The following is a 111,294-nucleotide window of genomic DNA, read 5'->3' on the forward strand; positions in this document are numbered from 1 at the left end:
CCGTCGTGCTGGCGGTAGTTGCCCGAGCCGTTGCCCAGCGAACTGCCCCCCGCCTCCACCGCCTCGGCCATCACCTCGCGGACGGCGTGGTAGAGGCGGCCCGCCTCCTCCCGCGTGAGGTGGGTCTGGGCGGGGTGGATGCGGGCGCGCCACAGGCTCTCGTCGGCGTAGATGTTACCCACGCCGCTCACGGGCTTCTGCGAGAGCAGCCAGGGTTTGACGGCCCCGGCCTGCGCCGCCAGCCGGGCGAACTCCTCCTCGCGGAAGTCGTCCCCGAGCGGTTCCGGTCCCATCCCCGTCAGGGTGGGCATGCCCCGGTACTCGCCCGCCGGAACCACCGCCATCTTGCCGAAGCGGCGCGGGTCGTTGAAGTAGAGCTTTCCCGCATCGGTCGTGAGGGTGACGCGGGTGTGCGGTCCTTCCTCCAGCCGGAAGCCGCCCGTCATGCCCAGATGCACGATCAGTTCGAGGTCGTGGGGCATCTCCTCGGGGGCGTCGGGCGCAGCCAGGTGCAGCAGCAGGTACTTGCCCCGGCGCGACAGCCCGCTGACCCGGCGACCCTGCGCGAGGTGCGTGTCGCGGTAGCGGTGCGGCGCGTCGTGGGTGATGTTCAGGATGGTGCGCCCCGCGAGCAGCGGCTCGATCTTGCGGCGCGTCGTCTCGACCTCGGGCAGTTCCGGCACAGGGCGAGCATACCTGTGTGGCGCGTGGGGAACTGCGCGAGGCGGCAGCTTTCCCAGGGAGACCGTCCTGGGACGACGCGCAGTGGAGTGGCCGCCTGGGACATGCGGCAACGCAACGGAGCGCCGCCCTATCCTCTCCCCATGCCCACCCTGCTCCTGACCGGCTTCGAGCCATTTCATACTCACCCCGTCAATCCCAGCGCCCAGGCCGCGGAGGCCCTGGACGGCCTCGCGGTGGGCGGCACGCGCGTCCGGTCGGCCTTGCTGCCTGTCGAGCCGCACGCGGCGGCCCGCGCACTCGGCACCCTGCTGGACACCCATCAGCCGGACGGGGTGCTGCTCACGGGCCTGGCGGCGGGCCGCCCACAGGTGACGCTGGAGCGGGTCGCCCTGAACGTGATGGACTTCGTGATTCCCGACAATGCCGGGCAGGTGTACCGCGACCAGCCCGCCCACGCGGACGCCTCGGCCCCCGCGGCTTACCTCAGCACCCTGCCCCTGCGCGCCATTCTGGAGGCGTGGCGTGGGGCGGGCATTCCCGGCGACATCAGCAACACAGCGGGCCTGTACGTCTGCAACTTCGTGATGTACCACGCCCTGCACCGGCTCGCCTCCGCGGGCCGCGCCGGGGTGCCCTGCGGCTTTCTGCACGTGCCCGCCAACGCCGAGGTGGCCCTCGCCGTGCCGGAGGACCGCCCGGCACTGCCCTATCTGCCGCAGGAGGAAATCACGCGGGCGGTGCGGGTGGCGGCGGAAACCGTGGCTCGCCACCTGTAGCGTGTGGCTTGCCCAGGGCACATTCTTCGACCCCTACGGAAATGGGGCCTTCCCCGCCACCCAGCCGCCCCCCGGCCCGCCCGCCCAGTGCCACTCGCCGGGGGCGGCGGGTTTCCGGGCCAGGGCCTCGGCCACGGCGGCCAGGGGCACGCGGCGGGCAAAGCGGGTGCGGGCGTGCCAGGCGGCGAGGGCGGGTGCCGGATGACCGGGGCGCAGACCCCGCAGCGCCGCGTCCGCCCGGTTCACGGCGAGGTCGAACAGGGCCTCCGGCACCGCGCCGGACGGGGCCTCACCTTCCGGGTTCGGGGGGGTGAGGAAGGGACGCTCGGCGGGGGACATGGGCCGCCCGGCTACAGCTTCATGCGGTGGAGTTCCACCACGTAGCGGGCGAGTTCCTGCGGGGTGGCGACCTGCCGCGCCAGCTCCACGCGGGTTTCCAGCACCTGGAGGTCGTAGGGGTCCACCCGCAGGAACTCGTTGGTCAGCAGCAGGGCGCGGCGCAGGTCGCCTTCCTCGCGGGCCTGGTTCAGGCGTTCTCGCAGTTCCAGCGTGAGCAGCACGCGCAGTTCCTCGCGCAATTCCTCGGCCCACTCGCTTTCCATCCGCAGGCCCGGCAGGAAAGGCCCCCGGTACAGGGCCAGCGCGCGGGGCAGGTCCCCGGCCTCCAGCGCCTCCCGCAGTTCGGTCACGTCCAGCTGGACATGCACGTCCGGTCCCAGGCGGTAGCGGGGCTGCTTGGGGCTGCCCTCCATGTGCAGTACCTCCGGCCCCAGCCGCACCCGCAACTCGCGGAACACCGCCCGGAAGTAGTCTCCGGCGGTCCTGGGGTCGCGGTCGGGATAGATGGTCGCCTCCAGTTCGCGGCGGGTGTGGCCCGGATGCAGCGCGAGGTAGGTGAGCGTCAGCACGCTGCCCTCCAGGCTGAGCGGCACCCGCTCGCCCCCGCGCTCCACCTCGGCCCGGCCCAGCGTCGAGACGCGCAGGTTCAGCGTCTGCGCGGCCTCGCTGCGGTTCCCCGTCTCGGGCACGGCCAGTTTTTCCAGCACCAGTTGCATGTCCGGCGCGAGGTCCGGGTCCAGCAGGGCACGCTGCACCAGATTGGTGAGTTCCTGGATGTCGGGGCGGTACAGCATCCGGTCGCGCGCACTCACCAGCGCCGCCAGGGCCGCCCGGAGGGTGTCCCGGCTTCCCGCCTCGTCGCCCTGCCCGGCCTGTGCCTCGGCCAGATGCAGCAGGGCACGCACGCGCTGCTGCTCCCCCAGCCCCGCGGACTCCAGCGCCCGGCTCAGGTGGTCGGCAGCCTGCACGTGGTGTTGCCTGCGCCGCAGCAGCACGCCGCGCGTCATGGTCACGGCGGGGTGGGTGGCTTTGGGGGCGAGGTCCAGCAGCACCTCCAGCGCCCGCCCATGCTCGCCCTGGCGGCTGTACAGGTCGGCCAGCCGGGTCGCCGTCCAGGTCAGCAGCTCGAAGTCCTGGGTGGTTTCGGCCAGCGCGCGCAGGTTCTGAAGGGCCTGGAGGTGCGCCCCCTGATCTCCCGTGAGGTAATGCAGCTCAGCCTCGATGCCCAGCAGGTGTGCGCGGGGCGTCAGCGCGTTCGTGTGTGTCAGCGCCTCCCAGCCCTGCGCCAGCGTGGCGCGTGCCCCCGTGAAGTCCCCCGTCAGCACCTGGACATTCGCCAGTCCGGTCAGCGCGGACAGGCGGGCGATAGGCGTCCGGTGCGTCGGCAGCAGCCGCAACGCTTCCTGATAGAGATGCTGGGCGCGGGGCATCTCACCCACATTGACGAGCATCTGGGCCACGGTCTGGGTCACCCGCCCGATCAGCTCGTCGTCCCCCAGAGCCATGTAACCCCGCCAGGCTCGCTCGCAGCGTTCCAGCCCCTCCGCCATCTGGCCTGCCTGAAACTCTGCCGTTCCCCACCAGCGCAGGGCACGCAGCGCCAGTTCGCCCGTCAGCTCGGGCGCGATGACCTCGAAGTGCCGGATGGCCTCTGCAAAGCGCCCCTGGAGGCGCAGCAGATTGCCGTACTCGACGCGGGCCTCATCGTCTCCCAACTCGCTCGACCGCATCAACGGGAGTTCGGCCTCGGCAAAGCGTCCACTCCCCATATATGACATGCCGAGCATTCGCCACTCGTCTGGCGTGCGCGGGAGAGGGTGGGTCAGGCGCGAGATGACCATGTCATACCGGCCTGCCTCAAAATGAGCCTGAACTTCCCGGAGCCGCTCTACGTCAAGAGTCATTGCGTAGGTGTTATAGTAGCCCATGACCCTTAAAAAAGTTGTGAAGGCGCTGGCGGTTGTTGCGGTAGTCGCTCTCTCGGTTGCTCAGGCGGGGCCGAATGACTATGGCATCTTTAAGCCTGCGTCCACAACGCAGGGACCGAACGATTACGGCATTTTCGGTAACTGAATTAGAGAAGCACTGCCCGACGGGGACACAGTTATATGGCTGCGTCCCCGTTCTTCTTTTTCCCGCCCTTACCCCGGATGCCGGGCGTCGGCAAAGGCCTGCTGGGCGCTGAAATCGCCGGGCAGCTTGATGTACACGCCGTCGGCCCCCAGTTCCCAGGAGCCGCGCTCGTCGGCCCACTCGGTGTCCAGCAGTCGCAGCAGATGGTCACGGTGGCGGTCGTCCAGGACCGGGGCGATCACCTCGACGCGGCGGTCGAGATTGCGGCTCATCCAGTCGGCGCTGCCCAGGTAGACCTCGGGGCTGCCGCCCCCCCCGAAGGCGTAGATGCGGGCATGTTCCAGGTACCGGCCCAGCAGGCTATGCACCCGGATGTGTTCGGATAACCCGGACACACCGGGGCGCAGGCAGCACACGCCTCGGAGAATCAGCTCGACCCGCACGCCGCCGCGCGAGGCCCGGTACAGCGCCTCGATCATGCCGGGGTCAGTGAGCTGGTTGACCTTGACACGCACCCAGGCGTCCTGGCCCGCCTGCGCGTGCTCGATTTCGCGGTCGATCAGGGCCTCGAAGCCGCTGCGGGCGGTGTCTGGCGCAACCAGCAGGCGGGTGTAACCGGCCTCGGCATAGCCGGTCAGGTGATTGAACAGCTCGGATGCGTCGGTCCCCAGGTCGGGGTCGGCGCTCAGCAGGCTCAGGTCGGTGTACAGCCGGGCCGTCTTGGGGTTGTAGTTGCCGGTGCCGATGTGCACATACCGGCGCAGGCCGCCTTCTTCCCGCCGCACGACCAGCGTGACCTTGGCATGGGTCTTGAGGCCCGCCATGCCGTAGACCACGTGCGCCCCGGCCCGTTCCAGCTTCCTGGCCCACGAGATGTTGCGCTGCTCGTCGAAGCGGGCCTTGAGTTCGATCAGGGCCACCACCTGCTTGCCGTTCTCGGCGGCGGTGCGCAGCGCCCCCAGCAGCCGGGGGTCGTCGCCGGTGCGGTAGAGCGTCTGCTTGATGGCGAGCACCCGCGGGTCGCGCGCGGCCTCCTCCAGAAAGTTCAGGACGTTCGTGAAGCCGTCGTAGGGGTGGTGCAGCAGCACGTCGCCCTGGCGTAGCGTGTCGAACACGCCATTTTCCTCGTCACCGTCGAGGTCGGGGACGGCGGGGGCATAGGGCGGGAAGCTGAGGTCCGGGCGGTCCACCGGCAGGCCCATCAGGTCGGCGGTGCCCAGCGGGCCTTCGAGCGTGAAGATGTCCTCGGGCGCGAGCCGCAGCCGCTCCTGTAAGAAGGTGATGATGCCCGGTGGCGTGTCCCCCATCACCTCCAGCCGCACCGCCGACCCGAAGCGCCGCCGCCGCAACCCGTCCTCGATGGTGGCGAGCAGGTCCTCGGCCTCCTCCTCCTCGAACTCGTAATCGGTGTTGCGGGTGACGCGGAAGGTGTGGGCGGCGAGCACGGTGCGGCCCTTGAACAGGTCGCCCAGGTGTGCGGCGATCACGTCCTCCAGCAGCAGCAGGCTGTCGCCCACGGTCACGATGCGCGGCAGCACGCCCACCGGCACCTTGACCCGCGCGAAGTCGGGTTCCTCGCCCTCGCCGCTGCCCAGCAGCACGGCCAGATTCAGGCTGAGGTTGCTGAGGTACGGAAAGGGATGGCTGGGGTCCACGACCAGCGGCGTCAGCACCGGCTGGATTTCCGAGAGGTAATGCTCGCGCAGGGTGGCCCGCGCCCGCTTGCCCAGGTCCGCCACCCGCACCAGCCGCACGCCCTGGGCCGTCAGGTCCTTGAGGGTCCGGCGGGCCGCCTTCTCGATCTCGCGCAGCATGATGTGGGTCCGTTGCCGCACCAGTTCCAGCGTCTCGCGCGGCAGCAGGCCGTCGGGACTGGGGGTGTTCACGCCCGCCGCGATCTGCCGGTGAACGCCCGCCACGCGCACCATGAAGAACTCGTCGAGGTTGCTGCCGCAGATGGCCGCGTACTTCAGACGTTCCAGGGGCGGATTGCGTTCGTCCCGCGCCTCGGCCAGCACCCGCTCGTTAAAGGCCAGCCAGGACAGCTCCCGGTTCAGGAAGGGGCTGTCCGGGTTGGCGACGGTGCTGAAGGTCCGCCCGCTCTGGCTGGGAACGGCAGCGCCGCGGGCAGACTTCTTGCGCCGCGTGCTCCGGGTGGGGGAGACGGACAGTTCGGAGGCGGGCGGGGGAGATGTCTCGGCAGGCACGGTCAGACCTCGCAGAAGGAAACGGCGGGCACGTCAGGTCCAGGTCAGGGCTGACCGTGACGGGCCTGCCACGAGCCTAGCAGACGGGACAGAAAGGAAGCCTGCCCGGCCGCACCCACGACCAGCAGGCCCCGGCGGCGGCTCCCGCCCCGCGGCGTCTCCCTTCAGCGGGCCGTCTCGGCGTGCTCCTGGGCTTCCTGGCTGTCGTCCGCCTGCTCCTCCACCTGCTCCTCTCCCTGGGCCAGCATCGCGTCACGGAAGACCCGCACCGCCTCCTGGACATAGGAGAGGTAGCGGGGCAGATGCGTGATGAACGCTTCTGGCGAGTCGTGCAGCGCCTCCACCCCGGCCCACACGTCCCCCTCGGCGGTGTGCAGCTTGACCAGCTTGGCCTCACGGTTCACCGCGTCACAGGCCACCAGCGCCCGCCCGAACTCCTCATCCGATTCCAGTTCCCAGAAATTCGGGAACAGCAGGTGAAAAAATTCCGTGTCCGCTCCCGAGGGCGGCAGGTAATACGTTCCCCCCTCGTACTGGAAGCGCAGGCCGAGTTCCCCCGCCTCCTCCACCGTGAAGCCCTGGGCCTCCAGCGCCGCCTTCAGCGGATTCCCGGTCTGCCTCTTGGCCCTGGCAGCCTTGGCACTCGCCTCCTGGGCCAGCTTGATGGGCGTTCCTTTTGCCACTGGGTTCACTCCCCCTTCAATGCCTCTGCGGGCTGGTGAGGCTCAGAGCTGCTCGCCGTGTCCGAGTACAGGTCTTCCGGCAACTCCTCGGCAAGGTAAGTCATGTAAAAGACGTTTATCATCTGGGCCGTTGCGACCCCACCGAATGCCTTGTCGTTCTCGTTGCTGCGGGTGTTGGCAAATCCATACTCACCCAGCACGAAGGTCCCGTCGGGCTGGAAGTAGGCGATGGTAGAGCGTCTAGGATCCCGGAAATTCATGGGAACACTCCTCGGATCCTGATCGTGCGGCTTGTGGATGTCCTGTGCCAGCCGTTCCTGAATGCGAACATAACGTTCGTCATCCTGGTAGGCATGTTTAAAGCCGGGGGTGGATGTACCGACCATGTAACCGTTGGGCCAACCAAAAGCCCGAACGGCATAGCGCACTGGACCAGATTGTAGGAAGATCATATTCCCTTCCCGGCCAATTTCCTCGCACTGTTTCTTTTTAACCATGTAAGCCACGAAGGCTTCCTGGGCATTGCGGTAGGTGCTGAAGCCGCCGAAGTGGTAGCCACCGTCCCACTGGTCCACCTGAACCGGCTCCACCTCCTGAGTCGGGAGGCCGAGGTAGGAGCGTGCTTCCATGACGCCCCTCTCTAGCATATTGAGGGCGATGTCAATGAGGGTATCGGCGCGGTACTGGTCAAAGAAGCCATCAGATTGAACGCCGATCATAAGCTCACCGGTAGCAGGATCGAAAAAGGCCCGAACACCCGGCACCTTGAAGCAAACATGGTCAATGCACCGATAAGCGAGGGCTTTCTCTGGGATGGTTTTGCAACTACTGATGCGGCATTCCCTTATCCTTACAAGGAGAGAAAGCTCCGAGAGATTCTTGATGCTGTCGGCTTCAATAATCAGATTATTATAAGCGAAGCAAAAGGTTATGTCGTTGCACCTTTTAAAGTTGCTTATGTTGCTATCCAGTTTGGACAATATTTCGATTGTTTCGATAGGTCCCTGGAGCATCTCCCCGACTTCCACACCCTGTCTCAGATGAGGCTCCTCGGCCCGCTTCTTTTTGAACAAGCCGAACATTACTCGTCCTCTTTCATGTTGAGGTCTTTTTCCAGCTTGTTCTGGAAGTCATCCAGTTGCGGCAGGGGGGGCAGGACGTCCTCAAAGGCTTTGTCGAAGATACCCAGGACCACCGAGCCGTCTTCCGCCGTCGCCTTCCTGGGCTTCTTCGGCTCGCCCTTGAACTCATCTGCCCAGGGTTCGACAGATTCGCCCAGACGCTTGGTCAACTCCTTCTGCGTCTGCTCTGTCACGGCTTCTGTGCCCAGCAGGGTCACGGAGGACATGGGCGTACTGCTCCGGAGGGCCTTGACGAACTTCTCGTATTTCTCGGTGCGTTCGTTGACGACCTTGCGGAAGGGGGCCGTCATCGCCATGCCCGTCTTTTCCAGCAGGCCTTTTTGCCCTGAATTCTTGCCGAAGTAATATTCGGCCGCCTTCTGAGCGCCCTCGGTGGCCTGAACCCGGAGGGCAGCCTGCTCCAGCACGGTGCTGTGATGCCTTGCCACAAACTTCTCGGCCTCGCGGGTGAGATGGTCTGCACTTTGAACCACTGCGTCTTCGGCGGCTTTCGCTGCGTCGGCGCGAATAACAGCCATTTCTGCTTCTGTGGTCGGTCTTCCTCCCCGTTGCTGCCGGGCGAGGCTGGCCGTCTCATAGTCCTGCTGCACCTTGTCGCGCAGCCGCCCGGTGGCGAGCTGCCGGGCTTTTTCCACTTCCTGATCGTAGAGTTCCCGGTTGCCTTTCTGGGCCAGGTTCCTGAAATCGGCCTGAACGCTGCCGTGGCGGCCCAGCAGGCGGCTGAGGTCCTTGTTCAGGTCCTGGCTGGCCTCGCCCCAGACTTTCTGGAGGTGGGTGCGGATGGCCGTGCCGCTGGCCCGGAACTGCGTGATCGCCTTGGCATAGTCGCCGCCTGGATTGTCCATGACGATCTTGTCGAGGCGCTTGACCGTCGTGTCCTTGAGGTTGCGGGCGTACTGGGCGATGCCGGACTGACCGAATTTGCCCCCGATGTTGCCCTTGAGGCTGTCGAGGGTGTCGGCGGCCCTGACCTTGCCCGCCACAAGGCGCTTGCTGACGCGGTTGCCCAGGTCGTCCACCCCGTCCCGAAGCTGCCGGGCGAGTTTGGTCGCGGGATTTTTCCTGGCCGCCAGCTTCAGGCGGGTCAGGGCGCGGCGGTCCAGCTTGCGGCCAGACTTGATCCCTTCCCTGGCGTACGCCGTCACCTTGCCCGAGGCGTTCCTGGCGAAGCGGCCCACCGCCCGGATCTGTTTCAGCAGCAACTGCTCAGCGCCGCGCCCAACCGGGGCCAGTTTTTTCCCGGCCTCCCCGGCGAGGTCCCGCGCGCCGTCCAGCAGCTTCCTGCCGTTTTTCAGGGTGGGGTCGAGCAGGTGTTCCTTGCCGAACCTGGCTATAGGTTTGCCGAGTTCTGCGAGCGGGTCGAGGACCTTCTGTTTCCCGAACTGCCCGGCGGTCTGGAGGGCCTTTTTGGCACCAGCCGGCACGAGGCGCTGGCCCACCGCGCCCGCCGCACCCTTGCCCAGCGAACCCAGCCCCTTGACCAGGGGGACAGCTCCTTTGCCGAGGGCGACCCCACTGCCCACCAGGGCCTTGCCCGCGAACTTTGCAAAGGGGCCGCCCAGGCCGCCCACAGCCGCATCCACGGCGATGCTCCTGGCCGTGACGTTCTGAAACGTCTTGCGGGCCTTGTAGGTGTAGGTCCTGTCCTTGCGCGCCTTGGCCCTGGCAGCGGCGTTGTAGACCGCGTTCTCGGCCACCTGCGCGCCGATGCCGCCCACGGCGCTCACCCCGGCCGCCAGGGCCAGTGCGGGAGCCGTGAGCGCGCCGCCGCTGGCGACCGTGGCGACCCCGACCCCGGCCAGAACCACGCCCTTCCAGAACTTCGCCTTGCCCTCCGGGGTGGCGTACCACTTCTTGAACTGGTTGAGCTTCTCATGGGCAAAATGGCCCACCCCCACGGTCTTTTTCCACAGCTCCGCGGGCATGCCCCTCGCCCCGTTGCCCAGGGCCTTGACCGGGTTTCGGGCAAAGGCCTGGGCACGAACCGCGATGTTGTGCCCCTGTTCCCGCAGGTGGTCGAGGCGCTGGCCGCCCTCCTTGCCGAGGGCCGCCAGTTCCTTCCGGAAAAAGCCCATGACTCCCCGGGCCGCCGGTGGAGTTTGCGTCTTGTCGTGCGTCTGAGCGGCCGGGGCCTGCTGCGGCCGCTGCTGCGGTGGCCGGACCCTCAGGGGCGTTTTTGTTCCACGGTGAGGCAGGTCATGGGCAGACGGGGGCGGGCGGTGCAGGGACGGTTCTTTGGCGGTCGGGTTCCTCTGGGGGGCTTCGAACATGGGCACCACCTGAAAGTGAAGACGGCGGGAAAGGGGAGCGGGAGGTCTCCAGGCTACCCTGTTTGGTGAGCCAGAACACGCGGGACCAGGGTTCCACTTGCCCGGAACCATAAGCGGTCAGCCAACAAAAAGCCCGACTGACCGCATGATTCCGGACCTCCTGCTTCCGGGTTCGCTCAAACGGATTCCGTCCAATTCCTGAACAGTCGGGAGGGCACCGCCTGTTCATCCATCTCCCGAAATCCGCCCTTGTTCCTTCTCCCTCTGGTCGGATTTCCAGGTGTTTTCAACACCCTTCAATCGGAATCCGTATCAGACCCGCTTCAGCAGCAGCGCCGCGTTCTGGCCGCCGAAAGCGAAGGAGTTGCTCAGGGCATACTCGACCTGCTGTTCCCGCGCGCCCTCCGGGATGTAGTCGAGGTCCAGCACCGGGTCGGGGTCGGTGAGGTTGATGGTGGGGGGCAGGATGCCGTCCCTGAGCGCCTGCGCCACCGCGATGGCCTCCACCGCGCCCGCCGCGCCCAGCAGGTGCCCGGTCATGGACTTGGTGGAGCTGACCGCCAGCTTGTGGGCATGTTCCCCGAACACGTGCTTGATGCCCTGCGTCTCGTGCAGGTCGTTGAAGTGGGTGCTGGTGCCGTGGGCGTTGATATAGCCCACCTGTTCCGGGTTCACGCCCGCCGTGGCGAGCGCCATCCGCATGGCGACCTGCGCGCCGCGGCCCTCGGGGGCGGGCAGGGTGATGTGGTGCGCGTCGGCGCTGGTGCCGTAGCCGACGAGTTCGGCGTAGATGGTGGCTCCGCGGGCCTTCGCCCGTTCCATCTCCTCCAGCACCACCACGCCCGCGCCCTCGCCCAGCACGAAGCCGTCGCGGCTGGCGGAAAAGGGGCGGCTGGCCTCGGCCGGCGCGTCGTTGCGGGTGCTCAGCGCCTTCATGTTGGAAAAGCCCCCGATGGCGATGGGCGTGATGGCCGCCTCGCTGCCGCCCGCCAGCATCACGTCCGCCAGGCCGAGCTGGATGTAGCGCGCCGCGTCCCCGATGGCCCCGCTGCCGGTCGCGCAGGCCGTGACCACCGTGCTGCTCGGGCCGGTCGCGCCGTAGCGCATGGCGACGTGGCCGGTGGACATGTTGGCGATCATCATCGGGATGAACATCGGGCTGATGCGCCCCGGTCCGCGTTCGGCCAGCAGCCGCGCCTGGTCCTCGAAGGTCTTGACGCCGCCGATGCCGCTGCCCAACACGGTGCCGGTGCGTTCGCCGCGCAGCTCCTCCTCGGTCAGGCCGCTGTCGCGCACAGCCAGTTCCGCCGCCGCCAGCGCGAGCTGCACGTAGCGGTCGAGCTTGCGGGCCTCGCGGGCATCCACGTACTCGCCCAGGTCGTCATTCACCTCACCCGCGATTTTGCTCGCCACGTCCGCCGTGTCGAAGCGGCTGATCGGCCCGATGCCGCTCCTGCCCGCCCGCTGCGCCTCCGCAAAGGCCTGCGCGCCCGTCCCGATGGGCGTCACCGGCCCCAGCCCCGTGATCGCCACACGTTTGATTCCTGTGGTTGTCATGCTGACCCCCTTCCCTCCCTGTGCCGCCCGCACTTCCCCTCTGGGAGGCAGCAAGCGACAGGCCCCACGTGACAGGCCGGACGGTGCAGGGTGTTGCCCCACGCCGCCCGGCCTGAACCTGTATGACCTCTGTGCGGCCTTACTGCTGCGCGCCGATGTAGTCGACGGCCGCCTGCACCGTGCGGATTTTCTCCGCGTCCTCGTCGCTGATGGTGATGCCGAAGCGGTCTTCCAGACCCATGATCAGCTCGACGGTTTCCAGGCTGTCGGCCCCCAGGTCCTCCACGAAACGGGCCTCCGGGGTCACCTTGTCCGCGTCCACGCCGAGCTTGTCGACGATCACGTCCTTCACGTCTTCAAAAGTTGCCATGTCGAATTCCTCCTTGATCCTGAAGTCTGCGCCAGTCTACACGCGCTTCCCGCATTTGCGGACAAGCTTGGACGGGGTTCAAGCCGGGCGGCAACAGAAAGCCCCCCGGTTTCCCAGGGGGTGCGTCCAGTCAGGTCCAGCCTGCGGGGGGCGAGAGGGCGACTTCAGAAGCCCAAAGCAGGTGCGCCATGGCAGTGATGGGGCGTGTTGCCGGACGCCTGAAGTTCAGCCGCTCAGTGCGGGTACAGCCCGCCGTCCACGCCGATGACCTGCCCGGTGATGTACCCGGCCGCGTCGGAGGCGAGGAAGGCGACCAGCGCGGCGACCTCCTCGGCCCGGCCGAAGCGGGCGAGGGGGATATTGCCCAGGTAGGCCTTCTGCACGTCTTCCGGCAGCCCCGCCGTCATGTCCGACTCGATAAAGCCGGGGGCCACCGCGTTCACGGTGATGCCGCGCCCGCCGTATTCCTTGGCGAGGGCCTTGGTCAGCCCGATCAGGCCCGCCTTGCTGGCGACGTAGTTGGCCTGGCCGGGGTTGCCCATCAGCCCGACCACGCTGGCGATGTTGACGATGCGGCCCGCGCGCACCCGCATCATGTGCTTGATGGCCGCGCGGCTGGCCGTGAAGGCGCTGCTCAGGTTGGTGTCCAGCACCGCGTTCCAGTCGTCGTCCTTCATGCGGATGGCGAGCGTGTCGCGCGTGATGCCCGCGTTGTTCACCAGCACGTCGAGGCGGCCCATCTCCTGGATGACCGTTTCGACCAGCGTTCCGGCGTTCGCGGGGGCCGTGAGGTCAGCCCCGAAGACCTGCGCGGGCACGCCCAGCGCGCGAATCTCCCCGGCCACCTTCTCGGCCTCGGCCTGGTTGCGGCCGTAGTGGACGGCCACGCCGTGGCCCGCCTGGGCGAGTGCGAGGGCCATCGCGCGGCCCAGGCCCCGGCTGGAGCCGGTCACGAGGGCGATGTTCTGGGGTTGGGATTGGGTCATGAGATGGCTCGTTTCAAATCAAAAGGACCGATGAGCATGTCGGCGCTGCGGTAAAAGCATTTCCAGACAGACTGGCCCGCTGTGCCCTGAAATTCGGGGCAAAAGAGTTCCTGATCCCCTTGCCCTTCGTTCAACCTGAGGCGGACGCCTTGCGGAATCGGGGAAGTCTGAGGCTGAATGAACTTGTGGTTGTAGGCTGCCATGACGTTGCCTTCCACGGTCAGCGCCTGGGTGCCCAGCTGGCCTGTCCCCATCACCGAGTAGAAAGACTCCTGTTTATAGGTAGCTGTCAGGTCCAGCGTGAGGGTCACGTTGGTCGAAAGTTGGCCGCTCCACCTTCCCCTCAGAATCTGCGGGTCATTCTGAAAGTCAATCGGCGTCGGTGGCCGCTCCGGGGAACGGCAGCCGCAGAGCGCGGGAAGCAGAAGCAGGGGAAGCAGGAGCCTTTTCACTCTATGACCATAGTAACGGCTCTTTGCCGCTTCCCCACCTCACTTCTACGCCGGCAGTCTGTCTCGTCTCCAGGGATTCACAACTCGAAGTCCCCGACCTGCTTTGCCGTGCCCACGTTCATGGTCCGTGCCTCCGGCAGAATCCGCTTCACCAGGCCGGTCAGCACCGTGCCGGGGCCGAACTCGATGAATAGGTCAGCCCCGGCGTCCGCGAGTGCCCGGATGGTTTCCACCCAGCGCACGCTCCCCGTGATCTGCCGCGCCAGCAGGTCCGGCAGGGCGGCGGGGTCGCTGTTCGCCCCGGCCGTCACGTTGGCGTAGACGGGAAAGGCGAAGGGGGCGAAGGGCGTGGCTTGCAGGTCAGGTGTCAGCGCGTCCTGGGCGGGCTGCATCAGCGCGCAGTGGAAGGGCGCACTGACCTTGAGGGGAATGGCCTTGAGTCCATGGGCCTTGAGGTCGGCGGCGGCGGCGTCCACGGCGGCCTTTTCGCCGGAGATGACCGTCTGGGTGGGCGCGTTGAAGTTGGCGGGCTGCACGATGCTCGGCGTCGCCTCGCAGACTTCCCGCACCACATCCGGGTCGCCCATCACCGCACTCATGGCCCCCACGCCGACCGGCACGGCCTCCTGCATCAGCTCGCCGCGCCGCCGCGTGAGCCGCAGCGCGTCCGCGAGGGCCAGGGTCCCGGCAGCGACCAGCGCGGAATATTCACCCAGCGAGTGCCCGGCGGCAAAGGCGGGGGTCAGGCCCGTCTGTGCCTGCCACGCGCGGTAGGCGGCGACCGACGCGGCCACGAGCGCGGGCTGCTGGTTCGCCGTGAGGGTCAGGGCGTCGAGCGGCCCCCCCTCGATCAGGGCGGGCAGGCCGGGGAGGGTGTCCTCGGCCACGACGTACACGCCCTGTGCCGCCGGGAAGGCCCGGATGATGTCCACGCCCATGCCAACGGCGTGCGACCCCTGGCCGGGGAACAGTGCCGCTATTTTGGGTGCGGCGATTCTGGGGGCACTCATGCCGTCGCCTCCTCGCGGGCAGTGCGCGCGCCCAGGCTGGGGGCACCGCCCCACCATTTCAACGTGCCCGCGGCCCAGCTCAGGCCGCCGCCGAAGGCCACCAGCAGCAGTTGCTGACCGTCCTGCACGCGCCCGTCGTCCAGGGCCTCCCGCAGGGCGAGGGGCACCGTGGCGCTGGAGGTATTGCCGTAGCGGCCCAGATTCACGACCGTCTTGCTCATGGGTACGCCGAAGCGGGCGTTGGCGGCCTCGATGATGCGGATGTTGGCCTGATGCGGAATCACCCAGTCCACGTCGGCGCTGGTCAGGCCGCTGTGGGCGAGCACCTGGGTGCCGCTGTCGCCCAGCACGCGCACGGCGAACTTGAAGACCTCTCGGCCGTTCATGCCCACCCGCCCCTCCATCGGGAAGCCGCCGGGCAGGCGGTCCGCCATGCAGGGGGCGTACAGGCTGGAGCCGCCCGCGCTGTCGGCCCCCAGCACGAAGTTCTGGAAGCCGTAGCCGGACGGCACTTCCCCCACGACCGCCGCGCCCGCACCGTCCCCGAACAGGATGGCGGTGTTGCGGTCGTCCTGGTCCACCAGCCGCGAGAGGACTTCCGCCCCGACGACCAGCACGCGCCGCGCCGTGCCCGCCAGAATCAGGCCCTGCGCCATGCTCAGCCCGTACACGAAGCCGCTGCACGCGGTGGAGAGATCAAAGGCCCCCGCCCCGACCAGGCCCACCTGCCCGGCGATCAGGGCGGCGGTGGAGGGAAACAGGGCGTCGGGGGTGGCGGTCGCGCAGATCACGGCGTCCACCTCCCGCAGCGCGTCCGGGTCGCGGACCAGCAGGTCCTGTACCGCCTTCACGCCCAGGTCGGAGGTGAACTCGCCGGGGGCGGCAAAGCGGCGCTCGCGGATGCCGGTGCGGCTCTCGATCCACTCGGCGCTGGTGTCCATCCGCGCCTCGAAGTCGGCGTTCGTGACGACCTGTTCGGGCACATACGTTCCCAGCGCCGTGATGCCGAGGCTGGGGCGGCCGGCAGGGGAGGGGCGGTCAGGGCCAGCCCCGGAAGCAGTGGTCATGGCGAAACGCTAGCATTCTTTGAACAGCTGTTCAATGAATCCGGGACAGGGTTCAAGCTGGGCCGGCAGGAGCGGCACGGGGAAAAGGCAGAGGGGGCATGTCCCAGTGGACGGCCCCCTCTGCCTCTCGCTTGTGCGCTCGGTTACTCGCTGCGCTGCGCTTCCGCGTCGGTCTGCTCCCCGGCCTGCTCGCCCGCCTGGGGCTGGCTGGCTTCCTGGGTCGTGGCCTGCTCCGTTCCAGCGGTCTGGTCGCTGGTGTCCGTGCTGGCCTCGTCGGTGCTGCCCTCGTTCGTGCTGGTCGCGTCGCCGCCCAGCGCCGCCAGGGCCTGCTGGAGGGCCTTCTCGCGGGTCAGGCTGACGAAGTAGGCGTTGATGCCGTTCGGCCCCAGTTGGCTCTGGAGCTGCTGCGGCGTCAGGCCGTTCGCCTGCGCCAGGGCGTTCATGGTGCTGCTGAACTCGGCGTCGCTGACCTGCACGCCCAGGTCCTCGGCCAGCCGCTCCAGGGCCAGGTCGCGCTTCACGCGGCTCTCGGCGTTCTTGCTCAGATCGGCCATGAACTCGTCGAGCTTGCCCTGCTCGCGCATGAAGCTCTCGTACTCGCCCCACTTGACGCCCTGGCGGCCCAGGTCTTCCTGGATCTCTTCGAGCATCGACTCGCGGCGGCGGTCCAGCAGCGCCTGGGGAATGTCGGCCTGCATCCCGTCCACCAGGTGGTTCACGAACTCCTCGCGGCGGGCGGCGTCGCCTTCCTGGCGGGCGCGGCGCTCCAGCTCGCCCCGCAGGTCGGTGCGCAGGCGGTCCAGGCTCTCGAAGTTCAGGCTCTTGGCGAACTCGTCGTTCAGCTCCTGAAGCTGCTTGGTCTGCACGCCCTGCACCCGCACACGAACGGTGTGCTCGGGGTGCTCGTGGTCGCCGTGCTGGTGGGCGGGCACGGTGATCTCGACCTCGTCGCCGACACTCTTGCCCAGCAGGGCGTCACGCACGTGGGCCTCGGCCACGTCGAGGTAGACGGGGTAGGAGCCACCCTCCTCGCCCAGTTCCTCGATGGTGACCTGATCGGTGGCCTCGATGGGGCGCTCGGCGGTCTGGAAGCTGGCGTTGCGCTCCTGGAGATCCGAGAGGGTGCGGTCCAGCACCTCGTCGGTGATGTCGGGCGCGGTGGCCGTGAGCTGCGCCGTGCGCCAGTCGCCCAGCGTGACCTCGGGGTACGTCTCGCCGCGCACCGTGAAGTTGAAGGCCTGGCCGCTGGCGAGCGTCTCCGGCTCGATCTGCGCGTCCACCAGGCTGAGCTTCAGCTCGCGGGCGGCCTGGGGGTAGTGTGCCTGGAGGAGGCGGTCACGCACCTCGTTCTCGACGTAGCCCTTGCCCACGCGGCTTTCCAGCACCTTGCGGGGAGCCTTGCCGGGGCGGAAGCCGGGCACGCGCACGTCGCGCGCGAGGCCGGCCCACACCTGGTCGTAGGCGCGGTTCACCTCGGCGGCGGGCACCGCGACCCGGAAACTTACCTTGTTGCCTTCTCTGCTGATCAGCTCTGCCATGACGTCTCCCATCCTGCCTGCGGCGGCCCGCCACCCCCCGGGGGCGCGGCGGGGCCGCAGCTCTGTGTGTGCCTGTGCCGCCTGCGTCTGCCTGGTTTCCCGGCAGGCGCGCGACATGCCGCCGCGCATCATAGTGCCTCACGCGCCCCGCGTGCGACCCCAGACGCCCCCAGACATGGAGCAGGGGACAGGTGTGCAGGGGACACGGCAGACGCGGCCCGCCGGAGATTCCAGGGGCCGCGCCGCTTGCTTGCCGCTTGTTGGTGCGAGGAAAGGGACTTGAACCCTCACTCCCTACGGGAACCAGATCCTAAGTCTGGTGCGTCTACCAGTTCCGCCATCCCCGCCCGTGCCTTGCTGCCGCAAGGGGTGCTGCTCACAGTGCTGCTCAAAAAAGATTCCCGGCTGCCGCGGGCCGCGACTGCCGGGGGATTGGGGTGGATTAGGGGATTTGAACCCCCGGCCTCCGCTTCCACAGAGCGGCGCTCTAACCAACTGAGCTAAACCCACCACGCTTGCCTTCGCAGGCCCACACATCTTAGGAGAGGCGGGGCGAGGTGTCAATCGGGGTGTGGGCTGTGGCCCGCCGAATGTGTGAAGGGACTGGCCCCCGCTGTCCTCCACCACCACCTACAACCCACACCCCACAACCCCTCCCCGTCGTAGCCTATCCTCACCTATGGATTTCAATCTGCCGGGGGACCTGCGAGATATTCAGGCGACTGTCCGCGACTTCATGCTGAACGTGGTGGAGGAGCGCGCGCACGAGATCGAGGAGACGAACAGCGTGCCGCCCGAGCTGCTGCGCGAGGCCGCCGAGCTGGGCCTCTTCGGCCTGAGCATTCCCGAGGAGTACGGCGGCGTCGGCCTGGGGATGCTGGGCCGCTGCGCCGTGTACGAGGCGATGGGGCAGGGGCACATGGGCTTCGGCGGCGTCATCAGCGCGCACGCCTCCATCGGTACGAGTGGGCTGGTGAAGCTGGGGAACGAGGAACAGAAACGCCGCTTCCTGCCGCGCATGGCGAGCGGCGAGTGCATCGCGGGCTTCGCCATCACCGAGCCGAGCAGCGGGTCCGACGCGGCCAACATCCGGACAAAGGCCGAGAAACGCGGCGACGTGTACGTGCTCAACGGCACCAAGCACTACATCTCCAACGCGCCCATCGCGGGCCTGCTCACCGTCATCGCCATCACCGACCCCGCCCAGGGCACGCGCGGCATGAGTGCCTTTCTGGTCGAACCCCAGAGCACGCCCGGCGTCTCTATCGGCAAGATCGACGAGAAGATGGGCCAGAAGGGTGCGCTTTCCGCCGAGGTGATCTTCCAGGACGCCGAGATTCCCGCCGCCAACCTGCTCGGCCCCGAGGGGCTGGGCTACCGTGAGGCGCTGGGCATCCTGACCAACGGGCGAGTGGGCATCGCCGCGCGCTCGACCGGGGCCATGCAGCGCCTGCTCGACCTCAGCGTGGACCACGCCAAAACCCGCGAGCAGTTCGGGCAGCCCATCGCGGCGTTCCAGGCCGTGCAGTTCATGCTGGCCGAGATGGAGATCGCGGTTCAGACCAGCCGGGTGCTGTGGCAGAAGGTCGCCTGGATGGTGGACCAGGGCCAGGACGTGCGCCGCATGGCCTCGGTCGCCAAGTACCACGCCACCGAGATGCTCTCGCAGGTGGCCGACAAGGCCGTGCAGGTGGCGGGCGGCATGGGCTACATGAAGGACTCGCCGGTCGAGCGCTACTACCGCGACCAGCGCCTGCTGCGCATCTACGAGGGCACCAGCGAGATTCAGAAGGTCATCATTGCAGGCAGCCTGCTACGGTAGGGGCCGCATTTTTGGAGGCGCGGCAGGGGGGGCATGGGGGTGGCCCGCAGGCCGGGAACTTCCGGACCCCCCGCCGCGTATTCCCTGTTCTCCCCCGGTATCTTCGGCCCGGTGTCTTCAGAAGGTGACACGCACCTGAACAGGGGAGGGCCGTTTGCTAGACTGACGCGCTACGGCCACGGCGTTCTCGCCGCTATTGTTTCCGAGCCGCCCCCGCGCCACAGGAGGACGCATGGCAGAACCTACCAAAGCACGCGCCCGCAGCAAGGCCCCCGCGCCCGGTACCCCCGGTGCCCCCCTGCCTGAGGACGCCCCCCAAGAGAGCAAGATCAAGACCCCAGCCCAGCCCCGCAGCCGCACCCAGCCGCGCAGCAAGGCCGCGGTTGCCGCCCCGGACACCGTGACCGAGTCCGCTGGGTCGCAGGCCGCCGACACCCCGGCCAAGCCCGCCCGCGCCGCCAAGCCCAAGGCCACCCGGACGGCCACGAGCGGGCCGGACGACGAGGCCCCCGCCAAGGCGGCCCCGAAAAAGGCCGCCCCCAGGAAGACGGCGGCCCAGGCTGCGCCCACCGGCGAGGACGCGGCTCCCGAGGCCCCCGCCAAGGCCGCGCCTGCCAAGAAGGCATCCGCCAAGGCCGCGGCCCCGGCCAAACCGGCCAAGGGCGCGCCGGCCCCCACCGACAAGCCGTATTACGCCCACCCCAGCATTCAGGAGATGCTGAAGGCGGGCCGCGCGGCGGGCGTGCTGTCCAGCGAGGAGATCGCCGCCGCGCTGTCGGTGGCGCTGGAGGCGGCGGGGCTGGACCCCGAGAGCGCCGAGGCCTTCGAGGACATGCAGCTCTATCTGGCCGGACAGAACATCGAGGTGCAGGACCTCGACGAGGACGACCAGGAAGACGACCTTGAGGAGGAGGCCGAGGCCGGGCCTGCCGGGGCTGCCGAGGGGGGCGACGAGGAGGAGAAGTACTTCGACGACATGCCGCGCGCCGTGTCCAACGACCCGGTGCGGCAGTACCTCCACGAGATCGGCCGCGTGCCGCTGCTGACCCTGGAAGAGGAGATCGCGCTCGCCCGCCGCATCGAGGAGGGCGAGGAGGCCCGCAAGACGCTGGAGGAGACGGGGGGCGACCTCGACGACCGGGGCCGCCGCCGCCTGATGCGTCAGATGGAGGACGGGGCCGCCGCGCGCCAGGGGCTGATCGAGGCCAACCTGCGCCTGGTGGTGTCTATCGCCAAGAAGTACACCGGGCGCGGCCTGGGCTTCCTCGACCTGATTCAGGAGGGCAACCAGGGCCTGATTCGCGCGGTCGAGAAGTTCGAGTACCGCCGCCGCTACAAGTTCAGCACCTACGCGACGTGGTGGATTCGTCAGGCCATCAACCGCGCGATTGCCGACCAGGCCCGCACCATCCGCATCCCGGTGCACATGGTCGAGACGATCAACAAGCTGACCCGCACCGCCCGCCAGCTTCAGCAGGAACTCAGCCGCGAGGCCACCTACGAGGAGATCGCGGAGGCGATGGGTCCCGGCTGGGACGCCAACAAGGTCGAGGAGGTGCAGAAGGTCAGCCAGGAGCCGGTGTCGCTCGAAACGCCTATCGGGGATGAAAAGGACTCCTTTTACGGCGACTTCATCCCCGACGAGAACCTCGACTCCCCGGTGGACAACGCCGCCAAGACCCTGCTCTCGGAAGAACTGGAAAAGGCCCTCTCCAAGCTCACCGAGCGCGAGGCCCTGGTCCTGAAGTTCCGCAAGGGGCTGGTGGACGGCCGCGAGCACACGCTGGAGGAGGTCGGCCAGCGCTTCAACGTGACCCGCGAGCGCATCCGCCAGATCGAGAACAAGGCCCTGCGCAAGCTCAAGTACCACGAGAGCCGCACCCGCAAGCTGCGCGACTTCCTGGACTGAGCTTTCCCTGCCCTCTCTGCCCCCGTCCCCGTGGCGGGGGTCTTCTTTTGCGACAGCGCAAATGCGCAACGCCGCGGATCTCACCGCGCTAGTCTGATGGCCGAAGCATGACCGTTCCTCCCGCTGCCTCTGCTGCGCGGCCCCGGCCCTGGTGGGCGGACCGCTCCTGGCTGCTGGTGCTGACGCCGCTGGTGGGCGTGGCCTGGCTGCCGTGGTGGTGCGTGCTGGGGCTGGTGCTGGCCCTGGCGGTGACGCACCGCGAGGGGAGCGAGGCGCGGTCGGTGCAGGTGCCCCTGCTGCTGCTGGGCGGCGGCCTGGGTCTGGCCGTGCTGCTTCCCGGCATGCGCGGGGCCGAGGGAGCGCTGCTCTTCTCGGTGCTGTTCGGGAAGGTGGTGGGGGGCATCCTGCTGGTGGTGCTGAGCCTCTCTGCCCTGGAGGGGGGTGCCCTGGTGCTGGGGGCCGCGTGGCTGAGCCTGCTGCTGCTGCTGGGCTGTGTGCTGCCGGGGGGCGCGTCCCCCGCCGGGCTGGCGGCCGGTCTGCTGGTGCTGCTGCTGGCGCTGGCGGGGGCACCCAGCACCGAGAGCCGCCCGTTCCTGCGGCTGGCCGGAAGTGGCCGCGCCCTGCTGGGCGTGGTGGGCACGGCGTTGCTGGCCGCCGCCCTGCTGGGCGTGCTGGCGCTGCCGCTGGCTTCGGCTCCCGCCGCAGGTCCGCCCCCGGCCGCTTCGGCAGCAGGGCGTGAGGCGCGCACGAGGCCGGCAGAGGCAGCGCCGCTGGACCTTCCGGAACGCTCGACCCTGCCCGGCCGTGCCCAGCCCCAGTCCCTCCCCACCAGTGTCCGGCGCGAGGCGCTGCCGGGGGCGGACCTGGCGCTGCTGGGGGGCCTGCTGCTGATTCTGGCCCTGACGTATCTGTACCTGCGGGGCCGGGCCGAGCGGTGGCGGGCGGGCGAACGTCCGCGGTGGTGGGAACTGCTGGCGCTGGCCGGCGTCCTGATGATGGCCGGGCTGTTCGTGGCCTACGTCTTCGCAGCTCCCGGCGGCGGAACGGCCAGCGGGCTGCCGGGCGGGGACCTGGGCGCTGCCGGGGCGGGCGGGGGGAAGCCGCAAGACCCGCGCGCCAGCCTCCTGCCCACCCGCGCGGACGCGATCCTGCGGGCGCTGAGCGTGCTGGCCTTTGTCATCCTGACCGCGTTGGCGGGTGCGGTGTTCTGGCTGGCCTGGCGAACGCGGGGGGACACGCCGCAGGCCGACGCCGCCGCTCCCACCCCCGACGCTGCCCCCGGCGAGGAGGGGGCGCTGCACCGCGTCCGGCAGGCCTACCGCGCGGCCCTCGCCTCGCTGTCGGGGGCGGGGCTGGGGCGCGGGGGGGCGGAAACGCCCGCCGAACACGCGGGCCGCGCGGCGCGTGAGCTGCCCGTGCTGGCCGGGCCGCTGGGCACGCTGGTCGCTGCCTACGCGCCGGTCCGCTACGGCGGGCGCGTGACCGACGAGGACGCCGACGCCGCCGAGCGGGCCGCGCGCGAGGTCGCACACCTGACGGCGGGCGTGCGGGTGAACACCGGCAGGACCGGGGAACCGGAAAGCCAGACATCGGAGCACCAGACACCAGAAAGCGAGACACCATGACGAACGCAGGAACCGTGGAACCGGGCAGCGTGCAGGCCTATGCCGCCCCCGTGCTGGACAATGTCGCCCGCGTGCTGGTCGGCAAGGAGAACGTGACCCGGCTGGCGCTGGCGGGCATCCTGGCGGGCGGGCACCTGCTGCTGGAGGACGCGCCGGGCACCGGCAAGACCATGCTGGCGCGGGCGCTGGCGGCCAGCCTGGGCCTAGGCTTCCGGCGGGTGCAGTTCACGCCCGACCTGCTCCCCAGCGACGTGACCGGCGTCAGCATGTACCGCCCGGCCACCGGCGAATTCGAGTTCGTGCCCGGCCCCATCTTCACCGGGCTGCTGCTGGCCGACGAGATCAACCGCGCCACGCCCAAGACGCAGTCGGCGCTGCTGGAGGCGATGGGCGAGGGGCAGGTCACCGAGTCGGGCGTCACGCACGTGCTGCCGCCGCCCTTCGTGGTGCTCGCCACCCAGAACCCCATCGAACACGAGGGCACCTACCGGCTGCCGGAAGCGCAGCTCGACCGCTTCCTGCTGAAGCTCGCGGTGGGGTATCCCACGCTGGAGGAGGAGGTGCGGATGCTGGGCCGCCTCCAGGGCGCGCACCCCATCGACACGCTGGGGCCGGTCGCCACGCCCGCCGACCTGCTGGCGGCGAGGGCGGCGGTCCGCTCGGTACGCGTGTCGGACGACCTGCGGCGCTACATGGCGGCCTTGACCGCCCGGACGCGCGCGCATGCCCAGGTCGCGCTGGGCGGGGGGCCACGCGCCAGCCTCGCGCTTCAGGGGGTAGCGCAGGCCCTCGCCGCGCTGTCGGGCCGGGCCTTCGTGCTGCCCGACGACGTGAAGGCCGCCGCACCGGGCGTCCTCGCGCACCGCCTGACCCTGCGCATCGAGGCCCGCCTCGCCGGGACCCGCCCGGAGGAGGTCGTCGCGGACGTGCTGCGGCACGAACCGGTGCCCGCCGAACCCGTTTCCGTGCCGTCCGGCCCGGCGCAGGTTGCAGGTGCGACGCTCTGAACCTGCCCGCGCTCCTGCTGACGCTGGCGGCGCTGCTGGCTGCCGGGCTGGCCGCCTTTCTGGTCGCGCGCCGCCCGCCCCGCGTGACCCTGACCCGTGAGTTCGCGCCGCAGGGCTTCGAGGGGCAGCAGCTCTCCTACCGCGTGCGGGTGGTGGTCGAGTCGCGCTGGCCCCTGCGCGTGCTGATCGAGGACCCCACGCCGCTGACGGTGGTCCCCGGCGAGCAGATCGCGGTGGGCGGCCTGACGGTCGGCCGCAGCGTCAGCGAGCGGGCCACTACCCTCACGCTCAACCGCCGGGGCGAGTACGCCTGGCCGGGCGGCACCCTGCGCTGGGCCGATCCCCTCGGGTTGTTCTGGCACGCGGCACCGCTCCCCGTGCCGGGTCAGCATGGCCCCACGCGGCTGGAGGTCTACCCCGGCACGCACGGCCTGGTGCTGCCCGACCTGCTGCGCCCGCTGCTGAGCGAGGGCACCCTCTCGCGCACGCTGGGCCTGGAAGACCCCATCAGCCTGCGTGGCGCGCGGCCCTACCTGCCGGGCGACCCGCCGGGCCGGGTCCACTGGCGGCTCTCGGCCCGCACCGGGAACCTGACGGTGCGCGAGCTGGAGCGCACCGCCGCCAGCAGCGTGACGGTCTTTCTGGACCTGAACGGCAGCGAGGTCTTCGTGGAGAGCGCCGTGCGCCTCGCCAGCAGCCTGATTCAGGAGGCGCTGGCGCTGGACCTGCCCGCCTCCGTCGCCACCAGCTCGGGGCCGACGCCTTCAGGCCGCACCCCTGAGGCGCTGAGAGCGGCCCTGCGGCGGCTGGCGCAGGTGCAGCCGGACCCCGCCCCGCCGGTCATTTCGCCCCCCCGCGCGGGGGGAAACCTGATTGTGCTGACTCAGCGGGCCGGGCCTGCGCTGGTCGAGCAGGCCATGTGCGCCCGCGCCACGGCCAGCCGGGTGGCGATTGTGGCGATTCCCGAGGGCTTCTACCTGGAACCCGGCGAGTCGCCCCGCCGCCAGTGGGTCGGCGCGCCCGACACCGTCCGCGACCTGGAACGCCGCGCCGGAATCCTGGCCGAGGCGGGCGTGCTGGTGTTCGTGCTGCGCGGCAACCAGAGCGTGCTGCGCCTGGGAGCCTGACATGGGGGCCTGACGCCGGGCCGCAGGCGCGGGCCAATCCTAAAGGGATGCTCACGCCGCGCGCCGCGCCGCCCCTGCTAGCGTAGGGGCATGACCAAGTCTGATGACGCCCAGAACGGCCTTCCCCAGAACGACGTCCCCAAGACCGAGGACGAGGTCACGAACGTGGACCTGCAATTCATGGGCCGCACCGACGAGCGCCGCGACGCCCTCAAGGACGCCCGCGCCGAGGCCCGCCTCGCGGACGAGTACCAGGAGCGCGGCCTGAACAAGCAGGACGTGGCCTCGGCGGGGAGCATGATCGCCAGCGACCCGGCCAGCAGCAACCCCGGCGACGAGACTTCGCTGAACACCAAGGACAGCGAGGTCTAAAACGCGCAGCGGCGGGGGGCCAGTGGGGGACGCCTCACTGGCCCCCTGCCCTTTATCTCCGCCCTTTATTTCCCCACGCAGAAATTGCGGAACACCGCGTCCACCACGTCCTCCTGCACGTCGCGCCCGGTCAGGTCGGCCAGCGCCCGCAGCGCCTCTTCCAGCTCGTACCCGGCCAGGTCGTCGGGGAGGGTGCGGGCGGCCCCAATGTGCGCCAGCGCCCGCCGCGCCGCGTCCGCCTGCCGTTCGGTGGTCAGCCATGCCTCGCCGCGGGCCGCGTCGCCCAGCAGCGCCGCCTGGATCGCCTCCCGCAGTTCGGGAAGGCCCTGCCCGGTCACGGCGCTCACGTCCAGCGCGGCCGGATCGGTCCAGGCGGCGGGGAGGTCGGCTTTTGTCCGCACACGCAGTACCCGCGCCTCTTCCGGCAGGGCGGCGGGCAGGGCCTCGCGCGGTAGGCTGCCGTCCTCCAGGGCCAGCACCAGGTCGGCAGCCCCGGCCAGACTCACCGCCTGCCGGACGCCCGCCGCCTCCACCTCGTCGCCCGTCTCGCGGATGCCCGCCGTGTCCACCAGGGTCACGGGCACGCCCGCCAGCGAGAGCTGCGCTTCGAGGTAGTCGCGCGTGGTGCCGGGAAGGGGCGTGACGATGGAGCGCTCAAAGCCCAGCAGCGCGTTCAGCAGGCTACTCTTGCCCGCGTTGGGGCGGCCGATCAGGGCCAGCCGCGCGCCGCGCGTGGCGACCTGTCCGGCGCGGGCGGTGCCCACCAGGGCACTCAACTCGGCCTCGGCGGCGGCCAGCGGAAGCTCGCGGTCCTCGTCGGGCACGCCTTCTTCGGGGTAGTCCAGCAGGGCCTGGAGGGCCGCCAGGGTGCGCGTCACATGGGCCGCCACCCGCTCCACCCGCTCGCCCAGCGCCCCGGAGAGGCCCAGCGCCGCCTGCCGCCGCGCCGTCTCGGTCCCCGCCCCCACCAGTTCCAGCACCGCCTCCGCCTGCGCCAGGTCCAGCCGCCCGGCCAGGTAGGCCCGCAGCGTGAACTCGCCGGGCCGGGCCGGACGCGCCCCCAGTTCCAGTACCCGCGACAGCACGCCCGCCAGCACCGCCGGGCTGCCGTGCGTCTGAAGTTCGGCCACGTCCTCGCCGGTGTAGCTGCGCGGCGCGCGGAACACCAGGCACAGGCCCTCGTCCAGCACCTCGCCGCCCTCCGCGACCAGTTGCCCGAACAGGAAGCGGCCCCCGGCCGTGGCGCTGGGCCTGCGCCGCCCCCGGAACACGCCGTCGGCCACCCGCAGCGCGTCGGGGCCACTCACGCGGACGATGCCCACGCCCGCGCTGCCCGGCGCGGTGGCGATGGCGGCGATGGTGTCTTCGAGGCCGGTGCGCGTCACGGCGAGCAGGGTAGCAGGGGAGGGCCGGCCGGGCGGAACTCTGAGTTATACGGATTCTGTCCAATTCCTGAACAGTCGGGAGGGCACCGTCTGTTCATCCATCTCCCGAAATCCGCCCTTGTTCCTTCTCCCTCTGGTCGGATTTCCGGGTGTTTTCAACACCCTTCAATCGGAATCCGTATTACAGGTGGGCCTACACTGCCCCCCGTGACCCTTCCCCCGGATGTGCAGGCCGTTCTCTTTGATTTTGATGGCACACTCACCGACTACGTGGCGGCGGATCTGGCAGCCCTCGCTGCCCTGCGGCTCCTGGCCTGCCCCCACGCCGACCCGGAAAGCTTCGTGAACCGTGCCGTGGACGAGATCATGGCCTTTCATGCGCGGGTGGAGGCGGGCCAGAGTGACCCCCTGCGGATGGACCACGAGCGCCTGACCCGCACGCTGGCGGCTTACGACGTGAGTTGCACGGCGGGCCACCTTGCACACTACGCGGCGGCCCTGCTCGTGGGCACCATGCCCTCACCCGGTGCGCTGGAACTGCTGACTGCCCTGCGCGCCCGTGGCCTGCGCCTGGGCCTGCTGACCAACGCCTACGACGGCCCTGCCCAGCGGCAGCGGGTGGCCGCCTGTTTTCCGGAAGGTCCCTTCGAGGCCGTCGTGGTCGCGGGCGAGGTGGGGGCGCTCAAGCCTGACCCGCGGCCCTTTCACGCCCTGCTGGGCGCGATGCAGGTCGAACCGGGGGAGGCCGTGTATATCGGTGACTCCCCCGGTCATGACGTGCAGGGCGCGCTCGCGGCAGGCCTGCGGGCGGTCCTGGTTCATCCCCACCCGCGCCTGCGGGAAAGGGCGCTGACGCTGGGAGCCGTTGCGGCCGTCCCGGACCTCGCCGCGCTGCTGCCCGCGTGAGCTACGCTCCCTTCTTCCACTTCCCCTTGCTGCGGTGGCCGGGCTTGTTCCCCGGCGTCGCCGTCCGGGTCCTGATTCGCTCGTCGTCGTAGCGGAGCATCACGGCGAGGCGGGCGCGGCTGATGATGTGGTGCGGGTGCTTGGGCACAAAAGCCGTCACCACGTCCAGAAAGCCGCCCGGCTGGTGCTCCACGACCACATGCAGGGGCAGCGCCACGCCGCAGGCCTCGAAGTAGCCGCACACCAGCCAGCGACGGTCTTCCGGGTACACGGCCCGCACGCGCCCGGCGACCAGCACCTGAATGATGTCGTGTTCCAGAAAGCCCTCGGCGCGGGCGTGCCCGATGGCGTGCGGACACAGGTGATAGCGGCCCTCGTACACGGCGTCGCGCAGCCGGGCGTGGGCGCGGGTCAGCGAGTGGTCGGTGGTGTCGATGCCCGCCAGGTCGGCCTCGCGCTGGGGCTTCAGGGGTTTGTGGGGCAGGTTCGCGGGCCGCGCGGGGGGTGGGGTGGGGGCGCGGCGGGCTTCCTTCTCGGCGCGCGCGAGCTGGGCGCGCAGGGCCAGCAGGTCGGTGCCGGTGCGCTCGGTGTCCGCCCGCGCGGGGGCACGGCGCGAGCCGGGGTTACGGTTGGTGGTGCTGGACGCAGCTACTTTCGTCACGGCGGGCCTCCCATCGGTCGGCCTTCCTGCCTGTTCTGACCTGCCGGGGCTGGCCTGGGCGGGAAGGGCGGGTCACGGCACCTTCCTCTCCAAAAAGAAAAGGCCCCTCAAACACGGCTTCGTGTTCGTGGGGGGGAAGGCGACGTACCCTGTTCAGGGCATGCGGGAACTATAGCACGCGGTGGGGGAGGCGCAGCGTGACGGGCCGAACAGACGGCGGGCCGCCCCGCTTTCTAGGCTGAACCTGTTCTCATTTCTTCAGTGGGTTGCCACTTCGTCCTCTCGCTGCCCCGGAGGTGCCCTTCATGATTCGCCCGATGCAAGCGACCGATGCGCCCGATGTCCTCGCCCTGCTGGCCTGGATGGACGATGCCCCCGAACGCGAGGTCTTCGCGCCCGATGCCCGCGACGTGGTGGAGCTGCGCGGCGAGTGCGAGGACCGTGTGTGTCTGGTCGCCACCGCCGACGACGGCGAGGTGCAGGGCTACTGCGCCCTCGCGCCCTTCCGCGATGGCCTGGCGCTGGAGGGACCGCTGGGCACGGGCGACCTGCACGTGCTGCTGGAACGGGCGGTGGAGCGCGCCGAGGGCCTGCCCATCTATGCCTTCAGCGCGCGGGACAACCTGGCGGTGCGGGCCGCGTTGGAGGCGGCGGAGTTCACGCCCATGCACGCCACCGACTTCTACGAGGCGCGGGTGGCCGACTTGGCCCGCCGCGCCCGCGTGCCGGACGGCTACCTGGTAGAAAGCAGCCTGACCCCCACGGCCTACCGCGCCCTGTACCGCGCCAGCGAGGATAGCTGGTCGGGCCGCCTGGAATGGACCGACGCCGACCTGGCGGGCCATTTCGGTCGGGAAGACGTGCGGCTGGTGGCCCTGCTGCGGGCGGGGCGGCCCGTGGGCTTCGCAGAGCTGGAACTGAATCCGGAGGTGTCCCGCGCCGACCTGACCTACCTCGCCGTGCATCCCGCCGAGCGGGGGCAGGGTCTGGGCCGCACCCTGCTGGCCCTGGCCGCCGCCGAGGCCGCCGCCCACCCCGAGATTCGTGACCTGCGCACCCGCGCCCACGACCATGCCCGCGCCGCCCGCGCGCTGTACGCCCACGCGGGCCTGACCCACTGCCGCTCGGTGGTCACGTACCTGCGCGACGACACGGAGGGGGAGGCGTAGGGGAAAGCGGTCAGCTCTCAGCGGTGAGCTATCAGCAAAAGAGGACGTGAGGGCGGCCTTCTCCCGCTCCGCCTGGGAGCTGAGTGATGCAGGTATCTCTCTCATAAAAGAAGCAACACCGATAAACACGGTGCTTCTCGCTCCTCCCCCCTTGCGGGGGAGGCTGGGAGGGGGGAATGCAAACGCCCTCCCGGCGCGGCCTGAGCGAAACAGCAATGACATTTTTTACAAAGATGAGAGACTTGTCTGCATCACTCAGCCCCTTGGAGGTGGCTCGTAGAGCCGCGCAGCGAAGGGCCGGTGTGAGCGGTGTCAGCCGCCAGGCCGCCCTCAAGGTCGGTCAGAAATCGGTCCTCCATTGGCCCCTGACGCCAGCCCTGTGCATCACCTCTGCGGCGTAGCTCTATGAGTCCCAACCTCCCCCCTCAAGGGAAGGAGCTTTTTTGTCTTCACGCTCTCTTCCACCGAATCGCCCCACCCCCGAGCTGACCACTGAAAGCTGCCCACCACAATCCCCCGCTTGCCCCGGCATTAGCCTGCCGGGCATGGGCAAACGTGACCCTTCCGGCCCCCGGCCTGCCTTCGTGACGCTGCGTGACCTGCCCGGCACGCGCGTCATGTTCTGGGTGGTGGGAGACTGCCCGTACTGCGGGGGGCAGCATCTGCATCCCGCCGGGAACCTCCGCACGGCGGACCCCAGCGAGCGGCTGGGTGAGCAGCCGGCGGCCTGCGACCCTGGCCGCACCTACGAACTGCTGCTCCCGCCCCGGCCAAAGAAGAAGACCGGCAAACAGGAGCGGCGCAGGGCGCGGCGTGAAGGCAAGCTGAGCGACCGGGACGACGAGAACTGGTAGCGTCGGAGGCACCTTGCCGCCCTACCGGATTCTCTACACCACCACCACGCCCATCGCAGCCCTGGCCTTTTTCGCGGCCCAGCTTCGCCACCTGCGCCGTCAGGGCCATGACGTTCATCTGGTGACGCCCCCCGAGCCGGCCGAACTGGTGGCCCGCGCCCTGGAGACGAGCGGGGCCACCTTCCATCCGCTGCCGATGGCGCGCGAGATCTCGCCCCGGCAGGACCCCGTCTCGCTGCTGGGGATGTACCGCATCCTGCGACGGGTGCGGCCCGACATCATCAACTTCTCGACGCCCAAAGCGGGGCTGCTGGGCGGCTTGGCGAGCGTGGCGGCGGGCGTGCCGCTGCGGGTGTATTTCATCCACGGGTTGCGCAGCGAGACGGCCGCGAGCGGCGCGCTGGCCCCGCTCCAGCCGCTGCTGCGCCTGATCGAGCGCCTCACCTGTGCCTGCGCCCACGAGGTGCTGTGCGTGAGTGCCTCCAACCGCGACGAGGCGGTGGCGCTGGGCCTGGTCCCGGCCCACAAGATCCGGGTGCTGGGGGCCGGGAGTCCGGCGGGCCTGGATGTGGAGCGGTACGCCGCCCCCGACCCGGTGGCCGTGGCCGCGGCCCGTCAGGAACTGGGCCTTGCGCCGGGCACGCCCGTGGTGGGCTTCGTGGGGCGGTTGGCCCCGCAAAAGGGCATCGAGGAGGTGCTGCTGGCCTGGGAGCAGGTGCGGCGGCGCGTGCCGGGGGCCGCCCTGCTGCTGGTGGGCACCCCCGACCCGGCCAATCCCCTCTCGCCGGGGGCCTTGCGGGCGTTGCGGGAGGCGCGCGGCATCGTGAACGTGACCTTCGAGGCCGACATGAGCCGCCTCTACCCGCTGATGACGGTCCTGACCCTGCCCAGCCGTCACGAGGGGCTGGGGATGGTGGTGCTGGAGGCGCTGGCGGCGGGCGTGCCCAGCGTCCTGACCGACGCGCCCGGCGTCCGTGACGCGGGGGTGCCCGGCCTGACCGCCCTGCAAGTGCCCACGGGCGACGTGGCGGCCCTGGCCGACGCCCTCACCACCCTGCTGACCGACGCGGACCTCGCCCGGCGGCTGGGCACCCAGGGTCAGGCATGGGTGCGCGAGAAGTTTGCCCAGGACAGGGTCTGGGCACTCTGGGACGAGTTCTATGCCCAGGCCTGGCAGCGGCGGCAGCAGGCGCGGCGGGGGCGCTCCGGCCGCCGGACCGCCGTGTGGGTGCTGGCCGGGGCGCTGGTGGCCCTGGGTCTGCTGGGGCGCAAAAGGCGCTGACGCCCCGCGCGAGCAGGTCCTCCTCGCGCAGGCCCTGGTCGCTCAGCCCTGCTCGCTCAGCCGGGCCTGCGCGACCAGTTCGCTCGCCAGCCCGTACTGGGGGTCGTAGGGCGCGCGCCACAGCAGCGCCCAGCCCAGCGACTCGGCCTGGCCGCGCCGCACCGCCCGCGCCGCCTCGCTGGGCGTGAGCCAGGCCGCGTAGCGCAGCGCCGGACCGGCAAAGACCCGCGCCTCATGCAGCTCAGCGATAAGCTGCCGCGCCGCCTCGTCGTAGGGCACGAAGACAGGCACCGATGTGCCTGGCCGGGGCACCAGCTCGGAGGCGAGCGTGGCGTAGTTCAGGGCCTGACGCTCGTGGGCCAGCCCGCTCTGGCGCAGGGCCTGGCCCCGCCGCTCGGCCACCTGGCGGTAGTAGTCGCGCTGTGTGGCCGGGTCGCCGAGGGGGCGACCGGCGGCCAGCAGCGCCCGCGTCAGCTCCACCTGCTCGCCCCACGCGACGGGCGTCGCCACGTCGAGGAGCGACACGACGTGCAGGGTGCCCTGGCAGAGGGAAAGTGCCTCGGCCAGGTGCGGCAGGGGGGCCAGCAGGTGCCACAGGTGGCCGAAGGTCCCCAGCAGCGGCGGCGGCAGGGTGGTGGCGACGACCAGGACCGGCTCGCCGCGCCTGCGCCGTTCCGAGAGCGCCTCCACCTGCGCCGCCAGATGCACCGGGCACAGGCTGCTCGACAGCAGCGTGCTGCCGGGAAGCAGCCCGGCCAGCCGCGCCGCGCTCGCCCGCGAGGGCAGCATCACCAGCCGGTCGCCCGGCTGCGCCGCGACGGCCCGGGCCAGGGCATGCAGGTCGCGGGGCTGCGGTGGGCAGACCACCTGGCAGGGCTGGCCGGGTGTCCCCGCGCTGGCGGAGGGCAGCGCGGACGTGGGGGGCGCGGGCAGCGGCTGAAAGGCGGCGGGCCAGTCCCGCCCCACGCCCGGCAGGCCCAGCACCGTCCAGCCGAAGACCCGGGAAGCGTCCGCGAGCAGGTCGGTGACGACGCCCAGCAGGTCGGGCACGAGGGTATGCAGCCCGTCCAGCAGCAGCGGCCCCGACAGCAGGCGCGCGAAGCGGGGCAGGTCCCAGGTCCATGCCGCCGAGAGCAGGCGCACCGCGTCTTCCAGCGTCAGCACGGTGATGGGGCTGTCCTCGTCCCCGACCGCCTCCGCGCCGTAGCGCTCGCGCAGGCTCCGCAGGGCTTCCTGCTGCGTGCTCCAGGAGGCGCAGGCGAGGGTCAGGTGGTCCTGGCCCTGCTCCTGGGCCGAGGCCAGCGCCCGCTCTATGCCCCAGCGCCAGCGTTCGGGGGCGGGCAGCGCGGGCAGCACCGACAGGCCCGCGGGCAATGGGGGCACGCCAGCGGGGGCGGGGGGCAGGGCCACGCGGGGGCCACCCGTTCCGGCCCCACGCAGCAGCCAGGCGGCCAGCCCCCGCACGAACATCTCCCGCTCGCCGGGGGCCAGGGCCAGGGCGGGCGGGGCGGGGGGCAGGTCGTTCCGGGCCGCCCGCAACAGTGCGGCGGGCAGCGGCTCGGCCAGCAACCGGGCCGCCTCGGCGCTGTCGAGCAGGCCCCCGCTGCGGGCCAGCAATGCCCGCGCCAGGTCCGCCTCGCCGAGCTGGGCGGCGAGGCGGGCTGCCGGGAGGGCCTCGCCTTCCGCCAGCGTCGCCAACCCGGCGGCCCGCTCCAGCAGTGGCCTCAACACCCCGGGCGCGCTCGGGTCTACCCGGCCATCCTCCGGCCCCAGCCAGGGCGCGGGGCGGCTGGGACGGCTCATGGCAGCACCCCGGTCCGCTCGGCCTGGAGGGGCGCGTAGGCGTAGCTGCCCTGGCCCGCCGGTTCCCGGAAACGGTTCAGCACGAAGCCCAGCAGGTGCACGCCCAGCAGACCCACTTCCTGCACGGCGCGCTCGACCTGGGCGCGGCTGACCTGGGCATCGGCCACCAGCAGCAGGCCGTCCATCCGGGCCGCCAGGGCCAGGCTGTCGGCCACCCGCAACACCGGCGGCGAGTCCACCAGCACCACGTCATAGTTTGCGCGCAGGTGCTCGATCAGGTTCATCACCTCGTCCACGTCCAGCCGCGAGTTGCCCGGCGCGGCGAGGTCCACCCGTTCGCCCACCCCGCTCCAGAGCTGGCTGCCGCCCGGTCCGGCGGGCCTGGGGGCCGGGGCAGGGCGGCCCGTGCCGCCGGAGAGCCAGAGCTGCTCCTGCCGCCGCCGGTATACGTCGGCGTCCACGACCAGCACCCGCAGCCCATTGAGGCCCAGGTTGCTGGCCAGCGCCGCCGTGACGGTGCTCTTGCCCTCGCCGGTCTGGGCGCTGGAAATCACGATCAGGGGCGTGCGGGCCGGGCGGACGAGGGTCGCCAGCAGGCCCACCCGCACGAAATCCATCTGCTCGCGGAAGGTGCCCTGCCCGACTTCCCGGATCAGGGCGCGCGGGTCGGTCAGGCGGGCGGGCAGGGGCGGCAGGGTCGCCATCACGGGCACCGAGAACTGGCGCAGGTCTTCCGGCCCACGAATCCGCCTGCGAAGCTGGTCGAGCGCGAAGGCGAGCAGCACCCCGAAAAAGAGCGTGGCCGCAAAGACCAGCGCCGCGTTGCGCAGGGGCCGCGGTTCCACCGGGTCCACCGGCAGCAGCGCCCCGGCCAGCGCCGAGAGCGTTCCGGTCACGGTCTGTTCCAGCACCTCGACCTGTTGCAGCTTCTGAAGCACGTCGCCCCGCAGGCTCTCCAGCGAGCGCACGTCGAGCGGCGTGGCCGCCTGGGCGATGCGGCGCGTCAGGTCGTCGCGCTGCTGAAGCAGGTTCTGACGGGCGAGAGAGACGCTGCCCAGCGCTCGCTGCCGGTCCCAGGCCAGCAGGGCCTGCGTGAAACTGTTCGCCCCGGCCTGGGCCACCGGCGGCGTCGCCGCCCGCACGCTGACCTCGTACACCCCCACGAAATCCTGGTTCACGTCGGAGGCCAGGCCCACCGCCTGATCGTCGTTCTGGCCGAGGTCTGCCCTGACCTGCTGCTCCAGCGCGCGCCGGGCCGCCGAGTCGGGCACCCGCTGGCCCAGCAGCGTCAGCGCCCGGTCCACCACCTCGGGGCTGCGCATCGCGCGCGCCACCACCGCGGGGGGCAGGGGCGGGGCAGTCACCAGCGTGGTGTTGATGACCGAATTGCCCCCGCCGTTGGGCAGCGCCGCGATGCTGGCCGTGGCCTGGTACACCGCCGGGCGGGTGCGCGAGTAGAGATAGACCAGCAGCGAGAGCGCCAGGGCCGTGAGCAGCACGGGCAGCGCCGCACGCCGCAGCACACCGAGCAGATAGGACAGGTCGAGGTCTTTGGGCCGTTCAGAGGTCATGGGATCCTTTGCAGAGCGGGCAGAAAGCGGAGCTGGAAGGGGAGCCGGGTGAACTTCCTGTCAGCCTAACGTACGGTGTGCCGCGCGTGAGAAGACCTGCGCCCTTCCAGGCTTTTTCTCTTGTTTAACCCGTGCCTGTTGATCCCGCATCTGGGAAGAGGCAGCGGTGAGGGAGAACAGTTCCCTCACCGCTGCCTCTTCCCGCCGCTCCGCGTGGCTTGCAACCCCGCGCGGGTCAGCGCACCTCGTACCAGTGGGCGGCCAGCGGCGTGACGGCCCCGGTCACGGTTCCGTTTTGCAGTTTCAGGCCGGTGGGCCGCCCGGCGAAAAGGGGCACCAGTTGGGTGGCCTGGCCGTCCAGCGTCACCTTGACGGTCTGGCGGCTGGTTTCGCTGAGGCTGACCACCTGGAGGTAACGGCGGCCCTGGTAGGTCCAGAGGGTCGCGCGGGCCTCCGGGGTGTTGACATTCAGGCTCCGGCGCTGGCCGTCCATCAGGAACGGGGCCAGCAGCTTGACTTCCCCGGCCACCCGCTTGAGTTCGGCCCGCAGCGCCGCGCCACCGGGGGCAGCCAGATCGTTGGTGGGATCGAGGTAGGTGTAGTACAGGATGCCCTTGACGCCCGCCCCGAGGGCCTGGTTGGTCATGCTGTAGAGTTCGCGCGCGTTCGGCAGGCGGCCATCCTTCCAGCGGAAGCTTTGCAGGTTGGCGATGGGCAGCGTGCCCTTGCGGCTGGCCTCCGTGACCAGGCGCTGCATGACCGGGTACACCACCCCCACGCTGTCCCCGCCGTCCACCGGATAGGACTGGTTGCCGACCGCGTCGGCCCGCCCGAAGTAGTCGGTGTGGCTGTTGGCGAAGGAAATCGCCATGCTGGTGTAGGTCAGGTGCCGGGAGTCCAGCGCCTTGGTGGCCTGGTTCCGCCGCTCCAGCTCCTGCGGCGTCACGAGGTTGTTGCAGTCGTCGGCGATCATCCAGCCCAGCACCGCCGGATGGTTCTTCAGGGTGTTGATCGACACGTCGTTGAAGTCCTCGACCAGCAGCTTCATGCCCCGGCTCTGGGCGGTGTTGAGCAGCTTGGTGTAGCCGGGCAGGTCGTCCTGCGGGTCGAACATGGTCGCGTTCATCAGGTTGAAGCCCATGTCCGCGATGGCCTGGAGGTCGCGCAGGCGGCGCTCGGCATTCCCGGCCCACGAGACGTGGTAGAAGCCCATCGGGAACATGGGCTGCCCACCCACCAGCAGCGTGCCGTCGGCGCGGACGGTGGCGGCGGTGTCGGTCGCCGCCGCCCCGGCCGTCAGGGCTTGCAGGCGCTGCGTAGCGTCGAGAGTTTCGCCCTCGCTCGCCTGCCGCTCCTCGCCGCTGTCACCGGGGGTGACCGTCCCCCCCGGCGCAGTTCCGGGCAGGGAAGCCTGGGGGGCGGAGGGCTGCCCGCAGGCAGCCAGCAGCAGCGTCAGGGCACAGGCCAGCGTTCCGATTTTTTTCATGGCGTCCTTCTTTCGGTAGCCCGGCGGACTCTTCGGCCTGGGTGCGGCGCGGGAGTTCCGTGGCTTTGCGTCACCTCCTCGCGGAGGTTTTGCCTTTGTCGAGATGGGCGGAGAGTGGTGGATGGAAAATGGGTGTGCGGAAGGTCCTTGCCTTCAGAGCGGCAAGTTCCAGAACCGGGAGGCCAGAGAGGAAGAGGGGAAGATGGGCTTAGCTCTGTGAAGACAGGTTAAGCATCTGTTCTTACATTAACCATACATAAACACTGCTGGCTGCCAAGATTCTCACAGGCCGGGTGAGGAGAGACACAGAGACAGGGTATGAGCCACCCAGAGCTTTCCCGGGGTAAGGTTCAAAAGTTGAGCGTGCCTCTCATGCCCGCGGTCGTGAGGCTCTTTTTGCCTCTCTGCAAGCAGCTCTGGGTGTCGTCTCGTGGGGGCTGGGACAGCTCCGCAGGGGAGAGGGGACACGCAGGCCTCCCCGGAGACCTCTGCTTCTGAAAGACCCTTTTGAAACAGGCTCTCAGCGGGAGCCGAAGCCGGTCAGGATGGTCCAGATCGTCTTGCCGACGATCAGCAGGTCGAGGGAGAGCGAGAGGTGCTTGACGTAGTACAGGTCGTAGCGCAGCTTCTCGGTGGTCTGGCCCAGGTTGTCGGTGTAGCCCTGGTTGACCTGTGCCCAGCCGGTGATGCCGGGGCGGACCCAGTGGCGGCAGGCGTACAGCGGGATGCTTTCCTCGAAGTCGGCGGCAAAGGCCCACTGTTCGGGGCGCGGCCCGATGATGCTCATCTCGCCGCGCAGCACGTTCCAGAACTGGGGCAGTTCGTCGAGGCGGAACTTGCGCAACAAGGCCCCGACGGGCGTCACGCGCATGTCGCCCTGCCGCGCGAAGGCTGGCCCCGACCGCTCGGAGTCGGTGGTCATGGTACGGAACTTGGCAATCTGGAAGGGCTGCCCGTTCCGGCCCACCCGCTCCTGCCAGAACAGCACCGGGCGGCCACTGTTGAAGTACACGACCAGCGCCACGGCGGCCAGCAGCGGCAGCAGCAGCGGCAGCAGCAGCAGCGTGACCACGATGTCCAGCGCGTGCTTGAAGGGTTCGTAGCCCGATCGGAAGGTGTTGTCCGTCAGGCCCTCCCGGTCAATCGCGTGCAGCGCCACCCGGCCGGTGAGTTCCTCGTCGGCCAGCACCTTGGGCCAGAAGGGGACCTGGGTGACGTAGGCATGTTCCAGCAGCCGCTGGTAGTCGGTGGAGGTGCCGCGCTCCGGCTCGACCAGCAGCAGGTCGACGTGTTCCAGCATGCCGGGGTCGCGCGGACTCACCGGCACGAACTGCACGCGCGGATGGTGGAGGGTGGCGGCGGGCAGCAGGGGCGGCTGGCCCGTGGCCGACAGCGTGAGTTCCGACACGCCCAGCCGCAGCGGGGGTGAGACACGCCATATCCAGCCCAGGGCGAGCAGCGTCAGCCCGAACCACAGGCCATGCAGGGCCAGCAGCCAGGGCAGCGCCGCCCCCTCACCCACCGCCAGAAACAGCGCGCCGGCGACCAGCAGTGTCCGCAGCGGCACCACCACGACCGGACGGCCCGGCGAGAGCCGGGTGCCTGCGCCGCCACGCCTGCTCAGCAGCCAGCCCAGGACCCCCGCCAGCAGCCACAGCCTCAGCAGCAGGTTCCGGGTGGGCAGCTCCAGCCCCAGCAGCCCCAGCCCCACCCAGAGCAGTGTCCCCATCAGCAGCAGACCCAGCGCGTCGACCAGCCACGTGAGCTGCCGGACCTGTGGGGGCCGGATCAGGTGAGCGGGAACGGTGTCGGGGTTAAAGCGCGTTTCCTGCATGGGCTAACGCTGCCTCCTGGCTCCTCGGAACGGCCGCTGGCGGGGCTGGGGCCAGTGACTCCGGGGGCGGGGAGGCGGGCTGGTAGGCGGGGCGGCCGGTTCTGCGGCTACGTTCAACCGGCCACCGCTTCTGTTTCCGTTGCCGGGGGGTGGAGCCTGGCCTCCCGCTGCGCCTCCCAGGCCAAGGCGCTGGCGATGGCCTCGCGGGAGGTGTGCCGGGGGAGCCAGTTCAGCCAGGCACGGGCGCGGGAAATCTCGGCGCAGGCCCCGGCACTGTCGCCGGGGCGGCGGGGGCTGTCCTGCACGTCGAGGGTGGTCCCGGCGACCTCTTGAAAGGCCTCCAGCAGTTCGCGCACGGTGGTGCCGCTGCCGGTCCCCACGTTGATGGGCAGGAACACCTGGGCCTCACCCAGGTCCGCCTCTGCCTGAGCAAAGGCCTCGTCGAAGTGTTCGGCCGCCGCCACGTGGGCCAGCGCCAGGTCCCAGATATGGATGTAGTCGCGCAGGCCGGTGCCGTCGCGGGTGGGGTAGTCGGTGCCCATGACGGAGAAGACGGGCTGCCGGCCCTGCCAGGTGGCGACCAGACGGCCCAGCACATGTGAGGGGTCGGGCAGGTAGGGGCCAGTCCGCAGTTCCGGGTCGGCCCCGATGGGATTGAAGTACCGCAGGGCAATGGCACGCAGCGGCGCGGAACTGCCCGCGCTGGCCGCGCACAGGTCGCGCAGGACTTCTTCCATCATCCACTTGCTGCGGGCATAGGGACTCAGGGGGCGCAGCGGGCTGGCCTCCGTGACCTGAAGGCCGGCGGGTCCGTCACTCGGGGGGCTGTCGTAGATGCTGGCGCTCGAACTGAAGATGACGCGCCGCTGCCCCAGCGCCAGCAGGGTCTCGAACAGGGTCAGGCTCTTCACCACGTTCTCGCGGTAGTACAGCGCGGGCTGCGCCAACGACTCCGACACCACGATCCGCGCCGCGAAGTGCAGCGTGGCCGTGATGTCGGGGTGCTCCTCGAAGATGCGCCGCACCAGCGCCGTGTCGGCGATATCCCCCTGGTAGAAGATCCGGCCCGCGACAAAGGCGGCAGGACCGGTGACCAGCGAATCCAGCACCACCGGGACGTGCCCGGCCTGCTCCAGCGCCGTGCAGACGGTACTGCCGATATAGCCGGCCCCGCCGGTCACCAGGAGTTTCATCTCCTGAGTATAGGAAAAAGGCGGGCGGCCCAGGACAGGACCCCACCCATTGGCTCTGCCCACCGTTAAGGCCGCTCGTCAGGGCCGGGGTGGAGCGTTCACCCGGGACAGGTTCTGGCCTATTCGAGCCGGTAGACCACCACTTCCAGCGGGGCCAGACGGCCCGTCACGGTCTGCCCGTTCAGGCGCAGCGTCCGGGCACGGCCCACCAGGGAGCGCAGGCGGTGCGGGGCGCTCGGGAGGGACAGCTTCACGTCCCGCCACTCGCTGCGGCTGTTGTTCAGGGCCAGCAGGGTGTCTCCGTCCGGCCCGCGAAACTGCACGACCAGGGGCCGCGTTCCGTTGCCGCCTTCCAGTTCGGTCCGCGCCCCGTTTAGCAGGGCGGGGGAGAGCAGCGCCACCTCGCGGGCCAGCTGCCGCGCGGCGTCCCACAGCCGGGGTTCGCGGTTCAGGTCCACCTCGCGGGCGCGGTAGGCGTAGTACACGACGCCCTTCACGCCGGCCATCAGGGCCTGGTAGGTCATGTTTCTCAGCTCGGCGCTGCTGGGGGGGGGCTGCCCGGGCTTCCAGGCGAACGTCTGGAGGTTCGCCAGCGGCACGGTGCCGGTGGACAGGGACGTCTGCACGGCGCTGCGCATCACGCGGTAGGTTACGGCGATATCGTCGAGGCCGATGGGGTAGCTCTGGTTGCCCACCATGTCCGACAGGCCGAAATACTGCTGTTCGGGGCGGTCATACCCTACCGAGAGGCTGATGTAGGTGAGCTTGTCGGGGGCCAGCGCCTTGATCGTCTGGTGCCGCCTTCGGACCTCGGCGGGCGTGACCAGGGCGTTGCTGTCGTCGGCCAGCTGGAAGCCCAGCACCGCGGGGTAATGGTCGACCTCCTGTACCGTGGCCGGCCCCAGACCGTAGGTCAGCACGTACACTCCGCTGCGCTGCGCCGTGTCCAGAAAGGCCTCGTAGTCCGCCACGTCCTGATCGTTGATGGGTTCCGTGACCAGCAGGTTGAACCCCGCCGTCCCGATCCGGCGCACGTCCTCCTGGCGCTGCTGCATGGCCCCGCCCCTTGCCCAGGACACGTGGTAGAAGCCGAAGGGGAAGAAGGGTACCCCGTTGACCAGCACCGTCCCGTCGGCCCGGTGGCGGACCACCGACGCCCTGCCGCTCAGCAGGCCATGCTCGGGCAGCAGCAACCGCGCGCCCGGATGACGCGGCAGGCACCCCGTCAGGCCGAGGGCGCAGAGCGCGGCGGCCAGCAGCATCCGGCTGTTCATGAACCGCACCCTAAGGCCCCGGCATGAGAGGTCGCCCCACCGCGTCTCAGGTTCGCCGGCAGCCCGGCCCCGGCTCAGCGCAGCAGCAGGTGCAGCCGCCGGCGCTCGGCATCGGAAACGAGGTAGTACCAGACCCGGCCCACCATGCGGCCCACGCCCTGCACCCGCACCACCTGCTGCCGGTCGAGCAGGTAGGGCTGGCTGGTGCGCAGCCGCACCACCTCGGAGGGCGAGAAGTTGGTGCGGAGGTTGCCCTCGACCTGGTGCAGCACGCCGGTCAGCTCACTGCTGGACAGGTCGCCCAGCGCCGTCATCAGGCTGCGGATGACCTCCTGCTGCCGGTCGTTGCGGCCCAGGTCGCCCCGGGGGTCCTGCTTGCGCATCCGGGCGTAGGCCAGCGCCTGCGTGCCGTTCAGGTGCATGGTGCCGGGCTGGAACGTCTCGCCGTCGAGCGAGAAGCTGAAGGTGGGGTGGACGGTCACCCCTCCCACCGCGTCGATGGCGTCCCGGAAGCCCCCCAGGCTCACGGCGACCACCTTGTCCATCGGGATGCCCAGGAACCGCTCGACCGCCACGGTCTGGAGGCTGGCCCCGCCGTAGCCGTAGGCCGCGTTGATCTTGACCGGACCGTGTTCCGGCAGGTTCACGCGCGTATCCCGCGGCAGGCTCAGCAGCGATAGCCGCCGCGCCGCCGGGTCGAAGGTCAGGACCAGCAGCACGTCGGCGCGGCCCCCCTTCAGCGTCTCCTGGTCGGTGCCGATCAGCAGCACATGTATCTTCTGTCCGGTGCCCAGCCGCTCGGTAAAGGTGAGGGGCCGGGCCGGAGCCGGGGTCGTGGCCGGGGGGACCTTGGCCGGCGGGGGGGTTGGGGAGGGTGCCGGGTCGGGAGCCGCGGGCTGGGCTGGCGCTGGCTCCGGCGTGTCCCCTGCCGGGGGGGTGGCTGGGGCAGGGGTGGGGGTCTGGACGGCTGGGGCTGGCCGGGCAGGTGGTTGCGCTGTCGGCTGTGCCGGGGGTTGCGCCGCAGGCTTGTAGCGCCCCAGCGACACGGGATGGTCCGGGGGCGGCAGCGCCCTGAACACCGGGTCGTCGAGAACCCCGGCCGGGGGCGGCAGGCCGTCGCCCTCCATCTCCTGGTACACCTCGACGCCGACCGCCTGAATCTCCTGGTGGGTGCGGAACAGGGAGAGGCCGATCAGCAGCGCCGCCAGCCCCAGGACGCCCGCCCCGATCCACCACCACCGCCTCATCCCGGCACTATAGAGCGGTGTGGGGGGTCCGGCCGCTATGCTGCCGGCAGAGTTTTCGCCGCGCCCGCCTCCCCCTCCCCAGCCGTCCCCTACCCAGGAGCCACGCCATGCCTTCCCGTTCCCCCCAGTCCGCCCTGTCTTCCGCGTCCGCTCCGGCGCGGTTGGGTCTGCGGGCGGGTATCGTCTGGACCTTCGGGGGGCAACTGACCTACGCGGCGGCGCAGTGGGGCATGGTCGCCTTGCTGGCGCGGCTGGGGAGCGCGGCGGACGTGGGCGCGTATTCGCTGGGTCTGGCGCTGACCGCGCCCCTCTTTCTGCTGGTGGGCCTGCAACTGCGCAGCGTGCAGGCGACCGACGTGCGGGCCGAGTACGCCTTCGCGCAGTATTTCAGCCTGCGGGTGCTGGGCCTGGGGCTGGGTCTGGCCCTGACGGTGGTGCTGGCCGCGCTGTACCCCCAGGCCCGCCTGGTGCTGGCCGGGCTGGGCCTCGCCCGGGTGCTGGAGGGCCTCATCGACGTGGCCTACGGCCTGATGCAGCAGCGCGAACGTCTGGACTGGGTGGCCCGCTCCACCATGGCGCGAGGTGTGCTGGGGCTGGGTCTGCTGGGCGCGGCCTTTGCCCTCAGCGGCAGCGTGGCGCTGGGAACCGCCGGGATCGCGCTGGCGAACCTGCTGGTGTTCGTGCTGTACGACCTGCCGCGCACCCGCGTGCTGGACCGGGGCCGCTGGTGGACCCCCCGCATTCCGCCCGGTCTGCTGCGGGTCGCCCTGCCGCTGGGTGTGGTGATGGGCCTGGTGTCGCTGGGCGCGACCCTGCCGCGCCTCTTTGTCGAGCGGGAGCTGGGGACCGGGGCGCTGGGCGTCTACTCCGCGCTGGCCTATGTCAGTGTGGCGGGCAGCGTCATCGTGACGGCCCTCGGCACGGCCGTGACGGCCCGGCTGTCGCAGCAGTACGCGGCAGGCCAGCGCGCGGGCTTCGTGCGCCTGACACTGGCGCTGACGGGCGCGGCGGCGCTGGTGGGGGGCGGCCTCACCCTGCTGGCCCTGGTGGGCGGCGCGACCCTGCTGCGGCTGCTGTACGGCCCCGAGTACGCCTCCGAGAGGGTGCCCTTCGTCTGGCTGATGGTGAGCGGGGCGCTGGGGTATCTGGCCTCCTGCGCGGGCTTTGCCGTGACGGCCGCGCGGCGGTTCACCGAGCAGCTGCCGCTCTTCGTGGGCGTGACGGCGGTGCTGGCCCTGGCCTGCGTCTGGCTGGTGCCCGCGCACGGGCTGATCGGCGCAGCTCTCGCCTCGTTGATCGGGGCCGGGGTGCAACTGCTGGGAAGCTGGGGCATCGTGTGGTGGGCGCTGCGGCGGCCCACGCCCCCCGCTTCCCCCGCCCCGCCCCCACAAGGAGAACCATGACGCACCCGAAACCGCTGCGGGTCCTGCACCTGACCGGCACCCTGGACCGGGGGGGCATCGAGACCTGGCTGGTGAACCTGCTCGCGCAGGTGGACCGCCGCGAGGTGGCGATGGACGTGATGACGGTCACGGCCCAGCCGGGGCCGGGCAGCTACGACGAGCAGGTGCGGGCGCTGGGCGCGCGGGTGATCCACGGCCCCTCCACCCGCAACCCCCTCACCTTCGCCCTGGGCTTTCTGCGCCTGCTGCGGCGCTCCGGCCCCTACGACGTGGTGCACAGCCACATTCACCATTTCGGGGGGCTGGCCCTGCTGCTGGCGCGGCTGGCCGGGGTGCCCGTGCGGGTGGCGACCAGCCACTCGGACACCGGCCGGCTGGACCGCCAGGCCAGGAACGGCCGCTACGCCTACCTCACCCTGATGCGGGCCGCGCTGGACCTGGGTGTGACCCACCGCCTGGCCGTGAGCCGGGAGGCCGCACGGGCGCTGTTCGGCCCCGCCTGGCAGGAACGCGGGACCCAGCTGGTGCGGCTGGGCATCGACCTGCGGCCCCTCCGGGAGCCGGTGAAGGTGGGGGCCGTCCGCGCCGAACTGGGGCTGCCACCGGGCGAGCCGGTCATCGGGCATGTGGGCCAGCTTCGCCCGGAGAAGAACCATGCCTTCCTGCTGGAGGTCTTCGCTGCGTACCTGCGGCGGCACGGCCCCGCGCACCTGCTGCTGGTCGGTGACGGCGAGGAGCGCCCGGCCATCGAGGCGCGGGTGGCCGCGCTGGGCCTGGATGGCCGAGTTCACCTGCCGGGGTCGCGCCCCGACGTGCCCCGGCTCTTGCAGGCGATGGACGTGTTCGTCTTTCCCTCGACCTTCGAGGGCCTGAGCCTGTCGCTGCTGGAGGCGCAGGCGGCGGGGTTGCCCTGCGTGGTGTCGGCGCACCTGACGCCGGAGGGGCACCTGGCGGGGGCCACCTATCTCCCGGTGCCCCTGACGAGTGGTCCGGACGTTTGGGCCGATGCGGTCGCGCAGGCGCTCGCGGCGGGCCGCCGCCGCCCCACCACCCTGGACTTCGATATCGCCACCAACGCGCGGGCGCTGGTGGACCTGTACCGTGAGGCCGTGGCGGCCCACCCGGCGGGGGGGAACGGCTCTTGAGTCTTTCCCGGGCGGCAGAGGCAGAGGTGCCGGCCGCCGCCCGCACCGCCCCTCTGCTGGAGCGGGCCGTGCTGGGCCTGCTGGCGGCATACCTCCTCGCGCAGTGCTTCAGCCTGCCGGTACTGGCGGCCGGGCCGTCGTGGGCGCTGTGGCCGACGCTGCCCGACCTGCTGGTGTGGGCGGCGCTGGGCTGCGCGCTGCTCTACCACCGGCCGCCCGGCGCGGCGTGGCGACCGGTCGGGTGGGGCCTCGCGCTGCTGGTGGCCCTGGCGTTCTGCTCGTTCGGGCTGCTGTTCGTGATGCGCGACGCCCGGCTGGCGAGCGCGGTCCCCTTCGGTCTGTTCCAGCTCTATAAGCTGGTGCAGGCGTTGGCCGTGTTCGGGATGGTGTCGCGGCTGCCGCTGCGGCCCACCGTGCTGGCCCGCTGGGGCCGGGCCGCCCTGCCCGCCTTCGTGGTGATGGTGGTCAGCATCGCCTGGACCTACTTCTCCCCGGCGCTCCCCAGGGCGCTGGGGCAGGTGCTGCCGCATGGTGCGGGGGTTTCCGGTCCCTGGGAGTCGTACTACCTGCACAACGAGCCGGGGCTGGGCATGGTGGGGTACAACCACGGCTACGTGGCCCTCCAGGTCACGCTGCTGAGCGCCGCCGTGCTGATGTTGCGCCCCCGCAGCAGCAATGTCTGGGTGCTGGGCGCGGCGCTGGCCGCCTGCTTTCTGTCGGGGTCGCGGGCGGGGCTGGCGGGGTGCCTGCTGTTCGCGCTGCTGGAGTGGCGGCGGTTGCCGGTGCGTGCGGGTCTGCTGCTGGCCCTGCTGGGGGTGGCGGGGCTGGCGGCGGCCCCCTGGCTGGACCAGCAGCTCGGCGGGCTGGCGGCCCGGCAGTCCACCCTGCTGGAGGCAGGCAACAGCGGCAACCTCGCCGGGCGCTCCGAGATCTGGCACAGCTACTTCCAGGCCTTTGCCGAGGACCCCTACCGCCTGCTGGTGGGCAGCGGCTTCGGCTCCGCGATCAACAACAACTCCAACGCCCACTCCACGCCCATCCAGGTGCTGTACGAGACGGGCGTGGCGGGCGTGGTGGCGCTGGGCCTCTTGTTCTGGGCGCTGTTCGGCCAGTTGCGGGCGCGGCGGACCCTGCGCGCCGGGGTGGCCCTCAACCTGCTGGTGGGGCTGGCGCTGACAGCGCTGACCCAGGAGACCTTCTATCCCAACTCGGCCTTCAGCGGGTCGCTGCCGCTGCTGGCCTTCGTGCTGGCGCTGGCGCTGACGCCGGAGCGCGGGAGTGCGGGAAGCTCAGAGCAGTGAGCCATGAGCTATGAAAAAGAGGACGGACGCCGAAAGCAAAAGCTGGCGGGTGCAGGTTCAGAGCTTATGGCTCAGAGCCTCCGCCGCGCCGGAGCACAGGTTGACTGGCCCGGTTGACTACCCCGGCGCACGGCCCGCAGGAACGCCTGCCGCTGGCGGCCCAGCACCTCGTCCGCGTACTCGTGGGCCAGGGCCACATTCCGGGCGCTCTCGGCACTCAGGCGCGTGGGGTCCAGGGCCAGCCGCCGCCAGACTTCCACCAGACTTTCCACGTCGCCGGGCCGGGTGAGCAGGTCGGGGGGCAGCAGCTCGGGAATGCCGCCCACGTCCGACCCCAGGGCGGGCAGGCCCTGCGCCATCGCCTCCAGCAGCGCGCGGGGGAGGCCCTCGGTGCGCGACGGCATCAGGAACAGGTCCGCCGCCGCCAGATCCCGGCGCACCCCCTCGGCCGTGCTGCGCTGCCCCACGAAGGTGCAGGCCTCCCACACCCCCAGCTCACGGGCCAGGGTTTCCAGCTCGGGCCGCAGCGCGCCTTCACCGACCAGGGTGAAGTGCAGGTCCAGGCCCTGGGCGCGCAGCCGGGCCAGCGCCCGCAGCACCACGTCCACCGCCTTGTGGGGATAGTCCAGGGACCCCACCAGCACCGCCCGCCGCGCGGGGCCACGGTAGGTTCGCGGCGCGGCGAAGGCCAGCGGCGGAAGCTGCACATCGGAGACGCCGAAGCTGGGCGTGCCGGGCCGGGGCGGGTAGCGGCGTTGCAGGGCCGCGCGGGTCACGTACTGCACGGCCACCGCCTGCCGGCACTGCACCTGCGTCAGGGTGGTGAGCAGCCAGCGGAGCGCCCGCCGCAGCGGATGCTGCACGCCCTCCCCGGCAAAGCCCAGGTAGGGGTCGTTGATCACCTCTGCGGCAAAGGGCCGCCCCTGCACCTGCCGCAGCCCCGCCGTCAGGTGCGACAGCACGCTCGACAGCCGCACGATGACCGCCTCACCCGGCTCCAGCCCGCGCCGCAGCGTGGCGACCACCCGCGGCAGGCGGCGCAGCAGGCCGCCCGGACCCTGGTAGAAGGGCACGTGCAGGACGCGGACCCCCGGCCCGTCCACCCGGCGATACCCCGTGGGAACCTCGCTGACAGGCCGCGAGCGCCCCACGACCTGCACCTCCTCGAACACATCGAGATAGCGCCGCCACAGGCTGTAGGTGGCGTGGCCGTCGTCGTAGGTCGCCCCGTCGGGGGTGTGAATGAACTGCTGATCCAGAACAATGCTCACGCGCATGGAAGCTCCTCGGGGCGGCAGGGCCGGGACGCAGCATAGGGCGTCCGGGTTCGGGGGGAGAGGCGGCGCAGGTGTGGGCCTGCACGGTCCGCCTCCGCCCGGCCGGTCAGTGCTGGTGTTCGCCCCCACCCCCCATGTCCATCCCGTCCATTTCCGCGTGCCCCATTCCCGGCTGAGCGGGCTGGGCGGCGGCGGGTGGCGGCAGCGGTTTCGCCCCGCGTGCGGCGAGCATCTGCATCATCAGGCGAATCTCGCCGCTCTGGGTGGCGGCGATCTGCCGGGCCAGCGTGCGGACCTCGGGGCGGATGCCTGGCCCCAGGACGGGCTGCACCATCGCAATCGCGCCCTGGTGGTGGCGAATCATCAGTTGCAGGAACAGGCGTTCGGCGTCCCCCACGGGGAGGGTGTCCAGCCGGTGCAGTTCGGCGGGGGCCGCCATACCCATCATGCGGGCGTGCTCCCCGGTCATGCCCGGCCCACCCCAGGGCAGGCCCCAGAGGGTGAGCCAGCCGCGCATCTGCCCGATCTGTTCCTGCTGCGAGAGCAGGATGTCCAGCGCCACCGAGCGCAGGGTGCGGTCGTGGCTGTCCCGGTCGCGGATACGGGTCGCCATGTCCACCGCCTGGGCGTGGTGCTGGCTCATCTCGCGCACGAAGCGCACCTCGGGGCTGCTTTCCTGCGGCAGGGCGTAGCGCGGGCTGAGCGCCAGGGCCACGGCGATGATGGCGGCGGCCAGCAGCGCGACGGCCGCGAGCAGGGTAGAGCGGCGGGACATACCCGGAGTATAGGAAGCCGTCATGAGGCCGCTAGACTGCCGGCGTGACCGGTGACGTGGACACCTCGCGCCTGCTGGGCCTGGACGCCCTGCACCGCGCTCTGGCCGACACCTGGCAGGACCTGCGGGCCGTGGTGGTCGAGTATGGCCCCAACGCCCTGCTGGCCCTGGGCCTGACGCTGCTGTACGCGCTGCTGTTCTGGGGCGTGTCGCGGGCAGCGTTCGCGCTGCTGGGCCGCTTCTTTCACCCAGACGCGCACCCCATCGCGCGCCGCGTGCTGCGAACCGCCCTGCGCCTGACCTTCGTGCTGCTGGTGCTGCTGTCAATCACGGCGCTGTTTCCGGGGCTGGAGCGGTGGAGCGGCCCCGTGTTCCGGGTATACCTGCTGCTGCTGCTGCTGTACGTGGGGTGGGGTGTCATTCAGCGCTTCCTGCATATGCAGGCCGACCACTGGGGGCTGGACACCAGCCTGCGGGTGCTGGTGGGCAACGTCATCCGGGCCGTGTGGGTGCTGCTGGGCGTGTACCTCGTCGCCGCGCAGTTCGGCGTGAACCTGGTGCCCATCCTGGGCGGGCTGGGGGTGGTGGGCATCGCCTTCGGGTTCGCGGCCCAGGACCTCCTCGCCAACCTGATCAGCGGGGTGACGCTGCTGCTCGACCGGCCCTTCCGGCTGGGCGACTGGATTCGCACCGAGGCGCACGAGGGCCGGGTCGTCCGCCTCACCCTGCGCACCACCCGCATCCACACCCGCGACAACGAACACGTGAGCATCCCCAACCGGGAGGTCGCGGGGGCCGTCGTCGAGAACCTCAGCAAGGGGGGCACCCTGCGCCTGCACCTGAACGTGCCCCTGGCCTACCACGAACACGTGGAGCGTGCCCGGAGGCTGCTGCTGGGCGTCCTGCCCGACTTCCCCGAGGTGCTGGCGGACCCCGCCCCGCAGGTGCTGGTCGAGGAGCTGGAAGAAAGCCGGGTGCGCCTGCTGCTGCGCTTCTGGGTCGATGCCGAACACGTCGCCACTTCCCCCGTCATCCGCATGCGGGTGCTGGAGGCCGCCAAGGAAGCCTTGCAGGCGGCGGGGCTGGAAGTCCCCTTTCCCCGGATGCGGGTGCAGCTCGACCCCCCACTCCCCGGCCCCCCCGAGAAGCGTGCGGACCCCTGAGCGCCCGCCGCAGAGGTGGCGGGGTGTGGGAGCGGGCGCAGCGACCGGGGCCGCTCTCGCCGTCCTGGCCGCGTATCTGGGAGAGGTGCGGGGGACGGTGCCGCTACTGCTGGCGCTGCCCCTGGCCGGCGGGCTGGCCGGAGCCTTCCCCCTGACGCGGTGGGTGTTGCAAATCGGTTCCGGTGTGCTGGCGGTGCTGCTGGCCCTCTGTCTGCTGACGCCCGTGCTGCGCGCGCCCCTCGCGGCGCTCACGCTCGCGCAGCCGCCCGTGCGTGCCGACGCCATCGTGGTGCTGGGCGGCGGGGTGCACTGCGGTGCGCGGGCGCTGGAAGCCAGCAGCCTCGCCCGCCTGCTGCGGGGGCTGGAGCTGTGGCGGGCCGGGTATGCCCCCGTCCTCACCGTCTCCGAGCAGTCCGGCCTGATCGGCCCGGCGAACTGCGTGAAGATGAGCGAGCTGGAACGCGCCCACATCGCGGCCCTGTACCCGCGGGGTGGCCCGCAGGTCCTGACCCTGCGCCACGTCACCACCACCCGCGACGAGGCCGCCCGCGTCCGCGACCTGGCCCGCGAGCGCGGCTGGCGGCGGGTGCTGCTCGTCACCTCGCCCAGCCACTCGCTGCGCGCCGCCCGCCTCTTTGCTGCCCAGGGCGTGAACGTGGTCAGCGTGCCCGCCCCCGAAACGCGCTTCGACGAGGCGCTGCTGCTGCCCTCCGACCGCCTGGCCGTCCTGCGGGTGCTGCTGTATGAGGGGCTGAGCCGGGTGAAGGCGGGGGTGGGGGGAACGCCGGAGAGGTAAGTAGGATGCAGGACGCGGTACGCGGGAAAATCCTGCCCCGCGCACTGCGGACCGCGCACCGCTTCCCCTACACTGCCCCCTGATGAGCAGTTCTGACACGGCAATCACGGTCATCGGCGCGGGCCTCGCGGGGTCGGAGGCGGCGCTGGCGGCGGCCACACTCGGGGTGCGGGTGCGCCTGCTGGAGATGCGCCCGGTGAAGATGACCCCCGCCCACCGCACCGGCAATTTTGCCGAGCTGGTGTGCTCCACCTCGCTGGGCGGCGAGGGCGAGATGCAGGCCAAGGGCCTGTTGCAGGCCGAACTCCGCAGCGTGGGCGGGGCCATCGTGGGGGCCGCCGACGGCAGCCGCGTCCCGGCGGGCAACGCCCTGGCCGTGGACCGCGACGAGTTCAGCGCCCGCGTGACCCGCGCGGTCCGCGAGCACCCGCTGATCGAGGTCGTGGAGGGCGAGGTGGAGGCCGTGCCGGAGGGCATCGTGGTGATCGCCACCGGCCCCCTCACCGCCGACGCGCTGGCCGCCGATGTGGCCCGGCTGACTGGCAGCGAGCGCCTCAGCTTCTACGACGCCGCCGCGCCCGTCATCGCCGCCGAGAGCATCAACCTGGACGTGGCGTGGCGGGCCGGGCGCTACGACCAGAGCGCGGACTACATCAACTGCCCCTTCAACAAGGAGGAGTACCTGCGCTTTTTCGAGGCGCTGGAACAGGCCCGCAGCCACACCCCCCACGACTGGGAAAAGCTGGAGTTCTTCGAGGGCTGCATGCCCATCGAGGAAATCGCCCGCCGCGGCGTGGACACCCCCCGCTTCGGCCCGATGTCCCCCAAGGGCCTGGACGACCCGCGCACTGGTCGCTGGCCCTACGCCGTCGCGCAACTGCGCCAGGAGGACCGCGAGGGCCGCATGTGGTCGCTGGTCGGCTTCCAGACCGGCCTGAAGTGGGGCGACCAGAAGGCGGTCGTGAACCTCATTCCGGGTCTGGAAAACGCCGAGATCGTCCGCTACGGCGTGATGCATCGCAACACGTACCTCAACGCGCCCGAGGTGCTGGACTCGACCCTGCAACTGCGCGCCGACCCGACCAAGTTCGTCGCGGGCGTGCTGGCGGGGACCGAGGGCTACCTCGAATCGGCGGCGACCGGCTGGCTGGCCGGAACGAACGCCGCGCGCCTGGCGCTGGGCCTCGCGCCCCTCACCCCGCCCACCGAGTCCATGCTGGGCGGGCTGGTGCGCTACCTCGCCTCGGCCAACCCGAAGGGCTTCCAGCCCATGAACGTGAACTGGGCGCTGGTGCCCGAACTGCCCGCCGAGCTGAACCCCAAGACCGGCAAGCCCCGCAAGCTGGGCAAGCGCGAGAAACGCCCGGTGATGTTCCGCCGGGGCCTGAACGCCTTCCTGGGCTGGGCCGGGCAGGAGGCAGGCCTGACCGTGACACCCCCCGCCGTGCCGCAGCACGAGGCGGACGCCCTCCCCGCCCTGCGCTAGGGCGGGGCGCAGAAAGGTTGCCGCCTTTTGGCAACCTATCCGAGCGAAGCGAGAAGCGCAAAAAGGGCGGCGCGCAGTGGAGTGGACGCCCAGGACGCGCGGCAACGCAACGGAGCGCCGCCCTAGGGGGGCCGCCAGAGAGGGGAGACGGCTTCACTCCTCCATCACCCTTCTCACGTTACCCTGGCCATAGTCCAGCCCCTTTTTCCCCTATGGTGGGGCGGTGACAGAGCGCGGGGGGCAAACAGGTGAGATGGGCGGCGTGTTGATCTACGGACTGGGGCGCAGCGGGCGTGGCGTGGCCCGCTTTCTGGCGCGCGAGGGCGTGCGGGCCGAGTGGCACGACGCGCGTCCGTCGCCAGAGGACGAGGCCCTGATGCAGGAGCTGGGGTTCGCGCGGGGGGACGTGGGCGGGAGTTACCGGACGGTGGTCGCCGCGCCCGGCGTGCCCATCGACCACCCCGACCTGCGGGCGCTGGCGGCGCGGGGGGCGGAACTTATCGGGGAGGTCGCGCTGGCCGCCCGCTCGCGCCCCCACCTGCCGCTCGTGGGCGTGACGGGGACGGCGGGCAAGGGCGGCACGACGGTCCTGATCGCCCACCTGCTGCGCGCGGCGGGCCTGAATGCCCGCGAGGGCGGGAACATCGACCCGCCCCTCCTCGACGTGGTGGACGCGGCCGAGGTCGCGGTGGTGGAGCTGTCGAGCTTCCAGCTTGAGCGCGTCCCCGGCCTGCGCCTCCCGGTCGCGGTGGTCACCAACCTGGGCGTGGACCACCTCGACCGGCACCGCACGGTGGAGGCGTACCACGCGGCCAAGCTGAACATCACGGCGGGGCAGGCGGCGGGGGACGTGCTGGTGCTGCCGGCCGGGCTGAACGTGCCCACGCGCGCCGAGGTCCGCGCCTTCCAGCCGGACCGCATCGCCCTGGCGGATGGCCGCGAGGTGCTGCCCGCCACCGATCTCCCCGAAGGCCTGCACCCCGCCAACGCCGCCGCCGCCGTCCTCGCCGCCGAGGCCCTGCTGACGCGGCTGGGTCGCCCGGTCGAGGTGGGGGTGCTGGCCGCCGCGCTCCGCACCGCCCGCCCCGTCGCCGGACGCTTCGAGACGGTGGCGCGGGTGGGGGAGGTCCGGTTTATCGAGGACAGCATCGCCACCCGCACCATCGCGGTCGAGGCGGCCCTGACGCGCGCCCCGGCCCCCATCGCCTGGCTCGTCGGCGGGCGGGACAAGGGTGCGGACCTCGCCCCGCTGCGGGAGGCGGCGCGCGGCCGGGTGGCCCGCGTGATCGCCTTCGGGGAGGACGGCGAGGGGCTGGCGCGCGAGCTGGGCCTGCCCTTCACGTCCGTCACGGGCGAAGGCGGCGAGGCGGTGATGCAGGCTGCCGCCCGCGCGGGTCTGGAGGCGCTGGGGGGGCCGCAGGGGGCGGGCACGGTGCTGCTCGCGCCCATCGGCACCAGCTTTGACCTGTTCGCGGACTACAAGGCACGCGGCGCGAGCTTTGCGCGGGCGGCGCGGGCGCTGGCAGAGGACGCGCGGGCCGCCGGGGAGGTGGGCGCATGAGCATTCAACTCGTTCTGGCGCAGGTGCTGCTGCTCACGCTGGGGCTGCTGGGCGTGGCGACCGCCGACCCCGGCAAGATCCTCGACCACGGGGGCAAGGTGGTGCTGGCGCTGATCGTCACCTTTGCGGCGGCGCGGCTGCGGCCCCGCGCCTTTTTGCAGAGTGCCCCGTACCTGTGGGTCCTCACGCTGCTGCTGCTGCTGCTGACCCTCTTTATCGGGCACGGCACCGAGACGAGTGAGGGCACCAAGCGCTGGCTGGATTTCGGCCCGGTGAAGTTCCAGCCGTCCGAACTCGCCAAGCTGGGGCTGGTGCTGCAACTCGCGTCCTTTTTCTCGCGCCGGGGCGTGCAGCACAAGCTGATCAGCGCCACCCTGATGATCGTCGTGACCACCGGGCTGGTCATTCTGGAGCCGGACCTGGGGTCCAGCGTCCTGATCTTCGGGCTGGGCATCATCCTGATGTACGCCGCCGGGGTCCGCATCACCAACATCACCGGGTTCGTGTTTGCCCTGGCGCTGCTCGGGATTCCCTTCCTGGGCCGCTACCTGGAACGGCACAGCTACATCCTCGAACGCTTCTTCGGGCATGTGAACCGGGGCGAGACGATGGAGGTGGGCCTCGACCAGATCGGCATGGCCCACCGCGACCTGAGCTTCGGCGGGCTGTGGGGCCTCGGCCCGGATGGCCCCCGCTGGTCCTATTTCGCCGCCCACACCGACATGATCGTGGCGTCGGTGGGCTTCTCGCAGGGGCTGCTGGGCGTCGCCATGCTGCTGTTCGCCTACTGGCTGGTCGTGTCCACCGCCCTGCAAGTCTCGCAGCTCGCCACCCGCGTGCGCCCGATGACCCCTGAGATCCACGGCGCGACCATCCTGGCGACCGGCGCAATGTTCATGGTGGTGGGCCAGGCCTTCGTGAACCTGGCCGTCGCGGCGGGCATCTTCCCCGTCACGGGCGTGCCGCTCCCGCTCGTCAGCTACGGCTTTTCCTCCATGCTCACCATGAGCCTCGCCCTGGGCGTCATCCACAGCGCCATGCGCGAGGTGCGCCGCCACCTGCCCGCGGCCGAAGCTTCGCCGGACATCGTGCCCGTCGCGGCGGATTGACGCAGATGGATTAACGCAGAAGGCAGAAGGCTCCGGGAAGCTCCCGCCATCTGCCTTCTGCCTTGAGCCTTCCGCCTAGCTGCTGTGCAGCACGTTCATGATGTCCCCGTCCTGCATGACGTACTCCTTGCCCTCGGTGCGGACCCAGCCCTTGCTCTTGGCCCCGGCCCAGCCGCCCGCCTCCACCATCTTGTCCCACTCGATGACCTCGGCGCGGATGAAGCCGCGTTCCAGGTCGGAGTGGATCTCCCCGGCGGCCTCGGGGGCCTTTTCGCCGCGGCGGATGGTCCAGGCGCGCACCTCCTTCTCGCCGGAGGTGATGAAGGTGATCAGGCCCAGCGTCTCGTAGCCGACCTTGACGAGCTGGTCCAGGCCGCTTTCCTGCACGCCCAGGTCATGCAGGAACTCGCGGGCCTCGTCTTCCGGCATCTCGGCGAGTTCGCCCTCGATCTGGGCGCTGATCTTCACGACCCGCGCCCCCTCGCGGGCGGCGTACTCGCGGACCTGCCCGACGTAGTCGTTGTCTTCGGTCAGGTCGTTCTCGCCCACGTTCGCCACGTAGATCACGGGCTTGGTGGTGATCAGGCCGAAATCCTTGGGAATGGCCGCGTCGTAGCTGCCGGCGCGGGCGGGTTTGCCCTCGCCCAGCACGGCGAGAATCTGCTCCGCGAGTTCGGCCTGCTCGCGGGCGTCCTTGTCGCCGCCCTTGGCCTTTTTCTGGAGGTTCGCCAGCCGCTTTTCGAGGCCCGCGAGGTCGGCCAGGATCAGCTCGGTGTTGATCGTCTCGATGTCGTCCACCGGGTCCACCCGGCCCGCGACATGCACCACGTTCTCGTCCTCGAAGCAGCGGACGACGTGGGCGATGGCGTCCACCTCGCGGATGTTGGCGAGAAACTGGTTCCCCAGGCCCTCGCCCTGGCTGGCCCCCTTGACCAGTCCGGCGATGTCCACGAACTCCACGAAGGTGGGGATGATCGGCGGCACGCGCTCGCCTCGGGTGAACACCTTGCTCAGCGCGCTGAGGCGCTCGTCGGGCACGGTCACGCGGCCCACGTTCGGCTCGATGGTGGCGAAGGGGTAGTTGGCGGCCAGCGCCCCCGCCCGCGTGATGGCATTGAAGAGGGTGGACTTCCCCACATTGGGAAGGCCGACGATTCCGATTGAAAGTCCCATGCTTGCACTCCTTGGACCCGCGTGAGCGCGGTAACTCTCTGAGTTTAGAGCATTTGTCCGGATGACGCCGCCCTGGGGAAAAGCACCTCCGATGCCACCCCTGCCCCCAGCCGCTCTCCCTGGTTCACTCGCTGTCCTGGGCAGAACGGACTCGCCCAGGCAAGGCGGCCCGCTTCGCCCGGTCAAAAAACAAGGTCTCTGTTTGACCTCTGCGCCAGGGCTGGGGCTGCCGGGGGTGTTCCGTTCAGGAAGCGTGGGGAGCAAACAGGCCGAACACCTCGTCCGGGACGGGCGGCAGACACTCGAAGCCGGGGCGGGCGAAGAAATAGCCCTGCATATGCGTGATGCCCAGTTCCCACAGGCAGCGGGCCTCGTCCGCCGTCTCGATGCCCTCGGCGATCACCAGGCAGCCCACGTCCTGGGCAAAACGCGCCAGGCTCCGCACGAGGCTCTGACGCCAGGTGTCCTGATCCAGCCCCCGAACCAGCACCATGTCCAGCTTGATCACGTCGGGCCGGACCGCCAGCAGCAGGCCCGCGTTGGCATGGCCCGAACCGTAGTCGTCCAGCGCGGTCGTGAAGCCGTACTGTCGGTAGCTGTCGATGATGCGGCGCACGTGCGCCTCGTCCAGCACGTGCTCGTGCTCGGTGATCTCGAACATCAGGCGGTCGAGGGGAAACCCCACCTCCTGGGCTGCGCGCAGGGTGGCCCGCAGGCAGTTGGCCGGCTCGTACACCGCGTTCGGCAGGAAGTTGATGGACAGCCGCGTTTGCAGGCCCAGCGTCGGCAGGCCCAGCCGGGCCGCCGACCGGATGGCCGTCACGCGGCAGGCCTGGTCGAAGGGATAGATATCCCCCTCCCCGAGCTGCTCGAAGACCCAGCCCGCGGGCTGTCCCTCGGGGCCACGCACCAGCGCCTCGTAGGCGTAGACCTCGCGCGCCCGCACGTCCACGATCGGCTGAAAGGCCATCGCGATCGGCAGGGGTGTCTGGCGTGGAGTCTGGCAGGCGCGGCAGACTCCGGGCGGGGGAGCAGTCATAGGGTGCAGGGTAGAGCCGCCCTTCTTACAGCTCAGGCACATGTGCGGGCCGGGGGTGCTAGCCTCGCCCGAGTGACCCGTCCCGCTCCCCTCGCCGCCCTCACCCGCCTGCCGCTGCCGGGGCGGTACGCGCTGCTGGTTTCCGGCCTCTTTCTGTATGGCCTGAGCCTGCGCCTGATGCTCGACGCGCGGGTGGGGCTGGCCCCCTGGGAAGCCTTTCACCTGGGCGTGACCCGGCATCTGCCCCTCAGCATCGGTCTGGTCAGCATCCTGACCGGCGTGCTGATCGTGGCCTTCACGGCGCTGCGCCTGCGCGAGCGTATCGGGCCGGGCACCGTTATCAACGTGCTGCTGATCGGCCTCTTTCTCGACCTGCTGGGACCGCTGGTGCCGGACCCGGCGGGCCTGCCCGCGCGCTGGGTGCAGTTTGTGCTGGGGGTGGCGCTGCTGGGCTTTGCCACCGGCACCTACGTGGCGGCGGGGCTGGGGGCAGGGCCGCGCGACGGGTTGGTGCTGGGCCTCAGCCGGCAGACGGGCTGGGAGGTGGCGCGTGTCCGCACCGGCATCGAACTGGCGGTGCTGGGGCTGGGGTGGCTGCTGGGCGGCCTGGTGGGGTGGGGCACGCTGGTCTTCGCGCTGGGCAGCGGCCCCGCGATGAGCCTGGGTCTGGGGCTGTACGGGCTGGGGCGCGGCGGCAAACGGGAAGCCAGCCAGAGGAAGCTTGGCCCTGTCCCGTCCCGGCGGGCGCGCTAGCCTGCCCGCATGACGGCTCCCATCACGCTCACCGGGGGCGGCAGCCTGTATGAGCGCATCGGCCCGCAGGCGCTGGCCGCGCTCGTGGGGCATTTCTACGCCCGCGTCGCCGCCGACCCCGACCTCGCGCCCATCTTTCCCGCCGACCTCACGCTGACCGCCGAAAAGCAGCTCGCCTTCCTGACCGGGTTTCTGGGCGGGCCGCCCCTGTACCACCAGCGCTTCGGGCACCCGCGCCTGCGCGCCCGGCACCTGCCCTTTCCCATCACGCCCACGCGCGCCCGCGCCTGGCTGGCGTGCATGAACGCCGCGCTGCGCGAGACGCCCGAGATCGCGGAGGCCGACGCGCGCGAACTGTACGCGGCGCTCTCGCGGGTCGCGGCCCACATGGTGAACACGCCGGAAGAGGGGCCGGGGGAGGAGGGGCCTGAATCTGGACAGGTTTTTTCAAATTGACTAGCAGTGTGGGCCGCGCCGATGGAAGCACTTTCCTACACTGACCGCATGACCCAACGCAGCATCGACGACCTCCGCGCCGAGGTCGATGACATCAACCGCGACCTTCTCAGCCTGCTCTCGCGCCGGGGCGAGGTGGTCGCGCAGATCGGCCGCGCCAAGAGCCAGGAGGGCCGCCCCCAGCACTACGACCCCGCCCGCGAGGAACAGCAGCTCCGCGTTCTGGAGGGCCTGAACCCCGGTCCCTTCACGAACGCCGCCGTCAAGGCCATCTTCAAGGAAATCTTCCGGGCCAGCCTGGACCTGGAGGAGAGCAACGACAAGAAGCAGCTGCTGGTGTCGCGCAAGGTGCAGCCCACCGACACCGTGCTGGACATTGACGGCGTGCGTATCGGCGGGGACGCGCCGCCCGTCGTCATCGCCGGGCCGTGCTCCATCGAGTCCGAAGAACAGATGGAGGAAACCGCCCGCTTCCTGGCCTCGCGCGGCGTGAAGATTCTGCGCGGCGGCGCGTACAAACCCCGCACCAGCCCCTACGGCTTCCAGGGGATGGGCGTGGACGGCCTGATCATCGGCGGCCGCGCGGCCCGCGAGAACGGGATGCTGTTCGTCACTGAGGTGATGGACACCCGCGACGTGGAGGTGGTGGCCGAACACGCCGACATCCTCCAGGTGGGCGCGCGCAACATGCACAACTTCGCTCTGCTGCGCGAGGTGGGCCGCTCGCGCCGCCCGGTGCTGCTCAAGCGCGGCCTGAGCGCCACCATCGAGGAATGGCTCTACGCCGCCGAGTACATCCTCTCGGAGGGCAACCCGGAAGTGATTCTCTGCGAACGCGGCATCCGCACCTTCGAGAAGTGGACCCGTAACACCCTCGACCTCTCGGCGGTGGCCCTCGCCAAGCAGGAAACGCACCTGCCCGTCATCGTGGACGTGACCCACGCCGCCGGACGCCGTGACCTGCTGATTCCGCTGGCTAAGGCCGCGCTCGCGGTCGGCGCGGACGGTATCCACGTGGAAGTCCACCCCAGCCCCGCCACGGCGCTCAGCGACAACGAGCAGCAGCTCGACTTCGCCGGGTACGACCGCTTCACGGACGCGCTCGCGCCGCTGCTGAAGGTGCCCGCGACGGTGTAGCCGCCAGCGGCCAGCTTCCAGCAGCCAGCACAGAAAAGCCCCCGCCTGATGCCGGGGCTTTTTGCTGACTGCTGGCAACTGAAAGCTGGCCGCCTCCTATGGCGACAGGTCCGGTTCTGCCTCCTGGCTGGGCCGTTCGGCCTCGTCGGGGGTGCCTGCGCCTTCCAGCGGAAAGGTATGCACCTCCTGCACCTCGCCGCGTTCCTCACGGGTGAGGCTCAGGACATTGACGGTAAAGCGGTCCATGGGCGGCCGGGTGGCCTGCACCTGCAGCCAGAGCAGGTCCTCGGCCCAGGGCAACACGCCCAGCGCCAGCGTGAGGTGCGGTGTGTAGCCCGCGCCGTCGTGGGGGGCGCGGCTCGATGGCCCGACGCTCAGGGCGCGGGCGTGCAGGTCCAGCAGGTGGGGGCCGGGTTCGCATTCCAGAAAGAAGACGTGGGGCAGCCGTTTCCAGCCCCTGACCCGCACCTCGAACGGTTCCTCGCCGCGCAGCACGTCCCGGAAGGCGGCGACCAGCTCGGTGCTGCTCAGCTCCGTCTGAAAGGGGGCACGCAGGTTCAGGTGAGGTGCCCCGAAGCCCCGCACGTTCAGGCGCTCCTGCGTGCGCCGCAGCCAGGTGTCGAGCGCCTCGGGGGGCCAGGCGACCAGGCTGTAGAGCGGCCCCGGTGCCCGGCGCGCGTCACCAGCGCCGGACATCAGGAACCGATCCGGTAGCGGCAACTGCCCTGCCCACAGGCGATGCGTGTCTCGCGCGTCACCGGCAGGCCCAGCACCTGCACGAACAGCCCCAGCTCGCTTCTGCACAGCTCGGGGTACTGCCGCGCCACTGTGAGGTTCGGGCAGTTGCGCTCCACGATGAACCAGGTGCCGTCCTCGTCCTGCTCGGTCACGGCGTCGTAGCCCATGCCCGTCAGCCACGCCGCAAAGGCCCGCACACGCTCCTCGGGCGCGAGGTTGTCCGGCAGTTCGGCCGCCAACTGCCCGGCCAGTTCCGCGCTGCGGGCGTCGAGCACCTGAAGCGCGGCCCCCTCCCCGAAGAGGGTCTGCACATGCCGCAGCACGTCCAGGCACAGCAGCGAGTACGTCTTGGGAAAGGCCGCCTCGCCCCGGTCGGTGAGCAGAAAGACGTGCTGGGGCCGCCCGCGCCCGCCGGGCCGCTCGGTGCGGGCCTCGATCAGGCCCTGGTCCTGAAGGTCGAGCAGGTGCCGCCGCGCGCCCGGCACACTGACCCCCAGGTGTCCGGCCAGGTCCTGCACCGTCTGCGGGCCGTGGCGCTTGAGCAGCTCCAGCAGCCGGTGCTTGGTGCGCTCGGGGGCGGGCAGCGGCGGCGCGGCGTGCGGCGTGGGAAGGGGAGGCCCGGCGGTCACTTCAGACCACCGGCAACTGTTCGGGCAGATGGGCCATCGCCTGCACGCTCACCCGCCCGGCAAGGTTGCGCGCGACCTGCGTCAGCGCCTGCGCGGCGGCCGACTGCGGATGCGCCATCACGGCGGGCAGGCCCGCGTCGGCGTCCTGGCGCACCTCCACCTCCAGCGGCACCTCGCCCAGCAGCGGGAGGTTGCCCAGCTTGCGCGACCCACCCCGCCCGAAGATGTCGTAGGTGAGGCCGGTGTCGGGGGCCACGAAGTAACTCATGTTCTCCACCACGCCCAGCACCGGCACGCTGGCCTTGCGGAACATGTCGAGCGCCCGCGCCGCGTCGATCAGCGCCACGTCCTGCGGGGTCGTGACCAGCACCGCCCCCGTCACGTGAATCGTCTGCGTGAGGGAAAGCTGCACGTCCCCGGTGCCGGGCGGCAGGTCCACGATCAGGTAATCGAGTTCGCCCCACGCGGCGTCCTTGAGAAACTGCTGGATGGCCGAGTGCAGCATCGGCCCGCGCCACACCAGCGCCTGCCCCGCCGGGGAGAGGTTCGCCATGCTCAGGAAGCGCACGCCGTGGGCCTCGATGGGCTGCATCTTGCGCTCGGCGTTGGCGGTCACGCGCGCCGCCCCCTGGCCCAGCATGTGCGCCACGCTGGGGCCGTACACGTCGGCGTCCAGCAGGCCGACCCGCGCCCCGTCGCGCGCCAGGGAGGCGGCGAGGTTCACCGCCACGCTGCTCTTGCCCACGCCGCCCTTGCCGCTGCCCACCAGCAGCACGTGCTTCACGCCGGGCAGCGCCGGTTGCGCGGGCGGGCGCACCATCGCCCCGAAGGTCACGACCACGTCCCGGATGCCCGGCACGCCCAGCACCGCCGCGCGCACGTCGCCCTCGATCTGGCCCTTCAGCGGGCAGGCGGGTGTGGTGAGGTTCACCTTCACGTGCGCCACGTTCCCCTCGACCTCGGCGCGCTCGATCATGCCCAGCGACACCAGGTCGCGGTGCAGCTCCGGATCGTTCACGGTCTTCAGGGCATTCAGAACGGCGTCACGCATATCCCGCCATTAGTAGCGCGGCGGGGGGGGAGGGGGCAAGCTGCGGGGTCACAGTGGGGCGGGAGGTCTGACGGCCCAGCTGTGACCGCCCAGCTGGCCCGGCCACCCGGCGGTTGAGGCGGGACGGTGAAACAGTCAGGTTTAACCCTCCATAGAAGCTTACCAGCCCTTCCCGCCCCGCCCCCCTGCGTGATACACTCCCGGAGTTTGCCTCCCCAGGGGGCGAGTTTCGCGCAAAAAGGCGCGGCAGGCCCCGCCTGAACCTGACCGGGGAAGCGGGGCCGCGCCGGGGCCGCGAGAAGGAGCAGAAGAACATGAAGCGTACCTACCAGCCGAACGTCCGCAAGCGGGCCAAGACCCACGGCTTCCGCGCCCGCATGAAGACCAAAGCGGGCCGCAACATCCTCGCGCGCCGCCGCGCGAAGGGCCGTCACCAGCTCACCGTCAGCGACGAGTAAATCCAAAGTTGTCCGGGCGTGTTTCGGTAGAGACGCTTCCGGCCGAGCGGAGCGAGTGAGCTGTGGAATGCGGTTGCAGGAATGAAGCTTTAGACCGGAAAAACGCCGGTCTGAAGTGGAATGAATGCGGCCGCGTCTGAGCCTCGCCGTCAGGAGCGGGCCATCTCCAATCCCGATGCCAGCAGCGCCACGCAGGAGCGGTCCCGCCGCCCGGTGGCGCTCGCGTCGTTGAAAACGGAGCGCGAGTTCCGGCGGGTGCGGCAGCAGGGCGTGATGCTGCGCGACCCGCTGCTCACGCTGCGGGTTACCGATTATCGCCCGCGGCACGGTGAGGCGTGGCGGCCCCGCGCCATCATCGGCATCGTGGTACCCAAAAAGACCCTGCGCCGCGCGGTGGACCGCAACCGTGCCCGCCGCCGCGTGCGCGAGGCGCTGCGCACCCTGCCGGGCGGCCTGCCCCCCTGCCGGGCCATCCTGATGCCGAATCCCGGCGTGCTGAGCGTGCCCTTTCCCGAGTTGCAGGCTGTGCTGACGCGGGTGCTGGCGCAGGTGCCGGGCCGCGTGAAGCGGGGCAAGGGCGGCGGCAAAGGCGGGAACCCCCGCGCCCCGTCCCCCGTACCTGCTGCCGTGCCGCCTGCCGACCATGCCCCCGACTCCGCCACCACCTCCGGGAAAACGCCGTGAGCGCCGCCGCACGCGGCCTGGTGCGATTGGTCCGGGGCTACCAGCGGCACCTCTCGCCGCTCAAGCCCGCGCCCACCTGCCGCTTCACGCCCACCTGCTCGCAGTACGCGGCAGAGGCCATCGAGCGGCACGGTGCCCTGCGGGGGGGCTGGCTGGCCGCCTGGCGCGTCCTGCGCTGCAATCCCCTGGTGCCGGGCGGGGTTGACCCCGTGCCGGACCACTTTCCACCCCAGCACCGCCCGAAGAGCACCAGAAAGACACCCTGATGAAGACCAGAACCCTGCTTCCCCTCACGGCCCTCGGGGCGCTGCTCCTCACGGGGTGCGGCACCTCCGGCCCCCTCCCCACCTTCGGCAAGGCGATCACGCCCGAGTGGATCACCGCCGATTTCGACGGTCAGCCCGGCGACGAGTACATCGCCACCAGCAATCTCCAGGACGTGGTGTTCAACGCGCGCGGCGAGGTGATCGGCTGGTACGTCAAGAGCTACGCGGGCACGCCGTTCATCAAGAAGCGCCCCGACGGCACCTATGACTTCAGCGCCCTGAAGACCTCCAAGACCATCGTGAACATGGTGGGGGACCGCAAGGCGTTGGCGCTGAGCGCGGCGGGCACCCTCGACCCCGCCCAGCCCGCGCGGGCCGCCGCACCGCAGCTTTCCCAGAACCTCGTGCAGAACCGGCAGGAGGCGGTGTTCCGTTACACCCAGAACGGCGTGGCCGTCACCAAGACTGTCACCCTGCACCCGCGCAACTTCAAGGTGGACGTGCAGACCACCCTTCAGGGTGGCCCGCAGAACTACACCATGCTGTTTCCCGGCCTGGGCAAGGCGGACAACCCCAGCGTGAAGGCCGTGCCGGTGGGCGGGCAACTGGCCGCCGTGCAGGGCAGCGGGACGCTGAGCGTGCCCAACATCCAGTACGCCGCGCTTCAGGAAAAGCCCAGCCAGGTCGCCCACGCGCTGATCGTGCGGCCCCAGGGGGGAACGGCCGCCAGCGCCACCCTGACCGGCGGTGCCCAGGGCCTGATTGCGGTGCAACTGAGCGGCCCCAGCAACCTGGAAGTGTACGGCGGCAAGAACGAACTCGTTCACCTGTACCAGAGCGGCTATACCAGCCTGCCGGGCCTCTTTCAGCCCAACTTCTTCGGCCAGATCAGCCTGCTGATCGTGAAGCTGATGGAGACGCTGTACAAGTTCGTCGGCAACTGGGGCCTGGTCATCGTGCTGCTGACCATCCTCCTGAGGCTGATCATGTGGCCGCTGATGCAGGCGCAGGGCCGCACCACCGCCCGCATGCAGGTAATGCAGCCCAAGATCAAGGAGATTCAGGACCGCTACAAGGAACGCAAGGACATGGACTCGCAGCGGGCGATGCAGGCCGAGATGCAGCAGCTCTACCGCGACCACAACTTCAACCCGGCGGGCTGTTTCTCCACCTTCCTGCCCTTCCCGGTCCTGATCGCGCTGTGGTCCACCATCCGCAACTTCGAGTTCGACAGCGGCTTCCTGTGGCTGCCCGACCTCGCCATTCCGGACCCCTTCTACATCCTGGCGGTCATCTACCTGATCGTGAACATCGGGCAGCTCTACGTGATGACGCGCAAGAACCCCGACATGTTCCGCCAGCAGGCGTTTATCTACCTGATCTTCTTGTACTTCGCCCTGACCTTCCCGGCGGGCGTGACGATCTACATCATCCTGTCCACCCTGATCGGCATCGGCCAGCAGATTCTGATTAACAAGCAGGTTGAAAAGGAAACGGCCAGCATCGGCCAGACCGTGCAAAAGGCCCCGCCCCGCCCCGCCGGCAAGGCCGTCAAGACCATCGAAGCGCCCAAGAAGTAAGCGAACGGAAAGAGCCGCCCTGCCGGGAAGGTGGGGCGGTTTTTTTGGGTTGTGGGCTGTGGGTTGTGGGACAGACCTGGCCTACAATCCCTCCAGCCTCCCCCAGTCCCGCAGCGTCCGTAGGGCCTCCAGCGTCAGCACGCTGCGCCATTCGGCTTCCGCCTGGGGCCAGGCTTCCGGGAACTGGCCGGACCAGGACCAGGTCGGTCCCCACGCGCCGTCCTCCGCCTGCGAGGTGAGGAGGTGGGTGAGGGCGGCGGCAAGCGGTTCTTCCAGTGCGTGGGCCAGGGGGGAGGCCGGGGTGGGGGCGACAGCCAGGGCGCTCAGGCCGTAGCCCGCGAACTCCTCGGGCAGGCGGGCTACCCGGTCCGGCAGCACGTCGCGCAGGTATTCCAGCGCGGGTTCGCGGTACTCTTCGGGCACCTCGGGCTGCTGGGCAAAGACCGCCGCCGTGTGGTGCCCGTTCACGTCCCCCGCGTCCAGGCCCGCCAGCACCGCGTCCCGCACCTCTACCGTGAGCTGGGAGAGCAGGCCCTCGGGCAGCAGCTCCGGCCAGCGCCACAGCCGGGCCACCAGCTCCGCGCGGGGATTGACCTGGAAGCCCCCGAACGCCTGCGCGAGCTGCTCCGGCTCCTGCTGGTTCCACCAGGGCGCGTGCGGGGAGGTTTCGGCCTCCGGCGGCAGGAAGGGCCAGACCACGCCGCCCTCCTGGGGATGCAGGTGGAGGCGCAGCCATTCCACCGCGCCTTGCAGCAGCGGCTCGGAGGCGGGCACGTTCAGCTCGTGCAGTACCCGCAGGGCCGTCAGGGTCGCCAGCACGCTGCTCTCCGGTGCCCGCACGTCCGGCTCCAGCGCCTGCCCGAAGCCGCCGTCCTCGTTGCGGTAGGCACGCAGGGCGGCCAGCACCGCCTCCGCCTCCCCACTATCGAACTCCTGGCGGAAGCGGGCGGCCTCCAGGGGTCGGCCCCGTTCCAGCAAAAAGGCACGGGCCTGGGCGAACGCTTGCGGGGACAGGCGGGCGGCGGGGAGAGTCATGGAGGAAGTGTTGAGGGATGAGTGATGAGAAATGAGAAGCAATCTCGCCGCATCACTCATCCCTCATTGCTCATCCCTCCAGCCTGCCCAGCGCGGCCCGCGCCGCCGCATAGCCGGGCCGCAGCCGCAGCGCCTCGCGGTAGGCGGCCCTTGCCTCCACCGTGCGTCCCAGGCCCGCCAGGGCGCGGCCCCGCCAGTAGTGCGCTTCCTCGTGGGCGGGCGCGTCGCGCAGAACCGCGTTCGTGAGGCGCAGCACATCCGCATACCGCCCGGTGCGCGTGTAGGCCTCCAGCGGCCCGAAGGAATACCACAGCGTCCGCCAGGGCAGGCCACCCACCACCCGCACCGGGCGGGTCGGGTCGAGCGTGGGGTCGGGCCTGGCCGCGAAGGCCTGCTCGAAGGCCCGTGCCGCGCCCCGCGCGTCCCCGACCGCGAGTTTTGCCTGCCCGACATTCAGCCAGCCCACCGCGTCGTCCCGCCTGTCCGCCTCCACCAGCGCGGCGCGCAGGGCCTCCTGCCGCTCGGCCCCCCGGTCAGCCCGGAACCCCAGCAACTCACGCACCTCCGCTGCCCGGTTCGGTGGCGAGACGACCAGAAAGGTGCGCCCGAAGGACCGCCACAGCTCGTCGAAGCGGGCATAGGGCAGGCCCAGGCGGCCGAGGTAGGAGTCCAGGGCGCTGAACTGCTGGCCCGCGTCGTCGTAGCCGGTCAGCAGGCGGTAGTGGCCCATGCCGCCGTCTTCGGTCACGAACCACGTTTCCACGACCACCGGATAGCCCGCCGCGAGCAGCCGCTTGAGCAGCGCGCGGTCCCCGTTGCGTGCCAGGTGAACGTCCATCCCCTGCGCCCGCGCAAAGGCCGCCAGTTCCTCAGGCGACACGTTCACGTCGCCCCGGTTGGGTTTGAGCCGGGGCGCGATGTCGTACTGGTTCAGCGTGCCTCCCCAGCGGCTCAGCGCCATGCCGACCGTCACCGGGCCGCAGTTGTTCAGCCGCTGGTACTCGTGCCGGATGCTGGGAACGTGGGCGGAGGCGGGCAGCGGCCCTGGCTCCGCCGCCGGCTGGGCGGGCGTGACGAGGACGGGCCGCGGGACCGGCTCGGTCCTGGCCCCCAGCCGCGGCTCCTGGGGTGCGGGCGGGGCGGCCTCGGGTGGCGCTTCAGCCGGTGCGGGAGAGAGCGCGGGCACGGTCGCCGCGACGGCCCCTGGCGCACGAACCGAGCGCTCCTGCGTCCGCGACAGCGTGAATGCCGCCGCACCCGCGAGCAGGCCAGCGGTCAGCAGCAGGACGGGGAGGCGCATCAGGCCCCCATTGTCCCCACGGCTCATGATCGGCGGCTGAGGCTTGAACGTGTGCCGGAGCGCAGTTGAACAGGGATGAGGTGAACCGCCTGCGTCCTCCTCATCCCTCATGGCTCATCCCTCAATCCTTCAGTACGCCATCACCTGCCGGATCGCCTTCGCCACCCGCACCGGGTTGGGGCGGTACACGTCCTCGATGGAGGTGAAGGGCGGGTAGGGCGCGTCGAAGCCGGTCACACGCACGATGGGGGCTTGCAGGTGCTCGATGGCCTCCTCCGCGATGATGGCGCTGATCTCGCTGTGAAAGCCGCCGGTGCGCGGGGCCTCGGTGACGACCACCACGCGGCCCGTTTTGGCGACGCTTTCCAGAATGGTGTCCGTGTCCAGCGGCACCAGGGTCCGCAGGTCGATCACCTCCACGCCGATGCCGTGCGCGCGGGCGGCCTCGGCAGCTCTCGTGGCGACTTCCACCATGCCGCCGTAGCAGATCACGGTGACGTCGTCCCCCTGCGTGACCACGCGCGCCTGGCCCAGCGGCACCGTGTAGTGGCCCTCCGGCACCTCCTCCTTGACGCTGCGGTAGAGCTTGATGGACTCGAAGAAGAAGACGGGGTCGGGGTCCTCGATAGCGGCCAGCAGCAGGCCCTTGGCATCTCTTGGCGTGCTGGGAATCACGACCTTGACGCCGGGGGTGTGCGCCAGGATGGCTTCCGGGCTGTCGGCGTGCTGCTCGGGCGTGTGGACGCCGCCGCCGTAGGGTGCGCGCACCACCATCGGCAGGTGGTAGCGGCTGCGGGTGCGGTGGCGGTAGCGGCCCAGGTGCGAGAGAATCTGGTCCAGCGCCGGGTACAAGAACCCCGCGAACTGAATCTCCGCGACCGGCTTGAGGCCCGCCAGCCCCATGCCGATGCCCATGCCCACGATGCCCGCCTCCGCCAGCGGCGTGTCGAACACCCGCTCGGTCCCGAAGCGGGCTTGCAGGCCGTCGGTCGCGCGGAACACGCCGCCCATCACCCCCACGTCCTCCCCGAAGATGTGGACGGCGGGGTCAGTCTCCAGCGCGAGGGCCAGGGCGTCGTTGATGGCGGCGACCATCGTCATGGTCTTGGTGCGGGTGGGGGGGGCAGCGGTCATGCGGGAACCTCTTGGGGGGTTGTGGGTTGTGGGCGGTGGGCTGTGGGGCGTTGTGAGCTTCCTACAACCCACAACCTACGTCCTACAACCTTCACGCCTCCTCCTCCGCCAGAAGCTGCGCGCGCTGGCGGCGAAGCTGGGGCGTGGGTTCGGCGAAGACGTGATCCACGATCTCGGCGGGGGTCGGCTCGGGGTAGGCGTCGGCCTCCTTCAGCGCGGCCTCGAACTCGGCCTCGATGTCGCGGGTGATGGCGGCGTCGTCCTCCTCGGTCAGGTGCCCCTGCGCGAGCAGATGCGTTCGCAGGCGCAGCACCGGGTCCTTGGCGTCCCAGCCCGCCGTGTCGGCCTCGGTGCGGTAGCGGCTGGGGTCGTCGGCGACGGTGTGGGGCTTGATGCGGTAGGTGACGGTCTCGATCAGGGTGGGGCCTTCGCCGCGGCGGGCACGCTCCACCGCCTCCCGCGTGACGTGGTAGGTCGCCAGCACGTCGTTGCCGTCCACCCGCACGCCGGGAATGCCGTAGCCCTCGGCGCGGCGCGAGAGGTTGGTCGCGCGGGTCTGGGTGCGGGTGGGCACGCTGATGGCCCAGCCGTTGTTCTGGAGGACGAAGACGCACGGTGCGTCCAGTGCCCCCGCGAAGTTCAGCGCCTCGTGAAAGTCGCCCTCGGAGCTGCCGCCGTCCCCGATGTAGGCCATCGCCACGTTCTGCGTACCCTGGCGCTTCTCGGCCAGCGCCGCGCCGACCGCCTGCGGATACTGGGTGGCGATGGGGATGTAAAAGGGCAGCACCTTGAGGTTCTGCGGCATCGCCCAGCCGTGCGGGCTGGTGCGCCAGTACGCGATGGTCTGCGGGATGGGCAGGCCGTAGGTGAGGGCCGCGCCGGTGTCGCGGTAGGTCGGAAAGAGCCAGTCGTCATGGGTCAGCGCGGCGGCGGTGCCGACCTGGCTGGCCTCCATCCCACCGTAGGGCGGAAACACGCCCATGCGGCCCGTGCGGTACAGCACCCAGGCCCGCTCGTCGAAGTGGCGGGCGCGGCGCATCAGGCGGTAGAGCCGCAGGCGGGTGGGCACGTCGGGCAGCAGGTCCGGCTGGGGCACTGTGCCCTCCGGCGTCACGAGCTGGAACATGTCGCCCTGCGCCTGCGCGTAGGCGGCGGCCCCGGCGGCGGTGGGGTCGGTGGCGGCGGGGTCGGCGGGTGTAGGTTCGGGGGCAGAGCTTCTGGACTTGGGCTTGGGCATGGGAAAAAGCCTCCGCGGGAGCAGGGGAGAGGAGAAAGGGGGGGGCGTGCCGGCCGGGCCGGTGTCAGGGCGCGCGGCGCTGGTTGAGCAGCCGTGCCGGGCGGCTCCCATCAGGGGGCACCGGGGCAGGGGGCAGGCGCGGAGGCATCGGCATAGGACAGGCAGGGGGCAGCCCGGCCACCTGACAGGGCCGCCCGGAAGGGGAATAGGCCCAGCGTAGCAGATGGCCGCCTAACGCACGTTTGCCTGGCCCTGCCCGCTGAACCCGGTCAAGACTGCCGTGTTTCCCGCTTCCCGGCTGTGTACACTGACGCATGAGACGCGCGCTGCTCCCGCTGGCTGCCCTCCTGACCCTGCCCGGTCCGGCTCTCGCCACCCATCAGCAGGGCAATCTGCGCGCCCTGACGTCTGCCGACCTCTGCCCGCCCACGTCCTACATCTATCTGGACGACAAGGAACAGGAGGAGCTGGAGGTGCGGGTGGACGAGCAACTGGTGCGCTACGCCACCCTGTACGGCATTCCCTTCGGGGACCCCAAGACCTGCACGGTGGCCCAGATCTTCAGCGTGGACGCCTTCAAGACCCGCGACGGCCGCATCCTGTACTCGCTGGACCTCGGCCTCGAACTGCTCAAGGACGCCCAGGTCACGCTCGGCAGCCGCAATCTGACCGCCAGTCACCTGCAACTCTGGTCCACCTCGGCCTACGGCGGCGTGGCGAATGCCGACGAACTCGCCAACATGGCGACCGAGAGCGCCCGCACCTACTACGAGGAACTCGCGCTGGCCTGGAAGGCCACCCACGGGAAATAGGGCGGCGCTCAGAAAGGTTGTCGGACCTTTCTGAGCCGAACGGAGTGAGAAACCGTGATGAGGGCGGCGCGAAGTGGAGTGGCCGCCTAAGATACGCGGCAACGGAACGGAGCGCCGCCCTAGGGCGACCTACTTCTATTGCCTTCCAAAGCAACGCGCCGCCCCAGCAGTCCGGGGCGGCGCGTTGCTTTGGAACCTCAGCGGCGGGTGATCTTCACCTCGAAGCGGCTTCCCTTCTGCTTGACTTCCAGGCTGGCGCGGCGGTCACCGCGGCGGAACTCGCCCTGGATGTGGTTGCCGTTCTGACGGCGGCTGACCTGCGTGAAGCCCTCGGCGCGCAGGCGGGCGGCGTACTCGGCGTACACGTTTTCCAGGGTGCTGCGGCGCTCGAAGCTGGTCTGCCACTGCGGGTCGGTGAAGAGGGGGGCGGGCCGGGGCGGCACGGGCTGGATCGGAGCAGGTTGAACGGGGGCGGGCTGCACGGTCCCGGCGCGGGCCACCACGTTGTAATAGGCCGTGTCGCTGATCCAGCTGCTCTGTTCGACCGGGTTCACCACGATGCTCAGCGCCTGTGCCAGCCGTTCCTGGCCCTGCACGTTCACGGTGGCGAAGGAGTTCTGCTGCGTCTTGAAGCTGGCGATCTGGTCGAGGTTCAGGGGCGTGCGGCTCGCCAGGGCCAGCACCTTGTTCAAGCCGTAGGGCGCGGCCACGTCGAAGGTGAAGGGGTCGCCGGGCGAGGGAAAGACCTTGGTGGTGTTCGCCTTCAGGAAGTTCGCGCCGCCCTGGTACTTGTTGGGCAGGATCAGGTCCACCCGGCCCTGCGGGTCCACGTTGAACAGGTACACGTAGGCGTCCTGGTTCACGCTGGCATACAGGCGGATACGCTCGCCGGGGGCGTAGCTGGGCACCTGCTGCCCGCTGCCCCGGTCCGTCCAGACCTTGACGGTCAGGCTGCTCTGCACCGGGTTGACGATGATGCTCTGCGCGCTGATAACGGGCGCAGCGCCCGCCGCCGAGGCCAGCAGGGCGGTCAGGGTGCTCAGGGACAGCGTCCTCGGAGAAAGGAGGTTCTTCATGCCCGCACTGTGCGCCGGGCGCATGATCTCTGCCTGACGCGAGGGTCTGCTCGTGCCAGGGGATTCTTACCTGCCCCTCACGGGGCGCTGCTGCCGGGGCCGTCAGCTCTTGAGGGGCCGCGCTTTCCCGCACTAGAGTGAGGCGTGCCCCCGCAACCTCGTGCGCTGCTGCCCTGGCTGGTTCTGTTCTCCGGGTTGGCGCTGGGCGTCTCTGGCCCGGCGCTGGGTGAGCAGATCGGTCGGGGACCGGCGGGCCAGAATCTGCCGACCCCGCCCGTCCAGAGCAGCCCCGCCAGGCTCACGCCCTTTCCGTACCTGCGCCCCGGCCGCCCCCTGCCCCCAACCCGGGCCGGTGAACAGGTACTGCTGACCCTGGAGGGCCAGGGCCGCACGCTGGGGCTGACGCGGGCGCAACTGCTGGCGCTGCCCGCCGTGCGCTACGCGACCGAGCATGCCCAGCTCCACCGCACCTTCGTCTACGAGGGTGTGCCGCTGCGCGACCTGGCGGAGCTGGGGGGCTTTGCCGGGCAGGACCTGCGCCTGTATGCCAGCAACGGCTTCGTGACCACCATCCGCGCCCGTGACTATCTGGCCGCGCCCATCATGCTGGCCTACAGGGCGAACGGCCGCCCGATTCCGGTGCTGGAAAAAGGCCCGCTGACGGTGGTGCTGCCGCCCGACCCGCAGCGGTTCCCGCCCCACCTGTACGGGGCCGCCTGGGTGTGGTTCGTCGAGCGTATTACCCCGGTGCCGTGAGCCTCCCGCAGCCGCCCGCCCACCGCATTCCCCTTGCCGCCCAGGTGCGCGAGGTGGTGCTGGCGGCGCTGCCCGCCCTGCTGACCGCCGCCCTGCTGCTGCTGGCGACGCAGCCGACCTACCGCACCCTGATCGACCGGGGGAGCGGCTGGACGCCCTATGCCTACCAGGGCCTCGCGCAGGACGTGCAGGCCTACCAGATTGCCCGGCTGGACCCTGCCCTGAGCGCGCCGGAGCGGCAGATGCGCTATGAGGTGGCCCTCTCCAGCGCGGCCAATCCGGCCCAGTTCACGCTGCTGGACACGGTGGAAAGCCACGGCGAGGCGCGGCTGGCCCGCGTGGAGGCCCTGCTGCGTCAGAACACCCCTGGCAGCGTCGCCGCCGCCGCCCGCGAGGCCGTGCGCCTCAACGCCCAGGCGGGGGATTTCGCGGGCGAGACGCGGGTGCAGTATGTCCAGGCCCTGGGGGCGATGCGCCGCGCGCTGCTGGTCACGGCGCTGATGACCGGCCTCCTCAGCATGTTGCTGACCCTGCGGGCGCTGCTGCTGTGGCGCGCCGAACGCACCCGCCGCGCCCGCCGCGAGGCCCGGCAGCAGGAAGCCCTCAGCCTCGCCAGCCACGAACTGCGCCGTCCTCTCCAGACGCTGCTGCTGGCCAGCGACCTGCTGCGGCACGCGGGCACCCCGGAGGAGCGGCAGCACCTGCTGGGCCTGCTTGAAGACAGTGCGGGCCAGCTCGCCAGCCGCGCCGACCTGACCCGCTTGCAGGGCCTCTACCTCGACGTGACCCTGCGCGTGACGCGCCCTGACCTGCGGGTGCCCGTGCAGCGTGCCGCCGGGGGCCGCGTGACGGCGCAGGTGCCGCCTCAGCCCGTCTGCTGGCCGGTGGACGCCGACCGCCTGCGTCAGATCATCGAGAATCTGGTCGAGAACGCCGTGAAGTACTCTGACGGCCCAGTCGAACTCACCCTGGCCCTGGTGGACGGACGGCCCCAGATCACGGTGCGCGACCACGGCCCCGGCATCCGGGCCGAGTTGCGCGAGCGCCTGTTTCTGCCCTACCAGCGCGGCTCCGGCACGCTGGCGCGTGGGCAGGGCCTGGGCCTCGCACTGGTGCGCCGCTACGCCCGCGCCCACGGCGGCGACGTGACCCTGGAGGACGCACCGGGGGGCGGCACCCTGGCCCGGCTGACCCTGGGCGAGCCGCTCCTGCCCGAGCCGGGTCGCCTGCCGCCAGAGTGGGGGCCGCTGGAAAAGGTGCCGTCCTGAGAGCGACTCCGGTGGAATCGTTCACGCCGTGATTCCATCCAAGCAGCGCAAGAAGGAGCAAAACGGGTTCCGGGCGTGGAGTGAACAATCCGGTGCTCTTCCGGATTGTTCACGCAACAGACGGAATCCGTTGAGGGGAACCTCTACTCGGCGGGCGTGGCGAACACCTGAGTCCAGTAGCGCCCGTAGGAACTGCCGGCGCGGTTGACGTACGACACGCCGATCTGGGTGAAGTCGCCCATGATGTTGCGGCAGTGGCCGGGGCTGCGCAGCCAGGCCTGCACGACTTCCTCGGGCGTTTCCTGGCCCGCCGCGATGTTCTCGCCGCTGGCCCGCACGCTCAGGCCGGTGGCCTCGACCCGCTGCGCTGGGGTGCTGCCGTCCAGGCGACTCTGGTGGTCGAAGTAGTCCCCCAGCGCCATCCCCGCCGACTGGGCCAGCGCGGCCACCTCCAGCGCGGGGTTGCGCTTCAGGGGCGGGAGGGCCGGGCCGCCCGCGCGCAGGGTCTGGCAGTTCCAGCCGCGTGCCCGTGCCTGGTTGGTCAGGCGCAGTACCTCCGTCTCGAAGGGCACGCTGGCCGCCAGCGGGGCCATGCGGAACTTCACGCTGTCTTCCAGCACGCCGCTCTCGCCGGGCAGCCGCACCGCCGCGCGGTACTCCCCCGCCGTGACGGGGATGGGGCCAGGGCCGACCGGCCGACCCTCCAGGCTGAAACTGGGGTTGCCGGGTCGGTAGGCCACACTCCCCGCCGCCGACAGCCGCACCTCGCCGCGCCCCAGCAGCACGACCAGCGCGGCATGTTCGGGGCCGCCGCTCAGCACCTTCACCTGGCCGGTCGCGGTCGAGCGTCGCTGGCCGCGCGTGTCCAGCAGCCGGGCCTGCACCGTGTAGCTCCCGGCGCGGTAATAGGTGTGGTTCACCTGGTGGCCCTGACCTGCGCTGCCATCTCCGAAGTCCCACTCGATGTGGTACTCGGCGGGAGCCTGCGCGGTAAAGGCCACGTTGAGCGGGGCGCGGCGTTCCTCGTTCATCGAGAAGCCCACCCGGAACTCGACGGGCTGCGCGGCGCAGGCCCCTATCAGCACGGCCCAGGACACTCCCGACAGCAGCAGCGTCAGCGGTCTGCCCCGTTTCCAGTTTCTCGGCACCGCGTCAGGGTAGCGGCTCGCGCGGGGGTGCGCCGTGAGGGAAGCCACGAGGGGTGGACAGGGTCCGTCTTTCTCGTGGGGCTGTTGGGTTTGGGGCAGGGCATCTTGTAGCGAGCTTCCCCCCGCCCCCCCAGCCCCCCTACCCCCCACCGGGGGGCAGGGGGGAGCGGCGCTGCGCTAGGCAAGGGAGGTTCCTTGCGTTTTTAGGGGAGCCAGGCTTCGCCCCGGTTTCCCCCTCCACGCCATGCCCAGCCCACCGGGCGGCCTCGGGCCTGGCGGCCCGAACGGCTCGTCTTCCAGGCTTGCCCATTTGAAGGGTGGAACTTGGGCATCAGCTCCAAAGTTTGGAAAAACAGGGGAGTCGGGCGCTTTTGCTTTTGGGGGTGAACGGGCGGGATGGTGTGGGGCCGCCTTTTCTCCCTTCCCCAACCTTCTGCGCCGGGGTTTCGTGGCGGTCTTGAGGGCCGTGCAGTCCGCTCAGTGCACGTCTGCCACATCGGCGAGCAGTTCGGCCAGTTGCTCCTTGGCTCGGAAGACGCGGCTCTTGGCGGTGCCGACGGCCACCCCCTGGATGCGGGCGATCTCGTCGTAGGGGAGGTCTTCCACGAAGCGCAGCACGACGGCCTCGCGGTATTCCTCCGGCAGTTTCATCAGGGCGCGCTGCACGCGGTCCTGGGCGTCGGCGCTCTCGGCGGCCTGCACGGGCGAGCGGGCGGCGCTGGTGACCTCGAAGCCCACGTCCTCGCGGGCCTCTTCCAGGCTGAAGCGCGCCAATTGCTTGCGGCGGTGAGACTCGATCTGGGTGTTGCGCGCGACCTGATACAGCCAGGGCAGCACCCGTTCGCCCTCGCGGAAGGTCCGGATGCTGCGCCACGCCCGGTAAAAGACCTCCTGAGTGAGGTCCAGCGCGTCCTCGGCGTTGCCCTCCAGCCGGTAGAGGTAGGCGTACATGCGGGCCTCGTAGGCGCTGACAAAGGCGTGCCAGGCGGCCTCCTCCCCGTCCCGCAGGCGGGTGAGCAGCTCGGGCGTGAGAATGTCCGGCTCGGAAGTCACGTCCCGCCCACCATACCGCCTGGCCGCCCCCCCGCGCGTCAGCCTTTTGGCCGTGAGGAAGGCGGAGGGCAAACGCACAGTCGGTGACTCTCCTCAGAGTGCCTTTCACCCGCAGGGTGTGACGAACCCACGGAAAAGCTCTTTGCCCTCCTCGCCCGACCGGGCCTCTTGAACCCGGCAGGTGACTGTGCGGTTGCCCCCGGGAGGAGGGGTGTTCGGCCTCACGGGGCGCGCTAGCATGGGGTTCCGTTGTCCCCCGACCCCGTCTCGACCGCCTCCATCACCGCAGCGCTGCGCCCCCTGCTGCCCGACCTGAGCGTGGGGGCATTGCTGGGCTTTGCTACCGGCCTCGCGCTGAAGAAGGTGGGGCGGCTGGCGCTGGTGGCGCTGGGCCTGCTGTTCCTGAGCGTGCAGCTTCTGGCCTACTTCGGCCTGTTGACCGTGAACTGGCCGCGCGTGCAGGCCCTCGCGGCCCCGTGGTTGCAGCAGGGAGGCGAGCTGGGCGGCATGTGGCTGACGCGGGTGCTGACCGCCAACCTGCCCTTTGCGGGGGCCTTCACGGCGGGGCTGCTGCTGGGGCTGCGGGCGCGGGGTTAACCTGCCGCCTGCCCGGCCTGCGGCAGCACGACCGTGAAGCGTGCCCCGCCTAGCGGCGAGGCGTCGGCGCAGGCATGGCCGCCATGGGCGCTGGCGAGGGCGCGGACGATGGCGAGGCCCAGGCCGCTGCCGCCCGTGTCGCGGGTGCGGCTCTCGTCTAGGCGGGTGAAGCGGGTAAACACCGCGTCGCGCAGGCTCTCGGGAATGCCGGGGCCGTCGTCGTCCACGTGCAGGTGGGCACCGTCGGGGCCGCTTTCCACCTGCACCGTCACGCGGACGCGGGCGTGGCGCAGGGCGTTCTCGACCAGATTTGCGGTGAGCTGCCGCACCCGGTCGCGGTCGGCGGTCAGGCACGCCGGGGCCGCCGTCAGGGTGAGGTGGACGCCGCGGGCCGTCGCCCGGTCGGTCAGGTCGCGGACCACCTGCGCCGCCACCTCGGCCAGGTCCACAGCCTCCGTGTACAGGCCCAGCCGCCCCGCGTCGGCCAGCGTGAGGGTCCGCAGGTCGCCCACCAGGCGCGTGAGCAGCTGCGTCTGCGCGCTCAGCAGCGCGATCTGGCCCGCGTCGAGGGGGTACACGCCGTCTTCCAGCGCGTCCAGCCGGGCCTGCATGATGGCGATGGGCGTGCGCAGCTCGTGCGCGATGTCGGCCACCGCCTGCTGGCGCTCGCGCTCCAGGGCTTCCAGGCTGCCCGCCATCTCGTTGAAGCTGCGGGCCAGCTCGGCCACCTCGCGGTCGCCGGGCAGCACCGGGGCGCGGGCGGAGAGGTCGCCTCCCGCCAGCCGCGCCGCCGCCCGCGAGACGGCGGTGACGGGCCGCGCCACCCGCCGCGCCAGCAGCAGGCCCAGCGAGGCCGCCACCGCCGCCGCGACCAGGCCGCCCCACACCAGGCTGGTCTGCACGTCGCGCACGAAGCTGCGGGTGCGCGGGTTCAGCACGGCGGGCAGGCCACCGCCGCGGGGCCGCGGGGACGTGCCCGAGGTGTTGCCCTGTCCCGAAGGCGTCCCGGAGGCGGGCATCTGCCCCGGCGGGTGCGGAAAGGGCGGCGGCTGCTCGCCCCGGCGCTCGGCCTCCTGGCGGGCGCGCAGGTAGGCCTGCACCTCGGGGGGAAGCTGCGCGACTTCCCGCCGCACGGCGAGGTTGGAAAACAGGAACATGCCCCCGACCGCCAGCCCGACGACCAGCAGCATCGAGAGCAGCAGCGTGACCGCCAGGCTGGGGCCGCGCCGGGAAGGCCGGGTCAAGCCGGGGCCTCCAGCCGGTAGCCCACGCCGCGTACCGTGTGCAGCAACTCCCCCGCCCCGGCTGCGTCGAGCTTGCGCCGCACGCTGGCGAGGTGGGCGTCCACCACCCGCTCCAGGGCGTCACTGTCGGGCAGGGCCGCCGCCAGCAGTTCCTCGCGCGTGCAGGCCCGCCCCGGCACCTGCGCCAGGTGCGCCAGCAGCCGGAACTCGGCCGGGGTGAGGTTGAGCGGCTGGCCGTCCACGCGGGCGCGGGCGGCGCGGCGGTCCACCTCCAGCGGGCCGACCCGCAGGGGCCGTTCCTGGTCCTCGAGGGCGGCGTTCACCCGCCGCAGCACCGCCTTGACGCGGGCCATCACCTCGCGCGGGCGAAAGGGCTTGACCACGTAGTCGTCCGCGCCGAGTTCCAGGCCCACGATCTGGTCGGTTTCCTCCGCCCGCGCCGTGACCAGGATGACGGGTGTGGGACCCGCCGCGCGGATGGTCTTGAGCACGTCCAGGCCGCTCTTGCCGGGCAGCATCACGTCCAGCAGGATCAGGTCGGGGTGGGCGGCGCGGTAGGTGGTCAGCGCCGTGAGGCCGTCGGCGGCCCGCTCGGTGCGGTAGCCCTCCTGCCGCGCGTAGGCTTCCAGCACCTCCGCGAGCTGCGGTTCGTCCTCGACGATCAGGATCAGGGCACTCATGCCCGTATGGTAGGGGCCAGCGGCGAAGGTTCTGCGAAGGCCCTCACGGCGTTCCCCACACGCTTTTCTGGCCGCTGCCGCGCCCCGGTGCCCGGCGGCCCGCGCCCCGGCCGTCTTCGACAAATCTTCAAAAAAGGTTCGCAGGGCGTTCGCGGGCGCGGGGCAGTGTGGGGCGCATGACCTGGCCTCCCCCCCCGGCCCCCGCGCCCTGGCTGCTGACGCTCGCGCTCCTGCTGGGGGCGGGGGGAGGACAGGCCCAGACGGCCCCCACCCCGTCCGCTCCAGCTCAGGCGGCCCCCTCCCAAAGCCTTCCGGCCGCGGGGGCCACCCTGACCCTGGAGGCGGCCCTGGCACAGCTCGCGCAGGCTCCGGGCGTCACGCAGGCGCAGCTGGCCGTGCAGGTGGCGCAGCAGAATCTGAACGCGGCCCGCAGCGCCCTGGGCCTCAGCGTCAGCGTGACGGGCAACGCCAGTTACACGGGACCGTCCACCACCACGGGGACCGACGGCACGACCACGGCGGTGGCGGGGAGCCTGGGGGGCAGCGCGGGCGTGCAGGCCAACCTGGGCCTGCTCCCCTGGTCGGATGCCCAGAGCGGGTTGCAGGCCGCCCAGCGCAACCTGACCCTGGCCCAGGCCCGCCTGGCCGCCGCCCAGGGCAGCGGGCGGCTGAACGTGTATCAGCAGTACCTCGCCGCCGCCCTGGCCCAGCAGAACGTGACTCTCAGCGGGCAGACCCTGGCCCTGCGCCAGCGGCAACTGGAGATCGCGCGGGTGCAGCAGAGCCAGGCGAACGCCACCCAGGAAAGCGTGCTGTCGGCCCAGGCGAACGTGCAGCTCGCCCAGGCCGCCGTGCAGGCCGCCCAGTCCGACCTGGAATCCGCCCGCCTCAACCTCGCGGCGGCACTGGGGCGGGACCTGACGGGCGTGACCTTCAGCAGTGTGCCCCCCAGCGCCTTTGCCCTGCCGGACCTGGCCCCGCTGGTGGCCCGCGCCCGCACCGGAACGGTGGACGTGGTGCAGGCCCAGAACGCCCTGGCGGACGCCCAGGACACCCTGGCCGAGCAGGAGCGCAATGCCCGTCTGCCCGACCTCACCGCCAGCCTGCGCTACGGCCCGGCGGGCAGCGGCGGCCTGAGCGCTAGCCTGAACGTGCGGGAAGGCACGGCGGGTGTGGGGTACTCGCTCCCGCTGGGCACGTCGAGCGGCAGTGGCAGCAGCAACCGCGTGGTCGCCAGCGTCAGCGGCAGCTATGTGGTGTACTCGCCCGCCCAGCGCGCCCAGCTCTCGGCGGCGCAGGCGGGCGTGACCCAGGCGCAACTCACGCTGAACGTGGCGCAGCAGACGGCGGAACTGGCCGTGCGGACGGGGTACAGTGCCGCACAGTCGGCCCTGAATGCCCTGCCCCCCGCCGCCACCCAGGTGCAGGTTGCGCAGGCCGCCCTCAGCGCGGCGCAGGCCCGCCTGGGGGCCGGGACCGGGACGGCAGAGGACGTGACGGCCGCGCAGCTCGCCCTCGCCCAGGCCGAACTGAACCTCGTGCAGGCCCGCGTGAAGGTCCAGACCGCCCTCATTCAACTTCAGAACGCCGCCGGAGGCACCCCGTGAACCGTACGCCCACCCTCACCCTCGCCCTGGGTCTGACCCTGCTCGCCCCCAACGCCCTCGCCCAGTCGGCCGTGTCTGTCACCCAGGCGGTCCAGGCCGCCCTCAGCAATGGCACCGACGTGCGGACGGCCCAGGCCAACCTGGACAAGGCGACCGCTGCCAACAAGGCCGCTCAGGCCGACCCCAGCACCCTGGCCGCCGCGAAGCTGGCCGCGCAGAACGGGCAGACGCTCGCCACGCTGAGTCTGCGCTCAGCGCGGCTCTCCACCCTCCAGAGCGCCGTGAATGCCTACACCGCCCTGCTGGAGGCCCAGGAGAACGTGGAACTCCAGACCCTCCAGACCCAGGTGGACCAGAAGGCCGTGCAGGTCGCGCAGGTCAAGCTCAGCGTGAGCAACGCGACCCCGCTGGACGTGCAGAAGGCCCAGAACACCCTGGCGGGCAGCACCCAGGCCCTCGCGGACGCCCGCGCCCAGGTGAACCTCGCCTCCGCGAAGCTCTCCAGCCTGACCGGCCTCCCCGCCGGGGTCCGCGCGGCGGGGCTGGGCAACCTGCCCACCCTCAAAAGCAGCCTCACCCAGCTCCGCACGGGCCTGGAGGACAACCTCACCAGCGTGGTGGGCGCGAAGAACGACGTGGCCGCCGCCCAGCTCAACGTGAGGCTGGCCGACAACGACTTCACCCCGGCCCGCACCCTAAGTGACGCCCGCACCGCCCTCGCCAACGCGCAGCGCACGCTGGACGCCGCTCAGAAGAACGCCGGGAATGCTCTGTCTACCGCGTACCAGACGGCCCAGAATGCCGCCGAGCAGCTCAAGGTCGCCCAGAGCCGGGAGGCCGCCGCCCTCAGGAGTTACAACCAGGACGCGGCGCGGCTGAGGAGCGGCACCATCAGCGCCGTGGACCTGCAACAGACGCAACTGGCGCTCAAGGAAGCGCAGTTCGCCCGGCTTCAGGCGCAGGACAATGTGCTGGAGACGCTGGCGGCGCTGTCGGTGGCGGCGGGGCAGAATCTGACGGGGATTGGGGGGGCGTTGTAGGGAGAGTGGGGAAGAGTGGAAAGGGGCCGGGCAACTTGTAGCGAGTTTCCCCCCGCCCCCCCAGCCCCCCTACCCCCCACCGGGGGGACGTCTCCGCCGCGCGGGGCGGCCCGCGCGTTGACGCCAGGCTTGTTGACGTGTCTCTTCTCTTGGTGGAGGGGGGAGCGGCGCTGCGCTAGGCAAGGGGGTTCCTTGCGTTGGAAGGCTTGCCAGGCTTCGCCCCGGTTTCCCGCTGGTCGCCATGCTCTGCCCACCGGGCGGCCTCGGGCCTGGCGGCCCGAACGGCTCGTCTTCCAGGCCTGCCCACTTGAAGAGTGGGACCTGGGCGTCGGCTCCAAAGTTTGAAAAGACGGGGCGGCGGGAGCCTCGGCGGGTTATCGGTGGCGCTGAACGTGGGTGGCGGGGCCTGCCCGGTTGGCTGACTCAGCCCGGAGCCGGGGCCTTCCCAGGCTGGTTGCTGGAAGCTGGCCGCTCACAGATACGCCAGCGCCCACTCCGTCTCCCCGTGGTTCAGCCCCGCCCTCAGCAGCGCGAGGCCGTCCGGGGCGGTGTCACGGTGGTGGGGGAGGGGGCCAATCTGGGCAGCGAACTTCTCCAATGGCCGCTTTTCTGGCGGATGGATGACCCGCGTGACCACGCCGCCGCGCACCTCGTATACCGCGCCGTAGACGTTGCCGCGCCGGGCGTCCAGCGAGACGGCCACCTCACCCTCCGGTACCTGTCCGTCCTCACCGCGCACCAGGGCTTCGAGTGTTGGCACGCCGCGCACGGGGGCACCCCAGGCCCGGCCCAGCCCCAGCGCGTAGCTCGCGCCCACGCGCACCCCGGTGTAGGACCCCGGCCCGGTGCCGATCACGAGCTGGTCGGCGCGGAAGGGCAGGCCCGCCTGCCGGAACAGCCCCGCGGCAGCGTCAGCCAGGCGCTCGGCGTGGGCGCGTCCGACCTCCTCGGAAAACGCCAGTTCGCCGTCCGCCCAGGTCAGGGCCAGGGTCAGGAAGGGGGTGGCAGTGTCCAGGGCGAGGGTCACGGGGGCTGGCATGGCGGGCATTGTAGGGTGCTGGCCCCGGGCTGTTGTCACCGTTACAGGAACGTGGTGCGGGCAGGATTCGGCACGTCACGGCCCGGTGGTATGGTGAACACACCATGACGAACACCGCCAACATTGCCAAGGGGCTGGAAGGCGTTCTCTTCACCGAGACCAAGCTGACCTTCATCAACGGAGCGGAAGGCATCCTGACGCACCTGGGCATTCCGATTCAGGAGTGGGCCGAGAAGAGCAGCTTCGAGGAACTGTCTCTCGCCCTGCTCGACGGCGAGCTGCCCACGGCCGAGGAACTCGCCCGCTTCGACGCCGACCTCAAGGCCAACCGCGCCGTGCCCCAGCAGCTGCTTGACGTGATTGCGGCGATGCCCCGTGGCATCCACCCCATGCAGGCGCTGCGCACCGCCGCCTCCTACCTGGGCCTGCTCGACCCCCAGGCCGAGGACACCAGCGAGGAAGGCCGCCGGGCCATCTCCATCCGCCTGATCGCGCAGTTCGCCACCATCATCGCGGCGATCAACCGCGCGCAGGAAGGCCAGGACATCATCGCGCCGCGCATGGACCTCACGCACGCCGGGAACTTCCTGTACATGCTGACCGGCAAGGAACCCACCGGCGAACAGGCCCGCCTCTTCGACATCGCGCTCGTGCTGCACGCCGACCACGGCATGAACGCCAGCACCTTTACCGCGATTGCCACCGCCAGCACCCTCAGCGACATGTACTCGTGCATGACCAGCGCCATCGGTGCGCTCAAGGGGCCGCTGCACGGTGGCGCGAACGAGGCCGTGATGGACATGCTCGACGAGGTCGGCACCCCCGAGCAGGCCGAGGCCTACATCACCAAGAAGCTCGACAACAAGGAAAAGATCATGGGCGTCGGGCACCGCGTCTATAAGTACTTCGACCCCCGCTCGCGCGTGCTGCGCGACTACGCCGAACACGTCGCCAACAAGGAAGGCAAGAGCAACTACTACCAGATTCTCGAAACCATCGAGAAGATCGTGGTGGACCGCATGGGGGCCAAGGGCATCTACCCCAACGTGGACTTCTACAGCGGCACCGTCTACAGCGACCTGGGCATCAAGAAGGAATACTTCACGCCCATCTTTGCCCTGGCCCGCGTCAGCGGCTGGTGCGCTTCCGTCATCGAGTACACCCGCGACAACCGCCTGCTGCGCCCCGACGCGCTGTACACCGGCAAGACGGATCAGCACTACGTGCCCCTGAAGGACCGGGCGTAAGGCTTGCCGAAGGCAGAGGGCTGAAAGCAGAAGGCCGGGGTGTGGTGCCCCGGTCTTTCTTTGGCCTTCTGCCTTCCGCTTTTTGCCTTCTGCACCCCGCAGGCGTCAGGCGCTCAGGCCCTTGCTGCCGTGCAGCGTCCGTTCGACCGCTTCCGTCACCTCGGCCTCGAAGCGGCGCAGGTGTTCGCGCAGGCGATCGAGTTCGCCCGCGCCTAGGTCGCGCAGCCACAGCACCGCGCGGCCCAGCACGGCGAAGGTCAGGGGGCTGTCCTCGTCTTCGTCCTCGTCGGTCACGGGGTCGAGGTTCAGGGCACCGTAGTCGAGGCCCTGGTTCAGCAGGTTCATGCCCATCAGGATGTCGGGCAGGGCATCTTCCTCGACGTACAGGTCGAGGTCGAGGTGCAACCGGACAATCACGCCGCCTGCGGGGTCGGCGTCGGCAAACAGGGCCACGCGGCTCTCACCGTTGCGGACAAGCGCGCCGTCCTCGACCGGCTCCACGGTCATGCCGCTCGCCTGGAGGGCACTTACGATGCGCTGCAATTCCGTCATGGGGGCGAGTATAGAGCGCGGGCCGCGAAAAGACCGGAGGTGGGCCGCCATTTGGCCTGGCCCGTCGCCGGCTTCCGCACACGGCTTTTGCGGCCCGGTCACACGGCGGGGAGTGCGCCGGGACGTCCTCTTCGGCGGGTGTTCCGCCTTCCGCTGGTCAGGAAATGTCCGGCAGGAGCGTCGGAGCCTTCCCGAGGTCAGTCGTGGTACACCCACGTCTCGTTCTGCCAGGTGCGTGCGAGTTGCCCCAGCAGGTGCAGGTGTTCGGCGTGCGCGAGCGTCTCGGCCAGGGCAAAGCGCCGCCCGGCGGTGTTCAGGTCGCGCGGGAACATGGCGAGCGAGAGGTCGTAGGCGGTGCGGGGCTGCCTCGCCGCCTCCGCCCGGATAAAGTCCAGCCGCTCGTGGTGGTGGTCGCGCAGTTGCCGGGCGCGGGCCTGCACGCCTTCCATGACGGGGCCGTGGTGCCCGACCACCGCGCGGGCGGGGTTCAGCGCCTCCAGCTTGCCGAGGGTCTGGAGGTAGTCGCCCAGTGGGTCGGGGCGGGTGTAGGCGTACAGCCCCACGTTCGGGCTGATGCGCGGCAGGATGGCGTCCCCGGCGATCAGCAGGCTCTCTTCCTCGTTCCAGAGGCCCAGGTGCCCGTCGGCGTGGCCGGGCAGCCACAGCACCTCCCACTGCGCTCCCGCCAGCGGAAGCATCTGCCCCTCGCGCAGCGGCTGCACCCGGTTGGCGGGCTGAACACGGGCGCGGGTGCGGCGGCTCTCCGCCTCCAGCGTTTCCAGCAGCTCGCGCGGCAGGCCGTGGTCCTGCATGTGCTTGGTGTGGCCCGGCAGCCACTCTTCCCAGAGGTGCCAGTAGCGCTCGCCGCGCCCGATCTCCACGTCCAGCATCTGCACCGTCGCGCCGCTGCGTTCCTCCACCACGCCCGCCAGCCCGTAGTGATCCGGGTGGTGGTGCGTGATGATGACCCGCTCCACGTCCGGCCAGTGCAGCCCCAGCGCCGCGAGGCCGTTCTCGATGGCGGCCCGCGCCTCGGGCGTGTCGAGCGCCGTGTCGATCAGCGTGAGCGGCCCCCCGGTGTCGATCAGGACCGTCACGGTCTTCATGGGGTAGGGAATGGGCACCTGGAGGGCGTGCAGCGTGCCAGACACGCGGGTGAGCGGCAGGTCAGGTGCGGTCATGTCCGGAGGCTACCACCGTCCCGCGGGCGCGGCAGGTGACGTCAGCGCAACAGCGTGAGTGACTCGGCCCGCACCGCGCCCCCCTCAAGGTGCAGCCACGCGCAGGCCACCGGCAGCCGGAAGCGGCGCGGGCCGGCCGCACCCGGATTCAGAAAGAGGACGCCGCCCTGTTCCTCTGCCCGCGGCGCGTGCGTGTGCCCGCTGACGACCACCTGCACCCCCGCCGCCTGGGGCGAGAGGTCCAGCTCCTGCCGGTCGTGCAGGAGGTACACCCACACGCCCCCCAGCTCCAGCAACAGCGTTTCCGGCAACTCCGCGAGGGGCGGTGTGCGGTCCACGTTGCCGCGCACGGCGTGGACGGGACCGGGGGTCACCTCCCGCAGCGCCGCCAGCACCTCCGGTTTTCCCACGTCCCCCGCGTGCAGCACGGCGTCGGCCTCCCGCGCCAGCGGCAGCACCTCGGGGCGCAGCAGGCCGTGGGTGTCGGAGAGGACCAGGACGCGCATGGGAGGAGTGTAGGCCAAACGGAAAACGCGCCCCCACCGGGGAGGCGCGCTCATGCTGAAGGCGCTGTGCTCAGAGGCGCTTCATGATGGCCTGGAGGCTGGCGCTGTCGGCCCAGCTCATGCCCTTTTCCACGTACATGCGGGCCATCTGCTTGTCACCGCGCTGGAGGGCGATGTAGGCCAGCTTGGCGGCGCTGAGGGACGCCCACTGCTTCTCCTGGTCGCTCAGGGTGCCCAGGCGGTTCCAGGCGTTGTAGGCGTTGATCCACCACTGGGTCTTGGTGTAGAGCTGCGCCAGGTAGGCCTGGTAGTCCCGGTTGCCCGCGTCCATGTTGGCGGCGTAGTAGGCCGAGTCCACCGCGGCCTTCCAGAGCGTGCGGTCGTAGAAGGGCACGGGGTAGGCCACGTCGGCCTGCACCGCGAACTCCTGGGCGCGGGTGAAGTTGTCGGTCGCGCTCATGGTCGCGGGGTTCATCATGTTCATGTCCTGCATGTCGGTGCCGGTCATGTTGGTGCCCGTCGTCGTACTGGTCGTCGTGGTGCTGGTGCTGCTGGTGTCGGTCGTGGTCGTGCTGGTGTCGGTGGGAGGCGTGGTGGGCGTGGTGGTGTCCTGCGCGGCGGCGAGGCCAGCGAGCGCGAACGCGGTCAGCATGAGAATCTTTTTCATAACGAAACGCATCTTAGGACGCTACCCTGACAGCCGTCCATTTGCCCCCACACCCTGTAAAGAGACTGTAAAGGAGCCTACCTTCACATGAGGAAAACCCTCGCGTTCTCATTTGTTTTGCTGACCTCGCCTCTCATCCAGGCCCAAGCACAACCCGCCCCCTCGGTGGGCTGGTCGAAGGACCTCAAGGTGCTGTCCAGCGTGGCCGTGACCGAAGGCGGCGACCTGATCTTTGTCGGGTCCGACGCCCGCATCCACCGCACCGACGCCAGCGGCACGGAGAGATGGAACTACGCGACCGGCGACATCGGCCGCGCCCATCCCATCGTCACGCCCCAGGGCACCGTGATTGCCGCCTCCTACGACGACACGGTGTACGCGCTGGACCCGGCGGGCAAGCTGCTGTGGAAGACCAAGCTCGACGGCGACATTTTCGCCAGCCCAGCCCTGCGGCCCGACGGCAGCGTGATCGTGGCGACGGCGGCGGGCAGCGTGTTCGCCCTGAGTCCCCAGGGGCAGGTGCTGTGGACCTTCAAGGTGGGTGCGCCCGTCTTCAGCAGCCCGGCCGTCGCCAGTGACGGCACCATCTACTTCGGCGCGCAGGACAGCCAGCTGCACGCGCTGACGCCGGGCGGGCAGCCGAAGTGGACCTTCCGGGCCGGGTCGCTGGTGTTCAGCAGCCCCGCGCTGGACACCCAGGGGAACGTCTATTTCGGCTCCAGCGACCGCCGCATCTACTCGGTCTCGCCGGGCGGCCAGCTCCGCTGGGTGCGGCCCACCGGGATGTTCGTCAACGCCAGCCCCATCGTGACCGACGGCGACCTGGTGGTGGTCGGCAGCTACGACGGCAACGTGTACGCCATCAACACGACCGGTGAGGACGAGTGGACGTACCGGGCAGGCGCGCCCATCGCGGCGGCCGCCGCCGAACTCAGCGACGGCAGCGTGGTCGTGCCGGACCTCGGAGGGACCGTCCATGCCATCGGCCAGGCGGGGCAGGCTCTCTGGACCCTCAAGACCGGCAAGAAGATCGACACGAATGTCGCCGTGAGCGACCAGGGCACCCTGTACTTCACCACCGAGGGGGGCAGCCTGAATGCCCTCCAGAAGCAGGCTCCTCTGGCGGTCGGCCCCTGGACCAGCTTCCGCAGCGTGCCGGCCGGGTGGGGGCGCGTCCTGAACGCGCAGGAGGCCCAGGCCCGCACCGCCGCCACGCGCGCCGCCGCCTCCGCCGTGCTGGCGCAGCGGCCCGCGCCCCGGCCTACTGCACCTGCACCAGCGGCCCCGGCTCCGGCGGCTCCAGCTCCTGCCGCGCCCGTCACGCCGCCTGCCCCGGCCCGCACGCCCGAGCAGTACGCGCAGGCCGCAGCCCAGGCCGCCCGGACCCTGGACGGCCAGATCTACCTTCCCCTCACGGAGGTGGCGGGCGCACTGGGCACCCCGGTGGGGCTGCTGACCCCCCGGACCGCGGCTCTCGTCCTGCCGGCGCAGGCGGGCCAGCAGGCCGTGGCCGTGCGCTACGTGAACCGCTCGGCGTTCGTGCCGCTGGCCGCCCTGGCAAAATTGCCCGGCGTCACCGTGGCGGCCCGCCCCGACCCCGCCGCCGTCGTCCTGACCCTGGGGGGGCGCTCGCTCACCTTCCCGGTCAATCTCCCGGCCCTCACGCCGCTGGTCCCGCGGCCCGAGTTCCCGGCCCTGGTCAACCGGGGCGGCGGCCAGTAATACCAACTTCAGGTGAGTCGTAGACGAACCCGAGTGGAGCGAGAAGAAGAAAAGACCGGCTTGCGGCGATGGAAGAACATCCGGTGGTTTGTCCGGATGTTCTGGAATCAGAGCAAGTTGGGATAGCACGGGGCGTGTGGGAGGAGGGCTACCTCCCCCACACGCCAAAAAAAGCACCCGCCAGAGTGGCGGGTTTTTTTGGTGGAGTCGAGGGGGATCGAACCCCTGACCTCGTCATTGCGAACGACGCGCTCTCCCAGCTGAGCTACGACCCCACGTGTTGAGGACTGGCCCGAAAGGGCGAGGGAGAATCTAGCACGCGCCTGTGGGTGGTGCAAGGGGGCGGTGGCCCTGGCCGCGTGGCCGGCCGCCCCGGACAGCCTTCAGCGCCGTCCCATCTGGCGCGGGTAGACTCGGGTGCATGAGCGCTCCCGTGTCGCCTGCCCACCCGCCCGCCCCCGAGGCGGCCTCCACCCCACAGACCGACCGTTTCGCCTACAAGTTCGGTCAGGAAGGAATCACCTTCGACGACGTGCTGCTCCAGCCCCGCCACTCCACGGTGCTGCCGCACGAGGTCAACGTTGAGGCGCAACTCACCCGCCGTGTGCGGCTGAATATCCCCTTCGTGTCGGCGGCGATGGACACCGTGACCGAGACGGCGATGGCGGTGGCGATGGCGCGCGAGGGCGGCATCGGCGTCCTGCACAAGAACATGTCCATCGACGCGCAGGCCGAGATGGTCCGCAAGGTCAAGCGCAGCGAGAGCGGCATGATCGTGGACCCCATCACCCTCCCGCCGAGCGCGACGGTGGGCGACGCCGACCGCCTGATGGGCGAGTACAAGATCAGCGGCGTGCCGATCACCGACCCCGCCGGCAAACTGCTGGGCATCATCACCAACCGCGACATGCGCTTCGTGGACGACCTCGCCACGCCGGTCGCGGACGTGATGACGCGCGAGGACCTGGTGACGGTGCCGGTGGGTACCACGCTGGAGGCCGCGCAGGAGATGTTCAAGCGCCACCGCATCGAGAAACTGCTCGTGACCGACGAGGCCGGGTTCCTGCGGGGCCTGATCACCATCAAGGACCTCACCAAGCGCGTGAAGTATCCCCGCGCTGCCAAGGACAGCCTGGGCCGCCTGCGGGTGGCCGCTGCCATCGGCGTCAGTGCCGACCTGATGGACCGGGCCGGGGCACTGGTCGCGGCGGGCGCGGACGTGCTGGTGCTCGACAGCGCGCACGGCCACAGCCAGGGCATTCTGAACGCGCTGACGCGGGTCAAGGAAACCTTCGACGTGGACGTGATCGCCGGGAACATCGCCACCCGTGCCGGGGCGCGCGACCTGATCGCGGCGGGGGCGGACGCGGTGAAGGTCGGGATAGGGCCGGGTTCGATCTGCACCACCCGCGTCGTCACCGGGGTCGGCGTGCCGCAGATCACCGCCATCTTCGAGGCGGCGGAGGCCGCGCTGGAGGCCGGAATTCCCATCATCGCGGACGGCGGCATCAAGCAGACCGGTGACGTGCCCAAGGCGATTGCCGCCGGGGCCAGCGCCGTGATGATGGGCAGCATGCTGGCCGGAACCGACGAGGCCCCCGGCGAGCTGGTGCTGCGCGACGGCCGCCGCTACAAGAGCTACCGGGGCATGGGGTCCCTGGGCGCGATGGATCAGGGGTCCAGCGACCGCTACTTCCAGTCGGGCAGCCGCAAGTTCGTGCCCGAGGGCATCGAGGGCATCATCGCCTACAAGGGCACGGCGGGCGAGGTCATCTACCAGTTCGTCGGCGGCCTGCGCAGCTCCATGGGCTACTGCGGCGCACCCGACCTGCCCACCCTGCGGGGCACCGCCCAGTTTGTCCGCATCACCGGCGCGAGCCTGGTCGAAAGCCACCCGCACGGCGTGACGATCACCAAGGAAGCGCCGAACTACGGCGGGAGGTAGGCGGGAAGCGGTGCGCGGGACGCGGGAAAAGATGTTTCACTGCATCCCGCGCACCGCGTACTGCGTCCCAACTCCTACTGCCCGCACCCCACCACGCTTTACGCTGTTCCCGTGAAGCGCCTTTTGACCGCCCCCCGCGAACCCGTGAATGCCCTGACGCACTGGGGCGGGGCGCTGGCGGCCCTGATCGTGCTGGGGCCGCTGCTGTGGTGGGCGGACACACGCGGGCTGCACCTGTGGCCCTTCTTGGTGTTCGGGCTGAGCATGGTGGCGCTGTATGCCGCCAGCGCCAGCTACCATTCCTTCCGGCCGGGCGAGCGCGGGTTGCTGTGGCTGCGCAAGCTCGACCACGCGGGCATCTTCCTGCTGATTGCGGGCAGCTACACCCCCATCGCGTACTACGGGCTGGACGGCCTGTGGCGCGACGTGGTGCTGTGGGTGATCTGGGGCATCGCCGCAGCGGGTATTGCCCTGAAGGTGCTCACCATGCGCCTGCCGCGCTGGGTCAGCACGCTGCTGTACCTGGGCATGGGCTGGCTGGCCCTCGCCTTTCTGCCGCAGCTCGCGCGCAACCTGCCGCCCGCCGCGATCTTCTGGCTGGCGGTGGGGGGCGTGCTGTACTCCATCGGCGCGGTGATCTACGGCACCAAGCGCTGGAATCCCCGCCCCGGCTTCGGCTTCCATGAAATCTGGCACCTGTTTGTTCTGGGCGGGACCGGCGCACATGTGGCGATGATGTTTCACCTGCGCTGAGGGAAAAGGTTTGTTGATGCCCGCTTTTCTCGTCCTGAAAGATTGACCTGAGAGCAGAGGGACCATAAGCTGTGCTGGCCTGCGGGCGGGTTACATGACAAGCGGGAAGCGGAGAGAACGTCCTCAGAAAGAGGAAACCCCAGTGCTCGTAACACTGGGGCCACTGAAAGGTGGTGATTCTCTACGCGACACAAGAAGCGTACCACGCAACGGAAACGCCAGCAACTGCTGACGCCGAAACGTGTGGCGGCCTGGGCTGGGGCAGTTTCGGCTGTCCTGCTCGCCGTCAAGCTCTTGCCAAACGATCATCAAACTGATCTTCCTCCCTTGATCTGAACCTCTCGTGCGCCCCCGCCGCGTCCCCAGCTCTCCCAAGGGCAAACCCCCGACCTCGTGCCGGGGGTTCTTGCTGCGGCGTTGCTGCCTACACGCCCAACGCTATACGCCCACGGTCCGCTCGACCCAGTTCTGAACGCTGGCGATGATGTTGCCGATGGGGCCGCGCGCCAGGTAGATAAAGGCCATCACGATCAGGAAGCTGAAGGGCTGGGCCTCGAACTGGGCCAGGCTGCGGCCCAGGGACGGCACCAGCGCCCCCAAGATGCGGCTGCCGTCGAGCAGCGGGATGGGAATCAGGTTGAAGACGGCCAGGACCACGTTGATGCCCAGCACGATGCCCAGGATGCTGATCGCCAGCCCGTTCCCGGCAAAGACCCGCATCAGCAGGGCCGTGATCAGGGCCAGCAGCAGGTTGCTGATCGGCCCGGCGGCGGCCACCCAGAAGGTGCCCCAGCGTCCCAGGTTGTTCGGGTTGATCGGCACGGGCCGCGCGAAGCCGAAGCCCGCGATGAGCAGCAGCAGCGTGCCGAAGGGGTCGAGGTGCTTGAGGGGGTTGAGAGTGACTCGCCCGTAACGCCGGGGGGTGGAATCCCCCAGCCGGTCGGCCACCCAGGCGTGGGCGAACTCGTGGACGGTCAGCGAGAACACCAGCGCCAGCGCGATGATCAGGAACGCGACGGGGTTCGCGGAGAGGAGATTGAGCAGGCCCATAGAAGGGCATTCTAGGGTCCGGCGGGCGGACCGGATGACCCGTCGGGCGGGGGGGAGGAATTGCCGTGCAGGTAGGCAGTGAGGGCCGCCCGTTCTTCTTCCGGCGAGCGGACCTGTCCCGCCCGGCGCAGCGCGGCCAGGTGCGAGAGGGCCTGCCCCACCGCCGGACCGGGCGGCACCCCCAGCGCCACCACGTCCCGCCCGGTCAGGGCCGGGTAGGCGTCCGGGCGCAGTAGGGCGCGCAGCAGGGCTTCGGGGCTACCGGGCGTGGCCGGGGCGTCCGACAGCGCGCGGGCCAGCAGCGCGGCGGGCTTCTCACCCAGGCCCAGGCGGGCGGCCAGCGCGGCGGGTTCGGGGGACGCCGAGAGGAGGGCGGCAGCATAGGCCTGCGGCGGCACGGTCTGCCCCGCCGCCTGCCGCGCGTCCAGGGCTTCCAGCCGCGGGATGGCTCCGGAGGGCAGCAGCGCCCCCGCGCCCCAGTCCTCCAGCATGTGGGCCGCGCGTCCCGGTGCCGGTTCGTGCAGCAGCAGGCGCAGCTCGGCCTGAAGGCGGGGGGTGTGGTCGGCCAGCGCCAGCGCGTCCGGCACCTGGCGCAGCAGCTCGGGGTGGGCGGTCAGGCCCAGGCGGCCTGCCAGCCGTGCGCCGCGGACCAGGCGGCTGGCGTCCTCGTGCAGCGAATGCGGGTGCAGGGGCCGCAGGGTGCGGGCGTGCAGGTCCGCCAGGCCGCCCACCTCGTCCAGCAGGGTCACGCGGACGGCCGCGTGGATGGGCAGCGCCAGGGCATTCAGGCCGAAGTCGCGCCGCCGCAGGTCGTCTTGCAGGGTGCCGGGGGCGGGCACGGGATTGCCCCCCGGCACCGGGTAGCTCTCGCGCCGCGCCCGCACCAGGTCCACGTGCCGCCCGTCGGGCAACGTCACCGTGGCGTTGCCGAAGGCCGCATGCACCAGAAAGGGGAGGCCGGTCGCTGCCGCCAGTGCCCCCGCGTCCGCCCCCTCCACCACCACGTCGAGGTCGAGGGGCGTTTCTCCCAGCAGGGCGTCACGGACCGCGCCGCCGACCAGGGCCACCCGCGCGCCCGGCCCGGCCCGCTGCGTGAGGTCCTTCAGCCAGTCGCGGTCCTCGGGCCGGAGGTGCGCCCAGGCCTGCTCGCCCAGGGCTGCCGCGCCGCCCCTCACCGGAAGGAACTGTCGTCCAGCGTCACCTTCACGTCGCGGCCCTGGCCGCCGCGCACGACGCGCAGCGTCACGCTGTCACCGGGTTGCTTGTCGATCAGGGCCGCCTGGAGGTCTTCGAGGGCGTCCACTGGCTGACCGTCGATGGCGGTGATCACGTCGCCTCCCACGGCGACGCGGCCACCGGGGAAGGCCTGCGCGGTCCCGCCGCGCAGGCCGGCCCGGGCGGCGGGGGTGTCCGGCCCCACCTGGCCCACCACCAGCCCCGTCTCGGGCAGGCGCAGTTCCCGCTTGCCCTCGGTGGTCAGGGCGCTGAGGCCCACCGGCACCGCCTGGCCCGGCCCCTGGACGATCAGGCCCGCCGTGATGCCCAGCCGGGGCGCGTAGACACTGCCGCCGTTCGCCTGCTGAAGCCGGGGCAGCAGGGTCTTGGCCGCGTTGATCGGGATGGCGAACCCCACGCCCGCGTTCTGGCCCACGCCGGTCGCCGCGCCCGCGGGCGAGAGAATCTGGGTGTTGATGCCGATCACGCGCCCGCCCGAATCCAGCAGCGGCCCCCCGCTGTTGCCGGGGTTGATGGCGGCGTCGGTCTGGATGGCCTTCTGGGTGATGCCCTCGCCCGAGCCGTTGCCCGAAAAGCCAATGGGAATCTGCCGGGCGGTGCTGCTTACGATGCCCTCGGTGACGCTGAAATCCAGCCCGAAGGGTGCGCCCATGGCGATGGCCTTTTGCCCGGCCCGCAGCGTGTCGCTGTCGCCCAGCGGAATCGGCTTGATCAGGCTCCTGTCCAGGCCGGAAGCGCGAATCAGCGCCAGGTCGTACTGCGGCGCGAGGCCGATCACGCGCGCGGGGACACTCTCCTCGCGGTTCATCACCCGGACGCGGATGGTGGCGGCTGGCCCCTGGCCGCCCTCACCCGCGACCACGTGGTAGTTGGTCAGGATGTCGCCCTGCTCGTTCACGAAAAAGCCGCTGCCCACGCCCTGCACCACCTGGGTCTGGTTCTCGCCACCGAACATCCAGCCCATCGGGTTGGGCTGCATCACCTGCTGCTCGGTGCTGATGTACACCAGCCCCGGCTCGTAGCGCCGCACGATGTCCATCGTGTTCTGCTCGTTTTGCAGCCGCGCCCCGGCCTCGACGGCCAGGGGAGAGGTCGGGGTGGCCGTGCCGGTCTGCGCCCCCGAAACGGGCACCTGATCCCGCAGCAGGGTGGCCCCCAGCCCCAGGCCCACCAGCACCAGGACAGCGGCGAGGATCGGTCGTTTCATGGGGGCATTATTCCAGCCCGTGGGCCGGGGCGTGCGGGGGCGGCGGGCGAGTTCGTTCATCCGCGGCCCAGCCCACCGACCTGCCGGCCCCCCATACCCGATACAGCGGGCGGGAAGGTCATTTCCCTCCCGCCCGCTGTGTGATGGTGTGCTGTGGTGTGCCTACGCCTGGGCGCGCTCGCGCTGGGCGTCCAGGCTGGCGATCTCGCCCGGCGTGATCTGGTAATGCTCGCCGCACCAGTGGCAGATGATCTCCTGGCCGCCCTCGTCGCGCATCTCCTGGCGCTCGGCGGGGCCGAAAAAGCGCAGGCTCTCCAGCGCGCGCTCACGCGAGCAGCGGCACTGGAAACGGGCGGGCTGCGCTTCCGGGGCCAGCACCAGGTCGAGGCCCGCGGCGGCGGCCTGGAGGGTTTCGAGCAGGCTCCCGCGGCGCAGGTGGTCGGTGATCTGCCCCATGCCGCGAATGTTCGCTTCCAGCCGGGCGAGCGTCTCCTCGGTCACACCGGGCATGGCCTGCACCAGCAGCCCGCCCGCGCGGTGAACCCGCCCGCCTTCCTCGTACACGCCCAGCAGCACGGCATTCGGAATCTGCTCGGACACGCCCAGGTAGGTGCTGACATCCTCGGCGATCTCGCCGCTCGCCAGGCGCACGCTGCCGGTGTACGGCTCGCCGTTGTCCAGCAGGCGGGTCACGGCCAGCTCGCCGTCGGTGCCCACGATGCCGCTCACGTCCAGCTTGCCGTCGCTGGCGCGCACCGGCAGGTCGGCCCCAGGTTCGCGCACGTAGCCGCGCACCCTCCCGTCGGCGCTGCCCTCGGCCACGATCCAGCCCACCGGGCCGCCGCCCTGAATCCGCAGGGTCACGCGGCTGTCGCTCTTTTTGCCCAGCACGACGGCCAGCAGGGCACTCGCGGCCAGGGCGCGCCCCAGCGCCGCCGTCGCCGTCTTGCTGAGGTGGTGGCGCAGCCGGGCGTCCTCGACGATCTGCGTGGCGTCGATGCCCACGAAGCGCAGGGTGCCTCCCGCCGCCGTGCCACGCAGCAGGAAGGAGTTCGGGCGAGCGTCTGAAGTCATTAGGAAACCTTACAGCAAGGCACTCAAGGACGGTGTGGGAGGCCTCTCAATCGGGGGCCTGCCACGGCCTGAGAAAAATGAACCCTGCTGGACCGCCCGCGCGCCGGGGCCAGCGGGAAAGACTCCGAGCTGGCAGGCACTCAGGCTGACCCGGGCCTGTTCCGAGCAGCCGCGGCTTTTGAACCAACTCGGACGAAACTCTCATAATTGGACCCTAGCCTGGGGCTGTTTCCCTGACGGGAAGGGCGGGCCGGGTCGCTGCCGGGAGCCGAGGCTCTCTCCGAACTGGCATGGCCGCTAGGCTTCTTGACTCGGCGCGGATGGCTTTCATCCGGCCCGGCTCGGCGCTCTGCCCGCTATTTCTTGAGTCCCACGAGGAGCCATTCATGACGATTCACCACCGCCGTCCCCTGGGCCTGCTGGCCCTGACCACCCTGGCGCTGACGCTGGCCGCCTGTGACAAGCCCAATGCCAACACCACCAGCACGGACACCACCACGACCAGCACCGACACGACGGCCTCCACCTCCGGAGCGGGCAGCACGGGCGCTGCCGCGGGCGGCGACCGCTCGATTCTGGTCGTGCAGGAAAGCTCGGACATCCCCACCCTGGACCCCGGCACCAGCTACGACACCGGCAGCGGCCAGATCGTGGAAAACCTCTACGAGACGCTCCTGACCTACAAGGGGGGCAGCCTCTCGGAGCTGGAACCGCTGCTCGCCACCAAGTGGGACGTCAGCAACGGGGGGAAGACCTACCGCTTCACCCTGCGTGACGGCGTGAAGTTCCACACCGGCAACCCCTTCAAGTGCGCCGACGCCGAGTACACTTTCCGCCGCAACCTGGTCACCAACACCAGCAGCAGCGGCAACTGGTTCCTCTCGGAAAGCCTGCTGGGCACCCCCAGCAATGCCAACGACGACAAGAGCATCACCTGGGACAAGATCGCGAACGCCGTCAAGTGCGACGGCGAGACGCTGGTGTTCACGCTCCCGCAGACCGACCCGGCCTTCCTGGCGAAGCTGGCCTACGCGGGCCAGGGCATCGTGGACAGCGCGCACGCCAAGGAGATCGGCGAGTGGGACGGCACGGAAGCCACCTGGCAGGCCGCGGTGGGCAAGGACCTGACCGACAGCGCGCTCTCGCGCAACCCCAGCGGCACCGGGGCCTACCGCTTCGTGAGCCGCGACGCCAACAACTTCCGCGCCCAGGCCTTTAACGACTACTGGGGCGACAAGGCCAAGATCACGAACGTGGTGATTCAGAAGGTGCCCGAACTGGCCGCCCGCCAGCAGGCCTTCCTGCGCGGCGACGCCGACCTGATCGAGGCCGGGACCCGTGCCAACATCGAGGCGCAGCTCAAGGGCAAGCCCGGCGTGGTGATTCTGGACGACCTGCCCAACACCACCGCGAGCGGCCTCGCGATGAACCAGAACATCCAGGCCAAGGATCGCCTGGGCAGCGGCAAGCTCGACGGTCAGGGCATTCCCGCCAACTTCTTCAGCGACGCCGACGTGCGCCGGGCCTTCGTGTCCTCCTTCGACGTGGACACCTACATCAAGCAGGTGCAAAACGGGATGGGCAAGGCGCGCAACTTCCTGCTGCCCGATTCCTTCCCCGGCTACAACCCCGAGGTCGCCGCGCCCAAGTTCGACCTCGCCGCCGCCAAGGCCGCCTTCCAGAAGGCCTGGGGTGGGCAGGTCTGGCAAAACGGCTTCACGGTCAACGCGACCTACCGCGCGGGCAGCCAGGGCGCGCAGACCGCCATGGAAATCCTGAAGAAGAACATCGAGTCGCTGAACCCCAAGTTCCGGGTGAACATCCAGCCCAAGCAGTGGAGCGAGATCCTGCAAGACGCCGACAAGGGCCGCGAGGCGCTCGTCGTGACGGCGTGGGCACCCGACTACGCCGACCCCGACAACTTCGTCTCCACCTTCTACAGCAGCCAGGGCTTCTACCACCCCCGCGTGGGCTTCAAGGACCCGCAGATCGACAGCTGGATCCAGGAGGCCCGCAGCACCACCGACGCCGAGCGCCGCAACCAGCTCTACACCCAGATCGCCGAGCGCGCCCGCGATCAGGCCTACTACATCCTGATGCCCAGCAGCCCGGCCATCTTGCCCTACCGCGACAACCTCCAGGGCTTCAGCAAGGACGACTACAACCCGATGCTCTCCTTCAGCACCTTTGGCACGGGGACGCACTGGAAGGACCTCAGCAAGAGCTGATCGAACCACCTTCCGCCTACAGGGCTTTGCAGCAGGCCGCCTCCCGGTGTGGGGGCGGCCGTTTCCCGTATTCTGCGGGCATGCACGACGCCGACGCCCCCGATGCCGATACCCCCGAGACCCAGACGCGGCCCATCACCCTGCTGCTGGTCGACGATCATCCGGTGGTCCGCAAGGGCACCCGCGAACTGCTCGAGGGCGAGGCCGACCTGCGGGTGGTCGGGGAGGCCGAGAGCGGCGAGGAGGCGATCCGGCAGGCCCGGTCGCTGACCCCCGACGTGATCCTGATGGACGTGTCGATGCCCGGCATGAACGGCATCGAGGCGACCCGCGCCATCAAGGCCGAGCGGCCCGGTGTGGGCGTGCTGGTGCTGACCAGCTACGACGACGACGCCTACGTGTTCGCCCTGCTGGAGGCGGGTGCGGCGGGCTACCTGCTCAAGAATGCCAGCGAGGACGACCTGCTGGGGGCCGTGCGCGCCGTCGCCGCCGGGGAAAGCGCCCTGCACCCCTCGGTCGCCCGTAAGGTGCTCGAACGCTTCAGCACCCACCAGACGCCCACGCCCCCGGAAGACGCCCTCAGCCCCCGCGAGCTGGAGGTGCTGCGTGTGGCCGCCACCGGCCGCACCAACAAGGAGATCGCCCGCGACCTCGACATCAGCCCCCGCACCGTGCAGGTCCACCTCGCCAACATCTTTTCCAAGCTGGGGGTGGGCAGCCGCACGGAGGCGGTGCTGTACGGGATCAAGCGGGGGTGGATCGACCCGAAGAGTTTGTAGGGGAGAGGAGTTAGGAATCAGGTATCAGGAAGAGCCAGCAGGTGCAGTAGCTTGAGCCTGGTCTCTCCTAACCCCTCCTCATGACCCTCGCCTTCCCCCCCGACCTCAGCGCCGCGCCCACCGTGCGGGCCTTTGGGCTGGCGCTGGCCGGGTTCGCGTGCCGGGCGGTGCGGGCACACGGGGTGCAGGTATGGGCGGTGATAGGCGGGTCGCTGGTGGTCGTGGGCGAGGAGGGCCGGGGGCTGGGGCTGAGTGACGGGACGCTGGCGGCGCGCTCGCTCGCCGGGGGGCAGCCGCTGGCCGAGGGGATGCTGAGCTGCCTCCCCTTTGGCGGGGGCGTGCTGGAATTCGTGGGAGCGGACCCGGAGGGGGTGGAGGCGCTCGCGGGCCTCGCGCCGCTGCTGGCGCTGGCGCTGGAGGGGGTGCAGGCGCGCGAGGTGCGCCGGGGCCGGGGCCGGGTGGCCGAGACGGTCGAGCAACTGGTGCGGCGGCTGGGCGGCAGCCTGGACCTGCCGGAGGTGCTGACGGCGACGGCGGAGACGGCGGCCCTGGCGCTGGGCTTCGGGCGGGCCTTTGTAGGGCTGTTCAGCGAGGTGGGCGAGGGGCGGGCGCGCACCGGGGAGGTGTTCACCTACGGCTTCGACTCGGCCTTTACGGGGGGCATCGGGGTGGGGCCGGTGTCGTTCGGGCGGCTGGTGGACCGCGGCGAGGTGATTCACTACGAGCGGGCGCGCGACCTGGGCACCCCGCTGGCGGCGGGCCTGGCCGAACTTGGTCCGGAAGTGGCCCTGATTGCGCCGCTGCGGGCGCGGGGCCATCCCCTGGGCGTGCTGTACGTGGACAGCCTCACGCGCGGCGCGCGGGCGAGCGAGGACGACACCTGGCTGGTGCTGGCGCTGGCCGAGCAGGCCAGCCTCGCCATCGACAACGCGCGGCTGTACGCCACCGAGACCCGCAAGCGCGAGGCCGCCGAGGCGCTGCGCGAGGCGGGGGTGGCGCTGGCGGGCAGCCTGCACCTCCCCGACACGCTCTCGCGGCTGCTGGAGCGGGCCGTGTCCCTGTTCGGGGCCGACGCGGCGGCGGTGTACGAGCGGCAGCCCGACGGCCGCACCCTCACCATCCGCAGCGCCGTGGGCCTCTCCAGCGAGTACATGCTGCGGGTGCGCGCCAAGGTGGGGGCGGGCGTGACCGGGCGCGCGGTGGAACGGCGCGAGACGGTCGCCGCGCGCGACCTCACCCGCGAGCATCTGGGCGGGGGCAGCCGCTACACCCGGCAACTGCTGGCGGCGGGCCGCTATCCCTACCGGGGGGTGGTGGGCCTGCCGCTGGGCACCCGCGCCGGGGTGTTCGGGGCGCTGACGCTGTACTGGACTGAGCCACTGCCCCTGGACCTGGACGACCTCGCGATCGCCGAGGTCTTTGCCGCCCAGGCCAGCCTCGCCATCGAGAACGCCCGGCTGTACGAGGAGGAGCTGCGCCGCGAGCGCGAGGCCGCCGTGCTGCTGAACGTCGGGCGGCTGCTGGGCGAGGACCAGAGCGACCGGGCGCTGGCGGAGGCCGCGCGGCTTTCCACCCTGGCCCTGAACGCGGCGCGCGGCCTGATCGCCCTGACCGGCGAGGGGGGCGAGGTGACGCGCTGCGCGACCTTCAACCTCCACCCGCCGGGAGCGGCCGAACTCGCCTCGCTGCTCGCGCAGGTGGGGCGCGGCCCCCGGCCCCTGACGCGCCGCCACGCCCTCCCGGTCGCGGGCAGTGCCCTGATCGTGCCGCTGCACGGCGACCCCGGTGCGGGAGGCCGCCCGGATCACCTGCTGGGCTTTCTGTACGCCGACGACCCCGGCAGTGCCGCGCCGGGCGACCGCGTGCTGGCCCTGTCGCGCAGCGTGGCCGACCAGATGGCCCTGACCCTGTCGCGCGAGCGGCTGCTCTCGGCCCTGGCGCGGCAGGAGGCCCGCTACCGCCAGCTCGCGGAGGGTGCCCACGACCTGATCCTGAGTTCCGGCCCCGGCGGCGAGATCACCTACGCCAACCCCGCCGCGACCCGCCTGCTGGAGCCGCTGACCGGGCCGCTGCTGGGCGCGAACCTGCTGCGGCTGCCCACGCCCGCCTCCCGGCCCGCGCTGCAAGCGGCCTGGGAGGCCGTGAACACCCACCCTGCGGGGGGCCGCGCCGAGATCGAGGTGGGACCCTACCGCCTGGAGGTGCGCCTCAGCGCTGTGCGGCAGGCCGGGGCACCCCACAGCGTGCTGACGGTGGCCCGCGACCTCTCCGAACTCCAGACGCTGGCCGCCGAGATTCAGCGCCGGGGGCAGGCGCTGGAGGCCGCCACCAGCCGCACGCTGGAGCTGCGCTCCTACCTCACCCTCTTTACCCAGGCGCAGGAGGAGGAGCGCCGCCGCATCAGCCGCGAACTCCACGACGACACCGCGCAGGTGCTGGTCGCCACCTCCCGCCGCGTGGGCCGCCTGGCGCGTGACCTCGCGGGGCCGCAGCGGGAGCGCGCCGACGACATCCTGGGCGACCTGCAACAGGCCATCGAGAGTGTGCGCCGCTTTGCCCGCAACCTGCGTCCCAGCGTGCTCGACGACCTCGGCCTGCTGCCCGCGCTGGAGTGGCTGGCCGGGCAGGCCCGCACCGACACCCGCCTGGAGGTCAGCGGGGCCGAGCGCCGCCTCGCACCGGCCCTGGAACTCACGGTCTTCCGCCTGGCCCAGGAGGCCCTGACCAACGTGGACAAGCACGCCCGCGCCAGCAGCGCCGCCATCCGCGTCGCCTTCGACGTGGGGGAGGTGCGCGTCGCCATCACCGACGACGGCCAGGGCTTCACCGCCGAGCAGGCGCAGGCCCGCGCCCAGGCCGGCCACCTGGGCCTGCTCGGCCTGCGCGAGCGCGTGACCCTGGCCGGGGGCGACCTGGCCGTGGACAGCGACCCTGGCCGGGGCACGCGGCTCACGTTCACCCTGCCGGGCTGAGCGTCACAGCACGTTCTGGACGGTGGTCGTGGGAACGGCAGATGGCGTGGGCGGCCCCTCCCCCGGCAGGCTCTCAGGAAAGCTGCGGCCCGCCTGTTCCGTCCCCTTCGGGCGCGCGAAGGCTTCCAGGGCGCGCGCACCTGCCCCGGCGAAGACCACCCCCACCAGTGCGGCCGCGAACGCCTGAAACTGGGTGCCTAGCGAGGCATTGAGCGTCTTGTCGTAGGCCGTGACCAGGGGGGTGGTGTTGCGGGCCTCCACCTGTGCCCGGTACACCGCCACCTGCCCCGTATAAACCTTGACCTGTTCGGCATAGAGGGCCACCTGAAGCTCGGTCGCGGTGGGTGGGGGTGCGGCGGGAGCGGTGGGTGCGGGCGGCATCTCGGCGGCGTGTGCCGCGCGGGAGAGCAGCGTATTGGCGTGCCAGAGGTACATGCCAATCAGGGCGGCCAGCCACAGCAGCAGCAGCCAGCGGAAGGGGGCGGTCAGAACGGGGGCAGGCGGGGTGGACATGCGGGAACCTCCTTGACGCCGGGGACACCCTCACTTTAGGGCGGGCGCAGAAAGGGCGGCGCGGTCCCCCTCACCCATGCCGCGCCAGAAAAGCCTCCCGCGGCATCCAGGCCAACTTCGGCTCCGTCTCCGAGGGGCCGGTGGTCGTGCCGTACACCGCGCGCATCAAGCGAAAGCCCAGGCCGTACACGCGGGCGCGCAGCGGCGGCAGGGGCACCAGGGTGAAGCCGTTCTTCTCCAACGGCCCGTGAAAGAGGGTCACGGCGAAGACTGCCTGCGCCTCCCGCAACTCGGGCCGTTCGCGCAGGGCGTGCGCCACGTCGCGCAGGGACCGCTGGTAGGCGCGGTAGGCCCTCAGGGCGCTGCGGGAGGTCAGGCCCACCAGGCGCGGGCTGTGCAGGTGCAGCTCGGCGGCGGGCGTGCCGGGTGGGAAGGGCAGCTCCGGGGGAACGGGCTGCGCCGCCACCCGCATCACCGCGTCCGCCCGTTCGGTAAGGGGCACGACGCCGTGTGCCCGCTCGAAGCGGTCGTCCACCAGGCGGCGGTAGAGGTGCAGCAGCAGGTCGCGGGGCGTGGCGGGCCGCAGCCCCGGCAGGTCGCGCACCGGCACCAGGCGGTAGCCCAGCTTCTTCAGACGCGCCAGCGTGGGGGCGAGGTCGCCGGGCGGCACACGTAGCGTCAGGCCCGGTTCCGGGCTGGGGGAGGGGAGGGGCAGCGGATGGACGCCGCGCCGCGCGAGCCAGGCCAGGTGCGGGCGGCCGAGGTCGGCCTCCTCCAGCGCCCAGGCCGTCACGGGATGGCCCGCCGTCACCTCCAGCAGGGGGAGGTCGCGCGGCTCACCCCAGCCGGCAATTTCGTGCCCGGCGCGGGTGGCGGCCCACACGTCCTGCGGCATCCGGGCGGCGAGCGCGGGCGGCAGCAGCAGCGTGGCCCGGACCTCCGCCTGGGCGAGTGTGGTCAGCGCCTCCCGGAGTTCTGCCGCCGCCTGCACCGGAACCGTGAGGCCCAGGTACGGGTCGCCGGGGTGGCTGCCGTGCAGGGCACCGTAGGCCCCGGCGCGGGTAAGGGCCAGCCACAGGGACCGGGCCGGAGCGGGCAGAGCGCACATGGCCCGACTGTAGCGGCTCGCGTTGCCCTGCGCGTTGCCCTGCACGGCGGCCGACCCTGGCCCGCCTCTCATGTCCGGCGTCGTATGCTCCTGTCTAGTGATGCTTCCGCTTTCCTTTCCCTCCCCGGCGTGCAGGCGAGCAGCATGAAGCCCCTGCGCATCGGGCTGTTCACGGACACGTTCCTGCCCGACCAGAACGGCATCGTGACCAGCGTGGGCCTGCTCAGCGACGAGCTGCGCGCGCGCGGGCATCACGTGGATGTGGTGGCCCCCTTCTTTCCGGAGCAGCAGGACACCCGCCCGGACGTGCGCCGCGCGCCCAGCGTGCGCTACGTGTTCCTGCCGACCTACCGCCTGGCGTGGCCCACCCGCCGGGACTTCGAGCAGAAGTACGACCTGATCCACACCCACACGCCCCTCACGCTGGGGCTGGCGGGGGCGCGGCTGGCCCGCAAGTGGAACGTGCCGCACGTCGCCACCTACCACACCCATATCGAGGCCTACACCCACTACGTGCCGGGCCTGACCGTGCTGCAACGGCAGACGCGGGTGGTGACCCGCCTGATGGGCCTGTACTACCGCCGCGCCGACGCCGTGATCACCCCCACCGCCGCGATGCTGGACGTGACCCGCGAGATGGGCGTCCGCCACCCGGTCGTGATTCCCACCAGCGTCGAGCCGGAGGTGCTGCGTTCGGCCCCACCCGTAGAAAGTCCCTGGCCCGCCGGAACCCGCCGCCTGCTGACGGTCGGACGGCTGGCCCGCGAGAAACGCTTCGACCTCGTGCTGGACACGCTGGCGAACCTGCCGGACGCGCACCTGGTCGTTCTGGGCGAGGGGCCGGAGCGTGAGCATCTGCTGCAGCACGCCGAACGCCTGGGGGTCGCGGGGCGGGTGAGCTTCCTGGGTGTGAAGCCCTGGACCGAGATAGGCGCGTACTACCGCCTGGCCGAACTGTTCCTGTTTGCCAGCGATACCGAGACGCAGGGCCTGGTTCTCCAGGAGGCGCAACTGATGGGCGTGCCGGTCGTGGCGGTGGGGGCGCGGGGCACGCTCAGCGGGGTGGCGCAGGGCCGCAGCGGCTACCTCGTGCCGCCGGGCGACGTGGCGGCCCTGACACGCCGCGCGCAGGCCGTCCTGGGTGACGGGCGGCTGTGGCGGCGGCTGTCGGAGGGGGCACGCGCTTTCGGCACCGCCTGGACGCCCGGCGGGGTGGCCGAGCGGGTGCTGGACGTGTACGCCAGCGTGCTGGGCGTGCCGCGCGAGATTCCCTTTCCCGAGGCGGCCAGCGTCCAGACGGCTAGTCCCCGAAGTACCCTCGCCTATGACCGCTGAGGTTCAGCGCGTGCCGCCACAGGAACGGCAGCCAGCCCCCCTCCAGCCGGCGCGCGCTCGTCTCGACCAGCGCGCCCGGCACATACGCCACCTCGCCCAGTTGCCCCAGCGCCCGCCCCAGCAGCACGTCCTCGTAGGCTTCCACATCGGGATAACCGCCGACCAACTCTGCCGCCGCGCGCGAAAAGGCCATGTTGGCCCCCGCGAGGTTGGGCCGGCCCGCCAGTTCGCAGGCCCGCAGGAAGGTGCCGTAGCCCAGTTCGGAGCCGGCCCTCACCGGCCGCGACACGCCGCAGAAGCGCATCGGGCCGTAGAGGGCCACCCGGCCCGGTGCCGCGTCCGCTGCGCCCGCCAGCCGGGCCAGCCACTCGGGGGCAGGCAGCGAGTCGGCGTCGGTCGAGGCGACCCAGGGGGTGTGGGCGGCGTCCAGCCCGGCCTGCCGCGCGCGGGCAATGCCGCGCACCTCGCAGGACACCACCTGCGCGCCCCACGCCCGCGCCACCCCGGCCGTCCCGTCATGGCTGGCGTTGTCCACCACGATGACGGCGGCGGGGCGCTGCGTCTGGCGTTCGAGGGCGCGCAACGTCAGGGGCAGGTACTGCGCCTCGTTGCGCGCGGGAATCACGACCGTGAAGTCCGGCACCGCGCCAGGGTAGCAGCCTCCCGCGAACTGTGCATCTGCCCCCGTGGCCGCGGGGGGGGTAGATGACCCGCCGCCTCCCCCCCCTGCCGCTGCGCCGGGATGCGCTCGGCAGTGTCGCGGCCACCGCACTGACCCTGGCCTGCGCGGAGTTTGTCCGCAGTGGCCTCTACGCCGCCTACCTGCCGCAGGCCGCGCCCCGTGACCTGGGGCTGCCCCTGACCGCGGTGGGGGCTGCCTGGACCGCCCACTTCGCCGCCGACACGGTGATGCGCGGCCCGGCCGGGGCCTTGATCGCCCGCTTCGGCCTGCGGCCCGTGATGTTCGGGGGGGCGCTGCTGAGTCTGGGCGCGCTGGCGCTGCTGCCGCTGGTCCACAGCGTCTGGCTGCTGGTGCTGATCGCGGCGCTGCACGGCATCGGCTTTTCCACCATGTGGCCCGGCACCATGAACCTGACCGCCGAGGCCGCCCGCCCCGGCTACCAGGGCCGCGCCCTGACCTTTGTCAGCCTCACGGTGATGCCGCTGGTGGGGGCCGGATTCCTGCTGTTCGGGGCGGTGGCGGGGCGGGCGGACCGCTGGCCCTACCTGCTGGCGCTGGGGGTGCAGGGGCTGGGCCTGCTCACCGCGCTGGCGGTGCCGCTGCGTGCCCCCAGGGCCGCGGTCCAGGAAGAGGCTCCGCCGCCCGCGGGCCAGGGCGTGCGCGCCTCGGTCCGTGCCCTGGTGCCGCTGCTGCCCGCCGCCTTCATGCAGACGCTGACCCTGACGCTGCTGGGGCCGCTGCTCTTCACGATTGCGCCGCAACTCGGCGTGAACTACTGGGGCATGGTCGCGGTGCTGGCGGTGGGCGGCGCGGTGGCCTACGGCAGCCTGCCGCTGACCGGACGGGTGGCCGACGGCGGCCACGCCCGGCTCGCGGTGATGCTGGGCTTCGCGCTGCTGGGGCTGGCGCTGGCCGGATTCGCCGCCACGCCGCCCGCCTGGGTGCTGTACCCGCTGGCGGTGGTGGCCGGGGTGGGCTACGCCTTCATCATGCCGGGCTGGGCGGCCCTGGTGACGGGCACCCTGCCCGAGGCCCAGCGCCCCGCCGCCTGGGGCGTCCTGATGACCGTGGAGAACGCCGGAACCGCCCTCGGCCCCCTGGTGGGCACCTTCGCCTTTCAGCGCCTGGGCGCGACCGGTCCCTTTCTGACCGGGGCGGTGCTGGCCCTCACCACCGCCGCCGGGTACGTCCTGTTCCGCCGCGCCTTTCCGGAGCGCCGGGACGCGCAGCCCACCTGACGCGATGCGGCGCGGCTGGCTGGTTCCTCTGGGGCGGGCGCTTCTCGCTGTCCTGCTGGCCGATGTGCTGGGGCGTGCCGCTGGTTGGGGTGCCCTCGGCGCGGGGGGCCGTGAGTTCCCACGGGTGGCCCTCACCTTCGACGACGGTCCCAGCGAGCAGACGCCCGCCCTGCTGGCCGTCCTCGCGCGGCACCGGGCACCCGCCACCTTTTTCGTGACGGCACCCGCCGCCGCACGCTGGCCGGAGCACCTCCGGGCCTTGCAGGCGGCGGGGCATGGGGTGGAGGCGCATGGCCGCTGGCATACCCACGCCCTCCTGCTTCCGCCCTGGCGCGAGTGGGCGCAGGTGCGCTGGCATCCCCGCGCGGGCGAACCCCGCCCCCACCTGTACCGCCCGCCCTACGGGGGGCACAGTCCCCTCACGCGGCTGCTGGCCCGGCTGGCCCGCCGCCAGCTTGCCCTCTGGGATGTGGAGGGCCGCGACTGGACCCCGCAGCCCGCCGCCGACCTCGCCGCGCAGACCCTGGCCCGCACCCGCCCCGGCAGCGTCATCCTGCTGCACGACGGTCCCGCCGTCACGCCGGAGCTGCTGGACGCGCTGCTGAATGGTTTACGGGAACGCGGCCTGACCCCGGTCCTGCTGGCCGACCTTCCCCCGCGCCGCATCGGGTGGTGGGAGGGGCTGGGGCGGCTGGGGGCGAGTTACGGGGGGTGAGGGGAAGGCGGAAGGTAAATGGCAGAAGGCCAGGGGCAGCTTCCGCGTGGCCCGGTGCCTTCAGCCCTGGGCCAGCCGCCTGATCTCCTCTGCAATCACCGCCAGCGCTCCCCCCGGCCCCACCCGCGTCAGGCCGGCCCGCGCTGCCCGCGCCCGCCGCGCCCCGTTCGTCAGGAGCGCCCGGACCTCCGCCGCGACCGCTTCCGGCTCGGGCGGAACCACGCTCAGCGCCCCTGCCAGCAGTCGCCCCTGACGGCGGGCGAAGCCGGGGGTGAACTGGGGGCCGCGCGTGGGGAAGGCGACGACCGGCACGCCCAGGCCCGCGAGTTGCTCGTTCGCAGTGCCCGCGGTGCCCACCGCCACATCCGCCGCCCGCGCCACTGCCCCGAACGCGCCGCGCAGCAGGGCGACGCGCGTGCTCCCACCCTGCGCGAACGCCGTGTTTTCCTCCCGCACGTTCAGCGTCCAGCCTTCCGGCAGGGTCGCGGCCTCCCAGCCGTGCGGCCAGGCGACGAGCGCGGCCACCTCCGGCAGATGGGCCGCCGCGCGCAGCATCAGCGGCAGGCTCTCCCGGTGGTCCTCCCGCGAGCCGGGCAGCAGGGCCAGCACGGGCCGCTCACCCACGAGGGGGGAGAGGTCGCGTTCCGGCGGGGGCAGCACGTCCATCGCAAAACTGCCTGCCCAGCGTGCCCGCACGCCCCTGGCCGCGTAATACCGGGCGGTCGCCGCGTCGCGCGCGAAGACCGCCTGTGCCCGGCGGGCCAGCCGCAGTTCGTAGGGCATCGGCAGATTCGCGCCCAGGGCGTTCAGCTCGCGCAGCGCCCCGCCCAGGCCCAGCCCCTCCAGGTAATGCGCGCTGAGCAGCGGCTGCACGTGTATCAGCGGGGCACCTGCCAGACGCGCCGCCAGGCTGCCCACCATCAGCGCGTAGGCGTCGCCCACCACGACCACCGCGCCGGCCCCCCGCGCGGCCCGCACGGCCTCCCGCCACTGCCCCAGCGAGGCCCCCACCAGCCCCGCCCGCAGGTCGGAGCGCAGGTTCTCCAGGCTGCCGAAAGGAAAGCCGCCGCTGGGCAGGTCCAGCGCCGCGCCCACCCGCGTAACAAAGGGCAGGTTCGCGTAGGCCTGGCCCGCCCCCACCAGGGGCAGCACGTGCGCCTCGCCGCCCCTCTGCCCGAGCAGGTGCCCCAGCAGCCGCGCCCCGATCAGGTCCTCGGCGGTGCCGTTGGACAGGAGCAGGACGGGCCGGGGCGGGGGGCCGGGGGGTGGGGAGGCGGTCACGCCGCGCAGGATAGCGGGCGCGTGGTACGAATAAGGCTGTGAGCGACTTCGACGCGCTGCAAGCCGCCATCCGCCGCCACGCGGACGAGCGGCAGGCCGAACAGCGTGCCTGCGAGGCCTTTCTGAACGCGCTGTATCACGCCCTGCGCACGTCGAGCGGCCCCGGCCTGCCGCTCAACAACGTGACCCTGGACCCCACCCCCGACCCCGACTCCCGGCTGCGCCCCCCTCCGCCCGGCGGCTGGCACGCGGCGTGGCTGCGCCTGGGCCTGTGCGAGGTGCTGGTGCGGGTCCGGCGCGAGGGGGGGGCTTTCGTGGGCGAGTACGGCCAGAGCGGAACCTTTCACCTCCCCCACGTGTCCGAGGACGACCTGATTGCCCTGGCCCGCCGCCTGCTGCGCGACGTGGCCGCCACCTACGCGGGCGAGGACCGCGCGGCCCGCCCCGAGGTGCCGCTGAACTGACGTGAGGCCGAACGGACGCGGCTTGCCCCTGAATCTGTTGACCTTTTCCGACAGTTTCACAGGCTCCGGGAAGTAACCATCAGGCATGAAGACCAGAAGGACCTTTCCCCGCCTGCTGGCGACCGCCGCCCTGCTCCTGGCCGGGGCGGCGCTGGCGCAGACTGTTCTGTCCTCTGGGACGGCGTCCGCGCCGCTTTCGCCCGCAGTGGGCGGCGAGCGGCGCAGTCTGGAGGTGCCCGGCTTCGGGCGGGTGGCCTATTACGCCGACCCGCGCGGCACAGGCCGCCCCCTGATTCTCACCCACTCGGTCAACGCCGCCGCGAGTGCCTACGAGGTGAAACCGCTGTGGGACGCCTACGCGGGCCAGCGGCCCCTCTACGCGCTGGAGTGGCCTGGCTTCGGCAGCAGCGACCGCCCGGACGTGCGCTACACCCCGGAGCTGATGGTGAAAGCCCTGCGCGCCCTGGTGGCCGAACTGGGCACTGACGTGGACGTGGTCGCCCTCAGCCTCGGCAGCGAGTTCGTGGCGCGGGCGGCGCTGGACGAGGCGCGGATTCGCAGCCTGGCCCTGATCAGTCCCAGCGGCCTGGGCGAGCCGCGGGGCGGCAGCCAGGAGGCGAGCGACGGGAACCGGGGCGAGCGGCTCCACGGCACGCTCAGCACCGTGGGGACACCGCTGTATGCGCTGCTCAGGACCCGGCCCAGCATCCACTATTTCCTGAGCAAGCTCTTTCGCGGGCCGGTGAACCAGGGCCTGATCGAGTACAGCCTGGAAACCAGCCAGCAGCCCGGCGCGAAATATGCCCCCCTGTATTTCATCAGCGGCCTGCTGTTCACCCCCGACGCATTCCGCGAGCTGTACAGCAAACTCAGGGTCCCCACTGTCGTCCTGTACGACCAAGACGGCTTCGTGTCCTTTGAGCGGCTGCCGATATTCGTGCAGCAGCCCGGTGTCAGTGCGGTCCGCATTCCCGGCACCGACGGCCTGCCCCACTTCGAGAAGCCGGCAGAGGTCCGCGCCGCCCTTGACCACTTCTGGGCAACGAACCGCTGAGACCAACTTCAGGTGAGTCGTAGACGAACCCGAGCGGACTTGCAAAGCTGAGGAGTGGCGTCCCCAGGGGCGTCCGTTCACGACGACTGCGCAGCAGAGCGAGAAGAAGAAAAGACCGGCTTGCGGAGGTGGACCATGAGCGGATGAGCCTACGTTTCATGCGGCAAGAAAGGCGAAGGGCCGCCCCTGAGCCTGTGGCCCCACAGAACATCCGGTGTTTTGTCCGGGTGTTCTGGAATCAGAGCAAGTTGGTATGAGTGGGCCGCGGCAGATCTGGACACATGACGGCGCTTCTCATGTCACCATGCGCGGCATGACCGATGACGCCCACGCTCAGGCCAACGCCGAACAGGTCCGGGTGCTGCTGGAGGCGCTGGCCCAGGACGGAGAGACGGAGGAACTGCAACCGGGACCTTCCGGCGCTCCGGACGGGCAGGAAGCCCTGTCTGATCTTGTGGAGGGTTGCCCGTTGTAACCCCCACAGGGGAAAGGACGCACCTCAAGGCTCAGGTTTTTCCCAACGGCCCTTGCAGGTTCCCTAAAACGCACCGTCACCACCTCCGCGCCGCCTCGCCGCACACTGGTTTCATGGAACTCGTCCTCGTGATGGCCGCCGCCACCATCCTCCTGATGGTCCTGGCCTTCCTCTCGCTCACCCGCGACGACCGTGAACTGGCGCGGGAAGACTTCACCCTGGGCGGGGAGGCACGGGGCAGCGACGAGCGGCCACTGAATGCCTGAACACGCGCCCCACCCTGCTGAGTGGCAAGGGTGGGGCGCTGTTCTGCTGCGGGCTACTTCACAACCAGATTGATGATTCGCCCCGGCACGTAAATCTCCTTCACCGTCGTCTTGCCCTCGATGAACCTTGCCACGTCGGGGTTCGCGCGGGCGGCGGCCAGGGCCTCTTCCTGCGTCGCCGCCTTGCTGATGTCCACCTGTCCGCGCACCTTCCCGCTCACCTGCACGCCGATGGTCACGGTGTCGCGTACGGCCGCCGCCTCATCCACCTCGGGCCAGGGTCGCAGGTGGATGCTCTCCGTCCCCCCGCGCTCCATCCAGATTTCCTCCGCGATATAGGGGACAACCGGGGCCAGCATCTGGTTAAAGATGTCCAGCGCCTCCTCCCAGGCGGGCGTGCCGAAAGCCGGGGAACGCTTGGCCTTGACCAGCGTGTTCGTCAGCTCCATCAGCGCGGCGATGATGGTGTTGAAGCTCATCCGCTCGAAGTCGCCGCCGACCTTTTTCAGGGTCGAGTGGACGGCGTAACGCAGGTCAGCTTCCGTGACCTTTTCCTCCGGCCCCACGGCCTGAGCGTCGAAGTACAGCGCCCAGACGCGGGCCAGCCACTTGGCGGGGCCGTTGATGCCGCTGGGGTCCCAGGGGCCGCCCAGTTCCCACGGCGCGATGAACATCAGGTAGGCGCGCACCGTGTCGGCCCCGTACTCGCGCACCAGGTCGTCGGGGTCCACCACGTTGCCCCGCGACTTGCTCATCTTCTCGCCGTCCTCGCCCAGGATCATGCCCTGGTTTCTCAGGTGCGCGAACGGCTCGCTCTGGGTGGTCAGGCCCATGTCGCGCATCACCTTGGTCCAGAAGCGGCTGTACAGCAGGTGCAGGATGGCGTGTTCGATGCCGCCCGTGTACAGGTCCACCGGCAGCAGGTTCGCCTGGGCCGGGTCGAAGGGGTGCTGGTCGTCGTGCGGCGACAGGTAGCGGTACATGTACCAGCTCGAATCCACGAAGGTGTCCATCGTGTCGGTGTCGCGCTCGGCGGGGCCGCCGCAGACGGGGCAGGTGGTCCGCATCCATTCCTTATCCAGCTTCAGCGGACTCTGGCCGGTGGGGGTGAACTCCACGTTTTCGGGCAGGCGCACGGGCAACTGCTCGGCGGGGACGGGCTGCGCGCCGTGTTCCGGGCAGTACACGATGGGAATCGGCGTGCCCCAGTACCGCTGGCGCGACACCAGCCAGTCGCGCAGGCGGTAGGTGGTCCTCGCCTGCGCCACCCCCAGTGCCTCCAGCCGCGCGACGACAGTCCCGATGCTGGCCTTGCCGCCGGGCAGACCGTCGAACTCGCCGGAGTTCACGATGACGCCCTCGCCCGTGTAGGGAGCTGCCGGGTTCTCGCCCATGCCCTCGCTGCCCTCCGGCCGGATGACTTCCCGGATGTCCAGCCCGAACTTGCGCGCAAAGTCGAAATCGCGCTCGTCGTGGGCAGGCACAGCCATGATGGAGCCGGTGCCGTAGGTGACCAGCACGTAATCCGCGACCCAGATGGGCAACTGGTGCCCGCTGACGGGATGGGTGGCAAAGCTGCCGGTAAACACGCCGGTCTTCTCGCCGCTCTCCTGCTGGCGCTCCACGTCGGTCTTGCGGCCCGCCGCCTCCACGTAGGCCTGGACGGCTCCCGCCTGCTCGGGGGTGGTCAGCTCCGCGACTTTGGGATGTTCGGGGGCCAGCACCAGGAAGGTCGCGCCCATCAACGTGTCGGGGCGGGTGGTGAAGACCGTTTCCGGCCCGGCGGGCGTGTCGAAGGTAACCTCCGCGCCCACCGACTTGCCGATCCAGTTGGTCTGCATCAGCCGCACGCGCTCGGGCATGTCGGTGTCACCGAAGTCCAGCAGCTCGTCGGCGTAGTCGGTGATCTTCAGGTACCACTGGCTCAGGTTGCGGCGCTCGACGGGCGTGCCGCAGCGTTCGCACCTGCCGTCCACCACCTGCTCGTTCGCCAGCACGGTCTGGTCCTTGGGGCACCAGTTCACCAGGCCGCCCTTCTTGTAGGCCAGCCCGCGCCGGAAGAACTCGGTGAAGAACCACTGGTTCCAGCGGTAATACTCCGGGTCGCAGGTGGCGAAGCGGCGGCTCCAGTCGATCATGGTGCCCATGCGCTGGAACTGTCCCAGCATGTGTTCGATGTTGGCGTAGGTCCACGTCGCCGGGTTCAGGTTGTTCTTGATGGCCGCGTTCTCGGCGGGCAGGCCGAAGGCGTCGAAGCCCATCGGGAAGAACACGTTGTAGCCGCGCATCCGCATCCAGCGCGCGTGCGCGTCCGGCGCGACATTGGCGTACCAGTGCCCGATGTGCAGGTTCCCCGA

General features: G+C 70.7%; 100 protein-coding genes, 3 tRNA genes and 1 riboswitch (2 of these 104 cut by a window edge). Of the genes, 47 read left to right on the forward strand and 56 right to left on the reverse strand.

The window, feature by feature from the left end; genetic code table 11:
- Positions 1–683: the 5' portion of a DNA-formamidopyrimidine glycosylase gene (locus ABEA67_RS00365; protein WP_345459178.1), read on the reverse strand. It extends 172 nt beyond the left edge of the window; the window shows 683 of its 855 coding nt (coding positions 1–683); the start codon lies at positions 681–683; the stop codon falls past the left edge of the window.
- 141 nt (positions 684–824) lie between these two features.
- Here ABEA67_RS00365 and ABEA67_RS00370 point away from each other — a divergent pair, with 141 nt between their 5' ends.
- Entirely contained in the window at positions 825–1,460 is a 636-nt protein-coding gene (locus tag ABEA67_RS00370) for a pyroglutamyl-peptidase I (protein WP_345459181.1), read from the forward strand.
- A gap of 33 nt (positions 1,461–1,493) precedes the next feature.
- Here ABEA67_RS00370 and ABEA67_RS00375 read toward each other — a convergent pair whose 3' ends face one another.
- Positions 1,494–1,799, reverse strand: a complete 306-nt coding sequence (locus ABEA67_RS00375; protein ID WP_345459184.1) for a hypothetical protein — start codon at positions 1,797–1,799, stop codon at positions 1,494–1,496.
- A gap of 11 nt (positions 1,800–1,810) precedes the next feature.
- Complete coding sequence (locus tag ABEA67_RS00380) at positions 1,811–3,640, reverse strand: AfsR/SARP family transcriptional regulator (RefSeq protein ID WP_345459187.1); 1,830 nt, start codon at positions 3,638–3,640, stop codon at positions 1,811–1,813.
- A gap of 85 nt (positions 3,641–3,725) precedes the next feature.
- On the opposite strand from ABEA67_RS00380, the gene ABEA67_RS00385 reads away from it, so the two are divergent.
- A complete protein-coding gene (locus tag ABEA67_RS00385; protein ID WP_345459190.1) occupies positions 3,726–3,872 on the forward strand; it encodes a hypothetical protein in 147 nt (48 codons plus the stop codon).
- Between the two features lie 68 nt (positions 3,873–3,940).
- On the opposite strand, the gene ppk1 is transcribed toward ABEA67_RS00385, so the two are convergent.
- From ppk1 to ABEA67_RS00450, 13 genes are all read right to left on the reverse strand, one after another.
- Positions 3,941–6,079 carry a polyphosphate kinase 1 gene (gene ppk1, locus ABEA67_RS00390; RefSeq protein ID WP_345459193.1) on the reverse strand — a complete coding sequence of 713 codons (2,139 nt, stop codon included), beginning with the start codon at positions 6,077–6,079 and terminating at the stop codon, positions 3,941–3,943.
- A 164-nt stretch (positions 6,080–6,243) separates the two neighbouring features.
- Positions 6,244–6,771: a hypothetical protein gene (locus ABEA67_RS00395; RefSeq protein ID WP_345459196.1), complete on the reverse strand. Its 528-nt coding sequence runs from the start codon at positions 6,769–6,771 to the stop codon at positions 6,244–6,246.
- Positions 6,768–7,844: a hypothetical protein gene (locus ABEA67_RS00400; protein WP_345459199.1), complete on the reverse strand. Its 1,077-nt coding sequence runs from the start codon at positions 7,842–7,844 to the stop codon at positions 6,768–6,770. The genes ABEA67_RS00395 and ABEA67_RS00400 overlap by 4 nt, the downstream gene beginning before the upstream one ends.
- Positions 7,844–9,979, reverse strand: coding sequence for a hypothetical protein (locus ABEA67_RS00405; RefSeq protein WP_345459202.1), 2,136 nt, complete (start codon positions 9,977–9,979; stop codon positions 7,844–7,846). Before ABEA67_RS00405 ends, ABEA67_RS00400 begins: the two co-directional genes overlap by 1 nt.
- Positions 9,980–10,486: 507 nt before the next feature.
- The gene (fabF, locus tag ABEA67_RS00410; RefSeq protein WP_345459205.1) at positions 10,487–11,731 is read right to left on the reverse strand and encodes a beta-ketoacyl-ACP synthase II; all 1,245 of its coding nucleotides are present in this window, start codon (positions 11,729–11,731) and stop codon (positions 10,487–10,489) included.
- Positions 11,732–11,870: 139 nt separating this feature from the next.
- Positions 11,871–12,101, reverse strand: coding sequence for an acyl carrier protein (gene acpP / locus ABEA67_RS00415; RefSeq protein WP_345459207.1), 231 nt, complete (start codon positions 12,099–12,101; stop codon positions 11,871–11,873).
- Positions 12,102–12,334: 233 nt separating this feature from the next.
- The gene (fabG, locus tag ABEA67_RS00420; RefSeq protein ID WP_345459210.1) at positions 12,335–13,087 is read right to left on the reverse strand and encodes a 3-oxoacyl-[acyl-carrier-protein] reductase; all 753 of its coding nucleotides are present in this window, start codon (positions 13,085–13,087) and stop codon (positions 12,335–12,337) included.
- Positions 13,084–13,539 (reverse strand): hypothetical protein, encoded by a 456-nt coding sequence (locus tag ABEA67_RS00425; protein ID WP_345459213.1) that lies wholly within the window; start codon positions 13,537–13,539, stop codon positions 13,084–13,086. The genes fabG and ABEA67_RS00425 overlap by 4 nt, the downstream gene beginning before the upstream one ends.
- Positions 13,540–13,616: 77 nt before the next feature.
- Positions 13,617–14,549 (reverse strand): ACP S-malonyltransferase, encoded by a 933-nt coding sequence (gene fabD, locus ABEA67_RS00430; RefSeq protein ID WP_345459216.1) that lies wholly within the window; start codon positions 14,547–14,549, stop codon positions 13,617–13,619.
- Positions 14,546–15,616, reverse strand: coding sequence for a beta-ketoacyl-ACP synthase III (locus ABEA67_RS00435; protein ID WP_345459219.1), 1,071 nt, complete (start codon positions 15,614–15,616; stop codon positions 14,546–14,548). The genes fabD and ABEA67_RS00435 overlap by 4 nt, the downstream gene beginning before the upstream one ends.
- Positions 15,617–15,759: 143 nt before the next feature.
- Positions 15,760–17,154: a trigger factor gene (gene tig / locus ABEA67_RS00440; protein WP_345459222.1), complete on the reverse strand. Its 1,395-nt coding sequence runs from the start codon at positions 17,152–17,154 to the stop codon at positions 15,760–15,762.
- Positions 17,155–17,415: 261 nt separating this feature from the next.
- Positions 17,416–17,501: transfer RNA gene (locus tag ABEA67_RS00445), tRNA-Leu, on the reverse strand.
- 86 nt (positions 17,502–17,587) lie between these two features.
- Positions 17,588–17,664, reverse strand: a tRNA-His gene (locus ABEA67_RS00450).
- Between the two features lie 169 nt (positions 17,665–17,833).
- Here ABEA67_RS00450 and ABEA67_RS00455 point away from each other — a divergent pair.
- The 6 genes from ABEA67_RS00455 to ABEA67_RS00480 all read left to right on the forward strand — a co-directional run bounded on the left by ABEA67_RS00455 (position 17,834) and on the right by ABEA67_RS00480 (position 25,016).
- On the forward strand, positions 17,834–18,976 hold the full coding sequence (locus ABEA67_RS00455; protein ID WP_345459225.1) for an acyl-CoA dehydrogenase family protein: 1,143 nt from the start codon (positions 17,834–17,836) through the stop codon (positions 18,974–18,976).
- Between the two features lie 232 nt (positions 18,977–19,208).
- Positions 19,209–20,885 carry an RNA polymerase sigma factor RpoD gene (gene rpoD / locus ABEA67_RS00460; protein ID WP_345459228.1) on the forward strand — a complete coding sequence of 559 codons (1,677 nt, stop codon included), beginning with the start codon at positions 19,209–19,211 and terminating at the stop codon, positions 20,883–20,885.
- A 107-nt stretch (positions 20,886–20,992) separates the two neighbouring features.
- Positions 20,993–22,510 carry a DUF4129 domain-containing protein gene (locus tag ABEA67_RS00465; RefSeq protein WP_345459231.1) on the forward strand — a complete coding sequence of 506 codons (1,518 nt, stop codon included), beginning with the start codon at positions 20,993–20,995 and terminating at the stop codon, positions 22,508–22,510.
- Positions 22,507–23,517 (forward strand): AAA family ATPase, encoded by a 1,011-nt coding sequence (locus tag ABEA67_RS00470; protein ID WP_345459234.1) that lies wholly within the window; start codon positions 22,507–22,509, stop codon positions 23,515–23,517. Before ABEA67_RS00465 ends, ABEA67_RS00470 begins: the two co-directional genes overlap by 4 nt.
- Before the next feature lie 83 nt (positions 23,518–23,600).
- A complete protein-coding gene (locus ABEA67_RS00475) occupies positions 23,601–24,644 on the forward strand; it encodes a DUF58 domain-containing protein (RefSeq protein WP_345459237.1) in 1,044 nt (347 codons plus the stop codon).
- Between the two features lie 90 nt (positions 24,645–24,734).
- Positions 24,735–25,016, forward strand: a complete 282-nt coding sequence (locus tag ABEA67_RS00480; protein WP_345459240.1) for an M-like protein — start codon at positions 24,735–24,737, stop codon at positions 25,014–25,016.
- Positions 25,017–25,081: 65 nt separating this feature from the next.
- Here ABEA67_RS00480 and mnmE read toward each other — a convergent pair whose 3' ends face one another.
- Complete coding sequence (mnmE, locus tag ABEA67_RS00485) at positions 25,082–26,401, reverse strand: tRNA uridine-5-carboxymethylaminomethyl(34) synthesis GTPase MnmE (protein ID WP_345459243.1); 1,320 nt, start codon at positions 26,399–26,401, stop codon at positions 25,082–25,084.
- A gap of 207 nt (positions 26,402–26,608) precedes the next feature.
- On the opposite strand from mnmE, the gene ABEA67_RS00490 reads away from it, so the two are divergent.
- A complete protein-coding gene (locus tag ABEA67_RS00490) occupies positions 26,609–27,307 on the forward strand; it encodes an HAD family hydrolase (RefSeq protein WP_345459246.1) in 699 nt (232 codons plus the stop codon).
- A gap of 1 nt (position 27,308) precedes the next feature.
- On the opposite strand, the gene ABEA67_RS00495 is transcribed toward ABEA67_RS00490, so the two are convergent.
- Positions 27,309–27,968: a DUF4258 domain-containing protein gene (locus ABEA67_RS00495; RefSeq protein ID WP_345459249.1), complete on the reverse strand. Its 660-nt coding sequence runs from the start codon at positions 27,966–27,968 to the stop codon at positions 27,309–27,311.
- A gap of 305 nt (positions 27,969–28,273) precedes the next feature.
- Between ABEA67_RS00495 and ABEA67_RS00500 the strand changes: the two genes are divergently transcribed.
- The 3 genes from ABEA67_RS00500 to ABEA67_RS00510 all read left to right on the forward strand — a co-directional run bounded on the left by ABEA67_RS00500 (position 28,274) and on the right by ABEA67_RS00510 (position 31,273).
- Positions 28,274–29,137, forward strand: a complete 864-nt coding sequence (locus tag ABEA67_RS00500) for a GNAT family N-acetyltransferase (protein ID WP_345459252.1) — start codon at positions 28,274–28,276, stop codon at positions 29,135–29,137.
- A gap of 545 nt (positions 29,138–29,682) precedes the next feature.
- The gene (locus tag ABEA67_RS00505) at positions 29,683–29,991 is read left to right on the forward strand and encodes a hypothetical protein (protein WP_345459255.1); all 309 of its coding nucleotides are present in this window, start codon (positions 29,683–29,685) and stop codon (positions 29,989–29,991) included.
- Between the two features lie 13 nt (positions 29,992–30,004).
- Complete coding sequence (locus tag ABEA67_RS00510) at positions 30,005–31,273, forward strand: glycosyltransferase family 4 protein (RefSeq protein WP_345459258.1); 1,269 nt, start codon at positions 30,005–30,007, stop codon at positions 31,271–31,273.
- A 42-nt stretch (positions 31,274–31,315) separates the two neighbouring features.
- Here ABEA67_RS00510 and ABEA67_RS00515 read toward each other — a convergent pair whose 3' ends face one another.
- From ABEA67_RS00515 to ABEA67_RS00545, 7 genes are all read right to left on the reverse strand, one after another.
- Positions 31,316–33,076: a hypothetical protein gene (locus ABEA67_RS00515; RefSeq protein WP_345459261.1), complete on the reverse strand. Its 1,761-nt coding sequence runs from the start codon at positions 33,074–33,076 to the stop codon at positions 31,316–31,318.
- Entirely contained in the window at positions 33,073–34,647 is a 1,575-nt protein-coding gene (locus tag ABEA67_RS00520) for a tyrosine-protein kinase family protein (RefSeq protein ID WP_345459264.1), read from the reverse strand. The genes ABEA67_RS00515 and ABEA67_RS00520 overlap by 4 nt, the downstream gene beginning before the upstream one ends.
- A gap of 235 nt (positions 34,648–34,882) precedes the next feature.
- On the reverse strand, positions 34,883–36,133 hold the full coding sequence (locus tag ABEA67_RS00525) for a hypothetical protein (RefSeq protein ID WP_345459267.1): 1,251 nt from the start codon (positions 36,131–36,133) through the stop codon (positions 34,883–34,885).
- Positions 36,134–36,144: 11 nt separating this feature from the next.
- Positions 36,145–36,237, reverse strand: a riboswitch (cyclic di-GMP riboswitch).
- 416 nt (positions 36,238–36,653) lie between these two features.
- Positions 36,654–37,967 carry a sugar transferase gene (locus ABEA67_RS00530; RefSeq protein WP_345459270.1) on the reverse strand — a complete coding sequence of 438 codons (1,314 nt, stop codon included), beginning with the start codon at positions 37,965–37,967 and terminating at the stop codon, positions 36,654–36,656.
- Between the two features lie 113 nt (positions 37,968–38,080).
- Complete coding sequence (gene galE, locus ABEA67_RS00535; RefSeq protein WP_345459273.1) at positions 38,081–39,160, reverse strand: UDP-glucose 4-epimerase GalE; 1,080 nt, start codon at positions 39,158–39,160, stop codon at positions 38,081–38,083.
- Between the two features lie 119 nt (positions 39,161–39,279).
- Complete coding sequence (locus tag ABEA67_RS00540; protein WP_345459276.1) at positions 39,280–40,434, reverse strand: hypothetical protein; 1,155 nt, start codon at positions 40,432–40,434, stop codon at positions 39,280–39,282.
- A gap of 74 nt (positions 40,435–40,508) precedes the next feature.
- Positions 40,509–41,681, reverse strand: a complete 1,173-nt coding sequence (locus ABEA67_RS00545; protein WP_345459279.1) for an LCP family protein — start codon at positions 41,679–41,681, stop codon at positions 40,509–40,511.
- A 107-nt stretch (positions 41,682–41,788) separates the two neighbouring features.
- On the opposite strand from ABEA67_RS00545, the gene ABEA67_RS00550 reads away from it, so the two are divergent.
- The 3 genes from ABEA67_RS00550 to ABEA67_RS00560 are packed head-to-tail and all read left to right on the forward strand — an operon-like array spanning position 41,789 to position 45,530.
- Complete coding sequence (locus tag ABEA67_RS00550) at positions 41,789–43,084, forward strand: lipopolysaccharide biosynthesis protein (RefSeq protein WP_345459283.1); 1,296 nt, start codon at positions 41,789–41,791, stop codon at positions 43,082–43,084.
- Positions 43,081–44,229, forward strand: a complete 1,149-nt coding sequence (locus ABEA67_RS00555) for a glycosyltransferase (RefSeq protein ID WP_345459286.1) — start codon at positions 43,081–43,083, stop codon at positions 44,227–44,229. The genes ABEA67_RS00550 and ABEA67_RS00555 overlap by 4 nt, the downstream gene beginning before the upstream one ends.
- Positions 44,230–44,255: 26 nt before the next feature.
- Entirely contained in the window at positions 44,256–45,530 is a 1,275-nt protein-coding gene (locus tag ABEA67_RS00560; RefSeq protein WP_345459289.1) for an O-antigen ligase family protein, read from the forward strand.
- Positions 45,531–45,601: 71 nt separating this feature from the next.
- On the opposite strand, the gene ABEA67_RS00565 is transcribed toward ABEA67_RS00560, so the two are convergent.
- Together ABEA67_RS00565 and ABEA67_RS00570 are read right to left on the reverse strand one after the other, a co-directional pair.
- Positions 45,602–46,807, reverse strand: coding sequence for a glycosyltransferase family 4 protein (locus tag ABEA67_RS00565; RefSeq protein WP_345459292.1), 1,206 nt, complete (start codon positions 46,805–46,807; stop codon positions 45,602–45,604).
- 106 nt (positions 46,808–46,913) lie between these two features.
- Complete coding sequence (locus ABEA67_RS00570; protein ID WP_345459295.1) at positions 46,914–47,582, reverse strand: DUF305 domain-containing protein; 669 nt, start codon at positions 47,580–47,582, stop codon at positions 46,914–46,916.
- 44 nt (positions 47,583–47,626) lie between these two features.
- Here ABEA67_RS00570 and ABEA67_RS00575 point away from each other — a divergent pair, with 44 nt between their 5' ends.
- The 5 genes from ABEA67_RS00575 to ABEA67_RS00595 all read left to right on the forward strand — a co-directional run bounded on the left by ABEA67_RS00575 (position 47,627) and on the right by ABEA67_RS00595 (position 53,697).
- Positions 47,627–48,745 carry a mechanosensitive ion channel family protein gene (locus ABEA67_RS00575; protein ID WP_345459298.1) on the forward strand — a complete coding sequence of 373 codons (1,119 nt, stop codon included), beginning with the start codon at positions 47,627–47,629 and terminating at the stop codon, positions 48,743–48,745.
- Positions 48,746–48,770: 25 nt separating this feature from the next.
- Positions 48,771–49,541: a YdcF family protein gene (locus tag ABEA67_RS00580; RefSeq protein WP_345459301.1), complete on the forward strand. Its 771-nt coding sequence runs from the start codon at positions 48,771–48,773 to the stop codon at positions 49,539–49,541.
- Between the two features lie 82 nt (positions 49,542–49,623).
- Positions 49,624–51,027, forward strand: a complete 1,404-nt coding sequence (gene trmFO / locus ABEA67_RS00585) for a methylenetetrahydrofolate--tRNA-(uracil(54)-C(5))-methyltransferase (FADH(2)-oxidizing) TrmFO (RefSeq protein WP_345459304.1) — start codon at positions 49,624–49,626, stop codon at positions 51,025–51,027.
- Positions 51,028–51,280: 253 nt separating this feature from the next.
- Positions 51,281–52,588, forward strand: a complete 1,308-nt coding sequence (murD, locus tag ABEA67_RS00590; RefSeq protein ID WP_345461749.1) for a UDP-N-acetylmuramoyl-L-alanine--D-glutamate ligase — start codon at positions 51,281–51,283, stop codon at positions 52,586–52,588.
- Positions 52,585–53,697, forward strand: coding sequence for an FtsW/RodA/SpoVE family cell cycle protein (locus ABEA67_RS00595; protein ID WP_345459307.1), 1,113 nt, complete (start codon positions 52,585–52,587; stop codon positions 53,695–53,697). The genes murD and ABEA67_RS00595 overlap by 4 nt, the downstream gene beginning before the upstream one ends.
- 75 nt (positions 53,698–53,772) lie before the next feature.
- Here ABEA67_RS00595 and ychF read toward each other — a convergent pair whose 3' ends face one another.
- The gene (ychF, locus tag ABEA67_RS00600) at positions 53,773–54,870 is read right to left on the reverse strand and encodes a redox-regulated ATPase YchF (protein WP_345459310.1); all 1,098 of its coding nucleotides are present in this window, start codon (positions 54,868–54,870) and stop codon (positions 53,773–53,775) included.
- Between the two features lie 244 nt (positions 54,871–55,114).
- Positions 55,115–55,909 (reverse strand): EAL domain-containing protein, encoded by a 795-nt coding sequence (locus ABEA67_RS00605; RefSeq protein ID WP_345459313.1) that lies wholly within the window; start codon positions 55,907–55,909, stop codon positions 55,115–55,117.
- Positions 55,910–55,981: 72 nt separating this feature from the next.
- Here ABEA67_RS00605 and ABEA67_RS00610 point away from each other — a divergent pair, with 72 nt between their 5' ends.
- The 3 genes from ABEA67_RS00610 to ABEA67_RS00620 are packed head-to-tail and all read left to right on the forward strand — an operon-like array spanning position 55,982 to position 58,255.
- Positions 55,982–56,662, forward strand: a complete 681-nt coding sequence (locus tag ABEA67_RS00610) for a YczE/YyaS/YitT family protein (RefSeq protein WP_345459316.1) — start codon at positions 55,982–55,984, stop codon at positions 56,660–56,662.
- A gap of 9 nt (positions 56,663–56,671) precedes the next feature.
- Positions 56,672–57,118, forward strand: a complete 447-nt coding sequence (locus tag ABEA67_RS00615) for a globin domain-containing protein (RefSeq protein ID WP_345459319.1) — start codon at positions 56,672–56,674, stop codon at positions 57,116–57,118.
- Positions 57,119–57,166: 48 nt separating this feature from the next.
- Positions 57,167–58,255, forward strand: a complete 1,089-nt coding sequence (locus tag ABEA67_RS00620) for a bifunctional 3-deoxy-7-phosphoheptulonate synthase/chorismate mutase (RefSeq protein WP_345459322.1) — start codon at positions 57,167–57,169, stop codon at positions 58,253–58,255.
- Between the two features lie 96 nt (positions 58,256–58,351).
- Here the strand turns inward: ABEA67_RS00620 and ABEA67_RS00625 are convergent, their stop codons facing one another.
- Genes ABEA67_RS00625 through ABEA67_RS00635 form a run of 3 tightly spaced genes read right to left on the reverse strand, consistent with a single transcriptional unit; the run spans position 58,352 to position 60,673 of the window.
- Positions 58,352–58,951 carry a 2'-5' RNA ligase family protein gene (locus ABEA67_RS00625; RefSeq protein ID WP_345459325.1) on the reverse strand — a complete coding sequence of 200 codons (600 nt, stop codon included), beginning with the start codon at positions 58,949–58,951 and terminating at the stop codon, positions 58,352–58,354.
- A complete protein-coding gene (locus ABEA67_RS00630) occupies positions 58,951–59,622 on the reverse strand; it encodes a helix-turn-helix transcriptional regulator (protein WP_345459328.1) in 672 nt (223 codons plus the stop codon). Before ABEA67_RS00630 ends, ABEA67_RS00625 begins: the two co-directional genes overlap by 1 nt.
- A gap of 1 nt (position 59,623) precedes the next feature.
- Positions 59,624–60,673, reverse strand: coding sequence for an Mrp/NBP35 family ATP-binding protein (locus ABEA67_RS00635; RefSeq protein ID WP_345459331.1), 1,050 nt, complete (start codon positions 60,671–60,673; stop codon positions 59,624–59,626).
- A gap of 314 nt (positions 60,674–60,987) precedes the next feature.
- Here ABEA67_RS00635 and rpmH point away from each other — a divergent pair, with 314 nt between their 5' ends.
- The 4 genes from rpmH to ABEA67_RS00655 all read left to right on the forward strand — a co-directional run bounded on the left by rpmH (position 60,988) and on the right by ABEA67_RS00655 (position 63,661).
- Entirely contained in the window at positions 60,988–61,131 is a 144-nt protein-coding gene (gene rpmH / locus ABEA67_RS00640; RefSeq protein ID WP_019585335.1) for a 50S ribosomal protein L34, read from the forward strand.
- A 228-nt stretch (positions 61,132–61,359) separates the two neighbouring features.
- The gene (gene rnpA, locus ABEA67_RS00645) at positions 61,360–61,815 is read left to right on the forward strand and encodes a ribonuclease P protein component (protein WP_345461752.1); all 456 of its coding nucleotides are present in this window, start codon (positions 61,360–61,362) and stop codon (positions 61,813–61,815) included.
- Positions 61,812–62,081 (forward strand): membrane protein insertion efficiency factor YidD, encoded by a 270-nt coding sequence (yidD, locus tag ABEA67_RS00650; protein WP_345459334.1) that lies wholly within the window; start codon positions 61,812–61,814, stop codon positions 62,079–62,081. The genes rnpA and yidD overlap by 4 nt, the downstream gene beginning before the upstream one ends.
- A complete protein-coding gene (locus ABEA67_RS00655) occupies positions 62,081–63,661 on the forward strand; it encodes a YidC/Oxa1 family membrane protein insertase (RefSeq protein WP_345459337.1) in 1,581 nt (526 codons plus the stop codon). Before yidD ends, ABEA67_RS00655 begins: the two co-directional genes overlap by 1 nt.
- An 81-nt stretch (positions 63,662–63,742) precedes the next feature.
- Here the strand turns inward: ABEA67_RS00655 and ABEA67_RS00660 are convergent, their stop codons facing one another.
- The 4 genes from ABEA67_RS00660 to pdhA all read right to left on the reverse strand — a co-directional run bounded on the left by ABEA67_RS00660 (position 63,743) and on the right by pdhA (position 68,256).
- Entirely contained in the window at positions 63,743–64,696 is a 954-nt protein-coding gene (locus tag ABEA67_RS00660; RefSeq protein ID WP_345459340.1) for a prenyltransferase/squalene oxidase repeat-containing protein, read from the reverse strand.
- 70 nt (positions 64,697–64,766) lie between these two features.
- On the reverse strand, positions 64,767–65,996 hold the full coding sequence (locus tag ABEA67_RS00665) for a C39 family peptidase (RefSeq protein WP_345459343.1): 1,230 nt from the start codon (positions 65,994–65,996) through the stop codon (positions 64,767–64,769).
- A 129-nt stretch (positions 65,997–66,125) separates the two neighbouring features.
- Positions 66,126–67,130 (reverse strand): alpha-ketoacid dehydrogenase subunit beta, encoded by a 1,005-nt coding sequence (locus tag ABEA67_RS00670; protein ID WP_345459346.1) that lies wholly within the window; start codon positions 67,128–67,130, stop codon positions 66,126–66,128.
- 91 nt (positions 67,131–67,221) lie between these two features.
- Positions 67,222–68,256, reverse strand: coding sequence for a pyruvate dehydrogenase (acetyl-transferring) E1 component subunit alpha (gene pdhA, locus ABEA67_RS00675; RefSeq protein WP_345461755.1), 1,035 nt, complete (start codon positions 68,254–68,256; stop codon positions 67,222–67,224).
- Positions 68,257–68,681: 425 nt separating this feature from the next.
- Here pdhA and ABEA67_RS00680 point away from each other — a divergent pair, with 425 nt between their 5' ends.
- Entirely contained in the window at positions 68,682–69,179 is a 498-nt protein-coding gene (locus ABEA67_RS00680) for a hypothetical protein (RefSeq protein WP_345459349.1), read from the forward strand.
- 197 nt (positions 69,180–69,376) lie between these two features.
- Here ABEA67_RS00680 and ABEA67_RS00685 read toward each other — a convergent pair whose 3' ends face one another.
- Positions 69,377–70,255, reverse strand: a complete 879-nt coding sequence (locus ABEA67_RS00685) for a DUF4384 domain-containing protein (protein WP_345459352.1) — start codon at positions 70,253–70,255, stop codon at positions 69,377–69,379.
- Between the two features lie 144 nt (positions 70,256–70,399).
- On the opposite strand from ABEA67_RS00685, the gene ABEA67_RS00690 reads away from it, so the two are divergent.
- Together ABEA67_RS00690 and ABEA67_RS00695 are read left to right on the forward strand one after the other, a co-directional pair.
- On the forward strand, positions 70,400–71,011 hold the full coding sequence (locus ABEA67_RS00690) for a molybdopterin-dependent oxidoreductase (RefSeq protein ID WP_345459355.1): 612 nt from the start codon (positions 70,400–70,402) through the stop codon (positions 71,009–71,011).
- Complete coding sequence (locus ABEA67_RS00695) at positions 71,008–72,279, forward strand: sensor histidine kinase (RefSeq protein WP_345459358.1); 1,272 nt, start codon at positions 71,008–71,010, stop codon at positions 72,277–72,279. Before ABEA67_RS00690 ends, ABEA67_RS00695 begins: the two co-directional genes overlap by 4 nt.
- Positions 72,280–72,422: 143 nt before the next feature.
- Here the strand turns inward: ABEA67_RS00695 and ABEA67_RS00700 are convergent, their stop codons facing one another.
- Positions 72,423–73,427: a CAP domain-containing protein gene (locus ABEA67_RS00700; RefSeq protein WP_345459361.1), complete on the reverse strand. Its 1,005-nt coding sequence runs from the start codon at positions 73,425–73,427 to the stop codon at positions 72,423–72,425.
- 477 nt (positions 73,428–73,904) lie between these two features.
- Positions 73,905–74,480 (reverse strand): RNA polymerase sigma factor, encoded by a 576-nt coding sequence (locus ABEA67_RS00705; RefSeq protein ID WP_345459364.1) that lies wholly within the window; start codon positions 74,478–74,480, stop codon positions 73,905–73,907.
- A gap of 249 nt (positions 74,481–74,729) precedes the next feature.
- Here ABEA67_RS00705 and ABEA67_RS00710 point away from each other — a divergent pair, with 249 nt between their 5' ends.
- The gene (locus tag ABEA67_RS00710; protein ID WP_345459367.1) at positions 74,730–75,077 is read left to right on the forward strand and encodes an FUN14 domain-containing protein; all 348 of its coding nucleotides are present in this window, start codon (positions 74,730–74,732) and stop codon (positions 75,075–75,077) included.
- Here ABEA67_RS00710 and ABEA67_RS00715 read toward each other — a convergent pair.
- Together ABEA67_RS00715 and ABEA67_RS00720 are read right to left on the reverse strand one after the other, a co-directional pair.
- On the reverse strand, positions 75,074–76,321 hold the full coding sequence (locus tag ABEA67_RS00715) for a sensor histidine kinase (protein ID WP_345459370.1): 1,248 nt from the start codon (positions 76,319–76,321) through the stop codon (positions 75,074–75,076). The genes ABEA67_RS00710 and ABEA67_RS00715 overlap by 4 nt on opposite strands.
- Positions 76,318–77,001 carry a response regulator gene (locus ABEA67_RS00720; protein ID WP_345459373.1) on the reverse strand — a complete coding sequence of 228 codons (684 nt, stop codon included), beginning with the start codon at positions 76,999–77,001 and terminating at the stop codon, positions 76,318–76,320. Before ABEA67_RS00720 ends, ABEA67_RS00715 begins: the two co-directional genes overlap by 4 nt.
- Positions 77,002–77,177: 176 nt before the next feature.
- Here ABEA67_RS00720 and ABEA67_RS00725 point away from each other — a divergent pair, with 176 nt between their 5' ends.
- Both ABEA67_RS00725 and ABEA67_RS00730 read left to right on the forward strand, forming a co-directional pair.
- A complete protein-coding gene (locus tag ABEA67_RS00725; RefSeq protein WP_345459376.1) occupies positions 77,178–78,608 on the forward strand; it encodes a TolC family protein in 1,431 nt (476 codons plus the stop codon).
- Positions 78,605–79,648 carry a TolC family protein gene (locus ABEA67_RS00730; RefSeq protein WP_345459379.1) on the forward strand — a complete coding sequence of 348 codons (1,044 nt, stop codon included), beginning with the start codon at positions 78,605–78,607 and terminating at the stop codon, positions 79,646–79,648. Before ABEA67_RS00725 ends, ABEA67_RS00730 begins: the two co-directional genes overlap by 4 nt.
- A 472-nt stretch (positions 79,649–80,120) precedes the next feature.
- Here the strand turns inward: ABEA67_RS00730 and tsaB are convergent, their stop codons facing one another.
- A complete protein-coding gene (gene tsaB, locus ABEA67_RS00735) occupies positions 80,121–80,696 on the reverse strand; it encodes a tRNA (adenosine(37)-N6)-threonylcarbamoyltransferase complex dimerization subunit type 1 TsaB (RefSeq protein ID WP_425557131.1) in 576 nt (191 codons plus the stop codon).
- Between the two features lie 95 nt (positions 80,697–80,791).
- Between tsaB and ABEA67_RS00740 the strand changes: the two genes are divergently transcribed.
- Positions 80,792–81,934: a citrate/2-methylcitrate synthase gene (locus ABEA67_RS00740; protein WP_345459385.1), complete on the forward strand. Its 1,143-nt coding sequence runs from the start codon at positions 80,792–80,794 to the stop codon at positions 81,932–81,934.
- A 105-nt stretch (positions 81,935–82,039) separates the two neighbouring features.
- Here ABEA67_RS00740 and ABEA67_RS00745 read toward each other — a convergent pair whose 3' ends face one another.
- From ABEA67_RS00745 to ABEA67_RS00760, 4 genes are all read right to left on the reverse strand, one after another.
- Complete coding sequence (locus ABEA67_RS00745; RefSeq protein WP_345459388.1) at positions 82,040–82,486, reverse strand: hypothetical protein; 447 nt, start codon at positions 82,484–82,486, stop codon at positions 82,040–82,042.
- Positions 82,487–82,683: 197 nt separating this feature from the next.
- Positions 82,684–83,667 carry an MBL fold metallo-hydrolase gene (locus ABEA67_RS00750; protein WP_345459391.1) on the reverse strand — a complete coding sequence of 328 codons (984 nt, stop codon included), beginning with the start codon at positions 83,665–83,667 and terminating at the stop codon, positions 82,684–82,686.
- 41 nt (positions 83,668–83,708) lie between these two features.
- Complete coding sequence (locus ABEA67_RS00755) at positions 83,709–84,173, reverse strand: metallophosphoesterase family protein (RefSeq protein ID WP_345459394.1); 465 nt, start codon at positions 84,171–84,173, stop codon at positions 83,709–83,711.
- A 70-nt stretch (positions 84,174–84,243) separates the two neighbouring features.
- Positions 84,244–84,840, reverse strand: coding sequence for a hypothetical protein (locus ABEA67_RS00760; protein WP_345459397.1), 597 nt, complete (start codon positions 84,838–84,840; stop codon positions 84,244–84,246).
- 117 nt (positions 84,841–84,957) lie between these two features.
- On the opposite strand from ABEA67_RS00760, the gene ABEA67_RS00765 reads away from it, so the two are divergent.
- Entirely contained in the window at positions 84,958–86,562 is a 1,605-nt protein-coding gene (locus ABEA67_RS00765) for an outer membrane protein assembly factor BamB family protein (RefSeq protein ID WP_345459400.1), read from the forward strand.
- Between the two features lie 199 nt (positions 86,563–86,761).
- Here the strand turns inward: ABEA67_RS00765 and ABEA67_RS00770 are convergent.
- Positions 86,762–86,837 (reverse strand) — tRNA-Ala (locus ABEA67_RS00770).
- A 146-nt stretch (positions 86,838–86,983) separates the two neighbouring features.
- Here ABEA67_RS00770 and guaB point away from each other — a divergent pair.
- Both guaB and trhA read left to right on the forward strand, forming a co-directional pair.
- Entirely contained in the window at positions 86,984–88,507 is a 1,524-nt protein-coding gene (guaB, locus tag ABEA67_RS00775) for an IMP dehydrogenase (protein WP_345459403.1), read from the forward strand.
- Positions 88,508–88,618: 111 nt separating this feature from the next.
- Positions 88,619–89,260 (forward strand): PAQR family membrane homeostasis protein TrhA, encoded by a 642-nt coding sequence (trhA, locus tag ABEA67_RS00780; RefSeq protein ID WP_345459407.1) that lies wholly within the window; start codon positions 88,619–88,621, stop codon positions 89,258–89,260.
- A 438-nt stretch (positions 89,261–89,698) separates the two neighbouring features.
- On the opposite strand, the gene ABEA67_RS00785 is transcribed toward trhA, so the two are convergent.
- The 4 genes from ABEA67_RS00785 to hslO all read right to left on the reverse strand — a co-directional run bounded on the left by ABEA67_RS00785 (position 89,699) and on the right by hslO (position 93,827).
- Complete coding sequence (locus tag ABEA67_RS00785; RefSeq protein ID WP_345459410.1) at positions 89,699–90,310, reverse strand: site-2 protease family protein; 612 nt, start codon at positions 90,308–90,310, stop codon at positions 89,699–89,701.
- Between the two features lie 11 nt (positions 90,311–90,321).
- A complete protein-coding gene (locus ABEA67_RS00790) occupies positions 90,322–91,485 on the reverse strand; it encodes a tRNA nucleotidyltransferase/poly(A) polymerase family protein (protein ID WP_345459413.1) in 1,164 nt (387 codons plus the stop codon).
- The gene (locus ABEA67_RS00795) at positions 91,482–92,753 is read right to left on the reverse strand and encodes a S1C family serine protease (RefSeq protein WP_345459416.1); all 1,272 of its coding nucleotides are present in this window, start codon (positions 92,751–92,753) and stop codon (positions 91,482–91,484) included. The genes ABEA67_RS00790 and ABEA67_RS00795 overlap by 4 nt, the downstream gene beginning before the upstream one ends.
- A 162-nt stretch (positions 92,754–92,915) precedes the next feature.
- Complete coding sequence (hslO, locus tag ABEA67_RS00800; protein WP_345459419.1) at positions 92,916–93,827, reverse strand: Hsp33 family molecular chaperone HslO; 912 nt, start codon at positions 93,825–93,827, stop codon at positions 92,916–92,918.
- A 386-nt stretch (positions 93,828–94,213) separates the two neighbouring features.
- On the opposite strand from hslO, the gene ABEA67_RS00805 reads away from it, so the two are divergent.
- The 3 genes from ABEA67_RS00805 (at position 94,214) to ABEA67_RS00815 (ending at position 99,806) form a co-directional block, all read left to right on the forward strand.
- Entirely contained in the window at positions 94,214–96,055 is a 1,842-nt protein-coding gene (locus ABEA67_RS00805; protein WP_345459422.1) for an ABC transporter substrate-binding protein, read from the forward strand.
- 80 nt (positions 96,056–96,135) lie between these two features.
- Entirely contained in the window at positions 96,136–96,834 is a 699-nt protein-coding gene (locus ABEA67_RS00810; RefSeq protein WP_345459424.1) for a response regulator, read from the forward strand.
- Positions 96,835–96,914: 80 nt separating this feature from the next.
- Positions 96,915–99,806 (forward strand): GAF domain-containing sensor histidine kinase, encoded by a 2,892-nt coding sequence (locus tag ABEA67_RS00815; protein WP_345459426.1) that lies wholly within the window; start codon positions 96,915–96,917, stop codon positions 99,804–99,806.
- A 3-nt stretch (positions 99,807–99,809) separates the two neighbouring features.
- On the opposite strand, the gene ABEA67_RS00820 is transcribed toward ABEA67_RS00815, so the two are convergent.
- Positions 99,810–100,319, reverse strand: a complete 510-nt coding sequence (locus tag ABEA67_RS00820) for a hypothetical protein (protein WP_345459428.1) — start codon at positions 100,317–100,319, stop codon at positions 99,810–99,812.
- A gap of 70 nt (positions 100,320–100,389) precedes the next feature.
- Positions 100,390–101,499, reverse strand: a complete 1,110-nt coding sequence (locus ABEA67_RS00825) for a YkoP family protein (protein ID WP_345459431.1) — start codon at positions 101,497–101,499, stop codon at positions 100,390–100,392.
- Positions 101,500–101,571: 72 nt separating this feature from the next.
- Here ABEA67_RS00825 and ABEA67_RS00830 point away from each other — a divergent pair, with 72 nt between their 5' ends.
- Positions 101,572–102,762: a glycosyltransferase family 4 protein gene (locus ABEA67_RS00830; protein WP_345459434.1), complete on the forward strand. Its 1,191-nt coding sequence runs from the start codon at positions 101,572–101,574 to the stop codon at positions 102,760–102,762.
- Here ABEA67_RS00830 and ABEA67_RS00835 read toward each other — a convergent pair.
- Positions 102,728–103,405 (reverse strand): glycosyltransferase family 2 protein, encoded by a 678-nt coding sequence (locus tag ABEA67_RS00835; protein WP_345459437.1) that lies wholly within the window; start codon positions 103,403–103,405, stop codon positions 102,728–102,730. The two genes, ABEA67_RS00830 and ABEA67_RS00835, sit on opposite strands and share 35 nt — an antisense overlap.
- A gap of 62 nt (positions 103,406–103,467) precedes the next feature.
- On the opposite strand from ABEA67_RS00835, the gene ABEA67_RS00840 reads away from it, so the two are divergent.
- Together ABEA67_RS00840 and ABEA67_RS00845 are read left to right on the forward strand one after the other, a co-directional pair.
- The gene (locus tag ABEA67_RS00840) at positions 103,468–104,682 is read left to right on the forward strand and encodes an MFS transporter (protein WP_345459440.1); all 1,215 of its coding nucleotides are present in this window, start codon (positions 103,468–103,470) and stop codon (positions 104,680–104,682) included.
- Between the two features lie 4 nt (positions 104,683–104,686).
- The gene (locus ABEA67_RS00845) at positions 104,687–105,397 is read left to right on the forward strand and encodes a polysaccharide deacetylase family protein (RefSeq protein WP_345459443.1); all 711 of its coding nucleotides are present in this window, start codon (positions 104,687–104,689) and stop codon (positions 105,395–105,397) included.
- A gap of 60 nt (positions 105,398–105,457) precedes the next feature.
- On the opposite strand, the gene ABEA67_RS00850 is transcribed toward ABEA67_RS00845, so the two are convergent.
- On the reverse strand, positions 105,458–106,678 hold the full coding sequence (locus tag ABEA67_RS00850) for a lipid-A-disaccharide synthase-related protein (protein WP_345459446.1): 1,221 nt from the start codon (positions 106,676–106,678) through the stop codon (positions 105,458–105,460).
- A gap of 38 nt (positions 106,679–106,716) precedes the next feature.
- On the opposite strand from ABEA67_RS00850, the gene ABEA67_RS00855 reads away from it, so the two are divergent.
- The 4 genes from ABEA67_RS00855 to ABEA67_RS00870 all read left to right on the forward strand — a co-directional run bounded on the left by ABEA67_RS00855 (position 106,717) and on the right by ABEA67_RS00870 (position 108,937).
- On the forward strand, positions 106,717–107,142 hold the full coding sequence (locus ABEA67_RS00855; RefSeq protein WP_345459449.1) for a hypothetical protein: 426 nt from the start codon (positions 106,717–106,719) through the stop codon (positions 107,140–107,142).
- 85 nt (positions 107,143–107,227) lie between these two features.
- Positions 107,228–108,196, forward strand: a complete 969-nt coding sequence (locus ABEA67_RS00860) for an alpha/beta fold hydrolase (RefSeq protein WP_345459452.1) — start codon at positions 107,228–107,230, stop codon at positions 108,194–108,196.
- A gap of 313 nt (positions 108,197–108,509) precedes the next feature.
- Positions 108,510–108,671 carry a hypothetical protein gene (locus tag ABEA67_RS00865; protein ID WP_345459455.1) on the forward strand — a complete coding sequence of 54 codons (162 nt, stop codon included), beginning with the start codon at positions 108,510–108,512 and terminating at the stop codon, positions 108,669–108,671.
- Positions 108,672–108,784: 113 nt separating this feature from the next.
- On the forward strand, positions 108,785–108,937 hold the full coding sequence (locus ABEA67_RS00870) for a hypothetical protein (protein ID WP_345459458.1): 153 nt from the start codon (positions 108,785–108,787) through the stop codon (positions 108,935–108,937).
- 53 nt (positions 108,938–108,990) lie between these two features.
- Here the strand turns inward: ABEA67_RS00870 and leuS are convergent, their stop codons facing one another.
- On the reverse strand, positions 108,991–111,294 hold the 3' portion of the coding sequence (gene leuS, locus ABEA67_RS00875) for a leucine--tRNA ligase (RefSeq protein WP_345459461.1). 159 nt of this gene lie beyond the right edge of the window; only the last 2,304 of its 2,463 coding nucleotides appear in the window; its start codon lies off the right edge, out of view — the gene reads right to left on this strand; the stop codon is at positions 108,991–108,993.

The sequence above is a fragment of the Deinococcus carri genome, from assembly GCF_039545055.1.
GTDB classification, from domain to species: domain Bacteria; phylum Deinococcota; class Deinococci; order Deinococcales; family Deinococcaceae; genus Deinococcus; species Deinococcus carri.

What these genes read in the sequence shown, in the direction of transcription:
- acpP (WP_345459207.1), bottom strand. Translation starts at nt 12,101, where the DNA reads ATGGCAACTTTTGAAGACGTGAAGGACGTGATCGTCGACAAGCTCGGC.
- ABEA67_RS00720 (WP_345459373.1), bottom strand. Translation starts at nt 77,001, where the DNA reads ATGAGTGCCCTGATCCTGATCGTCGAGGACGAACCGCAGCTCGCGGAG.
- rpoD (WP_345459228.1), top strand. Translation starts at nt 19,209, where the DNA reads ATGGCAGAACCTACCAAAGCACGCGCCCGCAGCAAGGCCCCCGCGCCC.
- ABEA67_RS00545 (WP_345459279.1), bottom strand. Translation starts at nt 41,681, where the DNA reads ATGAGGCGGTGGTGGTGGATCGGGGCGGGCGTCCTGGGGCTGGCGGCG.
- guaB (WP_345459403.1), top strand. Translation starts at nt 86,984, where the DNA reads ATGAGCGCTCCCGTGTCGCCTGCCCACCCGCCCGCCCCCGAGGCGGCC.
- ABEA67_RS00405 (WP_345459202.1), bottom strand. Translation starts at nt 9,979, where the DNA reads ATGGGCTTTTTCCGGAAGGAACTGGCGGCCCTCGGCAAGGAGGGCGGC.
- ABEA67_RS00615 (WP_345459319.1), top strand. Translation starts at nt 56,672, where the DNA reads ATGACGGCTCCCATCACGCTCACCGGGGGCGGCAGCCTGTATGAGCGC.
- ABEA67_RS00505 (WP_345459255.1), top strand. Translation starts at nt 29,683, where the DNA reads ATGGGCAAACGTGACCCTTCCGGCCCCCGGCCTGCCTTCGTGACGCTG.
- ABEA67_RS00380 (WP_345459187.1), bottom strand. Translation starts at nt 3,640, where the DNA reads ATGGTCATCTCGCGCCTGACCCACCCTCTCCCGCGCACGCCAGACGAG.
- tig (WP_345459222.1), bottom strand. Translation starts at nt 17,154, where the DNA reads ATGGCAGAGCTGATCAGCAGAGAAGGCAACAAGGTAAGTTTCCGGGTC.
- hslO (WP_345459419.1), bottom strand. Translation starts at nt 93,827, where the DNA reads ATGACTTCAGACGCTCGCCCGAACTCCTTCCTGCTGCGTGGCACGGCG.
- ABEA67_RS00825 (WP_345459431.1), bottom strand. Translation starts at nt 101,499, where the DNA reads ATGAGAGGCGGGCCAGGGTCGGCCGCCGTGCAGGGCAACGCGCAGGGC.
- ABEA67_RS00400 (WP_345459199.1), bottom strand. Translation starts at nt 7,844, where the DNA reads ATGTTCGGCTTGTTCAAAAAGAAGCGGGCCGAGGAGCCTCATCTGAGA.
- murD (WP_345461749.1), top strand. Translation starts at nt 51,281, where the DNA reads ATGGGCGGCGTGTTGATCTACGGACTGGGGCGCAGCGGGCGTGGCGTG.
- ABEA67_RS00680 (WP_345459349.1), top strand. Translation starts at nt 68,682, where the DNA reads ATGAGACGCGCGCTGCTCCCGCTGGCTGCCCTCCTGACCCTGCCCGGT.
- ABEA67_RS00570 (WP_345459295.1), bottom strand. Translation starts at nt 47,582, where the DNA reads ATGTCCCGCCGCTCTACCCTGCTCGCGGCCGTCGCGCTGCTGGCCGCC.
- ABEA67_RS00435 (WP_345459219.1), bottom strand. Translation starts at nt 15,616, where the DNA reads ATGACCACTGCTTCCGGGGCTGGCCCTGACCGCCCCTCCCCTGCCGGC.
- ABEA67_RS00595 (WP_345459307.1), top strand. Translation starts at nt 52,585, where the DNA reads ATGAGCATTCAACTCGTTCTGGCGCAGGTGCTGCTGCTCACGCTGGGG.
- ABEA67_RS00865 (WP_345459455.1), top strand. Translation starts at nt 108,510, where the DNA reads ATGACCGATGACGCCCACGCTCAGGCCAACGCCGAACAGGTCCGGGTG.
- ABEA67_RS00755 (WP_345459394.1), bottom strand. Translation starts at nt 84,173, where the DNA reads ATGCGCGTCCTGGTCCTCTCCGACACCCACGGCCTGCTGCGCCCCGAG.
- ABEA67_RS00470 (WP_345459234.1), top strand. Translation starts at nt 22,507, where the DNA reads ATGACGAACGCAGGAACCGTGGAACCGGGCAGCGTGCAGGCCTATGCC.
- tsaB (WP_425557131.1), bottom strand. Translation starts at nt 80,696, where the DNA reads ATGCCCGCCATGCCAGCCCCCGTGACCCTCGCCCTGGACACTGCCACC.
- ABEA67_RS00520 (WP_345459264.1), bottom strand. Translation starts at nt 34,647, where the DNA reads ATGACCTCTGAACGGCCCAAAGACCTCGACCTGTCCTATCTGCTCGGT.
- ABEA67_RS00635 (WP_345459331.1), bottom strand. Translation starts at nt 60,673, where the DNA reads ATGCGTGACGCCGTTCTGAATGCCCTGAAGACCGTGAACGATCCGGAG.
- ABEA67_RS00860 (WP_345459452.1), top strand. Translation starts at nt 107,228, where the DNA reads ATGAAGACCAGAAGGACCTTTCCCCGCCTGCTGGCGACCGCCGCCCTG.
- ABEA67_RS00565 (WP_345459292.1), bottom strand. Translation starts at nt 46,807, where the DNA reads ATGCGCGTGAGCATTGTTCTGGATCAGCAGTTCATTCACACCCCCGAC.
- ABEA67_RS00820 (WP_345459428.1), bottom strand. Translation starts at nt 100,319, where the DNA reads ATGTCCACCCCGCCTGCCCCCGTTCTGACCGCCCCCTTCCGCTGGCTG.
- ABEA67_RS00815 (WP_345459426.1), top strand. Translation starts at nt 96,915, where the DNA reads ATGACCCTCGCCTTCCCCCCCGACCTCAGCGCCGCGCCCACCGTGCGG.
- ABEA67_RS00845 (WP_345459443.1), top strand. Translation starts at nt 104,687, where the DNA reads ATGCGGCGCGGCTGGCTGGTTCCTCTGGGGCGGGCGCTTCTCGCTGTC.
- galE (WP_345459273.1), bottom strand. Translation starts at nt 39,160, where the DNA reads ATGAAACTCCTGGTGACCGGCGGGGCCGGCTATATCGGCAGTACCGTC.
- ABEA67_RS00625 (WP_345459325.1), bottom strand. Translation starts at nt 58,951, where the DNA reads ATGTCCGGCGCTGGTGACGCGCGCCGGGCACCGGGGCCGCTCTACAGC.
- ABEA67_RS00550 (WP_345459283.1), top strand. Translation starts at nt 41,789, where the DNA reads ATGCCTTCCCGTTCCCCCCAGTCCGCCCTGTCTTCCGCGTCCGCTCCG.
- ABEA67_RS00805 (WP_345459422.1), top strand. Translation starts at nt 94,214, where the DNA reads ATGACGATTCACCACCGCCGTCCCCTGGGCCTGCTGGCCCTGACCACC.
- ABEA67_RS00385 (WP_345459190.1), top strand. Translation starts at nt 3,726, where the DNA reads ATGACCCTTAAAAAAGTTGTGAAGGCGCTGGCGGTTGTTGCGGTAGTC.
- ychF (WP_345459310.1), bottom strand. Translation starts at nt 54,870, where the DNA reads ATGGGACTTTCAATCGGAATCGTCGGCCTTCCCAATGTGGGGAAGTCC.
- ABEA67_RS00740 (WP_345459385.1), top strand. Translation starts at nt 80,792, where the DNA reads ATGACGAACACCGCCAACATTGCCAAGGGGCTGGAAGGCGTTCTCTTC.
- ABEA67_RS00525 (WP_345459267.1), bottom strand. Translation starts at nt 36,133, where the DNA reads ATGAAAAAAATCGGAACGCTGGCCTGTGCCCTGACGCTGCTGCTGGCT.
- pdhA (WP_345461755.1), bottom strand. Translation starts at nt 68,256, where the DNA reads ATGTTCCAGCTCGTGACGCCGGAGGGCACAGTGCCCCAGCCGGACCTG.
- ABEA67_RS00620 (WP_345459322.1), top strand. Translation starts at nt 57,167, where the DNA reads ATGACCCAACGCAGCATCGACGACCTCCGCGCCGAGGTCGATGACATC.
- ABEA67_RS00480 (WP_345459240.1), top strand. Translation starts at nt 24,735, where the DNA reads ATGACCAAGTCTGATGACGCCCAGAACGGCCTTCCCCAGAACGACGTC.
- fabD (WP_345459216.1), bottom strand. Translation starts at nt 14,549, where the DNA reads ATGAGTGCCCCCAGAATCGCCGCACCCAAAATAGCGGCACTGTTCCCC.
- ABEA67_RS00660 (WP_345459340.1), bottom strand. Translation starts at nt 64,696, where the DNA reads ATGACTCTCCCCGCCGCCCGCCTGTCCCCGCAAGCGTTCGCCCAGGCC.
- ABEA67_RS00795 (WP_345459416.1), bottom strand. Translation starts at nt 92,753, where the DNA reads ATGAAACGACCGATCCTCGCCGCTGTCCTGGTGCTGGTGGGCCTGGGG.
- ABEA67_RS00375 (WP_345459184.1), bottom strand. Translation starts at nt 1,799, where the DNA reads ATGTCCCCCGCCGAGCGTCCCTTCCTCACCCCCCCGAACCCGGAAGGT.
- ABEA67_RS00530 (WP_345459270.1), bottom strand. Translation starts at nt 37,967, where the DNA reads ATGCAGGAAACGCGCTTTAACCCCGACACCGTTCCCGCTCACCTGATC.
- ABEA67_RS00555 (WP_345459286.1), top strand. Translation starts at nt 43,081, where the DNA reads ATGACGCACCCGAAACCGCTGCGGGTCCTGCACCTGACCGGCACCCTG.
- ABEA67_RS00540 (WP_345459276.1), bottom strand. Translation starts at nt 40,434, where the DNA reads ATGAACAGCCGGATGCTGCTGGCCGCCGCGCTCTGCGCCCTCGGCCTG.
- ABEA67_RS00745 (WP_345459388.1), bottom strand. Translation starts at nt 82,486, where the DNA reads ATGACGGAATTGCAGCGCATCGTAAGTGCCCTCCAGGCGAGCGGCATG.
- ABEA67_RS00685 (WP_345459352.1), bottom strand. Translation starts at nt 70,255, where the DNA reads ATGAAGAACCTCCTTTCTCCGAGGACGCTGTCCCTGAGCACCCTGACC.
- ABEA67_RS00465 (WP_345459231.1), top strand. Translation starts at nt 20,993, where the DNA reads ATGACCGTTCCTCCCGCTGCCTCTGCTGCGCGGCCCCGGCCCTGGTGG.
- fabF (WP_345459205.1), bottom strand. Translation starts at nt 11,731, where the DNA reads ATGACAACCACAGGAATCAAACGTGTGGCGATCACGGGGCTGGGGCCG.
- trmFO (WP_345459304.1), top strand. Translation starts at nt 49,624, where the DNA reads ATGAGCAGTTCTGACACGGCAATCACGGTCATCGGCGCGGGCCTCGCG.
- ABEA67_RS00500 (WP_345459252.1), top strand. Translation starts at nt 28,274, where the DNA reads ATGATTCGCCCGATGCAAGCGACCGATGCGCCCGATGTCCTCGCCCTG.
- ABEA67_RS00665 (WP_345459343.1), bottom strand. Translation starts at nt 65,996, where the DNA reads ATGCGCCTCCCCGTCCTGCTGCTGACCGCTGGCCTGCTCGCGGGTGCG.
- ABEA67_RS00840 (WP_345459440.1), top strand. Translation starts at nt 103,468, where the DNA reads ATGACCCGCCGCCTCCCCCCCCTGCCGCTGCGCCGGGATGCGCTCGGC.
- rpmH (WP_019585335.1), top strand. Translation starts at nt 60,988, where the DNA reads ATGAAGCGTACCTACCAGCCGAACGTCCGCAAGCGGGCCAAGACCCAC.
- fabG (WP_345459210.1), bottom strand. Translation starts at nt 13,087, where the DNA reads ATGACCCAATCCCAACCCCAGAACATCGCCCTCGTGACCGGCTCCAGC.
- ABEA67_RS00370 (WP_345459181.1), top strand. Translation starts at nt 825, where the DNA reads ATGCCCACCCTGCTCCTGACCGGCTTCGAGCCATTTCATACTCACCCC.
- ABEA67_RS00870 (WP_345459458.1), top strand. Translation starts at nt 108,785, where the DNA reads ATGGAACTCGTCCTCGTGATGGCCGCCGCCACCATCCTCCTGATGGTC.
- ABEA67_RS00760 (WP_345459397.1), bottom strand. Translation starts at nt 84,840, where the DNA reads ATGAAAAAGATTCTCATGCTGACCGCGTTCGCGCTCGCTGGCCTCGCC.
- ABEA67_RS00785 (WP_345459410.1), bottom strand. Translation starts at nt 90,310, where the DNA reads ATGGGCCTGCTCAATCTCCTCTCCGCGAACCCCGTCGCGTTCCTGATC.
- ABEA67_RS00750 (WP_345459391.1), bottom strand. Translation starts at nt 83,667, where the DNA reads ATGACCGCACCTGACCTGCCGCTCACCCGCGTGTCTGGCACGCTGCAC.
- ABEA67_RS00605 (WP_345459313.1), bottom strand. Translation starts at nt 55,909, where the DNA reads ATGACTGCTCCCCCGCCCGGAGTCTGCCGCGCCTGCCAGACTCCACGC.
- ABEA67_RS00725 (WP_345459376.1), top strand. Translation starts at nt 77,178, where the DNA reads ATGACCTGGCCTCCCCCCCCGGCCCCCGCGCCCTGGCTGCTGACGCTC.
- ABEA67_RS00455 (WP_345459225.1), top strand. Translation starts at nt 17,834, where the DNA reads ATGGATTTCAATCTGCCGGGGGACCTGCGAGATATTCAGGCGACTGTC.
- ABEA67_RS00655 (WP_345459337.1), top strand. Translation starts at nt 62,081, where the DNA reads ATGAAGACCAGAACCCTGCTTCCCCTCACGGCCCTCGGGGCGCTGCTC.
- ABEA67_RS00830 (WP_345459434.1), top strand. Translation starts at nt 101,572, where the DNA reads ATGAAGCCCCTGCGCATCGGGCTGTTCACGGACACGTTCCTGCCCGAC.
- ABEA67_RS00515 (WP_345459261.1), bottom strand. Translation starts at nt 33,076, where the DNA reads ATGAGCCGTCCCAGCCGCCCCGCGCCCTGGCTGGGGCCGGAGGATGGC.
- ABEA67_RS00810 (WP_345459424.1), top strand. Translation starts at nt 96,136, where the DNA reads ATGCACGACGCCGACGCCCCCGATGCCGATACCCCCGAGACCCAGACG.
- ABEA67_RS00670 (WP_345459346.1), bottom strand. Translation starts at nt 67,130, where the DNA reads ATGACCGCTGCCCCCCCCACCCGCACCAAGACCATGACGATGGTCGCC.